Source organism: Clostridium uliginosum (genome assembly GCF_900112485.1).
Taxonomy (GTDB): Bacteria; Bacillota; Clostridia; order Clostridiales; family Clostridiaceae; genus Clostridium; species Clostridium uliginosum.
Genome location: NZ_FOMG01000004.1, coordinates 57,672 through 144,688 on the forward strand (window position 1 = coordinate 57,672; position 87,017 = coordinate 144,688).

Annotated in this window: 68 protein-coding genes, 5 pseudogenes and 1 riboswitch; of the genes and pseudogenes, 11 read left to right on the forward strand and 62 right to left on the reverse strand. The window is 29.4% G+C overall.

Translation table 11 applies throughout. The features are described from left to right. Positions 1 to 51: 51 nt before the first annotated feature. The 5 genes and pseudogenes from BM027_RS04150 to BM027_RS04170 form a co-directional block, all read right to left on the reverse strand. A complete protein-coding gene (locus BM027_RS04150) occupies positions 52 to 414 on the reverse strand; it encodes a response regulator (RefSeq protein WP_090089040.1) in 363 nt (120 codons plus the stop codon). A gap of 36 nt (positions 415 to 450) precedes the next feature. Further along, complete coding sequence (locus tag BM027_RS04155; protein WP_090089042.1) at positions 451 to 3,324, reverse strand: response regulator; 2,874 nt, start codon at positions 3,322 to 3,324, stop codon at positions 451 to 453. A 17-nt stretch (positions 3,325 to 3,341) separates the two neighbouring features. After that, a complete protein-coding gene (locus BM027_RS04160) occupies positions 3,342 to 4,412 on the reverse strand; it encodes an HD-GYP domain-containing protein (RefSeq protein WP_090089044.1) in 1,071 nt (356 codons plus the stop codon). A gap of 239 nt (positions 4,413 to 4,651) precedes the next feature. After that, complete coding sequence (locus tag BM027_RS04165; protein WP_090089046.1) at positions 4,652 to 6,142, reverse strand: GH25 family lysozyme; 1,491 nt, start codon at positions 6,140 to 6,142, stop codon at positions 4,652 to 4,654. A gap of 164 nt (positions 6,143 to 6,306) precedes the next feature. Then, positions 6,307 to 6,660, reverse strand: a pseudogene (locus tag BM027_RS04170) (2,3-bisphosphoglycerate-dependent phosphoglycerate mutase); the annotation flags it as partial. A gap of 44 nt (positions 6,661 to 6,704) precedes the next feature. Here BM027_RS04170 and pknB point away from each other — a divergent pair. Then, the gene (gene pknB / locus BM027_RS04175) at positions 6,705 to 8,141 is read left to right on the forward strand and encodes a Stk1 family PASTA domain-containing Ser/Thr kinase (RefSeq protein WP_090089048.1); all 1,437 of its coding nucleotides are present in this window, start codon (positions 6,705 to 6,707) and stop codon (positions 8,139 to 8,141) included. A gap of 218 nt (positions 8,142 to 8,359) precedes the next feature. On the opposite strand, the gene BM027_RS18440 is transcribed toward pknB, so the two are convergent. Then, complete coding sequence (locus tag BM027_RS18440) at positions 8,360 to 8,509, reverse strand: hypothetical protein (RefSeq protein ID WP_242943278.1); 150 nt, start codon at positions 8,507 to 8,509, stop codon at positions 8,360 to 8,362. A 369-nt stretch (positions 8,510 to 8,878) separates the two neighbouring features. After that, positions 8,879 to 9,001 carry a hypothetical protein gene (locus BM027_RS18675; protein WP_278320195.1) on the reverse strand — a complete coding sequence of 41 codons (123 nt, stop codon included), beginning with the start codon at positions 8,999 to 9,001 and terminating at the stop codon, positions 8,879 to 8,881. Positions 9,002 to 9,160: 159 nt separating this feature from the next. On the opposite strand from BM027_RS18675, the gene BM027_RS04185 reads away from it, so the two are divergent. Beyond that, the gene (locus BM027_RS04185; RefSeq protein WP_090089049.1) at positions 9,161 to 9,976 is read left to right on the forward strand and encodes a DUF3298 and DUF4163 domain-containing protein; all 816 of its coding nucleotides are present in this window, start codon (positions 9,161 to 9,163) and stop codon (positions 9,974 to 9,976) included. Between the two features lie 222 nt (positions 9,977 to 10,198). Here BM027_RS04185 and BM027_RS04190 read toward each other — a convergent pair whose 3' ends face one another. From BM027_RS04190 to BM027_RS18795, 6 genes are all read right to left on the reverse strand, one after another. Beyond that, positions 10,199 to 11,833: a tetratricopeptide repeat protein gene (locus tag BM027_RS04190; RefSeq protein WP_090089052.1), complete on the reverse strand. Its 1,635-nt coding sequence runs from the start codon at positions 11,831 to 11,833 to the stop codon at positions 10,199 to 10,201. A gap of 216 nt (positions 11,834 to 12,049) precedes the next feature. Beyond that, positions 12,050 to 13,525 carry a protein adenylyltransferase SelO gene (locus tag BM027_RS04195; RefSeq protein ID WP_090089054.1) on the reverse strand — a complete coding sequence of 492 codons (1,476 nt, stop codon included), beginning with the start codon at positions 13,523 to 13,525 and terminating at the stop codon, positions 12,050 to 12,052. A 920-nt stretch (positions 13,526 to 14,445) separates the two neighbouring features. Further along, complete coding sequence (locus BM027_RS04200) at positions 14,446 to 14,763, reverse strand: nucleotide pyrophosphohydrolase (RefSeq protein WP_090089056.1); 318 nt, start codon at positions 14,761 to 14,763, stop codon at positions 14,446 to 14,448. 306 nt (positions 14,764 to 15,069) lie between these two features. Continuing rightward, positions 15,070 to 16,815, reverse strand: a complete 1,746-nt coding sequence (gene ade, locus BM027_RS04205; protein WP_090089057.1) for an adenine deaminase — start codon at positions 16,813 to 16,815, stop codon at positions 15,070 to 15,072. A gap of 71 nt (positions 16,816 to 16,886) precedes the next feature. Then, a riboswitch (purine riboswitch) is annotated at positions 16,887 to 16,986 on the reverse strand. Between the two features lie 204 nt (positions 16,987 to 17,190). Beyond that, positions 17,191 to 18,864, reverse strand: a complete 1,674-nt coding sequence (locus tag BM027_RS04210) for an AAA family ATPase (RefSeq protein ID WP_090089059.1) — start codon at positions 18,862 to 18,864, stop codon at positions 17,191 to 17,193. An 84-nt stretch (positions 18,865 to 18,948) separates the two neighbouring features. Further along, the gene (locus BM027_RS18795; protein WP_090089060.1) at positions 18,949 to 19,323 is read right to left on the reverse strand and encodes an HRDC domain-containing protein; all 375 of its coding nucleotides are present in this window, start codon (positions 19,321 to 19,323) and stop codon (positions 18,949 to 18,951) included. 144 nt (positions 19,324 to 19,467) lie between these two features. Between BM027_RS18795 and BM027_RS04220 the strand changes: the two genes are divergently transcribed. Both BM027_RS04220 and BM027_RS04225 read left to right on the forward strand, forming a co-directional pair. Beyond that, on the forward strand, positions 19,468 to 19,713 hold the full coding sequence (locus BM027_RS04220) for an IS66 family transposase (protein ID WP_423230315.1): 246 nt from the start codon (positions 19,468 to 19,470) through the stop codon (positions 19,711 to 19,713). Between the two features lie 641 nt (positions 19,714 to 20,354). Continuing rightward, the gene (locus tag BM027_RS04225; protein ID WP_090089062.1) at positions 20,355 to 21,332 is read left to right on the forward strand and encodes a CAP domain-containing protein; all 978 of its coding nucleotides are present in this window, start codon (positions 20,355 to 20,357) and stop codon (positions 21,330 to 21,332) included. A 389-nt stretch (positions 21,333 to 21,721) separates the two neighbouring features. Here the strand turns inward: BM027_RS04225 and BM027_RS04230 are convergent, their stop codons facing one another. Then, on the reverse strand, positions 21,722 to 22,861 hold the full coding sequence (locus BM027_RS04230) for an AlbA family DNA-binding domain-containing protein (RefSeq protein ID WP_090089064.1): 1,140 nt from the start codon (positions 22,859 to 22,861) through the stop codon (positions 21,722 to 21,724). A gap of 427 nt (positions 22,862 to 23,288) precedes the next feature. Here BM027_RS04230 and BM027_RS04235 point away from each other — a divergent pair, with 427 nt between their 5' ends. Next, positions 23,289 to 25,028: an ATP-binding cassette domain-containing protein gene (locus tag BM027_RS04235; protein ID WP_090089066.1), complete on the forward strand. Its 1,740-nt coding sequence runs from the start codon at positions 23,289 to 23,291 to the stop codon at positions 25,026 to 25,028. A gap of 374 nt (positions 25,029 to 25,402) precedes the next feature. On the opposite strand, the gene BM027_RS04240 is transcribed toward BM027_RS04235, so the two are convergent. The 7 genes and pseudogenes from BM027_RS04240 to BM027_RS04270 all read right to left on the reverse strand — a co-directional run. Beyond that, entirely contained in the window at positions 25,403 to 26,848 is a 1,446-nt protein-coding gene (locus BM027_RS04240) for a DEAD/DEAH box helicase (RefSeq protein ID WP_090089069.1), read from the reverse strand. Between the two features lie 698 nt (positions 26,849 to 27,546). Then, positions 27,547 to 28,686: an acyl-CoA dehydrogenase gene (locus BM027_RS04245; RefSeq protein ID WP_090089071.1), complete on the reverse strand. Its 1,140-nt coding sequence runs from the start codon at positions 28,684 to 28,686 to the stop codon at positions 27,547 to 27,549. 188 nt (positions 28,687 to 28,874) lie between these two features. Continuing rightward, complete coding sequence (locus BM027_RS04250; protein WP_090089073.1) at positions 28,875 to 30,311, reverse strand: FAD-binding oxidoreductase; 1,437 nt, start codon at positions 30,309 to 30,311, stop codon at positions 28,875 to 28,877. A 211-nt stretch (positions 30,312 to 30,522) separates the two neighbouring features. Next, positions 30,523 to 32,067 (reverse strand): L-lactate permease, encoded by a 1,545-nt coding sequence (locus BM027_RS04255; protein WP_090089076.1) that lies wholly within the window; start codon positions 32,065 to 32,067, stop codon positions 30,523 to 30,525. 288 nt (positions 32,068 to 32,355) lie between these two features. After that, positions 32,356 to 33,294 (reverse strand): electron transfer flavoprotein subunit alpha/FixB family protein, encoded by a 939-nt coding sequence (locus BM027_RS04260; RefSeq protein WP_090089078.1) that lies wholly within the window; start codon positions 33,292 to 33,294, stop codon positions 32,356 to 32,358. 21 nt (positions 33,295 to 33,315) lie between these two features. Next, complete coding sequence (locus BM027_RS04265) at positions 33,316 to 34,101, reverse strand: electron transfer flavoprotein subunit beta/FixA family protein (protein WP_090089081.1); 786 nt, start codon at positions 34,099 to 34,101, stop codon at positions 33,316 to 33,318. 443 nt (positions 34,102 to 34,544) lie between these two features. Continuing rightward, positions 34,545 to 34,721, reverse strand: a pseudogene (locus BM027_RS04270) (DUF5050 domain-containing protein); the annotation flags it as partial. Positions 34,722 to 34,795: 74 nt separating this feature from the next. Between BM027_RS04270 and BM027_RS18850 the strand changes: the two are divergent. After that, positions 34,796 to 34,936: pseudogene (locus tag BM027_RS18850) on the forward strand (ATP-binding cassette domain-containing protein); the annotation flags it as partial. A gap of 229 nt (positions 34,937 to 35,165) precedes the next feature. Here BM027_RS18850 and BM027_RS18445 read toward each other — a convergent pair. The 22 genes and pseudogenes from BM027_RS18445 to BM027_RS18855 form a co-directional block, all read right to left on the reverse strand. Further along, the gene (locus tag BM027_RS18445; RefSeq protein WP_242943280.1) at positions 35,166 to 35,453 is read right to left on the reverse strand and encodes a hypothetical protein; all 288 of its coding nucleotides are present in this window, start codon (positions 35,451 to 35,453) and stop codon (positions 35,166 to 35,168) included. 97 nt (positions 35,454 to 35,550) lie between these two features. Next, positions 35,551 to 35,832, reverse strand: a complete 282-nt coding sequence (locus BM027_RS18450) for an Rpn family recombination-promoting nuclease/putative transposase (protein ID WP_242943281.1) — start codon at positions 35,830 to 35,832, stop codon at positions 35,551 to 35,553. Positions 35,833 to 36,134: 302 nt separating this feature from the next. After that, on the reverse strand, positions 36,135 to 36,518 hold the full coding sequence (locus BM027_RS04285; RefSeq protein ID WP_090089083.1) for a retropepsin-like aspartic protease: 384 nt from the start codon (positions 36,516 to 36,518) through the stop codon (positions 36,135 to 36,137). Next, positions 36,515 to 36,760, reverse strand: coding sequence for a hypothetical protein (locus BM027_RS04290; protein ID WP_090089085.1), 246 nt, complete (start codon positions 36,758 to 36,760; stop codon positions 36,515 to 36,517). The genes BM027_RS04285 and BM027_RS04290 overlap by 4 nt, the downstream gene beginning before the upstream one ends. Positions 36,761 to 36,841: 81 nt before the next feature. Continuing rightward, a pseudogene (locus tag BM027_RS04295) lies at positions 36,842 to 37,276 on the reverse strand (AAA family ATPase); the annotation flags it as partial. A gap of 95 nt (positions 37,277 to 37,371) precedes the next feature. Then, on the reverse strand, positions 37,372 to 37,935 hold the full coding sequence (locus BM027_RS04300; protein WP_090089087.1) for an ATPase: 564 nt from the start codon (positions 37,933 to 37,935) through the stop codon (positions 37,372 to 37,374). Beyond that, entirely contained in the window at positions 37,935 to 38,108 is a 174-nt protein-coding gene (locus tag BM027_RS04305; RefSeq protein WP_090089089.1) for a hypothetical protein, read from the reverse strand. Before BM027_RS04305 ends, BM027_RS04300 begins: the two co-directional genes overlap by 1 nt. A 125-nt stretch (positions 38,109 to 38,233) precedes the next feature. Next, on the reverse strand, positions 38,234 to 38,383 hold the full coding sequence (locus BM027_RS18175; RefSeq protein WP_175559937.1) for a hypothetical protein: 150 nt from the start codon (positions 38,381 to 38,383) through the stop codon (positions 38,234 to 38,236). 1,013 nt (positions 38,384 to 39,396) lie between these two features. Then, positions 39,397 to 41,838, reverse strand: a complete 2,442-nt coding sequence (locus BM027_RS18455) for a S24 family peptidase (RefSeq protein ID WP_090089091.1) — start codon at positions 41,836 to 41,838, stop codon at positions 39,397 to 39,399. Between the two features lie 36 nt (positions 41,839 to 41,874). Then, the gene (locus BM027_RS04315) at positions 41,875 to 42,975 is read right to left on the reverse strand and encodes an HRDC domain-containing protein (protein WP_090089093.1); all 1,101 of its coding nucleotides are present in this window, start codon (positions 42,973 to 42,975) and stop codon (positions 41,875 to 41,877) included. A gap of 213 nt (positions 42,976 to 43,188) precedes the next feature. After that, the gene (locus tag BM027_RS04320) at positions 43,189 to 43,683 is read right to left on the reverse strand and encodes a hypothetical protein (RefSeq protein WP_090089095.1); all 495 of its coding nucleotides are present in this window, start codon (positions 43,681 to 43,683) and stop codon (positions 43,189 to 43,191) included. 4 nt (positions 43,684 to 43,687) lie between these two features. Continuing rightward, positions 43,688 to 44,539 carry a ParA family protein gene (locus BM027_RS04325; RefSeq protein ID WP_090089097.1) on the reverse strand — a complete coding sequence of 284 codons (852 nt, stop codon included), beginning with the start codon at positions 44,537 to 44,539 and terminating at the stop codon, positions 43,688 to 43,690. Between the two features lie 243 nt (positions 44,540 to 44,782). After that, complete coding sequence (locus BM027_RS04330) at positions 44,783 to 45,043, reverse strand: hypothetical protein (RefSeq protein WP_090089099.1); 261 nt, start codon at positions 45,041 to 45,043, stop codon at positions 44,783 to 44,785. Between the two features lie 297 nt (positions 45,044 to 45,340). Further along, positions 45,341 to 45,784 (reverse strand): GNAT family N-acetyltransferase, encoded by a 444-nt coding sequence (locus BM027_RS04335; protein WP_090089102.1) that lies wholly within the window; start codon positions 45,782 to 45,784, stop codon positions 45,341 to 45,343. A 387-nt stretch (positions 45,785 to 46,171) separates the two neighbouring features. Then, positions 46,172 to 50,527: an NACHT domain-containing protein gene (locus BM027_RS04340; protein WP_090089103.1), complete on the reverse strand. Its 4,356-nt coding sequence runs from the start codon at positions 50,525 to 50,527 to the stop codon at positions 46,172 to 46,174. 125 nt (positions 50,528 to 50,652) lie between these two features. Then, complete coding sequence (locus tag BM027_RS04345; protein ID WP_090089106.1) at positions 50,653 to 53,253, reverse strand: DEAD/DEAH box helicase family protein; 2,601 nt, start codon at positions 53,251 to 53,253, stop codon at positions 50,653 to 50,655. A gap of 373 nt (positions 53,254 to 53,626) precedes the next feature. Continuing rightward, the gene (locus tag BM027_RS04350) at positions 53,627 to 54,250 is read right to left on the reverse strand and encodes a class I SAM-dependent methyltransferase (protein WP_090089108.1); all 624 of its coding nucleotides are present in this window, start codon (positions 54,248 to 54,250) and stop codon (positions 53,627 to 53,629) included. A gap of 155 nt (positions 54,251 to 54,405) precedes the next feature. Further along, a complete protein-coding gene (locus BM027_RS04355) occupies positions 54,406 to 55,962 on the reverse strand; it encodes a tetratricopeptide repeat protein (RefSeq protein ID WP_090089110.1) in 1,557 nt (518 codons plus the stop codon). Positions 55,963 to 56,007: 45 nt separating this feature from the next. Beyond that, positions 56,008 to 56,583, reverse strand: a complete 576-nt coding sequence (locus BM027_RS04360; RefSeq protein ID WP_090089112.1) for an RQC-minor-1 family DNA-binding protein — start codon at positions 56,581 to 56,583, stop codon at positions 56,008 to 56,010. Positions 56,584 to 56,604: 21 nt separating this feature from the next. Next, the gene (locus BM027_RS04365; protein WP_090089114.1) at positions 56,605 to 57,327 is read right to left on the reverse strand and encodes a hypothetical protein; all 723 of its coding nucleotides are present in this window, start codon (positions 57,325 to 57,327) and stop codon (positions 56,605 to 56,607) included. A gap of 245 nt (positions 57,328 to 57,572) precedes the next feature. After that, a complete protein-coding gene (locus tag BM027_RS04370; RefSeq protein ID WP_090089116.1) occupies positions 57,573 to 59,246 on the reverse strand; it encodes an AAA family ATPase in 1,674 nt (557 codons plus the stop codon). 90 nt (positions 59,247 to 59,336) lie between these two features. Beyond that, positions 59,337 to 59,477 (reverse strand): annotated as a pseudogene (locus tag BM027_RS18855) (DUF1016 N-terminal domain-containing protein); the annotation flags it as partial. Positions 59,478 to 59,647: 170 nt separating this feature from the next. Between BM027_RS18855 and BM027_RS04375 the strand changes: the two are divergent. Further along, positions 59,648 to 62,632 carry a DEAD/DEAH box helicase gene (locus BM027_RS04375; RefSeq protein WP_090089118.1) on the forward strand — a complete coding sequence of 995 codons (2,985 nt, stop codon included), beginning with the start codon at positions 59,648 to 59,650 and terminating at the stop codon, positions 62,630 to 62,632. A gap of 250 nt (positions 62,633 to 62,882) precedes the next feature. On the opposite strand, the gene BM027_RS04380 is transcribed toward BM027_RS04375, so the two are convergent. The 9 genes from BM027_RS04380 to BM027_RS04420 all read right to left on the reverse strand — a co-directional run bounded on the left by BM027_RS04380 (position 62,883) and on the right by BM027_RS04420 (position 73,657). Next, entirely contained in the window at positions 62,883 to 63,515 is a 633-nt protein-coding gene (locus BM027_RS04380; RefSeq protein WP_090089120.1) for a YkgJ family cysteine cluster protein, read from the reverse strand. A 279-nt stretch (positions 63,516 to 63,794) separates the two neighbouring features. Further along, the gene (locus tag BM027_RS04385; RefSeq protein ID WP_090089122.1) at positions 63,795 to 64,187 is read right to left on the reverse strand and encodes a (deoxy)nucleoside triphosphate pyrophosphohydrolase; all 393 of its coding nucleotides are present in this window, start codon (positions 64,185 to 64,187) and stop codon (positions 63,795 to 63,797) included. Positions 64,188 to 64,526: 339 nt separating this feature from the next. Beyond that, positions 64,527 to 65,570: a glycerol-3-phosphate dehydrogenase gene (locus BM027_RS04390; protein ID WP_090089124.1), complete on the reverse strand. Its 1,044-nt coding sequence runs from the start codon at positions 65,568 to 65,570 to the stop codon at positions 64,527 to 64,529. Positions 65,571 to 65,715: 145 nt separating this feature from the next. Then, positions 65,716 to 66,516 carry an HAD-IIA family hydrolase gene (locus tag BM027_RS04395; protein WP_090089126.1) on the reverse strand — a complete coding sequence of 267 codons (801 nt, stop codon included), beginning with the start codon at positions 66,514 to 66,516 and terminating at the stop codon, positions 65,716 to 65,718. A 53-nt stretch (positions 66,517 to 66,569) separates the two neighbouring features. After that, positions 66,570 to 67,931 carry a sn-glycerol-1-phosphate dehydrogenase gene (locus BM027_RS04400; protein WP_242943283.1) on the reverse strand — a complete coding sequence of 454 codons (1,362 nt, stop codon included), beginning with the start codon at positions 67,929 to 67,931 and terminating at the stop codon, positions 66,570 to 66,572. Positions 67,932 to 68,028: 97 nt separating this feature from the next. Next, positions 68,029 to 69,294 carry a PTS galactitol transporter subunit IIC gene (locus BM027_RS04405; RefSeq protein WP_090089130.1) on the reverse strand — a complete coding sequence of 422 codons (1,266 nt, stop codon included), beginning with the start codon at positions 69,292 to 69,294 and terminating at the stop codon, positions 68,029 to 68,031. 111 nt (positions 69,295 to 69,405) lie between these two features. Next, on the reverse strand, positions 69,406 to 69,690 hold the full coding sequence (locus BM027_RS04410; protein WP_090089132.1) for a PTS sugar transporter subunit IIB: 285 nt from the start codon (positions 69,688 to 69,690) through the stop codon (positions 69,406 to 69,408). Between the two features lie 286 nt (positions 69,691 to 69,976). Beyond that, on the reverse strand, positions 69,977 to 70,453 hold the full coding sequence (locus BM027_RS04415) for a PTS sugar transporter subunit IIA (protein ID WP_090089133.1): 477 nt from the start codon (positions 70,451 to 70,453) through the stop codon (positions 69,977 to 69,979). 237 nt (positions 70,454 to 70,690) lie between these two features. Continuing rightward, positions 70,691 to 73,657 (reverse strand): sigma 54-interacting transcriptional regulator, encoded by a 2,967-nt coding sequence (locus BM027_RS04420; RefSeq protein ID WP_090089134.1) that lies wholly within the window; start codon positions 73,655 to 73,657, stop codon positions 70,691 to 70,693. 367 nt (positions 73,658 to 74,024) lie between these two features. On the opposite strand from BM027_RS04420, the gene BM027_RS04425 reads away from it, so the two are divergent. Continuing rightward, on the forward strand, positions 74,025 to 74,576 hold the full coding sequence (locus BM027_RS04425; protein ID WP_090089135.1) for a 3D domain-containing protein: 552 nt from the start codon (positions 74,025 to 74,027) through the stop codon (positions 74,574 to 74,576). Between the two features lie 142 nt (positions 74,577 to 74,718). Here the strand turns inward: BM027_RS04425 and BM027_RS04430 are convergent, their stop codons facing one another. Further along, a complete protein-coding gene (locus tag BM027_RS04430) occupies positions 74,719 to 75,177 on the reverse strand; it encodes a hypothetical protein (protein ID WP_090089138.1) in 459 nt (152 codons plus the stop codon). 571 nt (positions 75,178 to 75,748) lie between these two features. Here BM027_RS04430 and BM027_RS18180 point away from each other — a divergent pair. Together BM027_RS18180 and BM027_RS04440 are read left to right on the forward strand one after the other, a co-directional pair. Beyond that, positions 75,749 to 76,081 carry a hypothetical protein gene (locus BM027_RS18180; protein WP_175559938.1) on the forward strand — a complete coding sequence of 111 codons (333 nt, stop codon included), beginning with the start codon at positions 75,749 to 75,751 and terminating at the stop codon, positions 76,079 to 76,081. Positions 76,082 to 76,218: 137 nt separating this feature from the next. Beyond that, positions 76,219 to 77,067 (forward strand): ABC transporter substrate-binding protein, encoded by an 849-nt coding sequence (locus tag BM027_RS04440; protein WP_090089140.1) that lies wholly within the window; start codon positions 76,219 to 76,221, stop codon positions 77,065 to 77,067. 243 nt (positions 77,068 to 77,310) lie between these two features. Here the strand turns inward: BM027_RS04440 and BM027_RS04445 are convergent, their stop codons facing one another. Continuing rightward, positions 77,311 to 78,333, reverse strand: a complete 1,023-nt coding sequence (locus tag BM027_RS04445; protein ID WP_090089142.1) for a sugar ABC transporter substrate-binding protein — start codon at positions 78,331 to 78,333, stop codon at positions 77,311 to 77,313. A gap of 582 nt (positions 78,334 to 78,915) precedes the next feature. Here BM027_RS04445 and BM027_RS04450 point away from each other — a divergent pair. Next, positions 78,916 to 79,839, forward strand: coding sequence for a DUF5692 family protein (locus BM027_RS04450; protein WP_090089145.1), 924 nt, complete (start codon positions 78,916 to 78,918; stop codon positions 79,837 to 79,839). Positions 79,840 to 79,913: 74 nt separating this feature from the next. On the opposite strand, the gene BM027_RS04455 is transcribed toward BM027_RS04450, so the two are convergent. The 8 genes from BM027_RS04455 to BM027_RS04490 form a co-directional block, all read right to left on the reverse strand. Further along, positions 79,914 to 80,681 carry an energy-coupling factor ABC transporter ATP-binding protein gene (locus tag BM027_RS04455; RefSeq protein WP_090089154.1) on the reverse strand — a complete coding sequence of 256 codons (768 nt, stop codon included), beginning with the start codon at positions 80,679 to 80,681 and terminating at the stop codon, positions 79,914 to 79,916. Between the two features lie 9 nt (positions 80,682 to 80,690). After that, complete coding sequence (gene cbiQ, locus BM027_RS04460) at positions 80,691 to 81,509, reverse strand: cobalt ECF transporter T component CbiQ (protein ID WP_090089157.1); 819 nt, start codon at positions 81,507 to 81,509, stop codon at positions 80,691 to 80,693. A 21-nt stretch (positions 81,510 to 81,530) separates the two neighbouring features. Continuing rightward, positions 81,531 to 82,592, reverse strand: a complete 1,062-nt coding sequence (locus BM027_RS04465) for an energy-coupling factor ABC transporter permease (RefSeq protein WP_090089160.1) — start codon at positions 82,590 to 82,592, stop codon at positions 81,531 to 81,533. A 153-nt stretch (positions 82,593 to 82,745) separates the two neighbouring features. Continuing rightward, positions 82,746 to 83,390, reverse strand: coding sequence for a hydrogenase nickel incorporation protein HypB (gene hypB, locus BM027_RS04470; RefSeq protein WP_090089164.1), 645 nt, complete (start codon positions 83,388 to 83,390; stop codon positions 82,746 to 82,748). Between the two features lie 2 nt (positions 83,391 to 83,392). Beyond that, positions 83,393 to 83,734 (reverse strand): hydrogenase maturation nickel metallochaperone HypA, encoded by a 342-nt coding sequence (gene hypA / locus BM027_RS04475; protein WP_090089166.1) that lies wholly within the window; start codon positions 83,732 to 83,734, stop codon positions 83,393 to 83,395. Between the two features lie 14 nt (positions 83,735 to 83,748). Continuing rightward, positions 83,749 to 84,933, reverse strand: coding sequence for a 4Fe-4S dicluster domain-containing protein (locus BM027_RS04480; RefSeq protein WP_090089168.1), 1,185 nt, complete (start codon positions 84,931 to 84,933; stop codon positions 83,749 to 83,751). A gap of 151 nt (positions 84,934 to 85,084) precedes the next feature. Beyond that, positions 85,085 to 86,257 carry an NAD(P)/FAD-dependent oxidoreductase gene (locus BM027_RS04485; protein WP_090089170.1) on the reverse strand — a complete coding sequence of 391 codons (1,173 nt, stop codon included), beginning with the start codon at positions 86,255 to 86,257 and terminating at the stop codon, positions 85,085 to 85,087. A gap of 1 nt (position 86,258) precedes the next feature. After that, positions 86,259 to 87,017: FAD-dependent oxidoreductase (locus tag BM027_RS04490; protein WP_175559939.1), on the reverse strand; the 759-nt coding region annotated here is incomplete at its 5' end.

Consider the following 87,017-nt stretch of genomic DNA (forward strand, 5'->3'; position numbering starts at 1 on the left):
TATTAAGCATTGGCTTTTAAACTTAAGTAAAATAAAGAAATTTATATAATCTTATTTATATTCTTCTAATGTCTGTAATATAATCTCAGTATCGAATGGTTTCTTAATGTAGCTCTTAGCTCCCAGTTCTATACATTCATCTTTAAAATTTTCGTATCCCGATGCTGATACAATAATTACAACTGCTTTAGGATTAATATTCATTATATCAGTTAATGTATCAATACCATCACTGCTAACCTCGGAAATATTTAAATCTAAAGTTACAATATCTGGCTTTTCAGTCTTAAACTTTTCTATTGCATCCTCTTTAGTTGATGCCTCAAATATCATATACGAACCTCCTTTTTCAATAATCTTTCTTAAAAACATTCGCATATATGATGAATCATCAACTATTAATACCTTTTTCATATTTAAAACTCCTTTATATCTTTGGTTTTTCAAAATTTAATTACTGATTTTTAAAGTCCCTAATGAAACAATTTTTTTTATTTGAATGAAAATTCTAGCACATTCATCTATTTCTTTTTTCGTAGCTTTTTCTTCAAGCTTTATTGCTAATTCATAAATAGAAGTTATTCTTAAAGTTCCAGCGGAACCTTTTAACTCGTGAATCAACTTTGCCATTTTCTCAAAATCATTGTTCTCAATAGCATCGTTAATACCTGTCAATAAATCAGGTAGATATTTTATATAGTCTTCAAATATTTCTTTTGCATCATCTTTTTCAAGTCCTGTTATTTTAATAAAGTGATCAATATTATTATCTATTATACTACTATGCTCAGCCACAAGCTCTCTCTTTTTAGTATTCGCTTCTATCATGCTAAACATAATATCAAAATTAATAGGCTTACTAATATAATCATCCATTCCAGCTTCAATACACTTTGTGCTGTCACCCTGCATCGCATTAGCAGTCACTGCAATAATTGTAGTATGCTTTTTATCTCCTTCAAGCAACCTTATTTTAGATGTACTTTCATAACCATCCATTACTGGCATCTGGCAATCCATAAAAACAATATCATAATCTTTTTCTGACACTGCTTTTAATGCTTCACCACCATCTAACGCCACATCACAAGTCATATCACGGAATTTAAGCATACTTATAACAATTTTACGATTGATTTCATTGTCTTCAACCAATAAAATCCTCGGTTTTAATCCATTCTTAACTTCTTTAACCATATGTTTCGTTACAACTTGATGTTCTTCTTCATCTTCTTTTTTCAAACCCAATACCATAGCAATACAACTGAGTAAATCATCTTTTCTGACAGGCTTAGACAAATACCCTGAAAAGCCATATTCTTTTGCAACCTTAGCATCTCCCTTTTGAATTACTGAAGTTAGAAGTATTAGTTTAATATCCTTTGCAAGAGGTATTGTTTTTAATGCAGTTGCAAGTTCATAACCACTCATGCCCGGCATTTGATAGTCTATGACAGCAATATTTATTTTGTTTTTTGTACTTGAATTTGAAATAATTGTGGTAATCGCATTGCCAGCATCCTTGGCTTCAAATACCTTCACTCCGGTTCCTTGAAAATACGAACTAACAATTTCCCTATTATTCGTATTATCATCAACAATCAGAATATTCACATCATCAAACTTTTCAAATGCAAATTTCTGTTCTGATACTCTTTTTGCTATCTGCAATCTCACATCAAATTTGAATGTCGAACCTTCCCCAAGTATACTTTCAACACAAATTTCACCGCCCATCATTTTCACCAATTCATTAGATATCGCAAGTCCAAGCCCTGTTCCTCCATACTTTCTAGTTGTAGAGGCATCTGCCTGATTAAAAGATTGAAAAAGCTTATGAATATCCTCTGTACGAATTCCAATTCCAGTATCCTTTACTTCAAAGTTAAGCACGGCTATTTCATTCTCTTCCTCTAAATAATCAACTGTAACAGAAATCTCACCACTTTCGGTAAATTTCACTGCATTACTTATAAGATTGTTTAATATCTGCCTTAGCCTTGATGGATCACCAATAACCTCTTCAGGAACTCCTGCTTTAATTATGACATAAAGTTCAAGTCCTTTTTCTGAAGCCTTAGGGGCAAGGAGTGAAACAGCATCTTCAATAGTATTTCTTAAGTTAAACCTAATCTTTTCCATGGTTAGCTTTCTAGCTTCAATCTTTGAAAAGTCCAATATATCATTAATAATATGTAGTAATACCTCTGAAGCAGATTTTGCTTCACGTATAAATTCTTTTTGTTCTAAAGACAGATTAGATGATTGTAACAACTCAAGAAATCCAAATATTCCATTCATTGGTGTTCTTATTTCATGAGACATATTTGCAAGGAACTGACTTTTTGCGATATTTGCTGCTTCTGCTTGCTCTTTCGCCTTGTACAGCTCAGTTTCCGCAAGCCGCTGCTCTGTAATATCCTCAGCAGTGCAAATAATAAACTTAATATTACCTAATTCATCCCTCTGAGGCTTACTTTTAATTTGAAGTAGCCTATTTTCACCTCTCCAATTCTTAATCTCAAGTTCTTTTTCTGCAGGCTCATTCCTTTGAAATAAATCCCAATTATTTTCAGACAACTTATTTGCAGTGTCTATATCAAATATATCATATAAATCCTGATATTCTAGATCTTTTTTCTTCTTTCCGAAAAACTTTGCATGAGCTTCATTAACAGTTGCATAAGAAGTAACATTCCTTAAAGCCCAAATCTGTGATTCAGAATTATTAAGTAAAATTGCTTGCCCATTAAGCGCTCTTTCATATGCTTTTTCCTTTGTAATCCTTGCTCTTATATATGAAAAAGCCCTTGAAATGTCTCTTAATATTTTGATTTGATCATCTTCCCATGTCATAGGCTTTGACAAACTTTCATAGCCAATGAACCCAATTGAATTATTTTCATTTTTTAATGGAATTGTAAGAGAAGCTTTTATTCCTTCTGTGCAAAAAACTTCTGCTTCAAATATTGCTTCAGCAGGAAGTTCCTCCATATTATTTATTGCCACAAAATCATTATTCTTAATCTCACGTATGAGCCATGGAAGAGCATAAACTACCTCTTCCTGCTGTATTTCTCTTTTGGGTCTTATATCTTTCTTATTCCATTGACATTCTATTTGCATAAAAGTAGGATCTTCAGAAAAATAATAGATATAAATTCTATCCAAATCAAAAAATAAACCAATTTCTTTCAATGATTTTTTTAACTCAATCTGATAATTAATACTATCTACATCTAAAAATTTCTGAAAAGTATTATTAATTAGTTTCAGACAATCATTTGAATACCTAGTGCTTGTACACTTGTCTCCATCACTCATAAAATCCCTCCAAAAATCTAAATTTCACAGGTTTTTGTAATAAAAAGAGTTAATTCTTTTAATAAATCAATTTCATAAGGTTCTAAAAGTACATTTCCAACTTTATCATATATGACTTTTACCACAGGTCGCATTGGCATTGAGTTATTTTGATTTACCACTAAACCCTTTTCATTTGAGCTTAGAATAACTGCACTCCCTGTTGGAAAAGCAGCTATGTTCATTGTAAATTTTCTGACCATTTCTGCGTCAAAATAAATGTTACTCATCCCCACAAGATATTCAATAGCCTCATTTACAGTTTTACACTCCTTTGTACTTCTACCAGATACCAAATTATCAAATACATCACATATAGACACTATCTTTGCAATTTGGCTTATCTCATTACCTTTTAGTTTTAAAGGATAGCCACTGCCATCACTTCTTTCATGATGCATTAATGCAGCTACTTTGACATGTGCATTCCAAACATACTGCTCTCCTAAAAAATCATAACCGACCTTTGGATGCATGAGTTTAATATATTTATCTAATTCTTCCTTAGTCTTAAACTCAGCTAAAATTTTCTTATCATTTAAGATTTTTATCTTACCTATATCATGTAACATTGCACCTGTAGCTATATCTTTAAGCTTTAACATACTGTATCCCATATGAGTTCCTATTATTGTAGACAATACGCAGACATTCACAGAATGTGAATATATATTGTTATCACTTGCACTTATTTCTGCAATATTTATCAAAACATCTTTATTGGAGAGTACATCCTCAATCACTGAGTTCACTGAATTCATAACACTGCTATTATCAGCTTTTCCTTCACGACAATATCCTTCAATCATTTGCTTAACCGCATGTTTGCTCATTTGCCTTGTCTTTTCAGAAATACTTTCTTCAATAATTACATTTTTTGATATGTCATCATCAATGTATACTGAATTAATCCCAAGTTCCTTAATTCTTTCAATGTAATAAGGTTTTAATTTTACTTGAGCACTAAGTAAAACTCTACCTAATTCATCAAAAATCTGCCTTCCAAGAATTTCATCTCCCTTCAGGTTGGAGACATTAACAACTCTCATATACACCTCCAAATGAAATAATTAATTGTCTACTGAACAGTCAAAAATTCTTTATCAAAAATAAATAAGGTATGAAAGAAAATAACACCATTAGTAGCTATTCTTATTTAAATATATTAGCATACTCTTACACTTTTGACTACAGAAAAAGCAGATGATTTTAGTTTATCATCTGCCATCTTTATTTCTATATTTGCTTTAAACTTGTACCTTATAATTGTTGTTTTCTTTAATATACCTTACCTAAAAATATCTTGTGTAAATTCGTCTAAATCTACATAAGAATTAATTCCATTAATAGTACCTTGATCTGTATATTGATGCCCTGCTCTAAGACTCCATACATTATTAGATGGTAAATTAGATGAGCTTTTATACCAATTAGCTTCCCATAATGTATATTTAGCTAGCCTGTTATCTAAATTACTTATAAAATCTGAATATGTATATATACATATATCCATATTACTTATCTTTTTAAATTCTTCTATAAATCTTAATGTATAATCCATAACATCAAATCCAGTTGTTTCTACATCTAAAACTGGTTTTAAGTCACTTTGCTTATCTTTTATATTGTTATAAAAATTGTCTGCTTGTGTTTCTGGAGAGCTTGTCCCAACTAAAAAATGATAAAAACCAGTTTTTAATCCTGCACTTTTCGCACCATTATAATTAATTCCTAAGTAATTATCTACATAGGTTGTCCCTTCAGTAGCTTTTATGTATACTAAATCAATTCCAGAAGCTTTTACTTTTTTAAAATCTATGTCTCCATTATAATGACTAATATCTATACCTTTAAATTTACTACTTGTTGTGGGACTAGAATTACTATTTGCCACAGAACTATTAACACTAGAATTACTACTATTACCATTTGAATCTACTGATGCTAATTTCTTGCCATCAGAACCAATTTTATATCCATCTATTGTTGTGTTTGTAAGCAATTTTCCTGTAGATGGATCTAAGTAATAAGAATCACTTCCTGAATTTACTAAGCCTGTTGACATGGCTCCACTCTCTTTTAAGTAGTACCAAGTCCCACTAAGATTAATCCATCCCTTAGCCATAGCACCAGTATCATATAAATAATAACTAACTCCATTATCTACAATCCACCCTGTTGTCATACTACCGTTACTATTAAAGTAATACCAGTGATTACTTAATTGCATCCAACCATTTGCCATAGCACCACTATTATAAAACATATACGTCTTATTATCTATTTGATTAAGACCAGTTATCATAGCCCCTGAATCATTTAAAAAGTACCAAATATTATTTAATTGCTTCCAGCCTTTAATCATACTACCTGACTTATCTAAATAATACCATGTACCCTTATAGCTTAACCAACCAGTTGCCATTTTTCCATCATCTTTTAAGTAATACCAATTACTATCTGGTTTAATCCAACCACTTGCCCTTGTATTATCTGATTTATAGTAATACCAATCTCCATTCTTATTTTTCCATCCAATAGTTGATGTTATGTTGACTTTGCTATTTTCAATATTATTACCACTTTGTGTCTTATATTGTGAAATAACATTTAATACATTTGGTTTATTTTCAGGTATCCCTGGATTTGGGGCTGAATTTGCTGATGTAGTAACACTGTTTAAATCACTAGTTGCAGCTTGTACACTTAATGGTTGACCAAAACTTAATACAATTGCAAAAGTTAAAACAAATGAAGTAAATTTCTTCTTAATATTCACATAAATCATTCCCCTTTTAATTTTCACTAGCGATGCATGCTGACTTGTTGTTTTTTCAACAATCCTCAGTAAATGCAATTCATTTAAAATGATATAATTATCTCCATATGTAGTCAATAATTATACTATGGATATTAAGGAAAATAATAGAGAGAATACGCAAACCTTCTCCATTTGTTAACCTGTTCTTCTCCATATTTTTTAGATGTTTCTTTCTTATTTAAACCTTGAAGCACGCCATAATATCTTTCATTTAATTTCCAGCATTTATGAACAGGAATCCACATTAATTCCATCTCATGAAGAACAATCTATAGTGTTCTAATAGTTATTCTTAATACTGAAGTAAAGGCGACATCAAATATAAAACCATTTTCCGTTAAAATTTTACCAGCTTTTCTTGCTTCTAGTAATCCATTTTCTGTTAAATCTACATCCGTCAATTCTGTGAATCTATTTTCTTTATTCCATATACTTTGACCGACTCTTTTAAAAGCAATAGCCTCATAAGTGTCCATTATGATATAATACGTACATTACTGCTTTTCATAGGAGGACATATATGATAGGGACATTACTTTTAAACAGATATGAGTTATTAGAAAAAATTGGTGAAGGTGGCATGGGAATTGTTTATAAAGCAAAGTGCACTTTATTAAATAGATTTGTAGCTGTAAAAATATTGAAAGCAGAGTTAAGTGATTCTGAAGACTTTATAACTAGATTTAAAAGGGAAGCAAATTCAATTGCAACCTTGTCACATCCAAACATAGTTAATGTTTATGATGTTGGTTCAGAAAACAATATTAATTTTATAGTTATGGAATATATTAATGGAAAAACATTAAAGCAAATAATAAAGGAGAATGTTAGACTTAGTTCTTTGAATACTTTAGATATAGCTTTTCAAATAGCTAATGTACTACAGTATACTCATAAAAATAATATAATTCATCGTGATATAAAACCAGATAATATTTTAATCACTGAAAATAATATAGTTAAGCTAACTGATTTTGGAATCGCTAAAGTAGCAGATTCAGTAACCGTAACAAATTCCAATATGATTATAGGTTCTGTACATTATTTTTCTCCAGAGCAAGCTAAAGGAAAGTTTGTGGATTGTAGAACAGACATATATTCCTTAGGTATTGTGATGTATGAAATGGTGACTGGAAGAGTACCTTTTAATGGAGAAACTTCTATTTCCGTAGCTATGATGCATATTCAAGAGCCTATTATTCCACCCAAAGAAGTTATTGCCGATATACCTGCAAATATAAATGCCGTAATTTTAAAGGCCTTGGAGAAAGAACCTATTAATAGATTTCAAACTGTTAAGGAGCTTACTGATATTTTAAATGCAATCAATGACAATTTTAATTTAGAAGTGAACTTTAAGAATCGGTCAATAGATGCTACAACAGTTATGATGCCAGAGCCAGATGTAATATTATCTGATACAATAAATCATTCTACAGTTGTTATGAATCAAGAAACATTTCCAGAAACGTTAATAATTAAAAACCATAGAGAAAAACTAGACAAAACTAATGCTACAAATAAAAATAAAAAAATAATGCTAACTATTGGATTTATTATTTTAGCTATGATTATTTGTATTTCGTGGAAATATTTTTCTAAAGTACCTTCTACAGAAACAAATACAGCTACTGCAGAAACTACAGTTCCAAAAGAGAGTGTAACATTACCAGCAGATGAAAAGAAACTTGTACCTTCACTTATTGGAAAGACTCAAGACGTTGCTGAGAACACTATAATTAGCAATGGATTTTTGCTTGGCAATATCACAATTGAATATAGCAATACTATCCCTAATGGCTTAATTATTGCTCAATCACCTGCAGCAGATAGCTACTATGCAAAAAACGGAAAAATTGATTTAGTTATAAGCCAAGGACAAAAGGTTACTCAGGTTGCACCACAAACAAGGGGAAACGGAAATGGAAAGGATAAAAAAGTGAAAAATAATAAATGATTGTACTAGAGTTTTATAATAAGAAGATTGAGTTCTCACTTAAGTTAATTCCACCTTTTTCATAATTATCATTTTTATAAATTACTTTTGTCATTTCATTGATCCAATGAGACAAACTTTCTTTTTAATAATATGCAGCTATTTTGTAGTAAATAAATCACTTGAAAATTCACCTATTGAACTTATGAGAGGTGGAAAGGAAAAGAATAAGGTTGGCTTTATAGAAAGAAATCATAAAAATATCTTACATTTTCTAACTCATTCCATCTACAAACATCAAAATCTTTCGAATCTAGATTATATATTTTTGTATCCAATGTTCCAAGCATAAATGGTGAATGCGTTGCAATAATATATTGATTATTCAAAAATTCGTAAGCTCATTTCACCATTTGAATATTTTTCTTGAGCAAATTTAATTCTTTCTATCTGTTGATCCGTCTTTGGCGAATACTTTAGTATTTCTAGTTGCTTCTTATTATATCCTTTTTTAGCATGGTCATAAATATATCCTTCTCGTAGTAGCGATAATATTTAACAATGAGGCTTTTCCACAAGCGTTATTCCCATAGAATATTGTGATTTTGTCAAAAACAAGATATTTCTTATTTTTTATTAGTAAATATATTATCTTATTATCAATCTAATATATTCATAAAAAAAATCACAGCACTAAACATGTATTTAGTACTGTGATTTTTTATAAATTTACACAAAGCTATGACCTTTTGTTATTTTTACACTCTAGGAAGGCCTTTTATGGGCTTATGCATCTTCCTATTTTTCACTGGATTTTGTGTATTTGATGTATTTGATGACTTATTATCATCATCATTTGTAATAAATTTATAATCTGCCATTTTTCTCACCTCTATTTTAGTTTTTACTTCTTATAAAATTTATATTCATAATCTAAAATGGATTGTGTGAAAATTCTTCATTTGTAATGCATAATCACTAATTTGGTATTAATATAGTTATAAAGGAATAAATTACAATAAAGGGAGATTAAAATTAATATGAGAAAAATGACTATACAAAAATTAATTCTATCAACTTTAGGAATAGTATTAACTACTACTTTAATTTTAGGAACTGTACACACTGTAAATGCAGCTAGTATTAATGATACTAATTTTAAAATACAAGTAGTAGAAAATAGTTCAAATACTTCTTCAGAATACTTCAAAGAAAACATTAAATCACTAGAATTTAAAAATGGTAATAATGAACAAAAAATTAATCTTTTAAATCAAAAGATTAATGAAGACATTACTCCACTTATAAATCAAATAAAAACTATAAGCAAAGAAGACTTTGATATGTATGGACAAGAGCATCCAACATTTCCATATGAAATAAACTCAGATTACAAAATAACTAATAATTCAAATTCTTTATTAAGCCTATATAGAGATTTTTATAGCTATACTGGTGGTGCTCATGGAAATACTTTAAGAAGTGCTTATACAATTGATAAAGAAAAAGAAGAATTACTTTATTTAAATGATTTATTCGCTAAAGGATATGACTATAAAACAATAATCAATGGTGAAATATCAAAACAAATTAGTATTACCCCTGAAAACTACTCTGAAGGTGGAAAAGAATTCAAAGGCATTAGTGATAAACAGAACTTCTATATTGAAGAAGTTACCCCTATTAAAGAAGAAAATGTTAATAAAAAAGACAACCTAACTAAAGAATATAATCTTGTAATATATTTTCAACAATATGAAATAGCTCCATATTGTTTTGGAATTCCAGAATTTAAAATTCCATTGAACTTATTTGGAGATAATTTCTTATATAATCAATCTTTAAATAATAAATAATCCTATATCGTATTTATATATTGAGGATACAATAAATTAAATAAGCATATTATCACCATTAATAGAGGTAATATGCTTATTTAACATCTATTAACTCACCTATAGTCCCCTAATTTTGCCTGTTACAAAATAAATTAAATTATCTAATTAAAATTCTACTAATATTCTTGCTGGAAGATTAGTAAAAAAAATTTCAAATAATTCTCGTACTAAATTGAAATTCTACTTCTCGCTTAATATGTCTTCAATTATGTTTTTTAAATTTTTACTCTCTTCAAAATCTGGATCTAAAACCAAGGATTTTTCTGTATACTCAAGTGCTCTATCAATTTGTTGTAAATTGTAATAGCAAAGTGCAATTTCATAATTAGTTTCAGGGCACTCACCATAAAATTCTAATGAAGATTCAAAAAATCTTAGAGCGTCCTTATCGTGACCAAGATAACCTAATATTGAACCAAAATAATATCCTAAATCCCCCTCTTCACCAATAGGAAAATAATGTTCCCAAACTTTATGGATTGCATCAATCAGTTCATCTTTTGGGAAGTTTTCTTCAGTTGGTATTCTTTCAAGTAATATGTTATATAATTCAAGTAAGGTTCTTGCATCCCAAACTGTAAACCTTAGGAAGGTTAACAGTTCTTTCGTAGTTAAAGACTTACTTAAAGGCATAATTGCTTTTTTCATAATATAGAAGTCATCTGGTCCTATACTTTCAATAATCTCGTTATAAGCCATTGAAGTCTCTATAAAATCATGATTACTCTTACTTAATAAAAATAGAGACACATTTACATTTTCGTGTTCATATATGCTATGTATGGCTTTTCCACCAAGTCCTTTAAAATATAGCTCCAGAGCATGGAAGTTGACTGTCATAGAAATACATCCATGTTTTGATAAAAACGGATGATAGTTTTTAAACATAGCTTCTTCATTTTTATAACCCTTGTCAGCGGATATTAGGATTATGTCATCATTAAATAACTTTCTTAATTTGGAAATACACCTTAAGCCAATTATAGGCATGTAAAACGCTGTATCCTCTAAACAATTTTTATAGTATAGAAGCACATCATTAAAATTCTTATCTTCATAATAATCATTGCCCTCAATTTTTTTATCTGTATAATAATAATCCAAACCTGCCAGAATTGATTTATCCTCAGGATCACCCTTCTCCTCTGGAGAAGTTACTGTAATTAAGCCTTCAAAAAGTTCTCCTTTGTTAACATAAAAAGTATCTTGAGGAAGACTGTCAAAGGTATAATTAGCGATTAAAATTAAAGGATTTTTCAGTTTACCACTTGATAGAACTTCACCACTATTTCTAAGCCTAATCTCTTCATCTTTAGCTATGTCAAAAGTTGCACAGTCAAGTACTCCAGATTCAAAATAAGGCTTTAAAAAGCTGTGGTTTTGCCAATATTCAATATTCCTCTCAGCAAAATCCGTTACTATGTATTTAAACTTTAGACCTTTTAGTGAAGAATTTTCAATCATATGCAAAAATCTTTTTAGAAAAGTATAGGTAAATCGTCCCACTCCTGCTGCAAGTTCCATTATGTAGATGACGGTATTTTTATCTATATCTTCCCTTGCAACATAATCTCTGCAATACCCAAAAATAGTTTTAGCATATTGGTTTGCAATATAGGGATTTGTTGTTATATATTGAGGTACAATTCCTTTAATCCATGCCTCTGGACCTTGATTTGCAAAGAAATTCGTCTGTAATTCCCACAACATTGACTGTGATAATGGCTTTTCAGCCTCAACTATAACTCCAGGATTCTCCTTATCTTTTAAGTTAAGAGCCCTAGTAATATTATATTTCTTGTTTTTTTCTAACAAAACAATTCCTCCCTAAATCTAAAGTGAAACTTTTCAGGTGGAGTTTTATCCCCAGCTGAATTTAGTTGAACTTATCCATGAGTGTGCAGCCGTTATCTCCCATGTAAAGAATAGGGAGTGTTACTAATGCCAGCTATCGGATAAAAATCAATTTTAGCAAAAATATTCTTAACAAAATGATTATACTATTAGCATTTAATTATGCATAGGTTGCTATTAGGTACCACAAAAGGTTCGGTAAGGACAGGTAGACTTCTCAGGTAGTGCAACATAACCAGCCTGTTCATTTGAGTGAGCGTAAGGGTTAGAAAGCACATCAAGAAGCTTTTCCATCACGCTGTAGTCTCCTTTTTTCTCTGCTGCTTCTAATGCTTCTTCTACCCGGTGGTTACGAGGGATTATCTCAGGATTTGAGCTTTTCATTAGCTCATGGTAAGAATCTTTAGATTCCTCCTGCCTGCCCAGTCTCTCCTGCCACTTTTCATGCCACTCAGCAAATGACTCAGTGTCAAACAAGGCCATATCTGTGAAATCATCAAAAGTTAATGCACGGAAGGTATTGGTATAGTCCGCACCATACTTATGCATAATACTAAGAAGGTTTTCAATAAGGATTTTGTCCTCTGCCTCTTCGTTAAATATCCCTAGTTTTGTTCTCATTCCTGATAACCAATTACTGTGATACAACTGCATAAACTCTCCAATTGCACTCTCAGCCAGCTGTGCAGCCTTCTCTTTATTATCATCTATCAGCGGTAATAGGGTTTCAGCAAATCGTACGAGATTCCATCCAGCAATATACGGCTGATTTCCATAGGCATAGCGGCCTTTCATATCAATTGAGCTGAATACCGTTGCTGGGTCATAGGTATCCATGAAGGCGCAAGGCCCATAATCAATGGTTTCTCCACTAATTGTCACGTTGTCAGTGTTCATCACCCCATGGATAAAACCAACCTGCTGCCATTTAGCAATAAGCGCTGCCTGACGCTTAATCACTTCTTGAAGTAGGAAAAGATAGCGATTTTCAGTACCGTCACCATCTAAAAAATGTCGTTTAAGTGCATAATCAGCCAGAGCCCGAAGTTCTTCAACTGTTCCCCACTCTGCAGCATATTGAAATGTACCAACGCGCAAATGACTGGCAGCCACACGTGTTAGAACTGCACCTGGAAGTTCAGCTTCTCGAAATACTGACTCACCAGTTGTCACCACCGCTAGACTGCGGGTTGTTGGAATGCCAAGTGCATACATTGCTTCGCTAATTATATATTCACGTAGCATTGGTCCAAGTGCCGCTTTACCATCACCACCTCGGGAGTAAGGCGTTCTACCTGAACCCTTTAGTTGAATATCAACACGATCACCTCGAGGCGTAATTTGCTCTCCAAGCAGCAAAGCCCGGCCGTCTCCTAACATAGTAAAATGTCCAAATTGATGCCCTGCGTAAGCTTGAGCAATAGGCAAAGCGCCTTTTGGTATCTGATTGCCAGCAAGCACTGCTACCCCATCACTCTTTTGCAGTGACTGGACGTTCAACCCAAGATATGCGGCAAGATGATCATTGAGTATGATCAACTTTGGTGAGTCTACAGGTGTTGGGACCTGTTTTGAAAAAAATAATTTCGGCAGATTAGCATAACTGTTATCTAAGTTCCATCCTGTTTCTATTATTACTTTTCTATCTTCCATGGTATATCCTTTCTTCTTCTATTTTTTTATATCTTAATCTTTTCTTTTACATAAAACAAAAATGATAGCATTGTAAGATATATTTTAGTTATACACTTATCATATCAACACAATGAAATCATTTTTATTATCTACTTCAGCCTTTTTTTTATACCCATTTCATACAAAGATATTAATGGTTTATTTTCAAGCAATGTTTTATATAATGATTTCGGAATTAAAGAATTGTTTATGAGCTTCATTTACCCAAATGGTCAGAGTAAAGAATTCTCCATTAAATCTTCTTTTAGTATCTTAGCCAACCTATCTTTTATAGATATAAAACTATTCTTTTCTTCTATAGAATATTTAACAGAATACTTTGAAGGATCTCTTATTATATGCTCAATAAAGTAATCATAAGTTTCTGATATATTAGATTCTGTAACATTAAATTTTGTTTTTATTTCAATTTCTGCTTCTATTTGAATTAGGAATTAATTCAGGGCTTCAAATTACCAAGCTTCTTCAACTTCGTGTGTCTGATTTATCTGAATATAAATCAAACACAGAGATAAATGTTTGTATAGGAAATGGTCATTATAATTTTGTTTTAAATGATAATATTATTAATGCTTTTGTTCGTTATCTTGATGAAATTCAGCCTATTCCGGATGACTATATCCTTTAAATCTAGAAATGGAGACCATCCACTAGACCTATCTTCGGTTTCCAATATGGTTAAGTCATGGTTCAAAGAGGGAGGCGTGTGTTGTGTAGAATAATAAAATCATAGGAGGAGTTTTTTATGGCAAGGAAACGTATAATCACACACAAAAAAGAGAGCCTTATCTCCCCTTCATATCTTTAGTACTATGTATATTGCATAAATTCACACAAGGCTATGACCCATTGTTATTTTTACACTCTAGGAAGACCTTTTATAATTCAGTATATTTTTTGCTGTTACCTTTAGCTTTTTCTACTGGATACTTCTTTTCATTCTTATCCATTTTAGAATTAATTATTTCTTCTAAATCCACATCTAAAGAATCAGCCATATGTATACAATAAACCATAACATCTGCAAGTTCTTCTAATACATGCTCTTTATTATAATTTTTATCATCCCATAAAAATTCCTCTAAAAGTTCTCCTGCCTCAATTGATATTGCTTTAGATAAATTTGCTGGTGTATGAAATTGGCTCCAATCTCTATCATTTCTAAATTTTCTAATTCTATTTATTGTATCTTTCATTAATATCACTCTTTCTATGTTTTTCCAGTATTTTATGTTTATTATATCATAAAGAGTTATGTAACCAAATTAGAATCATTTTGTAACATATAATCACTAGTTTTGTATTAATATAATTATAAAGAAATAAATTACAATAAAGGTATATTCAATTAAATAATGCAGATATAACAAAAGCCCTTGAAATCAAGGACTTTCTATTGTATCAATATTTGAGTTTATATATGATAGAGGCGAGGGTGACCTTTAAAATCCACTATTTTATATCATTATTCTCTAGCTTCATTTTTAGCTTAAAAAATTTTTTCAAACTTGAACTTTTATATGAGAAAATGTTTTAAATTCAAACAATCCCGTATCTGTTAACTTAATTTCTGGAATAACTGGAAGGGTTAAAAATGATAAAGTTAAAAAAGGATTAAACTCTGCATCAAATCCTATTATACTTAGAGCTTGATTTAAAATTTTAAGTTGTTCTTGAACCTCTAAATAGCCATTCTCAGAAATTAATCCTCCTATAGCAAGAGGTAATGATGCTATAACTTCTTTACCTGAAGCAATTGCAATTCCTCCATTCATCTTTTTAAGATGATTAACTGCTAAAAACATTTCTTCATCAGAAGTTCCAACAACTACAATGTTATGCGAATCATGAGCTACCGTTGTTGCAATTGCTCCACTTTTTATACCAAAGCCTTTAACAATTCCTAATCCAATATTTCCTGTTGCGTGATGTCTTTCTATTACAGCCATCTTTAATTGATCCTTAGAAATGGATACACTAAAATTCCCCTTATCTATATCAACTTTTTCAACTCTATGATGTGTTATTAAACTATTAGGAACTATTTCTATTACATTACATAAATCAGAAGATAAAGATATTTTAAAATCGTTTTTTTCTAACTCTTTCATATTTATCTTCGGTAACTTCAAAGCTAATTCTTTACTATTATCATTTATTTTAAATGCTTCTTTCTTTATTTCCCCATTCTCTACAACACATTTTCCCTTTTTTAAAACCTTATCAATTGAAATACTCTGTAATTCATTTAATATTAATAAATCAGCCTGATACCCTGGTGCGATTGCTCCAAAACTACGAAGGCCAAAAAATTCTGCTGCATTAATTGTTACCATTTGAATCGCTGTAACTGGATCAAGTCCTTCTTTTATTGCAAGTCTAACATTATGATCTACGCTACCTTCAAAAATCAAATCATCAGGTAACTTATCATCTGTAACCAACATACATCTTCTTGAATTTATTGGAGTAATAACACTCAGTAGTTTTTTTAATTCTTTAGCTGCTGTTCCTTCCCTAATCATTAAATACATACCTAATTCTAAACGTTCCTTTGCTTCTTTCACATTTGCGCATTCATGATCTGCATAAATTCCTGTTGATACATATACATTTAGTTCTTCTTTACTAAGTCCTGTAGCGTGTCCATCTATAATACTTCCATTTAAATGAGCATTGATAATTTTCTTTAACATTTCCTCATTTAAGTTCACTATAGATGAAAAATCCATAAATTCTGCAAGTCCTAATACCCTTGGATGTGTGTAAAAAGGTTGTAAATCTTCTGCATCAAGTTTTGCTCCGCTATTTTCAAATGAAGTTGCTGGAACACATGAAGGAAGCATAATAAACACATCTATCGGCAATTCTTCTGACGCATTTAACATAAAATTAATACCCTCTGTACCTGCAACATTTGCAATTTCATGAGGATCCGCCATTATTGTAGTAACACCATGTTGAATGAGCACTTTTGATAATTCATGTGGTGTCAACATTGTACTTTCTATATGCATATGGCCATCAATAAATCCAGGGACTATAACTTTTTCCCGCGCATCTATAATTTTTTCTCCCTCATACTGACCAATACCTGCTATAATTCCATCTACAATAGCTATATCACCTTCAGTTATCTCTCCAGTAAAAACATTTAGTATTTTCCCATTTTTCACAACAGTATCTGCCTTTACCTGCTTATTAGCCACCTTAATTCTTTTCTTTAATAAAGTCGTATCAATTTTCATTAAACAATCCCCTTCCTAAAATTAACAATTTAATTTTGCTTAAAATAAAAAATCCTGATTACAAAGAAAATAGACTCATCAATTTTCTTTGTAATCAGGATTTTACGGTTCCTGGTAGAGACCCTCAAACCATATTCTTGAGGTTATACAAGTAATTTTTTCATTAATTTTTAAACTATTATAGCTCATTATAAATACATTGTCAATAGTCTTTCAATTTCTGTAAGAGCCTGTTGCCTTACAAAAATCAGAACAGTTTTTGTTGATATATTGATTATATTAATAGCAAAAAAAGTCACCTTAATATAGACTTTCTTTTACACTTTATTTTGTTTCATTTAATTTATACTATTTATATATATTCCACAAATTCTATTATTTAACTTTTATTACACAGTCTTTTCTATAAAATGAAATACCATACTTTATTATATTTTCATATCCTTCTTCTTTAAGTTCTTCTTCGTAATTTTTTGCATCAATTTGTGCTAATGCTTCATCACATTTCTTAAAAATATCTTTAGGTTTATCGCATACTTTAAGTTCCAATATCACACATGGCTCAAATATTGAAAGTGATTTTATAAAAATATCACTCCTGCCATCTCCAGCTTCTCTGTTAGACTTTACTAAAAAGTCATGCATATTAGCTAATACTCCAAGAGTAAACCCATGATAGAAATTTTCATAAGCATCATTAAAACTTATAGTTTGTCTAAGCATTACATTTAATTCTTTTTGGAAGGTTTCAACATCTTTATTGAAAATAGCTGTATACAATTTAGATAAATCTTTTACTTTAACTTTATCATGAAACCACTTTAATATTTTGTTTTTAAAAATATATTTAACTTCTTTATTAGGTATTTTAAGAGTTATATAATGATTGTCTTCTTCATCCATTCTTTCTCCAACTTTTTTGAAATATCCAGTAAAGAACATAAAGTTCCAAAGATTTTCCATACTATCATATACCTCATCATAAGTTATATCTTCATGAACTCTTTTTTCTATAGTCTTTCCTTCAATCAAAAGCTCAATTTCCTTTTTTGTTACACTATCTGCTTTTTCAATTAAACTCTTAACAATACTATTTGAACTTGTATTTGCCCAATACGATGTAGGAAATGCATTTATATTTGGCAGCAAATCATAAACATATTTTACTACACTCCATGGATTATAAACATTAGTTGACCCAAAAATATAGCCATTGTACCACTCTTTTATAACGTCATATTTTTCTTCTAATTTGTAATCTTTAAGTATTTTTTTAACCTCACCATCTGTAAATCCAAAATGTTCTGTATATCTATCATTTAATATTGAAACAATATTTAAATTGTTAAGTCCTGTAAATATACTTTCTCTACTAATTCTTAAACAGCCTGTTATTACAGAAAACTCTAAAGAAGAATTTGTTTTTAAAGCTGATTCAAAAAGCGATCTTATAAATGCTATCATTTTATCATAAAAGTCCTCAAAAAACGCATTTTCAAGAGGTACATCATATTCATCAATAAGGATTATTACTTTTTTGTTATGATACTTTTCTAAGCATTGAGATAAAAATTTCAATGAAGTTATATAAAGTCCATCTTCGTCATCACCTTTTACAATTCTCAAATATTGTTCCTTTTCATTATTTAATTTATCACTTTTTAAGATATACTCATGTCTTCTAAATTCGTTAGTTATTTCTTCTTTCATGCATTTAAATGCAAGTTCAAAATTAGGTTGTTTTGCGGATTTTAAAGAAAGATTAATTACAGGATACTGTCCCATATGAGAAATGTACTCTTCTCCTGCCTTCATTATATTTAGATTTTCAAAAAGATAAGCGTTATTTTCTTCTCTCTTTTCAAAATAATACTGAAGCATACTCATATTTAAAGTTTTTCCGAATCTTCTTGGTCTTGTAAATAAATTCACGTCTGCTTTATTGTCTAGTAAGTCTTTTATTAATAATGTTTTATCTATATAATAATAATCTCTCGTTATTAATTTTTCAAAATTATCTACTCCTATTGGTAGTGGCTTTAAATTCATAACAAACCTCCATATTTTAACTGATTCATTACAGTAATCAATTATATTACCTCTATTATATCCAAAAACATCTTATTGTTAAACCTAAAAGCATATAATGCCTATGTCCCCATACTTTTCACATTTAACTTTTCCAAATCCAGGTATTATCTTAATGTCATCTAAAGTTTTAGGTTTTGCCTTAATTATTTCTTTAATTCCTTCATTACTGTATATAAGATAAGGCTTAACATTTTCTTCTTTGCTTTTATTTAAACGATATTCTTTCAATTCTTTATAAATTTTGCTATTTTCATCTATATTTTCACTTGCTTGATTTTTCTCATTCTTTTCTTTGTCTATTAAATTATTTTCTTTAGAACTTAATTCAACAATTTTAGCTCGATTATTAGTTGTATTACATTTTTTATTTTTAATATTTTCATTTATATTATCTATATGCTTTGATTTTTCCTCTATATTCTTTCTTCATTTTGTAATTAACAATTCTCGGAATCAAGAGTAGTAGTATAATTAATCCTATAAATTCCATATAATTTTCCCCTTTCAATTTAAACCCAATAACTATATTTTACCATAAACAAAAACTAGAAATCTTACTGAATGAATCAAATACTTGCTTTTATGCATAACTTTAATATACCTTTTGATAATAATCTTGCAGAACGAGATCTACATATGGCTAAGGTTAAACAAAAAATCTCAGGAACATTTAGAAGTATTAATGGTGCAAATGCATTTACTAGAATTCGTGGATATGTATCCACGGTTCGAAAAAAGGGGTTAAACACATTGGATTGTTTAAATTCAATTTTCACTTTGAATCCATTTGATCCGACCTTAGTGTAAGATACAACAAATAGAGGTACTTAAAATTTCAGTACCTCTATTTGTTGTATCTAATATTATATTAGAAATAAATTAATTTGTTATGGCTGAATAATTACAATAATTTATTTTGAGATAGCTATTTTTTTATTATATAAGTAAAACTTTTTATTTAGCTTAAGAATTAATTAGATTCAGACTTTAATATATGAAATTAAAAAGCATATGTTACTAATTAGTCGATTAATAATAAGTTAGTTGCCTAATTAATTTTAAGTACATTTAGGCATTTGTGTTAAAAATAATAATAATTAAGTAGCTATTATTAACAAATGATCGTAATTAGAACAAAAAAATGTAATGAAATTTTACTTTTTTTCAAAATATGCGAAAAAATCAATGAAAAATTCTATTTAATGGTAGGGGGCGGAGGCATAGCTTAATGAAAACAGCACAAATCATAGAGCTTTTTTGAGAACTTTGATGTTGATTTAAAATAGCGCAATTTAGGCAAGATAAAAAAAGATTGAACATTGTCAAAAGTATGTTAGTATTATGGCATGGACACGACATAACAAACTTGAAAACATAAAAGTAAATTTAAAAAGTATTTAAATTTATTAAAATGTGTCTAAATAAAAAGATGAAAAGAGGAAAAACTAATGAAAAAAACTTTTTTAAAAAAGACAATAAGTGCGGTAGTTGTAGCAGCAACAATGTTCACTTTAATTCCATTAGGAGTATCTGCAGAATGGAAGAAAGCAAGTAATAATACTTCGAGCTATATAGACGGAAATCAAAAAGTTAATGGATGGAAGAAAATTTCAGATAAATGGTACCACTTTGACTGTAATGGAACTATGAATATAGGCTGGATTAAAGATAATGGAAAATGGTATTATGCAGACAGCACAGGGGCAATACAAGTTGGACTTATTAAAATCAATGGAAAAACATATTATTTTAATAAGTCAGGAGAAATGCAAACAGGAACTGTAACAATCGGAGGTAAAACTTATACTTTTGATAAAAATGGGCAAGCCGTTGGAACTACAACGACATCTAAACCTATAAATAATCAAGATACTACTGTACAACAAACTCCTAATAATAATCAATCAGTTGCAACAACACCAAGCAATAACCAAGGTTCAAATAAAAGTGGGATAACAACACAAAGTAATGCTACTTCTACCAATGGTAATTCAGTAGATGTAAATGGCTTAGCAAAGTTACCACAAAAATATCCTATAAATGTACAAGCTAGTGCTGAAAATAAAATTCTTGAATTAATGAATCAAAAGAGAACAGAAGCAGGGTTAAAACCATTAATTATGGACAATACGTTATTACAAGTAGCTAGATACAAAAGTGATCATATGATACAGTTAAATTATTTTGATCACACTACTCCAGATGGAACTAAATGGGTTGATTGGTTACAAACAATAGGATATAAATATACTACAACTGGAGAAAATATAGCATATAATACTACTGATCCAGTTGAATTATTTACTCAATGGTGGAATTCACCAGGACACAGAGCAAATATGATGAATCCTGATTTTGGTAAGGTTGGTATAGGTGTTATTCAAGGGGATAATAAATTCATGGGAACACAAACATTCTCAAATTAATATAAGATTAAACATATTCAATAAATAGTGGATATTAAACAAAAGGGCTATCGCAAAATAAAATTCATGGTAGCTATATAAGGGGAAAAAGTGGATTCAATATGAATCCACTTTTTTGTGCATACTTTTATAATTTGTACGATAACACACATTAAGTAGTATTACCAAGAAAATCAGAAAGTTTACTATTTTTATACAATCATAATAGCAAAACAAATTGTGTTCACAATTTGTTAATGACCACTGGGGTATTTGGAGAAAACTGTAAGTTTTCTCCTTGCTAAAAGTCTACATTACATAGACTCTCATTCATATTTCTTAAAATAAAATTATTAGCATACTGATTTATTAAATTCCAAATAAAATAAAATATGATATATTAGACTCTCTTAACATCCAGGAAGAATTACTTTAAAACTATGCTCACTTATTGAATTTACAAACTCAACTTTTCTTCTATTTTTAAATGCATTTATTATTCGTTTAAAACCTTGTCCATTATTTAAAAATCTCTTTTCGTCATCTAAAGTTGTGAGCTTTTCATAAAGCCATATATTTCTTTTATTATAATGAGTTCTTTCACTATTAATGTTTTCATCTATAAGTTCTCCAGGACTTGAAACAATAACATTATCCTCTTCTATAGAAACTTCAATGATCCTATTTAAATCAAAATATTCTCTATAAAGAACAGCGTTTTTTATGGCTTCTGTTATAGCTGAACATGGATAATCACTTTTAATTATTTCTGATATTTTCTTTTCTGCCTTATCTATCATATCTAAAAGATTCCCTTGAATAATATGAACATCACCATAAACGTTGTTTAAGTTGTCCACAATTTTTATCATATTATTAGGAATACAAAGATAATTATCATCTGAAAAAACAAGAAGTCCTCCATATGTGCATCTAAGCTCAGTACCGTCTCTTTCTTGTGACGCTATGCCTGATGAAAGAAGCAAAAATTCTTTGTTTTCATCATTAATTTCAATTCCTTTATGGCTAAAATATTTTTTTACAAGCTCCATATTAAGCATGTCTATTCTACTATTAACAAGAGGACACGTTTCAATTGTTAAACTCAAATTCTGCTCTAGAAGTGTTATTATTTCCTGTTTCCTCATAACATCAGTTGTTGAACCTCTTCTTATATAAAAAGCTCCATTTTCCCTAATCTGATAAGGCTTCTGTCCAACATCATAAATCGTTATTACTCCAACCTTTTTATTATCTATATAAATAAAATCAACCTTTAAAGGTATAGGTGGCTCACACCTTGAAGTTATAATTTGCTGAATCTGTTCTTCTGTGAACAAATCCACTTTTTTAATACCGATTACCTTCTTTGTCTTATCCTGTATTCCAACTATAATATATCCACGCCCATATCCAGTATTAGCAATTGCACATATATCCTTTGACAATTCTTTCTTTCCACTTTCAGTAACAAAATCGAGTTTTAATTTATAATCTAATTTTATTCCTTCCTCTCTCTTTAACAATGACATAAGTTTTCTTTTATCCATAAATCCTCCACATAAATATTAAAATCCCCATTAATACAATATATTTATTCAAGTATAAATCCTTATATGACTTGTCATGTACGTTATTCATGGTCTTATTATGACCCATTCTACTACCTCAATTATAGCATAAATTTAGTTTTGAGTACTCATATGTCTATACTATATAGATTTAATGAAATGCTTGTACTTAGAAATTTTTGTTGTCTCCAGAACTACTTCTGAGACACGAAGTGTTGAAGTTGCTATGAAATGATTGAAATTAATCATAAAAAATGTTATGCTTTAAGCGGTAAACCAAAACAAAATATTGGTACTACATAATCTCCCCAATTGCAAAATTGCGATTGGGGAGATTATATGAAGATTATATATTGAAGAGCTTATTTTTATAGGCTCTTTTCAAATGATAAAAAGAGGTGATACTATGATAAAAGTTGATAACTTGTCCTACTCATTTCCGCAAAAAGATTTATATAATAAGATTTCATTTACGCTTCAAGATGATCAGCATTGCGCTTTTATAGGAACAAGTGGTAGTGGAAAAAGTACACTGATAGATATAATTATGGATCCTGAAAAATATATGTTCGATGGTAAGCTCGAGATGGACCCAAATTGTAGAATTGGATATGTAAGTCAGTTCTCACAACTAGACAAAACAAAAGAAACTACAGTTTTCGAATATATAGGGGAAGATTTTATTAAGCTACAAAATGAAATAACATCTATTTGTACTGAAATGGAAACATCTTCAGATATTGATACTTTATTAATAAAGTACCAACAAGCTTTAGACTCACTTGATGCAATTGGTGGGGATGATTTCGAAAGCAACCTTATTAAGAAACTAAATCTTGCAAACCTAAACAAGTATAAAGATCTAATGGTATCTGAACTTAGTGGTGGTGAGTTCAAACTTATTCAAGTGATTAAGGAAATGCTTAATAGTCCAGACTTAATTATTATGGACGAACCAGATGTGTTTTTAGACTTTGAAAACCTTAATTCTCTTAAAAATCTAATTAATTCTCACAAGGGAATAATGTTAGTTATTACGCACAACAGATATCTATTGAATCATTGTTTTAATAAAATTATTCACCTTGAAAATATGGAGCTTCAAGAGTTTGATGGAAGATATATTGATTATAACTTCACATTACTTCAAACTAAAATTGAGTTGCAGGAACTAGCTATTGCTGATGATGAAGAAATTAAGAGAAACGAGCACATAATCAATAAACTAAGAGATAGAGCAGAAATTACAGGTGAAACTTCTGCTGGAAAATATCTAAAAGCTAGAATGAAATTTCAAGAAAGATTAGAAAATCGTAGAATTAAAACACCATTTGTAGATATTAAGCAACCAAATATTCGTTTAGCTACTTATAATGAAATCGAAGAAATCATTGCTTTAAAAGTTAATAATTACAGTGCTAGCTTTGATGAGATGCTTTTAGAAAATGTTAACTTTGAGATTAAATCTACTGATAAAGTAGCTCTTATTGGGTCAAACGGTACTGGAAAAACGACTCTACTAAGAGATATCTTTAAAAATAATAATGCTGCTATTGAAATAAATTCTGACGTTGAAGTAGCTTATTTATCTCAGCTTCAAGGAGAAATACTAAATGAATCTAATACAATACTTGAAGAATTCTTAGATTCAGGATTTAAAACTTATAAAGAGGTTAAATCATATATTTCAAACTATGGTTTTGACGAACAAATCATTGACCAAAAGATAGGATCTTTATCTGGTGGAGAAAAAAATATACTTCAATTAGCTAAAGTTTCTGCTGGTAAATCAAACATGTTGCTTCTAGATGAACCGACAAGTCATTTAGATACCTATTCGCAAATAGCACTTGAAAAAGCCATAAAAAATTATGACGGTGCGATTCTCATGATTTCTCATGATTACTACTCTATAATAAACTGTGTGGATTATGTTTTAATTATTGAAGATAAGACAATTAGAAAAATGAGTATGCGAAAATTTAGAAAGATGATTTATGCGAAGTATTTTGATAAAGACTATTTAGAAATTGAACAAAAGAAAAGATCAGTTGAAACGAAAATAGAATTAGCTTTACAAAATACTGATTTTGAGCTTGCAAAAAATTTATCTGAAGAGTTAGAATCGCTGATTAAGTTACTTTAAATCTTATATTTTTTTACTTAGGACGTTAGCAAAGGGGTTTAGCTATATCTAGGCGTTAATTCTTTGACGCTTACCTCTTATCAAACAAAAGCAGATAAAATTATTCTTAATAAAATCACAATTTTTATTAAAAAATCACATAAATCTAAGAGCCTAAATTAGAAAATTCTTTGAAAGATTTTCTAATTTAGGCTCATTATTTTTTATATTTATAATAAACTAAACAACTTGTACTTTGAACTCTTTCTTTTCTTGAGATGGAGTTTTTATGAAACACTAAGCATTAAATTTCTGGTAATATTTTCAATCTTCAGAGGGCTTATCAGAACCGAAGGGACTAATTGCTAACCTTTATCATACAGGAATCCTACCTGTTATATATCTACTTTACTTACGGTACGAAGTCTGCCTTTGATAGGTGTTTTTTGTAACTCCTGAAACACCCATTCCCCTTTATTATTTAATATTTCTACAAAGGTAGATATATCAACTATATTGATGATTCCTATATCTTCCTTTGTCATGCCCTCAATATTGCAAAGTGTGCCTACAATATCTACAGCCCTCATCTTTGTTTTCTTACCTGCATTAATATGTAATTTCATAATCTCTTTAGTAAGCTCAGCACCTTTTATTTCTTTAATTTCAGGTCTTGTATTCATTTTCAAAGCAAATTCTTGTTTGAAATTATTTACAGTTTCCATTGAAGGTCTTCCCTTCAAAAGAATCTCTTTACCGATATATTCATGTATATCATTTAAAAACTTACTTTCATTTTGTGTTACAAACGTAATTGCTCTACCCATCTTGCCTATGCGTCCAGTTCTTCCTATCCTATGAACATAGCTTTCCTTGTCTTCTGGTATATCATAATTAATTACATGCGTGATATTATCTATATCTATACCTCTAGCTGCAACATCTGTAGCTATCAGATATCTAAAATAACCTTGTTTAAAATTATTCATTACTCTTAATCTATCACTTTGTTCCATTCCACCATGTATTTTTCTACAAGTATACTGGAGATTTGCCAGCTCATTATAAACTTCATCTACCTTTTGTTTTGTATTGCAGAATATTATACAACTATCTGGATTTTCTATTATAGTTATATCTCTTAAAAGTTCTATTTTATCCAATTCATTTACGTTATATCTTTCTTGACATATATTATCTGCTGCTTTATTTTGCGCCTCTATTTCAATATGTATAGGATCTTTCATATATTTGTTGCATAAAGTCTCTATGTCTTTTGGCATTGTGGCTGAGAATAACATCGTCACACGTTCTTTTGATAAGCTTTTTATTATTGTTTCTATCTGCTCTACAAATCCCATATTAAGCATTTCATCAGCTTCATCTATTATAAGATACTTTATCTTTGATGTATCAAATGTACCTTTTTCTATATGATCTATAATACGACCAGGTGTACCAACTACTATATGTGTTTTTTGTTTAAGTTCCTTTTCTTGATCATATAGAGAGGACTTTCCATAAATTGCAGATACTTTAAGTCTTTTAAATCTACCTATATTAAAAATATCTTCTTTGACTTGGATAGCAAGTTCTCTTGTTGGTGTAATCACTAATGCTTGAGGTTTATTTTCTTCCCAGTCCACTAATTGACAAATAGGAATAGAATATGCTGCAGTCTTCCCGCTTCCAGTTTGAGACTTTACTACTATATCCTTTTCCGTTAACGCAATCGGTATAACCTGTTTTTGGACTTTTGTAAGTTCCTTGAAATTTAACATACTAATTGCTTTTAATAACTCACTGCTTAACTTATAATCATTAAAATTTGCTTTTATCATTTAATCATCTCTTTTCCTATATTTTTTTACTATTATTTTTACAAATATACTTTTTTACCTATAGCTAGAATCCGTAAAACTTCACCTGAAAAGTTTCACTTTATGTTTCACACATAAGGGTTATCCATTTATTCATCATAGTATTATGTATATTATTAATGGCCTTTATGACCCATTCATAACCTCTAGTATAACATAAATCAAACCTTGAGTAGTCATCTGTCTGCTGCAAAGCTAATTTCAATATTAAAATCATCCTCTGTTATATGAAAACTCGTATTAATCAAACAAAAATAGTTAAAAGCAAATAAAAAAATCGCAGGCGACTATGGAGCCGTAGATTTTTTTTACGCATCTGTCTTTTCGAACGCATGTGAGAAAAATCTGGCAGGCGAATATATTTGTTTTTTATTCTTTAGGTTTTTGTCAAATGTATTTTGTTAGCTTATTATATAAGTTATCCACAGATTTAAATGTATTATAAATTCCTAAAGAATAAAAAAGCACTCCATCTGATTAAAGACATAAAAAATAACAAGTTCCCTATAATATATAGTTGAACTTGTTATTTTCATAGTTTATTTAAATAGGTTTAATGCACAATCAAAAAATGCTAGTTCAATATAATTGATATTTAATCTATTATTTTTTGATTGTGTTTAACTAGAGAGCAAATTTATTAGATTTTAAAATATGGCTTATCTAAGCATCCATCCTGAAATCACCATCATTTGAACTTCTGATGTTCCTTCATAGATTTCTGTTATCTTAGCATCACGCATCATTCTTTCAATTGGATAATCACTTGAATATCCATAGCCACCAAATAATTGCAGGCAACGATTTGTTACATCAGTAGCATTTCTAGAAGCAACCAATTTTGCCATAGCAGCTAAATGTGTATATTTTTCATGATCATCTTTTGCACATGCTGCTTGATATACTAAAAGTTTTGCAGCTTCTGTACTTGCACGCATTTGTGCAAGTTCAAATTGAGTATTTTGGAATTGTGAAATTGATTTTCCAAATTGAACACGCTCTTTAACATATTTTACTGTTTCTTCTATTGCACCTTCTGCAATACCAAGAGCTTGTGCTGCAATACCAATACGTCCTCCATCAAGAGTCGCCATTGCAATTCCAAATCCTTTACCTTCTTCTCCTAAAAGATTTTCCTTTGGAACTATGCAGTTATCAAAGAATAATTCACATGTAGAAGATGCACGAATTCCCATCTTTAATTCATGAGTTCCAACAGAAAAACCTGGGAAATCTTTTTCAACGATAAATGCTGAAATACCCTTTGTTCCCTTGCTCTTATCTGTCATAGCAAAAACAATATATATCTCTGCATATCCTGCATTTGTAATGAAAATCTTGCTTCCATTTAATACATAATGGTCTCCTTCAAGTACCGCTGTTGTCTTTTGCATAGAGGCATCAGTTCCAGCAACAGGTTCTGTTAATCCAAATGCACCTAATTTTTCACCTGAAGCAAGTGGTTTTAAATATTTTGCTTTTTGCTCTTCTGTACCAAAAGCATGAATTGGAGTTGCACAAAGACTTGTATGTGCTGAAACAATAACACCTGTTGTCGCGCAACATTTAGATAATTCTTCTACACATTGTACATAACTTAATGTGTCCATTCCTGCTCCGCCGTATTCTTCAGAAAATGGAATTCCAAGTAAGCCCATTTCAGCCATTTTTGCTACATTCTCTTCTGGAAAACGCATGCTTTCATCAATTTCTTTTGCGATTGGTTTTACCTCATTTTCTGCAAACTCGCGATACATTTCTTGTAATTGTTCATGGTTTTCATCTTGTCTAAAATTCATATTAATCTCCTGCCTTCCTTTTTTCCTTTTTTTAATTTGTGGGATATCAATTGTTTTTTCTTAATTCCTTTTCTTGTTTTGTGGGACATCTTTTCATTTTTCTTTCATTTTTACTTTTTGTGGGATACGCTTATTTTAATTTTTCCTTATTTACTTTTATGGGATATTTATATATATAAACTTTTTTATTATGAGCTTAAACCTTCTATTTGGCTACATACTTTACCTGGATTCATAATGGAATTTGGATCAAAGACTTTTTTAATGCCTTTCATTAATTCCATATTTATTTCTCCAATGCTATCTCTTAAATAGCTAACCTTTCCACTACCAATTCCATGTTCTCCTGAAACAAGGCCTCCACATTTTATTGCTTCCTCGTAAATAATCTTAAAGAATTTATCAACTCTTGTTTTAAACTCTTCTTCTTCTAAATCATTACTGCATTGGTATATGTGAAGATTTCCATCTCCTGCATGTCCAAAGCTTTTAATAGTTATTCCACACTCTTCACCAGTTTTATTTACAAATGCAAGATAAGGAGCAATTTTATTTACTGGAACTACAACATCACATTCATCTAATAATTTTGTTTCTGCCATAATGGCTTCAAGGAAACTAGAACGTGCAGCCCACGCATCCTTAATTTTTGCTGGTGTATCAGCTACAAGCACATCAATTGCTCCTGATTCTAATACTATTTCACTAGCTTGTTCTATAAGATTATTTAACTCATCTTCATTACCCGCATCAATAGTTACAAGTAAATAAGCATTTGCAGTTACTCCATCAATTACTTGTGGGAAGACGCTTTTTCCAATATATCTTTCACTAGATAAAACGATTTCTCTTTCCATAAATTCTATAGCTTGCGGATTCATGTGTTCCATTTTAAATTTAGGAACAGTAGAAATACAATCATCTAAATTTTCAAAAGGTATAATTAAACTTGCAACTACCTTTGGTGCTGGCATGATTTTAAGTGTAAGTTCAGTAATAACTCCAAGGGTACCTTCTGAACCAATCATTAAATTCAAAAGACTATAACCTGAACTTGTTTTCGATACTGTAGCTCCAAAGTCTGTTACTTCACCTGTTGGAAGTACAACCTTCATTGCACGTACATAATCACGTGTTGCACCGTATTTTACAGCTCTCATTCCACCAGCATTAGTTGCAACATTTCCACCTAGGCAAGCGAATTTTTCACCTGGGTCTGGAGCATATAATAATCCTTGTTTTAAACAGTCCTCTGCAAGATCGTTTAATAAAACACCAGCCTCTACACGTACAATAAAATTCTCTAAGTCATAAGAAAGTATTTTATTCATCTTTGTAATATCAATTAAAACTCCTCCGAGTAGTGGAACTGCTCCACCTACAAGCCCCGTTCCTGCTCCTCTTGGAGTTACTGGTATTTTATTTTCATCACATATTTTTACTACCTTTGAAACTTCTTCAGTAGAATGTGCCATAAATACAACTTGTGGAGCTGCTTTCCCATAGATAGGCATTTCATCGTGACTGTAATCTTCATTTATATCTTCACCTGTTAAAATATGCCCTGGAGCTGCCTCCTGTAATTTCGTGATTAATTCTTCTGTCAATTGATTATACTCAGCCATAATAATCATTTCCTTTCTAATTTATTTAGTGCCAAATTTAAATTTTTTCCTAAACTTTTACCTGATATCTTTCATCCCTTATCTTTTTATACTACTTACTACTTACTACTTATCTCTAATCTCTTATCTTTTACCCTATTTCCTATACTACTTTTCTTTTTTCACCTTATCTTTTATCTCTCAATACTACTTATCTCTTACTTATTATCTCTTAACTAAATAAACGTGTGCCTATAAAACATAGGATTCCAGCAATAGTTACATAGCATATATAATATTTAAATACACTTCTTAAAATTTTACTTTCCGAACCAGATTTGCCTATTGCACTTGCGCCAATTGCAATACTTTGAGGACAAATCATCTTTCCTATACCTGCTCCAAGTGTATTTGCTGCACCCATCCATGCTGCTGAAAGTCCGAGGTTTTGTGCTGTTTGTACTTGTAATCCTCCAAATAAAACACTGGTGGATGTACCTGAGCCTGTGACAAAGCCTCCAATAGATCCGATTAATGGTGAAATTAATGGATATGCTCCTCCTGTAACTACAACTAAAAGACTTGCAATATCTGAAATCATTCCACTATAGCTCATTACTTTTGCGGTTGACATAACTGCACAAATTGTTACAATCGTTTTCCAGTTTGCTTTTAATGTACCTTTTAATACATCAAACATCATTGGCGCTTTTGCACCTTGTGTAAACCCTCCAATAATGGCCGCAATAAAGATAATTACACCCGGTGTATTAATCCAACTAAAGGTTAAAGTGTTTCCTCCTTTACCTGCATATACAATTGCACTAGTTTTAAATCCTGCGATTGCATCATGAATTGGTGGGCATAATGTTGAAGTAAACATTAACATTAAAAATATTAAAATAAATGGGCACCAAGCTTTTACTGCATTACTAAATGATAAAGTTGTTTCTTCTTGTTTTTCATTAACTTGAATACAATATTCTTCTTGAGGATTTTTATTAAATATTTTTGCTGAAGCAATTGTACATATCATGCAACAAATAGATCCTACTATATTTGGTAATTCTGGTCCAAGTACTGTTGCTGTAATATAAGCAGGTATTGTAAATGATAATGAAGCAACCAAGGTAACAACAAATACCCCTTTAAGTGCCTTTATTCCCCCACCTACAATGGATGCCATAATAAATGGAGTTATAAAAAGGATAAACGCTTCAATTATCGCTGTGTTTGCTGCTAGTGAGTTAGCTCCAACTTTCGTTACTGCAGAAAGTGTTACTAAAGGTATTCCAACTGATCCAAAAGCAGTTGGTGCTGTATTGGCAACTAAACATGCTAGAACTGCTGAAATTGGATTTAATCCAAGACCAGCAAGCATTGATGCTGGAATAGCAACTGCTGTACCGAATCCCGCCATTCCTTCCATGAAAATACCAAAGCCCCATCCAATAATTAATATTAATACTCTTTTATCTCTAGAAACTCCAGCCAACATTTTTTTAATGGAATTCATTGCGCCTGTACGTAAAATCAAATTATACGTAAACAAAGCTGCAACAATAACTAGACAAATTGGCCACAATGCGTTTAGTATTCCTTCTAATACTCCTGTCATAGTATAAATGACATTCAAATTCCAGAAGAAAATAGCTAAAATCATTGTAAGAACAAGTGCAGTTAAACAGGCTTTAAAACCTGGCATTTTTAATCCGCTAAGTGCAATTATAAGCCAAATAATTGGTAATATGGCCATTAAGAATTTTAAAAACAGCATTTTCATATCCTCCTTATTTAATTTTTAAGTGGTATAATCTTTCACAAATTGGTATGACCATGGTATTATAATTATCCATCTCTCCACTTGCTAATTAATACTGTTTTAAAAATATACGAATACAATTATTTTTTATATGCTGCGTTTCTTATTAATTTATTTTTAATAATTCTCTAAGTGTACAAGTGTGAAATTTTATATTTAATTTCATATTCTTGTGAATTGAGATTTATTTTTAAGTTATTGCAATAGCTTTTAGTGAAATAACCCTTTATCTTAGAAAAAACTTTACTGTGCTTTTGCTTTTTTCATTTCTTCAATCATAACTGGAAGAATTTCTGCAACATTACCAACAATACTTAAGTTGGCAACTTCAAATATTGGAGCCTCTTCATCTTTATTAATTGCAACGATATAACCTGAACCTGTCATTCCAGATGTATGTTGTGTTGCTCCAGAAATACCACATGCAATATATAGTTTTGGTGCTACAATCTTTCCTGATTGTCCAACTTGATGTGCACGAGAAATCCATCCATCCTCAATTGCGGGTCTTGTTGCACCAACTACACCACCAAGTACACGTGCTAATTCTTCAACAAGTTTAAAATTTTCTGCATTTCCCATTCCACGTCCACCAGAAACAATAACTTCAGCTTCTTCTAAATTAACAGATTCAGAAATTTCTTTTACTACATCAACAATTTTTGTCTTAATAACATTAGCTGGAATTTCAACCTTCTTTTCTGTAACGCTTGCATTTGAAGCAGCTTCTGGCTTTGGAAAGCTTCCATTTCTAACTGTAACTATAGCAGTGCCTTCTACTTCAATATGTTCCAAAATTGTGCCGCCATAAGCTGGTCTGGTATATATAACTTTATCATGGCTTTTACTAATTCCTGTTACATCACTTACACATCCTAAACTCATTCGTCCAGCAATACGTGGTGCAATATTTTTAGCGAGTGCTGTATTAGCTAATAGAATAATATCTGGATTTTGTTCCTTAACAGTTTCTGCTAATACTTCTGTCAAAGTATCACAGCCATCCGCATTATCTGCAAAAATAACTGGAATTCCAAACGCTGCTACTGTATCTGCTAAAGCCCTGTTACCTACTACAAGAGCTGTTCCTTCTGCCTCTAATGCTTTTACTGCACTAATAAGTTCTAGGCTTCCTCCCAATACTTTTTCTCCATCTGTCTCAATAAACAATAATGCTTTCATACTTTCCTTTTCCCCCTTAATTTAGATTGCCTTATCCTTTTTCATTTGTTCCATAACAGCACTTACTGCAAGCACAGCATCTTTCTCTTTAATCTTGATACCAGCTTCTTTCTTAGGAGGTTCAACATATTGAATGCAACATACTTTTGCTTGTTTTACCTCTCCAATTTCTGCTGCTGAGTAAGTTGGAATTACTGCCTTACGACTTGCCATCTTAGTTTTAATAGTAGGGTAACGTGGATCATAATTTGGTTTACTTACTGTTACTACTGCTGGTGATTTTAAAGAAACTAAATTATATCCTTCATCAGTTTCTTGATGAACTTCCAAATCATTATCTTTTAGACCTATTTCAATTGCACTACTTACAAAACCCATTTTAAGTTTTTCAGCAAGCATTGCTCCAACCTCACCAGTAATTTCATCTGTAGATTCCTTTCCACAAAGAATTAAATCAAATTTTTTACCCTTGTCCTTTTCAATTTTATTAATAGCATCTGCCAAAACATGAGCTGTTCCAAGGGAGTCTAAATCTGCATATAAATCATCTTTTACAAAAAATGCTTCTTTAGCTCCTACAGAAAGACAATTTTTCAAGGTGTTTAAAGAATCTTCTGCTCCAACTGTTAATACACTTACTTGCCCTCCATGTGCTTCAGTCAAGCGGACTGCTAGCTCTAATGCATATGTATCAAATGCATTTGCTACCAAACTCACTCCACTTAACTTGGGTTTTTTAGCTTCCTTATCCAAATGAATTTCAACAGAGTCATCTGGAACTTGTTTTACACATAACATAATTTCCATGTTTTTTCTCCCCTTTACCCTTTACATTAATTTAATGATATTAGCGATTTTATTAACATTATTTTCCTAGATTTAATATATTCCTAGGATCAAAGATAATTTTCCTCCTATAAATTCATACATACTTATCGTACCAATCATAAATAGGTCTGACCAATTTGTGATTTCATTATATCTCCTCAAATACTGCTTGTAAACAATTGTTAATAATTTAACAGTAAATGTTTACATTAGTAATTTTCTCTATTATAAAAAGTTATATATATAAGTACTTAAATCAATTTTTACATCATTGATTTAAAGTAATTTTTTTTCTTAATACCCTTATTTTTATATTTATTGTTAAATTAATAACATACTCATATCAAAAAAATATTTAGATTATTAACATGACATGACTTGCATTAATAATCTAAATTTAATTAATTAATCTTATCTGCTATCTATTTTTTTTTGTAAAACATGCCATTAAAAAATATTTTATCCTTTAGAATTATTATCTTAGTTCCATACTCATTGGTGATTTTTTTAGATCTTCCGCCACTAGCTGGAATTTTATAAAGATTTTCATTGTCTGAATAATTTACATAATACACATATTCTTTGCTTACATTTATAAATGTAGCTTTGTTATTAGATTAGCAAGTTCAGTCATTCTTCCTTCACAAATACCCCCGGGGGTCTTTGGCTTTAAAAGATAGGATCTTTATCTGGTGGAGAAAAAAATATACTTCAATTAGCTAAAGTTTCTGCTGGTAAATCAAACATTTTGCTTCTAGATGAACCGACAAGTCATTTAGATACCTATTCGCAAATAGCACTTGAAAAAGCCATAGTTGCATAAGGCACTAGCAAAAAATAACAAGTCAGTATTCTAGTATACTTCACTTGTTATTTTCTTTCTAGTGCCTAACTGAAATTTATTCTTTTAGCAAAACAACAGCAGGACTATTCTCATATCCTGCTGTTGCCTTCTTTACATTGCATAAGTTCTTTTGTTGCACTCTTATTGTCATCTATAACCTTTATTACTGACACATCATCTATAATCTTGGTATTATTATCTAATTTAATTCTTTTTTAATGTTCTCAACCTCTTCAATACTTAGTCCAGTTCCTTTAACAATCATATCAACATCTAATCCCATTATCAAAAAATTCTTAGCATTTTTTATTGTTGCTTCTTTTATTCCTTCTTTTATTCCTTCTTCCTTTGCACTTTTTAATCTTGTCATTTGATCATGAAGTTCTGCTTCTCTTGATTCATAGGCTGCTCTTGCCTTATCATCTTTACTTATAACTTCAAGAATATTATAGGCTTTTCTTATTTTCTCATTTTTTTCTGCTAACATTTTAAACGCCTCCTTATTTCTTGCTTGTAAGTAGAGAACCCGAATCTATGATTTGTTGTGAATCACTTACTCAGCGAACGAATGTGAGTCGAGTTTCCTATAGAACAATAGGTTCATCTTCATCTTTAGGAACGTTATCGTCAAATAACTTTGGTAGTTCTAGATAATGAATCTCTAACACATCAGTTAATTTTTGATTGGTTTCATCCTCTGTTATATGAAAACTTGTATGAAGTTTGTTTATTTCTATGCAGTTAAAATCAACTATATTTATAGTGATACATTTTTCGAGTTTATCATATGTATCTCCTGATTTTATTTGACCATTATACATCTTGCTCCAATAAAATAAGGTTCTTTCATTTCCAAATTTAACCACCACACCTTAAATATATTTATACTTTTATTATATACCATACAGTGCTTTTCTTAAACAAAAACTAAGATATGGAGCTTTAGATAATAATTCCATTAGTTTTTGCTAAATCTCAATCTTATAACAATATCATTTCTATAAATATTCATCTTTTATATTAAATTATCACACCTATAGCAATGCTTTTTGGGGGAAATAAATGTACCTCAGAGGTCATTCCGAGGTCCTAGGGACTGAGGTTTCTAACTTAAATTAGTATAAATTTAAGTTTAGCTATATTTCTATTAAACATATTATATATATGCTTAATTATCTACTTCTAATATTAATTCTTTAAGGTTTATGCTCACGCCTAATTTTAGTAATACATCAAGTCCTAATAAACCATTTATAGAACCCTCTTCATCTATCATTCCAAAATCTATACTAACATCTTCAAGTTTATTATTTCCAATACTTATGGTATCAATATTCTTTCTGTATGCATAATGTTCTCCACCTATACCATACATAGTAATAAAATTATCATTTGCTTCCGCCTTAACGCCTATATCTGCAACAACATCGGGGCTTAGTATTGTATGTGCTGCTCCAGTATCCAACACTACATCCTTAACCAATAACTTTTTTCCTCTATATTGAATATTTATATTAGTGAATAACAATCCATGTTCATATCTCAATTTCATCTTACAATACCTCTTAATATCGGCATTTGTACTATATCCATTTCCAGCTTTTCCTTAGATGTATGATAAACAAAGTCCTTGCCTTTGCATTTAACTAAAACTTCAGTTGCTTCATCATCATCTAATACTTTTACAACAGCAACATCATCAATACATTTCTTATTGTCCTCAATATGCTCTTTTAAACTTTTAAGAAGAATAAACTTATCTGGATATGTACTTCTAACATCATTCCAGTTCATAACATCAATACCTCCCTCTAAACTATGTTACACTTATTATATCATAGTTGCTTAAAGTTCAGCTCCTGTTATACCATCATTATACGAAATAAAATTCCATAAGTTATCCATTGAATCATAAATTTCATCATAAATTATATCTTCATGAACTATCTTTTCTATTGTTTTTCCTTCAATTAATAATTCTATTTCCTGTTTAGTTTTAGTATCTGCTTTTTCTATAAGACTTTTAACTATGCTGTTTGAACTTGTATTTGCCCAGTACGATGATGGAAATATACTTTTATCCACTACTAAATCTTTTATAAATCTTACTGCACTCCATGGATTATAGACTTCAGCATCTCCAAAAATATATCCATTATACCATTCTTTTATCAAAGTTTCTCTTTCATTCAAGTCATAATCTCCAAGCATTTTACTTACTTCTTCTTGAGTGAATCCAAAATATTCATCATAAGATTTATTTAATATTGAGATAATTTCTAAATTATTTAACCCTGTAAAAATCCTTTCCTATTAATTATAGCCGTACTTCTCCTTACTACGAAAGTAAATAGTATGTTGTATAATATAAAACACTAGCCTGATATTAATATATTAAGCTAGTGTTATTTTAAAATTGAACTACTCCATTTAGAAATTATATCTCTTCTCCATATAACCATTCCATTACATATATAAGCTATATGTTTAAATTTATTTGTGTTATCATATATATTAATTTCATCACATACATCTAATACTTCTTTTAAATTATCCAGCGATTCATAATATCTTCTTTCTATAACATCTTCTGGTATTCCATGACCACCTTTTAAAACTCTAAGTTTAACTCTTTCTTTAGCAATGTCAGGATTGTCTACTCCTATATAATTCATAACTACATAAAAACCTTTTTCTTTTACTTTTTTTATATTTCTAACAATGCTTTTACCTGAAAGAGTCGTTTCTTGATTAAATGATATATCATTCTTTATATAGTCGTTTATAAGTTTTATTGCTTCTCTTGCACATTTAATTTGAAGATTATTATCTTCCCACGAACCTATTCTTGCTACCATTTCATCTGTATTTATTCTTTTTTCATTTTTATTTCTTTCATAATAAATAGACTTATATATTGAAGTTTTTCCAGCACCATTAACACCTGCAAATACAGTATACGTAGCCACTATTTTTCACCTATTACTCTTTCTTGTTCCTTTTGTAATACCATATCTGATAAAGTAATATAAAAATCCTGTTCCTCTTTTGTTTTTGCCTCTTTAAATAAATTTTTTAAATCATAATATGAGCATCTTAGAAATTGATCATACAAATTATTTTGTTCATTTATCTTTTCCATATACCTCATCCTTTCTTACTTATATTATATCTCAAATAGATATTATTTTTAACTATATTTGTATCCTTCGATAACTTTTTTATCTCAAACCTCACATATTTCTTATAAAATGATGTACTATCTATTTAATATAAACATTTCAGAACATCCATTTTTATATTAAATATTTTCTGAATTACAGCCCTAGGTTTTCTATTAAATTCTTCCATAGAAAAATCATATAAACTCCCATTATATTCTACATTAATTTTATCATCTTTTATACGAATCTTCATTCCTTCTATAGAAAAGCCCTCAATGCTACTGTTTTTATTTAAAATTTACTATATTCTCTCCAAACAATTCACTCTTATTTACTATATATTTAAAATATCTTGGAGCATTCCATTTCCTAGTATCATTATATAAAACATAGTAACTATTGCTGAAACATTAAAACCCTTTTTATTTTTCTTGTCTTTCTTATTTAAGTTTCTAACTTGATACTTAGATATTGTTATTTTATTTTCAAACCTACCCCATTTTTCAATCTCAAACCTATAGTATAAACTTTCATCATCCTTTGGCAGCTCATGTATTTCATTTTTTTTAGTAAATTAACTTGTTGTGCTAGTTAAAAATATACTTACAATATTTTTAATATTGCATATTCTAATATGGCTTACCATAAATATTCTGAAGAATATTAGAATATCTATTCTAAACCATATTACCATATATATTCTTCAGAATATGTGCTAAAAATGCGGGTTTAAAAACTTATGTTACAAAACTGAACATATTTAATTAGCACAATGCGTTAATATTACTTTTAAATAAATTTTTAAACACTTTAGGTTGCTTGTACTTGGAAATATTTAGACCTGAGAGGTCTTTGCATGACTTAGGCGTGCTTGCTAATTATGAACATAAATTTAAAGAGATAGCTTGACTACTTTTTAGAAAGTATCAACTGTCTCTTTAATTCTTACGACTAGTTTTAAATTTTAAATATTATATTTTATTTGTCAGTAATATTATCCTAATTTGCTCATGGCACAGACGCCTTTGTGAATGTTAACCCACTTGCTAAAGATGACTTATCGACTCTAATTATTTCTATATTAATTCAAAACTTGTACCTGGAGTTCTTTGTACTCCCCCAAGGTATTTGTTCCTTGTACCTGTAAAATATTGGACCTCAGAGGTAGTGGTCGGGAGTTTACGAGCGACTTGCTTAGAATGCCAAGTCTCTTTAACTATTTATCTGTTATTTAGTTTTATCTATTCCTTGTTCTTGATATTTTATCTAATTCTTAATAAGCCCAATAGCCACCCCAATAATGCTAAACTGATCTTCCTCTAACATAATTGGCTCATAATTATCATTTTCTGGCATTAATAGAATCTTTCCTCCCATTGATTTATAGGTTTTTAATGTAGAATTACCTTCAATATCTACTGCAACTATATCTCCAATGTTTGCAGCATTTTGTTTATTTATTACTACATAATCTCTATCATCTATATTTTTGTTTATCATTGAATCCCCTTTAATTTTAAGTATGAATACATCATTTGAATTTCCAACCCATTCTGTTGGTAAATAGTATTTACCTTGGAGGGAATCATTTATTAAAATTGGAGTTCCTGCAGCAATTTCATTAAATACTGGAACAGCTCGCACATTTTCTACTTTTGTTTCTGCTCCATTTTCCTCTATATAAATTTCACCTATTGAAGAAGAATCTTTAATGAACTTATGTGAGACATTTCTTTTAAAATCTATATATTCAATAGTTTCTAAGGTTAATGGAATCATTGAGGAATCATATTTAGGTATATCATCTATTTCTTCTAAATCTCTATTTATGATAACAAGTTCATTTCCATCAGTAGCTATTCCATATTGAGTACTTGGAGTATTAGCCATATAACTTTTTAATTGTGATAATGCTCCACCTATTCCACTACCCCAAGCTTTAGTTTCTATTAATATATAAGGGCCTTTAACTTTATTTCTGAATATATCAATTGCAATATCTGCAAACTTAATTTGTGATCCTATATTTACTTTTTGTTCTATTGCAACTAAATTTAATGGATATTTATAAACTTCTTTTATTTCTCTAAGTATCCATTGTCTTATTTTTTCTTCCCCACAATATATATCAGTAATATCTTCTTTAAATAGATAATCTTCTATACTTATTGAAGAAATTCTTCTCATATCACAGTTTAACTTTATTCTTAAATATCTATAATCTATGTCTTTAATTAATTTAGAAGGTGTACCATTAGATGTTATAAATAACTTTTCAGTAGCTCTTGTCATTCCAACATAAAGTAACTTTCTTTCTCTAGACTCTAACATGTCCATATCTTCTTCTTCATTTTTAACTGGACATAAGGGCATTACTCTAGAATTTAATCCTGCAATTATAACAACTTTAAATTCAAGTCCTTTTATAGAATGCATAGTTACAAGCTTTACACATTCCTTAGCAAAATCAAATTCATTGGAATTATCAAATATTGAACAATGTATATTATGTTTTTCTAGACACTCCTTAAATTCTTTTAACTGATTTCTTAATCTTGCAATTATAACTATATCTTTAAGTTCATAACCTTTCATAAGATTTTTAGTTATTAAGTTTGCTATGTATGAACCTTCTTCCTTTGTATTTTTGAAGTTTATGTATATTGGATATTCGCCCTGCTTGTCTATTAAATTAGGTTTAACAAAATTATCATCTTGAATTAAATCTTCATCACTATTAATTAAACTAAAAGCAGCTTGAGCTATTTGCGTTGTTGTTCTATAGTTCTTACTTAATGAATTAGATTTACCTGTCATATCATACCCTAAGCTAGTAAAAGAACGTTTCTTAACAAGCCACGCTTGAGGATATATACTTTGAGCAACATCTGAAATAAATGTTATACTTGAATATGTTTTTTCATTATATAAAGCTTTTAAAAATTCTAGTTGAACTCTAGTTAGGTCTTGACTTTCATCTATCAAAATATGAGTATACTTTTTTATTGGATATTTTCTAGCTTGAACTAATGCAAGTAATGCCATATCCTGAAAATCCAATTTATTTATCTTCTTTAAATTGCTATCATATTTTATCAAAACCTCAAATATTGAATTTCTCTGTTCAGAATTTTTTCTAAGTTTTTGAGGTCCATCATTATTAACCTTACTAACTCTACCTATTCTATCAACACATTGATATTCTTGAATCTCCATATAGTTACAGGCCTTAATCCACATAATTTCTTCTTTAATAAATTGAAGATATTTAGAATTAATTATTTTAACGTTTTCATATCTATTACTAACAAAATTTATAGCATCTATTAATTCGTTTTGACACTCTTTTGATGATGCAAGTTCTACTTTTATATTATTTTGCTTTTTATATTGACTAAAATAACTAAACATTATTGAATCTATTGTTTTAATATATAGCTTATCACTATTATCCTCATCAAATAGATTTGTTTGAGTATTAATTTCATCTTTAACACTATCATATATAAATGATACATATTTTTGAAGTGATTTATTATAAGTTGCCATAAGTACTCTATCATCTTTAGATGTGCAATAATGTCTTAATAATAGTGGAATCTTATTTACAGCAACAGTAGTTTTACCTGAACCTGCTACACCCTTTATTAACGAATGACCATTTGGTTTACTCTCAATTATTCTTTTTTGCTCTACATTAAGTTGCATTTATACCCCTTCTTTACGCTTTAATATACTATTACATTAGTACTTAGGCATATTCAAAATATCTAATATAGCATCTCCATACTTTTCAACTTTCTTTGGTCCAAAACCCTTTATATTTAAAAGTTCATCTTTACTTTTTGGTTTGCTTTCTATAAGAAAATTCAATTCCTCATTAGTAAAAACCATATATGCCTTAAATCCCTCTTCTCTCGAAGCTTTTAGTCTATATTGTCTAAGTAATTCATATAATTTTTCACTATCATCGCAGCTTGTCTTATCATTGTTTATAAAGTTATTGTTAGTACTATTATCAATGTTTGAATGTAGATTACTTTCAAATATCTGTGCTTCCTTTGCTTCTATTTTATAATCTTCTTTTTTAAAATCTTTATCTATTAACAAATATTTAGATACATAATCAATTTTTTCTACTTTATTATTGTTTATTAAATAATTAGCAATTTCATGCATGGTATTTTCACTTAGTTCTCTACTGCTCTTATCATCTTCTAAAAGCTTCTTTATTAAACTTCCGATTTGATCATATTTATATAAATTCTCCTTAATATTTTGAGGACATTTAGATTTATTTACTATACTCTTAGGATTAGATATTACAACTATTGATTTTACTGAAATGTTTGATAATAATTTTTCCTTTTGTAATATTTCTTTAAGTACATTAGCATTTCTTTCATTTATTGATATTGGATTATACATACCTTGTTTTTTAATAAATTTTCCTTGTCTATTTTTTATTATTCTTACAAAATCTCCATCTTCAGTAATATCAATATCGCCATTAAGTTGCTTAGTTTTCAATATAAATACACACTTTGAAGTTATAAGTATAAAGTCATATTGGGCTATATAATCATTATGTTCTAATTTAATATCATGAAGAGCAAGCATTGGAATAAATGAATTTTTCAATTCATTATAGACATTCTTTTCCCCATATAATGTTTGCTTTAAGAAAAATATATCTCTATCAATTAAACGCTTTTTATTGCTTATAACTTTATTTGAAAGCTCTTGCAAGTCATTTAATGTATTATTACTATTTTCAAATTCTTTTAGAAATATTGGTTCTGTTATTGTTCTTTTTACATTAAATAATCTATCTAGAAAAGACATTAAGTACACACCCTTTGTAAGTTTGATTTTTCGTTATAATAGGTTACATAATTTGTTGTTATATTGATTATTTTACCATTTTATAAGTTTATTTACAATAACACTACATTTCGAGCTAAAATAGTAAATAACTATCTTTGTTTATAGAAAATTAAAAAATCCAGTTAATTTACTAAAAATAAATCAACTGTATTTTAAATTGTATTTATAAAATTATTTGAAGCAACTTCCTATATTTAAAACTTTTTCTACTTCTGAGCATATATACACTGCTAATTGTTCATTTGTATATTCTTTAAGTAATTTACTATTATAATTAAAATACTTTTTTATTATTTTAATAAGATAATCTCTATCTTTTTCCTTAAGTTCATTTGCCATACTATCTTTACTTAATTCATCATATAACTTAAATGGATTTATTATATCTTCATGCATATTACTTATATTGTTATCTTTTTTCTTTACTGAAATAGTTATTTCATATTTTTCTTCATTACTGATTAAATCCAAAGCTTTTCTTAACAATTTTTCAAGTTCTTTTTCATTGTCTTCTTTTAATTCATTACACATACTATCATCATCTTTTTTGAGTTTATTATAAACTCTTGTTACTGTAGCTTTGTTATATTTCTTATTTAGACTATCTCTACTTTCTCCATCTAATAATGCTTTTTCTATTTCTTTTAATACACCCTTTGATCCCATAAAATTAGCACCTCTCGACTATTTCTTTTACTAAATTATTTATTGTATTAAATTCTTGTCCATATTTTCCTCGTATAGTAGTTTTACTTTCAGAATAATCACAAACATTTGAAATTATTGATCTATTATAAATAACAGTTTCAAATAACCTTGGTATTTCTCCATTGTTACTTCTTATTTCTAATGATTCCCTTATAGTTGTATAAGGTTTATTATTTCTAAATCTATTTATTACAACGCCTAATGATTTAATTAAATAATTATCATCAATTCTCTTTATCTCTCTTGCCTTTTCATTAATTTTTCTTACTACTTGATTTAAACCATAAGTTGACAATGTATCTGCAATAACTGGAATAATATAATACTGACTCATATATATTCCACACATTGTTATAGCTCCTAAATTTGGTGGACAATCAACTAATATATAGTCATATTGACTATATAACATTTCTATTTGTTCTTTTAAAATTTTGATTGAATTATTGTTCTCATTTAGTCCTGAAACTTTATCATATATATCTATTAAATCAATACTCGATGGAAGTAAGTCTAAATTTTTAACCCCATTTCCAATATTACTTACCCCTCTAATTATTGATTTATTAATATTAAAAGCTGTTGTTCCCTCTACCTTATCTAGGAATAATTGATGTATAGTTCGGTTGTTTTCATTTGCTCTTTTCCATCTTTCTTGACTAATAAGTAATACTGTTGCATTCGTTTGTGGATCTAAATCTATAACTAACACCTTTTTATTATGTTCATCTGCTAATACCTCTGCTGTTGCTACTAATAAAGTTGTTTTTCCTACACCACCTTTAAGGTTAATAAAGCTTATCACCTTTGCCATTTTATTCTCCTAAAAATTAATATATTAAAATATTATTAATGTTTTTTAATTTATATTCTTATATTTTAAAAACAGAAAAAAGAAGCATATATTTTTAACACATAATGCTTCTTTTTTGACTATAACAATTTATATTTTAGGCTATGTTTTAATATAATGTTGAAATATAGCCACAAAAAATTATAGGTAGAATTACCTACCTATAATGCTTAATATTGATTTTGAAAATTAAATGAATTATAATTACTTTCTTTTAAACAATGTTTTACAAGATGGACAGTGAGCGTTAGACTCAACGTCAATAGGTGGATTTGATTTATCAACTGCCCATTTATAATTACAGTTGGAACAGCATAAGACGGTATGAGTTTTTATAAACTCCATTGATTCTTTCTGGTATCGTTCATAATCTGTAGGGAACATATCCGCTAATGTGCGAAATATAAAATTACCATCACACTCATGTCCATTCCAATATTCTTTACCATCTTTATATTCAATCATTTAATATCCTCCCAATTTTTAGTACATAAGTTATTATATTTTAGTTGTACATTGGTCTAATTATAACATGATTTACTAAACAGATAATGATTCTCTATTTTTCAAGTCTTTTAATTCTTCTAATAAATATCAATTTTCAACATTGTTTTAAAACATAGCCATATTTAAAATTATAATTATATGAATAATAGGAATTTGTATTCTATTTATGATAGTTCATTGTATCAATAGCAATTGATAACACTTATAACTTACTCTACAAATTGGAATTTATTCATTAGAAGAATTCTACATAATTTATTTTTTATATAACATATCTATATGTGGAATATTATCCTCTAGATATTCTTCTGAGACTGCTTTAAAGCCAAGACTACTATAAAAATTAAGTAAATATACTTGTGCTTGAATTTTAATAGTATCTTCTTTTAAATTGTTTTCTATAAATTCAATAGCTTTTAACATCATTTCTCTTGAAATTCCTTTACCACGATAATTTTTTTTGACGACTACTCTTCCTATTGATATTTCATTATAAGAAACTCCCCTTTCCAAAATTCTTAAGTATGCAACTACTTCTTCATTTTCGTTAGAAAATAAATGATATGAATTTAAATCTTTATCATCACAGTCAAGGTATGAACACTCCTGTTCTACAATAAATACTTTATTTCTTAATGCTAAAATTTTGTATATTTCTTCGCCCTTTAATTGGTTAAATTTTTTAATGTTCCAATTCATTAAATTACCTCCATCTACATCAAATATTAGATTTTAATATAATACTTAGCTCATAGTAAATACAAAAGCACCGAATCTTATTCCTCCTTAAAAAGGCCCTAATGGAATAAGATTCGGTGCTTTTAACATTCTTACCCGGGGATAAGAATAAGCATCATATTATTTAATTATTACATACAATATCATAGAATTAATTTTTAAGCAATAGTGGTTTTAAACTAGTTGATAAATTCTGATTTGTCGTTATCCCAATTATCCTCACAAATTACAATTTATCTTTCAGTTAATCCTAGCATATTTTACAAATATCGTACTGTTCAATTATTAAAGAACAATTTTTATTTGCCGTCCCCAATCCCAGCTTCGTATTATTAGCCTAATGGGTAGTTAATTAACTTCATCTAAAAATAGTTCAAATTTTAATTCTCCATTTTCCATCCATGCAATCCAGTTACAATCTCTACTATACCCAAAATTAGAGAACTTTTCCTTTGACTTAATTGATGGTTCTCTTAAAACTCGTATAATCCAAAACATTTGCATATTTTGAGAACCAATTTCTTGTTGTAAAATATTTTTATCTACGCAAAGAATTTGTTGATAATCACGATATTTTTCACCAGCTTCAAAACTTACACCGACTAACTTTTTATTTTTACTATAATACTGATACCCATTACCATCAACTATTTTCAACATATCTCTAATATATTTAGATGGGAGCTTATAATAAACTTCTCCATATTCATCCAGATTACATACTGTACCTTCAACAGCCTTTATAATTTCGTATTTTATCACATCTGAACTTGCCGAATCACATATTTCGACTGTTGAATACTTATCTTTTTTCCATGTCATCCAACAAATTTCTTTTGGTGTCAAATAACAACTTGATTCTGTTGATGATGTGAATCGCTCAGGTTCCATAAAATTATGAGCAATATCATTTTTATTATCTATTACATCGCATAAAAATGTGTCGAACTTTGCACATGGTATTAATCCTGATGTAATCCACATCATTGTTTCAACACCTGTTCTTTGCTCTGTCTGGGAATTGTAAGAATATAAAGTAATAAGATCATTTTCATAATCTAATATTTTAGTTAAACTCTTTTTATCAATATCAATCCATAATTGAAAATTAGGAATGGGAGCTATATTTATCCATTCAATAATATTTTCTGATGTATTTATTTGCAAACCATCAAGCATTGGAGATAACGCTTCAGGCGAATACCATTTTTTTTCACTTATCAATTTTTCATGGTTTGATTGATCAAATTCTTGGGCAGGGATTATAAAGTCTTCTAAAACTCCATAATCTTCAACCATATGTTGATTATCATCATCGCGAAAAGGTAATCTATCAGAAATGTACCCCAAAATTTCATTTTTTGCACACCATACATATTTTTCTGCAAAGGACATAACTGTGCTTTTAGATCCATGAGATGCAGAACGATATTGACGTCTAATTGCAATATCAACTCCTAAGACTTCTCTCTTTTGTCCACTAGGTATACCATAAAACTCGTTTTCATTCCATCCCATTTCTAATAAATATTCATAAGAAGCAGCTAATACAAATTGATGGCATTTCAAACTATCTATACTTAACTGTTGAGCATGTTCTAATAAAAAATCATCAGCTTCTTTATAATATTCATATTTGTTATCTCTATTATCATATCCATATGGTAATCTGAAGAATTGACGTTCTACTGGATCACAAAGAACATATCTAGATAAATCGTAATCAATAATGCTATATCCAGACATAACTGTTCCTTTAGTAGCATTAAAGTTCATTGCTATGTAATCATCACTAAATTTATAAGATGGTCTACAAATCAATACTTGTTCTATAGAAATAAATCCGCATGAATAAGCACGTTCTGCTATTGCACGAGCATAATACCTAATTGCTGCATCAAGATTGGTTTGTATTTTTCCATCTGCAAATATTTGATCTATTACCCATTTTCCAAAAATATCAATAATCAAATGTGTTGTAGGCATAGCAAATATAACCCCCATAGCAATTGATAGCAAATCTTCTTTCATTTGTGGATCATTTGTTGGATATGTAAGTTGAAATAAATTTAAAAATTCAAACGGACATAAAATACCCCACTTAAACAATTCCTTTCGATAATATGTGCGTTTCAGGTTATCAACAGAAGTTAGCGACCAAGCGTATATAAGTGGTAATCCAAAATGCTTATCCTCGAAAGTTAAAATATAAGCCTCATCTTGCAAATTTAACTCTACTTGATTACTCCATTTAGCTTTTGAAAATTTTAATATACTTGGAACAGACCAAAAAAGATCTCTTTGCCCTGCATTTTCAAACTCCATTAAAAATTCATGTAAAAACAGAGCAGACAATGGATGATTTTCAATTCTTGCTACATTTAGAATAACTTTATTTGTAATTTCTTTTACAGCAAAGGCTCCCTGAGTTAATAAGCTCCTAATAAACAAACGATGTTTTTCGGTAATAAGAGGAGAAACACTTGATAGAGCAAAAAAAATTAAGTCATATAAGTCACTATTGGCTAAATTATCAGTAAAAACAGAATACTTAACCAAAAGTGAATCATAATCATTTAACAGAATAATTGATGTCATCTGAAGTATACCATTATTGCTTTTCAAGTTATCTGGCAACTTATTAAACTCACTTGCCTCAATTCTTTCTATGATAATTAGAGCATAAAGATAATCAAAAATTGGCTGTATTCCAATCTCATAATATGTTTTTGGTTCTTCTAATACTGATTGTGAGTGGGTAATAACACAGTATAATAAACCATAGTCATTTAAATAGTTAATTAAATCCCTACATATCTGCTTGGAAGTACTTTGCAATGAATCAATTTCAGAAAACATTTTAATAAGTTCATATTTTTCAATAATATTATTTTTGTAAAAATATTTTGTTAACTTCAATAGAGCTTTTTTAACAACATGATCATTTGGATCAAATCCATTTGAATACAAACTCCTAAATTCTGAATCAAGCTTTTTAATTTTTTTTTCTAGTAAATTTGTTATAGTAACTGAAGATTTTTCTAATACATCTATTTCTTTATGATCATATAATTCACAGAACAGTTTTAACGCAAGTGGAGTTTTAATGCACCATTTTAACCATTCATTATCATTTAACTTGATTCCATATTCTTTTATATATGCATCAAACATTTTGTTAACGGGTGCATCACCATCTAAAACTAGTCTTAATACATTTGATAACACTTTATCATCAGATGAAAATCCACTAAAAACATGTGATCTACTTGTAAAGCAAAACTTCATTCTAGTATATTGTTTACAAATAGCTTCAGTTTCACCAATTAAATCAAACCATATATCAAAAGGTCTTAACTCATCTATTCCATCTACGCAAATTAAAACTTTAGGAGTAATATATATATCATCAATTGAATTAACATTTTCTAATGCAAGTCTGTGCTCGTTTCTAAAAGATAATGCAGATAAACCTTGCCAAATTTCTCCTTCGCTCCAGATATTTGACAAACCAAGCGTTCTACTCAAAATTTCATGCCATGTCGCATTTCTAGGTATAGATTTAGCCTGTATTAACAGCGTAACATGATTTCTCCTTGTGTTTAAACAATTTACAACATTTGCAATTCCGTGAGTTTTCCCAGTACCAGGTTCTCCTAAAACTAATAAGCTATTTTGCTTCATTTGATAAATAACTGTAATAATACTTCTATCATGAATATTTTCAATAATTTTAGTTTTGCTTTTCTTTAAATCTGAAAAATGAATTGAATTTTTATATTTAAAATTTTCGTCAAAATACTCAAATAAGTCATCCAAATCATATGTAGACAATAAATTTTCACCATCAGCGCACAACATTTTATCGCTATGCATTGATTCGATTACAGTATCTATCCAGCAAATAATGCTATTAACTTTGAATCTTACTTTATCTGCTAGTTTGCAAATTTCTTCACTATCTAATAATAATAAACATCCTTCAAGCTGATTCAGAAAATTACCACAATTACACCTAAATTCATTTAATTTTATATAAACTTCTTTTCTTTGTTTATAATCGCCTACAAAATAATTCACCATCTCATTGATATCGCCATTTACATGTAAATTGGGCAAATATCTTTGATTCATCCATCCGCTTTTTTGTTTTTCATATGATAAAACTACCATTTCATGTGATATTTCTGTTTTTTCAAACCAATATCTAAAAACCCCTGCACATTCTGCATATTGCAGCTCAGATGTTATTCTAGTGTCATTCCACAATTCAATTTCTAATGTTGGGAAAATCTTTAGAATATCAACTTTAAGACTTTCCCATTTTTGAGATTCAGTATTTTTAACTATTTTCTTTCCTTTTCCCATCTTATCAGAGGATAGATCTCGAGGGACACAAATAATATATTTTTTTATTAACGGTCTTATTTTCAAAGCTGTTTTAACTGAGTTTTTAATTTGCATAATTTGACTATCTTCAATACTATTTCTAAACCACTTAGATTGCACAGCAATAATACTGTTATCATTCATAACTGTATATGCTTCAACTCCACCATCTCCACCAGCACCATTAACCACAAAAAAAGCTTTTAAATCATTACTATAGTTTCTTCTGCACCACAATTCAAATAATTGATTACACATAGCTTCAAATGCATGAGTTGGCGCATCGTTATATGTTTGAAAATGTTCCCAATTCATATTGACACCTCATTAGATTATATATTTTACAACTTCCCATTTTAGACATAATATACATCTATAGCCTTTAAAATCTTACATTTTATCATACTACAAATTTTATCATTATATCTTTATTTTTCCTATTATTTTTCTTTACTAAATCTTCTCTCCGTATAATATTTCTCACATCTTATCAAAATAGCATCTTTCATATGTTCAACAAACTCAACATCAAGAATAATCTCTCTAATTTCTTCATGCAAAGCCATCAAAGCTCCATCCTTCCCCTTAAAGAAATCCCCCTCACTCTTAAGCAAAAACTTAACAGGATTATCTTTAGCCAATTTCACATATCTAGCTTTATCCCAACTTTCAAAATCAGCAGTCCCCTTATGTCTAAGCATGTCCACCTTATTAGATCCCTTATGATAAAACTCATAAAAGCTCCTATAAACATCCTGTTCATCAATTTCCATCTTAACATTTCCACCATTATAAAAAGCAAGTAAAATAGGAATCTTATAACTCTTGCTCATGCCAGTTGTTTCAATCATATTAATAAAGTCTTTGCCTCTGCTATTATAAAGAGCTTCTTCACTTTCAAGTAATTCTCCATTTTCCTTTAAAAAGTCCAAATAATTATTAAATGGATTTAATGCACTTTTACTTTTTACTCCTGCATAAATTTCATCATCTATATTATTAAAGAATTCTACCCTACTTGGTCTATGTCCTAATTCATCTTTAATTCTGTAAAATTCTTCTTTAACTTTATCTTTTATATTCATTTCCTTTGAAGCTAGTTTCTTAAATATATCTACTAATCTAAAATCAAAGTCTACTCTACAATCTTCTGGATATTCTTCTTCACTAGGGATTCCCCTTTTTGATTCAATTCTTGAATATTGTTTTCCACTTAATAAGAATGGTAGAAAATCTGCTTTCTTATAATTTCCTATGAAGTCTAAAACATTTAGATATTGCTTATCATTATATTTTCTAAGTCCTCTTCCTAATTGTTGCAAGAATACTGTTGGTGATTGTGTTGGTCTTAGGAACATAACCATATCTATTGAAGGTATATCTAATCCTTCATTAAACATATCAACAGAGAATATAACTTTAATTTCACCTTTATTTAATTTGTTTAAAGCATCACTTCTATTGTCAGCATACTCTCCATTTTCTCCACTATAAACTGCTACAGATTCTATTTTGTTTTCACAAAAATATTTTGACATATATTCTGCATGTTTTTTTGAAGAACAAAAACCTAATGCCTTTTGAGAATTATATTTTCTATAGTGATTTAATATGAGTTCTCCTCTTCTATTTAGCATTAAGGATTCTTCTAATTCTTTGTTATTGTATTTTCCATTTTTAAATTCTACATTATCATAATTTACAGTTTCATCATAAATTCCATAATATCTAAATGGAACAAGATATCCCTTATTTATTGCATCGTTAAGTCTAATTTCGTAAACAGTATTATAATCACAAAGTGAAAATACATCTTTTGAATCAAGTCTTTCAGGTGTTGCAGTTAATCCAAGTAAGAACTTTGGATTGAAATACTCTATAATCTTTCTGTAATTATTTGATACTGCATGATGGAATTCATCTATTATTATGTAGTCAAAATAATCTCTTTTAAAATAAGCTTCATTTAAATAGTCATCTTTTCCTAAAGTTTGTACTAATGCAAACATCATTGATTTATCAGTATCTTTAGTATTATTGTAGAAAAATCCAATATCATCACTATTTCTAACATTCTTAAAGCTTCTAGCTGCTTGTTTAATAATTTCTTCTCTATGGGCAACAAACAGAACTTTTTTAAAGTCTATAGAATCAAAAGCCCCTAAATACGTTTTTCCAATACCTGTTGCAGCAACAATTAAAGCTTTATCAAATCCTTCTTCTCTAGATTTATTAAGTAAATATAGTGCTTCAACTTGTGCTCCTCTAGGTTCAAATAATTGTGTTACATTATTTTCTTCAATATCTTTATGATTTAGTTCTTCACTATTTGCACTTTGAATAGAACTTTCCTTATTATTAATATTTACATTAGTATTATCTTGATCTTTAAGATTTTCTTCCTTAGCCCTATTTATATATTTATAAATCTGTGGTCTTCTCCAGCTCTCTGAATATTGTTTCATTACTTCATCATTAATAATTTCAGAATGATTATTAAACAAATCTTCAAATGTATTATAAAATTCCTCAAAGTCTTGTGGATTTTGAGAGCGTAAAAATCTATAGTTCCATTCAATAGAATCTGTCAAAGCTCCTTTTGAAATATTAGATGACCCTATATAAATTTCACTATCATTTTCATTATGAAAAATATACGACTTAGGATGAAAGGATTTATTATGTACATTATAAAATCTTAAATCAACTTTATCTTTAAGCTCACCCTTAAGCATATAAAGAGCTGTTGGAGATGTAATATTTAAATAGCTTCCTGTTAGAATTCTAATACTAACCCCTCTGTCTATTGCTTCCTTTAAATCATTTAAAATGAGCTTAACACCAGAGTCCATTAAAAATGAAACTATTATATCAATAGCCTTAGCCTTTTTCATACTTTCTCTAAGTTTTTCATATAGATGATTATTATTACCTGTACTAACATTTCTTCTAGCTTGTATAGTTGGATGTTGTGAATTAAAAGTAATTTCCTTTTCACTTATATTTAATTCTGCATCATTAAGCTTTTTAAGATTACTCATAAACTTCTCCTTTGTTTTACAATTACTGTTACTATATAGTAATATTTTACCACAATAGCCACGTTATTTTCAAAAGTATGTGTTATTTCCGCATATTCTTTAGAATATTACCATATCTATGGTTTAGAATATTTATTCTGTAGAATATATATGGTTCAGAATAAATGTTCATAAATTTCAATATATGAAAAATAGCCCCATTAAAAGTTAACAGAGCTATTACAATTCTCAATTAATTATGTCTAATATGCTATCCCCATACTTTTCAACTTTTTTAGGTCAAAATCCCCTCACTTTTAAAAGTTCTTCCTTGTTCCTTGGCTTATTTGTATAAATGAATTTTTAAGTTCATAATAGACGTTTTATACTCCTCCTATTTCCTAGCAACAACCTCAAAAGCCTTTTTCTCTGCTCCATATCTTATCAGACTACATAATTCTAAATGTTTAATTTGCCATTCTCCAAAGAAATACTTTATATCTTTCTTATCAAAAAATCTCTTATATCCAGCCTTTGTTGAATAATAATGTTTTTCTATTTCAATTCCTTCTTTTGATCCATAATTAACATCATCTAAAGAATTTAATCTACAAATAAGATATCCTTCTTTTTTTAAAACTCTTTTTATTTCTGTTAATATTTCTTTAGTAGTTGCTTCATTAAAATAATGTAAACTTAAGTCAGCTACTATAATTTCAATACTATCATCTTCAAAATGTAATTTTTTAGTTATATCTATATTTAATGTTTCAATGTCTGAAATATGTTTATTAACAATTTTTAATGCTTCATTTGAATAATCACAAGCAATAACCTTATATCCTTTTTCATGTAAATATAAAGAATTTCCTCCTGATCCACAGCCCAAATCAATTATTGTACTGGATTTATGTTTTTCTAATAAATCATTAAACTTTTTTAACCATAAATCGTAAATTGGTTTTTTATTTTGTATATTGCTATATATACTATTCCAATATTCTTTATTATTGTTCATAAGATTCTACCTCTTTTAAATTTAGATACTTAACACTTTTTAATACTATTCCTTCTTTAAATCCGCCTCTTTCATCTCTCTTCATAAAATTCACCATTTCATTTACTATGTTTACTTCAAATCCAAGATTAATTTAATTTTTGAATTAATTTACCTTACTGCTCAATCTTCTTTTTCATTTCATCCTTCAAGGCAGGTCTCCTACTATTTTGCTTTATGATATTAGTATAATAATCTAAAAATTCCTCTTCTTTATTTAAAAAGCAGAGAATATCTTTTACAATACTGCAGTAATAAGCTGCTCTTTCATATCTTGATCTTGTTGCTGCATCAATATGAAATCCAATCATTTCTTTAAGAATATCAGCTGCTGAATTTAAATAATAATCTTTATTACTTACATTTTCATTAAAGACTTCTATATCTACAATTCCTTCTATTTTACTACTATCTATATTATTAATATATTCATTTAGATTAACTAACTTTACTTCTTGACCATGAAATCCACGATAAATCAATGCTTTTGATATATATTTCAAGTAATTATGCCTTGAATATCCCTTATATATTTTTATAAAATCTAAGAGCTCTTCTATTAGACCTTCATGTGATAAAACTTTTATTAATATTGACTCTGAATCATATGTAGTTTTTAATCCTAATAAACTGATTGCTTCATTGATAAATGTATTTAATTGATTAATTTTTTCTGCAAAATATCTGGCCCTATTATAAAGCTTATAGGATGGATTCCCCTTAAACAAAGAATTTATTATATTAAAAGCTTTTTCAAAGCTATTCAATATTTCATAGCAATCTACAAGTCTAGTTTTCAAGTTAAATTTAATTCTAGGTTCTTCCACTTTTTCTAAAGCTTCATCAATCACCTTTACAGCATCTTCAAATTGCCCAAATTCAAAATATTCTTTAGCTATATCTATATAAAAATTTACATTGTAGGATAAAAAACTTTTAGCTAACTCAATTTTATTAAATTGAGGATTATATCTTTCATTAAATTTCTTAAAAAGTTCAAAATACAAGTGCTGCAAAGTCCAATCTCCATCAGTTTCTTCTACTTTCTGCCTTATAATTTTATCAATAAGATATATATCTTCTATATTATTTATAATAGCCTCCGTACATCTCTCACCATAATTCAACCATACCTCTAAAGCTTTCTCTACCATTTTTATTTTATCAGTTATAGAATTTTTCATGCACAAGTAATATTGTTCAAAAATATCTAACCAATTAATTTCTATATATGTATCTGGTTCCTCAGTTCCTAATATTTCTTCATCACTCTCAGCTTCATAAAGACAGTTAAAGAGTAATTCAAAAGCTTCAAAAGCAATATCATATTCCTTATTTCTAGAGTACATCATTGCAATATTAAAATATTCAGTGAATCTTTGAGACCATTCTGAGCTTTCAAAGCTATCTTCACAATAATTATCCCAATAATTGTCATGGCTACATTCAATATAATATTCACCATTAAGACAATCTTCGCAAAACTTTTTTACATCTTGTAAATGATCAAAACCATCACCATTTCTAATATTATCTAGTGCTAATTGGCTATCAATATTCTTTGATATAAATTCGTTTTTCTCAAATTCATGAAGTTTTCCTAATAATTCAATTATAATATCTACTAGCTTTTCTTTTTCAAAACTTAATAATATTTCTCTTTGTGAATTCATAATTTTCTCCTATTCGTTTTAGATTTATTATAGCCTCCATTAATTCTAAACAGATTTTAATTTAGAAATAGCGCCATTTATCATATAACGTACTTTTTTTACTTCAACTATCTCCCATTTTGTTAAAAATCTTATAAAGCCAATATTTTTGCTTTCCCCAATTTTAAACATGAGCAGCTTAACTACTTGCCTATTAGTTTGCTTCAACTGTTCTATAAGGTCATTGCATATAGTTCCATTCACGTTTAAAACAAGATTATATAACTCATCTACATAAAAAGGTTTATATGTTTCCCAGCCTTTATCTGAAAAAATTATCATAGGTAGGCGTCCATTATAGTCAATATCCAAATAGTTGTTTACAATCATCCAGTCTATGATTTTTGTTATTTCTTCAATTGATAACTGGTTATAATAACCATAACTCGGGCAATTATTAAGTTCTTTTTCTATTAATTTCTTATCTTTAGATCCTTTAAGTATTTTCGCTAGCATTGTTCTACCTGCTACAAAAATGATTTCATCTGCTGCTCGAAGTATATTATTAATCTCTTCTTCTGACGGGACTTTCTGTCCGCTCAAATCACTTAGTTCATATTGTAATTTCGGTTTTCTACTCATCGCCAGAGCACCCTTTCTCAATTATATTTTTCTACTATTCCTCTCATTTAATCTATGCTCTAAACTTTTTAATTTTTCATCCTGATCAGATTCGCTATACAATTCAAGAAGTCTATCTTCTGCACAATCTCTATCATCTAAATCTGGTACAGCGAGCGCTTTTAATAGTAGATCTTCAGCTTTAATATAATTTGCATTTTCTCTCTCACAAAGCCAGTATTGATCAGACCATCCAATCCAGCCCCAACCCCATTTAGGATCTTCAGATAAATATATTTCAAAAAGCTCTTCGCCCTTCTTAACATTCCCAAGTAAAAAATACGTCTCAGCTATTGCCCTTTTAGCATTTTCTGTAGTAAGTTTATCCTCTAAATGTGTGAAGTTTTGAATTTGTTCATTTAATTTAATTCGAATATTCCCATAAGCATCCAAAACTTCAATATCTTTTGAGTTTGACAGGATATTATACAAGCAATCCTCAAAATCGTTAACCCAGTTTGATACAAATTGACTTCCATTATAAATCTTATCAAACATTTTAAAAGTTTTTATATTATCTTTTTCCATATAATCCATCAGTTCATTCCAGATACTAATCCATATTTCAACAACTTTATTATATTCTTGATTGGATAGATATTTGTATCCTTTTTGCATTTTTAAATCAAAATCTGTAAATTGTTCAGAAATTGCCTCCTGTTTCATTCCAACATATTTACTTTTGAATATATCCTTAAACTTCATTAATCTAAGCCTCCTGTATGCTCTTCTTTGCAATGCTCAATTTCAATATCGCATTCTCTGTCATCTGCTTTTATGATTTCTAGAATTCTATCACGTACTAATTTTATAGATATATTTTAGCATAAAATAAGAGCTTATATTACATAAACTCTTATCATTGCTACTCTTTAAGAATATTTCTTTAAATTCTGAGCAGACTTCATTTTAAATATTTCTATACCTATTAATTCTATATTTTCCACAAATCACTTCATTATTATATAGCAATCTTTCTCACAAAAACTTATCCCATATCTTATAATATTCTTATATCCTTCACTTCTCAGCTCCATGTCATAACCTTTATCTTCAATTTGCTTTAATGCATCTTCTGCTCTTTTTTCCAAATGGTCAATTTTTTTAGCTATTTTAAATTCAATGACTATTGCCACGCCTCTTTTAGATACAGATTTTATAAACAGGTCACTACGTCCTTTTCCACCCTCTCGGTTAGATTTTACAATATAATCATGCATATTGGCTAAAGCTCCAACTACAAAGCCGTGATAGAAATTTTCATAGGAATCATTAAAGCTTATTGTTTCCATAAGTAGTCTTCCGAGTTCTTCTTCAAAAATTTCAGCTTCTCCATTTATTATTGAAGTGTATAGCTTACTTAAATCTTTTGCTTTTACCTTTTCTTCAAACCACTTTAAAATTTTCGTTCTAAAAATATATTTTACTTCTCGATTTGGTATACTTAATTCTAAATAATGATTATCTTCTTCATCCATTCTCTCGCTAACTTTTTTGAAATATCCTGTGAAAAACATAAAATTCCATAAGTTATCCATGGAATCATAAATTTCATCATAGGTTATATCCTCATGAACTAGTTTTTCTATTGTTTTTCCTTCAATTAATAATTCTATTTCCTGTTTAGTTTTAGTATCTGCTTTTTCTATGAGACTTTTAACTATGCTGTTTGAACTTGTATTTGCCCAGTAGGATGATGGAAATCTATTCTTATCCACTCCTAAATCTTTTACAAATCTTACTGCACTCCATGGATTATAAACTTCAGCATCTCCAAAAATATATCCATTATACCATTCTTTTATCAAGGTTTCTTTTTCATTCAAGTCATAATCTCCAAGCATTTTACTTACTTCTTCTTGAGTAAATCCAAAATATTCATCATAAGATTTATTTAATATTGAGATAATTTCTAAATTATTTAACCCTGTAAAAATACTTTCCTTCGAAATTCTAAGACATCCTGTTATTACAGAAAATTCCAAAGAAGAATTTGTTTTTAATGCTGATTCAAAAAGTGATCTAATAAAAGCAATCATTTCATCATAAAACCCTTCAAAAAATGCATTTTCAAGAGGCACATCATATTCATCTATAAGTATAATGACTTTTTTACCATGATATTTCTCTAAACATTGTGATAAAAATTTTAGTGCTGTTACATAAAGTTCTTGCCCCGATTCTTTACGTTCTATTCTTTCATATTCTTCTTTTTCTTTACTTAATTTATCACTTTTCAAAATATAATCATGACGCCTAAATTCATCTACAAGCTCATCTTTAATACACTTTAGTGCTAATTCAAAAGTTGGCTGCTTTGCTGATTTTAATGATAAATTTATTACAGGATATTTGCCCATATGAGATATGTATTTTTCCCCTGTCTTCATTATATTTAAATCTTCAAATAGGTATGAATTATCTTTTTCACTATTTTCAAAGAAGTGTTGCAACATGCTAATATTTAAGGTCTTTCCAAATCTCCTTGGTCTTGTAAATAAGTTAACGTCTGCTTTATTATCTAACAAATCTTTTATAAGCAATGTTTTATCAATATAATAATAATTTCTAGTTATTAACTTTTCAAAATCATCTACACCTATTGGTAATGGTTTAAATTTCACATCATCACTTCCATTTCTGGTCTATTTTAAGCATAATCAAAAATCAACTTTCCTTTTGACTATTCCTACTTTTATAGTATATCCTATAATTCAGTTACTTAAAATAAAAATATCTAATAGAAATTCTCCATATTCAGCTTTTTCCTCTCCATCTTGTGCTTCAACAATTAATTTTCCAATGTTCCAATACGCTTCAACCATATAAAAGTTTATTGACGCATAGATTTTAGACCGTGCCTCATTTAATTATTACTAATATACTCCTTTGCCTTAATTACCCAAGTAAATATTATTCATATATGTTATAATTTTAAGTAAATTGCGAGGTTAAATAAATGTATACATAGCTTTATCATTTATTTAATAATAGAGAAAATTATAATTTTTTAAGGATGATTTGTATGAAAAATTCAACTGAAATAGATAATAAAAATACATTAGAATCTACCATAGATTATAAGCCAATAGATACAACTAACTACGCTATTAATCAATCTAACACTTCACATGATATTTTAAAAGCCACTGAAACAGGATTAATAAGCAATTTAGTAAATTCAAATTTAGCTCTTAGACCTAAGCTTCTTATAAATGATTATAGTAAAGGAAGCAAGGTTTTAAGTGATATTGTCTCCGAACTTTCAAAATGCAATGAATTTATGCTATCTGTAGCTTTTATTACAAGTAGTGGTGTAACTCCCCTTTTAGAAACCTTGAAAACTTTAAAAGCTAAGGGAGTTAAAGGAAAGATACTTACTACTGATTATTTAAATTTTAGCGAACCAAAAGCGCTTCAAAAGCTTTTAGAGTTTTCTAATATTAGCATAAAAGTATATTCTAAAAACAATTTTCATACCAAGGGTTATATTTTTAAACATAGTGACCATTACAGGCTCATTGTTGGCAGCTCCAATTTAACTCAAACAGCATTAACTAAAAATAAAGAATGGAGCATAAAATTATCTTCTTTAGAAGAAGGTTCCCTAACTGATGAGGTATTAAATGAATTTCAAGCTATGTGGTCAGATGCTGATGATTTAACCTTAGATTGGCTTGAAACTTATGAGGATATATATTTAAAACAAAGAGAAGCCTTAAGGAAAAGTACAGTACCTAGAATTTCTCAATATACACTAAAGCCAAATAAAATGCAGGTATCTGCAATTCAATCTTTAAACAACATAAGAGAAAATGGAGCTTTAAAAGCATTGTTAATTTCAGCTACTGGTACAGGTAAAACTTATTTGTCTGCTTTTGATGTTAGAAATTTTGATCCAGTTAAAGCATTATTTATTGTACATAGAGAACAAATTGCAAAACAAGCCATGAATAGTTTTAAAAATGTCTTTGGTGATACTAAAGATATGGGCATTCTTTCTGGTACTTCAAAGAATGTAAACCACGATTTTCTTTTTTCAACAATACAAACTTTATCAAAGGATGAAACGTTATTTAGCTTTTCTAAAACTGAATTTGACTACATTATTATAGATGAAGTTCATAGAGCTGGTGCTGCAACCTATCAAAAAATCGTGAATTACTTTGAGCCTAAATTTTTACTAGGGATGACAGCTACTCCTGAAAGAACTGATGATTTTGATATTTTCAAAATGTTTGATCATAATATAGCTTATGAAATTCGCCTTCAACAAGCTTTGGAAGAAGATTTACTTTGTCCATTCCATTACTTTGGAATTATGGACATATCTATAGATGGTAATCCCTTAGATGATAATACTGATTTTAACCATTTAGTAGCTGATGAAAGAGTTAATCATATCCTTGATAAAATTAAATTTTATGGCTACTGTGGTGATAAAGTAAAAGGCTTAATATTTTGCAGTGATAAAAAAGAAGCCAAGGAATTATCAACTAAATTTAATGAACATGGCTTAAGAACTTTAGCTTTAACAGGTGAAAATAGTCAAGAAGAACGTGATGATGCCATTTCACGGTTAGAAGAAGATGAAAATATCAATTGTTTAGATTATATTTTTACAGTTGATATTTTTAATGAAGGTGTAGATATACCAGCTATTAATCAAGTTGTTATGCTTAGACCTACAGCATCAGCTATAATTTTTATACAACAATTAGGACGTGGTCTTAGAAAATATACTCTTAAAGAATATGTAGTTATTATAGATTTTGTTGGAAATTATAATAACAATTTCTTAATTCCAATAGCACTTTCAGGTGATAGAACTTACAATAAAGATAACATTAGAAAATATGTCATGGAAGGTAATAGAATAATTCCTGGCTGCTCTACTGTAAACTTTGATGAAATTTCTAAGAAACGTATTTTTGAATCTATTGATAATGCTAATTTTAATGCTGTTAAGTTAATTAAAGAAAATTATAATAACTTAAAACAAAAATTGGGCAGAATTCCTAAATTAAAAGATTTTGATTTATATGACTCCATTGATCCATTAAGAATTTTTGATAATAATAGCTTAGGTTCATATCATAATTTTTTAACAAAATATGAAAAAGAATATGATATAAAACTTGACTCTATTCAAGAGTTATTTATAGAATTTATTTCTAAAAAACTTGTTGCTGGAAAAAGAGTTCATGAATTAGAACTTATTAAGTGTGCAATATATAATAAGCTTGATTTAATTTTTAAGTTAAAACAAATTCTAAAAGAGGAATATGGTATAGATTTTAAAAATAGTACAGAAACCTCTGTAGTTAATGTCCTTACAAATGAGTTTCCAAGTGGAACTGGTAAGGATACCTATAAAGATTGTATTTTCTTAGAAAAATATAATTCAGATTATAGAATTTCAGATGTATTTATGGAAAATTTAAAATGCCAAGAATTTAAAGATATTGTTTTAGAGTTAATTGAATTTGGCATAGATAGATATAAAAGATTCTTCAGTCACCGATATATGGATACAAGCTTTCAATTATATCAAAAGTACACATATGAGGATGTTTGCAGGCTTTTAGAATGGGAAAAAAATGAGGTTGCTACTAATATTGGAGGCTATAAATTTAATAAAGAAACAAAAACCTATCCAGTATTTATTAATTATAATAAAGCTGAAGATATTAGTGATACTATAAAATATGAAGATAGATTTTTATCAACTTCACAATTAATTGGAATATCTAAACAGCCAAGAAAAATAGATTCTCCTGATGTTATTCAAATGTACAATGCTGAAAAAGATGGTGTTTTCATGAGTTTATTTGTAAGAAAACACAAAGATGATAAAATATCAAATGAATTTTATTTCTTAGGTAAAATTAAAGCTATAGGAACTTCAAATGCTATTATAATGAAAGAAACTGATAAACCTGCTGTAGAAATTAAATATCAGTTACATACTCCTGTTAGAGAAGATCTTTTTGACTACTTTATTTCATAATTTAGGCACATGAAATAAAATAACAAGTCAAAGATGTGATGTCTATTTTTCGTCAAGCGAGGAAATATCTTCACCTAATAGTTTAAGCTGACGAAGCATGACACAAAATAGAATAGCATGCTGACTTGTTATTTTTTCGAATGTGCCTTATACTGACCAATATTACTTATTTTCTTTAAGAAACTCCTTATTTCCCATAGATATTTCAACTTCATCTTCAAAAACCATTGCAATTTTTCAGAAAACTTGCTTAAGGTTTTAGGATTATTTCTTTGTACAGTTCTTCTCTTTCATCAATATCAAGCCAACCTTCATCTTCTGCATAATCAAATATTTCTTCCAAAAGTATATTGTAATCTTTAGCGAAAACTGCTGAATTTCTTTTATACTTATTAATAGTTTTTTTTGTCAAATTGTTGTTTCTCATTTTATCTTCATGTATAAGTGCTTTTAAATATGTACTTCCTATCAGCTCTCTAATCACATTATATCTATAACTTTTTGGACTGCAGATATAAAGCCTACATATTATTGGCCTATCCCCATAGATAGTGCATAGGTTTGTTTCTGTTATAAAATTACAGTCTATTTTCTTATTTAATACATACTGATCAAAATCTCTATAATAATTTTTCTTTTTAACCAAATTTTTCTGTACAAACTCTAAAGCTACTTCATCGTTCCAATTACTTAATTTATTTACACAGACATTATCCATTTCTACTGACCAAGATTTTTTGCAGCAACTCTCCTCACATTCATTACAATCAAGAGGATTATTATTTAAAAATATATCAACTGCATCTAATACGTCTTTAACTGTTGTATTTTTATTAATTTTGTCATAATTCACTTTACCTTCGACATCAAATAGTAATTTCATCCTATAGTTCCTAAACTTCAAATTATTTTTTCCTATATATTCCTCATTTTCCCGCTTCTATTTTTTCGGATTTCGTCAATATTTCACCCTTTCCAAAAGAAAATAATAATATTATTATACTCTCCAAATCTTAAATGATAATACTTTTTATTTAAAACTATTTAGGCATGTCCATATAAAAACGGACATGCCTATCTGCGTATACAAAATAAAACATTCAATCTCTTTATTTGTTTATTTAGGCACATGAAAGAAAATAACAAGTCCAAAATGCCATGATTATTTTCCTTCATTTTCTTTAAGTTTTTCAACAACTAATATATCTGCTGGAACCCAATTAAGTTTATCTAAGTCCCCTAGTGTTGTCCACTTTGCATCATTATGAGCATTTAAATGTAATTCTCCCCCACTTATGGTACATATAAAACAATGCATTGTAAGGTGAAAATTTGAATAATCATAATCAACAGTTGTTAAATAGTTATTTATTTCAATATCTAACTCTAACTCTTCTTTAATCTCACGAATAAGTGCTTCTTCTCTTGTTTCTCCAGCTTCAATTTTTCCACCTGGGAACTCCCACATGTTTTCAAACTCACCATAACCACGACGAGTGGTGAATATTTCATTATCATGTTTTATTACTGCAGCAACTACTTCAATTGTCTTCATAGGTATCCCTCCAATGTCAATAATTATATACTATAACGTAGTAAAATTATATAGTTCTACTCTAATGATTTGATTAATTCCACATTAACATCAAAAATTCCCTTTGTTTTGTCTAATCTTACTATATATTAATATATTACCACATTAACCATGTAGCTTCCAAGAATTCATGTTATTTCTGCATATTCTTCAGAATATATGTTCTAAAGAATATTACCATATCTATTGCTATCTTCATTTTATCGTCATCGCCTAATAATTTTTGATATAATAAAAGACACATGCAGAAATTTCTGCAAATGCCTTTTATAACTTTCTAAATTAAATGATGTTTCACCATCATATTTTTTCTGATTCGAATGCTTTCCATGGAATATCAACTTTAGCACCAGAATTTATGATATCATCAACATGAATTATAAGTGGAAAATCACTTAGCTTAACAATCCCTCTTTTTGCTAGACCACGCACATACCTTGCTGTACGAGTAGCAATCACTATTGATTCTAGCGTAACTCCTTTTAACTTTTTCATAGTTTGCTCAAATGAAAATCCTTGTCCTAATAAAGTTCCTACTTTACGAGTACGTCCACCAAAAATAGTTACATAAAGGTCACCACCAGAATATATAATATTTTCTTCGCCACCACCGGCTAACTTAAGGAGATGTTTTATTTCCTTTAAGCTTTGTCCAAAAAGTGCAGCCTGAGAATTATAATGCTCTTTTCCAGAACCATCAAATCCAATAGCTAGTCCAATAGCTAGTGATACACCCAGAGCATAAGCATTCTTCAAGGCTACTGCACATTCAACACCTACAATATCTGTAGATAAGCTAATATGGTAGTATGATGTTTCAAATAAACTCTTAAACATTCTAAGTATGTTTATGTCATCTCCACAAAATACAACTTCAGAATTATCTTTATCAGCAAGCTCATAACTGGTACATGGACCACCTACAGCACTAATAGAAAGTTTCTTATTAGAAGGAACTTTACTTAAAAAATAGTGTGGATAATTAATCATTTTGTCGTCTTCTCCATTAACCATTCCCTTTGTTATTGAAAGAATAGGAGTGTTTTCAGGTATAATAGATAATATATTATCTGCAAACCAATCAACACCAAAACTACTAACTCCACAAATAACAACATCAGCGCCTTCTATTGCTTTATTTACATCCTCGATTTGATAGTACTCGATTCCTATTTTAGGTAATTGACGTTTTAATGTAGTATGAAAGCCTGTAGCCTTTGCCGTATCGATGATGTTTCTGTCTAATGGCGTACCAACAAGTCGCACCTTATTATTATTTTCTGTTGCAGGAAAAGATAGTGCAGATGCCATCTGCCCAGCTCCAATAATTGTTATAATACTCATAATATTACCCCCAATTTGAATATATTAATTTACATTAAGATAATTTAAAATTTCTTTTAATCTCTCAAAGTTTATAAGATTTCAGCTATTTCTTATGAATTTTTTCTACTTTTTTCCCAGCATGCAGCCATAAAATAAATCTCTTCTAAAATTGCTTCAGCTCTTCACCAATATATTTGATTGATGAAAATACATAATCTGCAGATATTTCAGACTGTTTGTACATCTCTTCTGATGTCTCACCACTTAATACAAGAATACTAGTTATCCCTGAATTTGCTCCAGTTTTGATGTCGGTGTAAAGTCTGTCTCCTACAATTGCCACATCATCCTTTTTAAGACCATACTTTTCAGAAATAGCCTCTACTATATATCTATGTGGCTTACCTATAACCACAGGAGATACACCCGTGGAAGCCTCAAACATTCTTATCATAGCGCCAGTATCTGGCATATATTTATTATGTTCAAGTGGACAATTAAGATCCGGATGAGTAGCTATAAATGGTACTCCATCCCTAATATAATCACACCCTATCATTATTTTTTCGTATGTTAATGTAGTGTCAAAACCAAGAACTACATAATCCGGATTGTCATTTTTGTCCTTAATAAGAGTAAATCCTGCATTTTCAAATTCTTTCATAAGTGGTTCTGTACCAATAAGATATATCCTGTTACCTGGACAGTTTTTCTTCATATACCATATGGTAGCTTCACCTGATGTATACACTTGTTCTTCATCAATGCAGCAACCAAATGCTGAAAGCTTTTGCTTGTAGATTGCCTTGTTTTTCGAAGAGTTATTTGTCAAAAATATAAATTTCTTTTTCTGACTTTTTAAAATATCTAAAAAATCTAGTGCACCATCAATAAGTGTATTTCCAAGGTAGAAAGTTCCATCCATATCTAATAAAAAACATTTGATATCTTTTAACTCATTCATTATTTACCTCCCGTAAATATCTCGTGTACAAGGTATTATAATTACATTATTTATTACTGCATATATAATTTGTCAGCAATTAAATTAGCAATTTCTTCTGTTAGTCCAAGGTCATCTATTAAATGCACAACACCATATCGTGTTCTTATGTCCTTTGCAGCAATGAAGGTTTTAATAAATAGATTCTTGTCAATTCCAAGCTCTATAGGATGCCATACACATCCCCCATCCTTTAATATTTTCTTAATACGCTCAGAACTTGGCACTATAGTATCAGCAATATGAAGAATCTCATTCCAACTTGCTGCTATCTTTTCTGCATTTTGTTGCCTCTTGTCAGGATTTAATTCAATTGCATGCTTTTTATAGTTAATTACATTGTCTGCAACCTTTCCAAATACACTTTCAATGTTTTTTGTCCATTTATTCATATCATAGTATCTGAAATTTCTTTCAGCCATGACACTTTCGATATCTATATCATTTAATGCCTCAAATACCATGGCCATAACCACTGTACCTACTCCAACAAAATTCCCGTGTACCCATTTTTCTTCACTGTTCCTTGTATGGAACATTATCTCCCAACCATGGGCAATATGATGTTCAGAACCTGATGCAGGTCTTGAAGCTCCAGCCATTCCTATAGTTATTCCAGACAAAACTAACGCATCTGTTATATTTTTTACAACTTCAACATTTCTTTCTGGTATCCTAGGTGCAGCTGCAACACACCTATCCACTGCTGCTTGAACCATATCTGTAATTGTCTTACAGTAATATTCTCCTGTTAATAGATTGGCAATTGACCAATCTGCCAAAGCAATATATTTACCTAATACATCACCAAGTCCTGAACAAAGTAAATACATTGGGGCATCCTTCATAATCTCAATGTCTGCATATATTCCATAAGGATATATAGCTTTATGTGACTCTTTAAATCCATCTGTGATTAAAGGAGATACTACAGATGCATAACCATCCATAGATGGTGCAGTACCTACTATGGCATAAGGTACTTGTACCTTGTAAGCCACATATCTACAGATATCATTTATAACACCTGAACCTATGCCAAGTATAAGTGCTGTATCCTCTTCTATTTCAATAAGAATTCTTCCAAGAGCATATACATCCGGTAAAAGGTGTTCCTGTGGAAACACATATTTCTTTAAAGAAAAATCATTCTTTAGTATTTCTTCTACCTTTTTTCCAGCTACAACATATGTGTGAACATCTTCCACAATTAATATTTTTTTATTTTTAAACTCTTTAAGGAACTCTGGAAGTTGTTCTAATATGTTGCTTCCTATCTTTACAGAATTGATTTCTACACTATGTCTTTTTCCACATTCGCACTCAAAATTCATTCCAATTAGTTCTTCTGCTTTTAAATTTGCTACATCCATCATAGCTATCACCCTTTCCTTATAGTATTAAATCAACATTCTTAATTTACTTTAGGCATATGAAATAAAATATGCCTAAAATCATTTAATTTTACAGATTTTATGATAGTAATTGAAATACTTTAATTATTATCCAGTTTAAGAAATTACCACCCATGTCTAAGCTTGAAATAGTTGATGCTCCGTCTGGCATTGTAAACTTAGCCATTATTGCCATATCAGTATGAAAACTAGCAATATTTGTTGCCATTAATAATACTAATGCCATAACTATTGTACCTGCTATAACTGAGTGAACTATATTACCTTTTGCTGCACCAACTATAAACGCTACATAGAAACATATTGTAGCTAAGTCTCCAAATGGTAAAACCTGATTTCCTGGTAATATTACTGCCAAGAATAGTGTAATCGGAACTAATACAAGTGCTGTTGCAATAACTGCTGGATGTCCAACTGCTACTGCTGCATCTAATCCAATTGTAAGATTTCTATCTTTACCGAAGTCTTTTTTCTGTAAGAATTTTCTAACTGATTCTGAAACAGGAATTAGACCTTCCATAAGTATTCTAACCATTCGAGGCATTAAGAACATAACTCCAGCCATAGAAACACCTATTTGTAGAATTTTATCTGGACCATAGCCAGCAAGAATTCCAAGTACAATACCAAGAACTAGTCCCATCATCATAGGCTCTCCAAAAATACCAAATCTTTTTTGAATTGTTTCAGGATCTGCCTTTAAGTTTTTAATACCAGGGATTTTTCTTATAACTTTAACAATAGGAATACCTATAAGACCACAAGCTGCAGCTGAACCAGTTGGTAATGATACTCCCTCAAGACCAAAAAATTCTTCAACCATCGGAGATGTTTTATCAGCAATCTTAAGAACAGCAATTTGATATAAAATACCACCTAAAATAGCAAATAACCAATTACCATTAGTTAATACAAACACAGTTGCACCAGCTGCAGTAAAGTGCCAATAATTCCATATATCAATATCAACTACATTTGTTGTCTTTGTAGCCAACATTACGAAATTTACCAACATACATATTGGAATCATTATTGCTGCTATAGGAGATGCCCAGGTAATTGCTGCTGCTGCTGGCCAACCTACATCTATTATATTAAGCTGTAATCCATATCTAGCTACCATTTGCTGTGCCGCTCCACCAAGGTTTGTTGTAAGCAATCCAATTACCAAATTTATACCAACAAAGCCGATACCAATTGTAAGACCTGACCTAAATGCTTTTTTAAATTTTTGTCCAAATATCATACCAATGATAGTAATTGTTATTGGCAATATAACTGTAGGTCCTAAATTTAAAATGTATTTTACTGCATTTAATAACATTATAAGCCCTCCTTATATTATGAATTTTTATTTATTTTCATAAACACATATTTTATGTATTATACATAGTTAATATTTTTATATAGGCCATTTAAGCTGGCCTATATTTTTTTATTTCAAAGCTTCAATAATTGCTAGGTCAACTTTATCTGTATTAATGTTAGTTAGATAATTCACAGCTTTAATTACAGGCATTTTATAGTCTCGTGATGAAATTGTAGTTGTTACTAAGAGATCAGCGTCATCTTCATAACCTACCACTTCTGCAATCTTGCATTGTATAATTCTAGCATTAATACCATTAGTTTTAATTAAGCTTTCTACCTTTTTACATACAACTGTTGAGGTTGCTATTCCTGTACCACAAGCTACTAATATTAATTTTTGTTTTTCCATTTTTTACTCCCCCTTAAATAAAATTTTATAGACTTGATTATAGTTCTGTTATTTCAAGACTCGCTCGAGCCCAAAAATCATTACCAATGAAATTTTTATTTATCCTTAGAAATACTTTAACTAATAATATACTTATTAGTTAAAACTAATTAATTTAAGTATTTTAAGAAAGACTTGAAGATGTACCAATAGCAAGAACTTTTAAATTTAATTAATTTATTTACTATTTAAAGTCTAATTGACTTTTATTTCAGCTTCTTTCATAATCTTGATAATTACTTACTATTTACTCACAATCATAATTAAAATTTGAAACGATATCATATACTTCATCGCTATCTTTTGCTTTAAGCATGTTTTCTAAAACACTTTCATTTTGAATTAAATACATTAATTGTTGCAACATTAGTATCTGGCTGTGAGGTTCATTTAAAGCCATAGTAAATACTATATTGACATCCACCTCTCCATTTCCATCCATACAATTAAATTTGACAGGATTTTTTAGTGTTGCAATAGCTATGGCTGGCTTTTTAACATGAATAGCATCTGTATGAGGTATTGCAACATTATATTTTCCTAATAATAAACCTGTAGGAAATTTATTTTCTCTATCTACCAGTCCATTAAAAAAGGAATCTTCTACAAATCCGGCTTCTAACAATATGGGAGATATCTTCTTAAAGACATCCTCAGTTGATTTAGCTTCAAGGTTATTTATCACTAAATCTCTTCTTAAAAATTCTTTAATACTTCTAGTCATTAAACTTCCTCCTTTTTTTTATAAAGCCCTTTATACGTTTTCATCCATGATTACATCTTCATAATAATTACAAAGCAATTATCATGCCAAAACTATGTTGAAAAAGTAATAAGGCACATTAAAGAAAATAACAAGTGCAACACTAATTAAGCATAAAAAAAACAAGCCAAGTGTTGCACTTAGCTTGACAATTCATTACTTAAAAATAGGCTATGCTTTAAAACCGTATTGATATTGTTACATTTTTAGCAATATATCTGAAATCTCTTTAGGCGAATTTGCTTGTTTTATTCTATTAACTACTTCTGCCATTGATATAGTGTCAAATAGTTTTTCAACTATTTTAATATCACTCTCTTTTAGTGCCAACATAATAATAATATCAACCTTACAATCATAGTCCCATAAAATAGGATTATTAAGTTTAAAAATAGCCAGGGATGATTTCTCTACAAACTCTGATAAACCATGAGGTATACCAAAAGTACCTTCAAAAAGTGTTCCACCCATCATTTCTCTCTTATACACACTTATTGTATAATTTTCTTTAACCTTGCCTTTTGTAATCAACAATTTACACATTTCTTCTATTAAATCACTTTTTGTAAATATATCATTTCTAATCTGTATTAGTTCCTCATCAATTACATTTATCAAAGGATTGATACTCTCTATTCCTAGTAAATCTTTTAATATTAATTTACCTGATTCTTTCAGAATATCTTTAAAAGATATAAATGGAATACTTTCTAGTTCAGGGTCAATCGTTCCAACAATTGCAGCTATATCATTGTCTTTGCTAATCTTAATTATTTTATCTTGAGCATTCTTTCTATTCATAATTCCAATTGGTATAATATTTAAATTTATATTTGCATTACCCAATACATCTTCAAGATATTTTTTTATTTTTAAAGCAGTACCTTCACCAGTTATACATATTGTAATTATGGTTTTAAGATATTTCTTTACGCCTTGTACTTTTCCAACATAGACTTTGTCCCCATCAAGAGCTTTAGCAATTTCGTGCAGATTACTATTTGTAATTAATGATCTTCTCACAGCCTCTAACACCATTACTGTATCAACCCTACCAATAACTTTTGTTGGAATTCCTGTTTCTTTAGTGATGATTTCTCCAAACGTAACCAAGGATCCCATATCTACTAATAATAAGCATCCTTTTCCTTCATGTACTTTCTTTACAATCTCTATAGTTCTTTCAAGCAAACTTTGAGGACTTTCATCAAGTGACATTTCTATTCCTACTGCAAGATTTGTACCTAACAGCTTATTTGCTACATCAGCCATACCACAAGCAACATGTCCATGGCTTAATACAATAACAGCCACTCTACTTACATTTTTATCCACTGTTGAAAACGTTTTTAAATACATGGCAATAAATCCTATTTCATCCTCCGGAAGTTCAATGTCTAAACTTTTATTTATTTCTTTAGTTAATATTTTTGCGATTCTATACTCATTATAATATTCCTTTTTAATATAGTCTGATTCAGGATTCTTTATTATCCTGCCCTGTTTTAATCTATCATAGGTTGAATTTAAGTGCATTGCTATACAATAATAAAAATTTTCCTGGATGTTTTCTATATATTGTTTGGCAATATTAATTACATTTTCAACCACATTTAATATCTTTTCATCTATTATATTTTTTAATTCTTCCTTAGGAAAAAATACATTTGATTCTATATTCTTTGCAAATTTATTTAAGTTAAACTCCATTTTACTCCATATTATTTTATTAATTTCATCTTTACTAAGTCCCTGCTTTTCAAGTTTATAATATTTCTCCTCTATATTGTTATATATTTCATCTGGTAGCGTATATCTATCATCTTTTAATTTTTGAGTAACAACATCATTAGGAGTAATAACCAAATCTTCATTAAAAATGTCTTCTGACACTAGTTCTCTATCCTCAACGCTTAATATCCCTAAGGGTACGTGCTTAGGTAAATCTTTTATGTCAATAACGACTTCATTTGAATTATTACTTAATGAATTAAAAAAACCTCTTGCACATGCAACTTGTATATCACTTCTTAATTGACCTATATTCCCTGGACAATTGTATAACAATAATGACCTAATAACATCATAACTCACGGTGAGTTCTTTTCCAACTCTAGCTGATTCTTGTGAAAAGAAACTTTTAATTAGTACATATCTTTCATTAATTGGTCTGTTATTAATAGAAGGAAGTTCAATTATCATTGGTATTCTTCTTCTAAATGTTAGCAATAATGATGATTCTGGCTCCTCTGTGGTTGCTGCTATTATCATTACATTGGCTGTTCTGCTATTTTCAGTTTCACCAAGTCTTCTATACTTTCCCTTATCCAACAGATAGAACAATATTTCTTGTCCTTCGCTTGGCAATCTATGTACTTCATCCAAGAATAGTATCCCATTATTTGCTTTCTCTACTAAACCAACTTTGTCTGTATTAGCACCGGTAAAAGCACCTTTACTATAACCAAATAGTTGAGAAAGAAGTAATTGTGGATTTTCTACATAATCAGCACAGTTAAATATTATAAATGGTGCATTTTTCCCAAAGTACGAAGAATTAATTGCAAAATTATACATAGATTCTGCGAAAAAACTTTTTCCAACACCTGATGGTCCTAGCAAAAGCGTATGAAGTCCATGCGGAGGATATAACACTGCAGCCTCAGCTTGACTAATTGCATTTTTTAATGACCCATGATATCCAATAATTTTTCTTAAATAATTATTTTTTTCCTTATTTTCTTGATTAATTGTATCTATACTTTCTTCATCACTTATTTCTTTCATGTTTACGTTTACCAAAGGTTTAACTTCTGTTAAGTTTTCCGCCACACTTTCTACTACATCCAAGTTCTGCGGAAACATTTCTGCAATTATATTTTTTTTTATCAGTGTCACAGAATATCTAGAAATATTATAGCCAAGAAGAGATAATTTTTTACATAATTGCCTGTCTGAAATATCTTTATCTTCAATTATTAGTTTCTTTATATCATCATGTAAAATTGATTCTTTTCTTTGGCGAGAATTATTTATATTTTTCTCTATTCTAAATTGAGTTATATATTCTCTAGTTGTATTTACCGACCTAGCAATTTCACTATCAGTTAATGGTTTTCTTTTGTCCTCATTCTTAATTAGTTCCAGTATTTTATTTCCAATCAAAATTCTTCCCCCTCGTATAATTTGATTATAGATATCTTTAATTAGTTTTAATTGATTCTTATTTATTTTACAATTATCGTTATTAGGCATACTGACTTGTTATTTTTTGAATATGCCTCATATAGTAATATATTACCACATTAGCCATGTAGCTTCCAAGAATTCATGTTATTTCTGCATATTCTTCAGAATATATATACTAAATTTAACTTTCATAAGTTCTTCTTTAGTATTTGTTTAATTAATTGCTTGTTACACTACCTTTCATTTTTAAATAACTCATACAGTCATTTGTTATTTTTTTACATTTATGTTATAATTTTAAAAAATATTGCATTAAATAGTATCAACGAAGGAGAGTGGATAAATGCTAAAAATAAAGAGGATAATATGCTTATTAAGTTTTATATTTTTATTTAGTACTTACAATATAAGCATAATAACACCATTTAAAGCTTTAACAACAGATGTTGTAGAAGATAAGAGCATAGAAATGATACATAAAGACAAAACAGATTTAAATGGAAATCCTACGGAAATGCAATATGAAAAAATGAAACAAAAAGAATTAGCAAAAGAAAAGGATGAGAAAACGAATGAGCCTGAATGGAAAGAGTTTATACTCACTTTTTATACATCTCTTGAATCTGAAAATAGTAGCGCAGGTGCAGTTACTTGTCAAAACAAACCACTATCACGAGGTGGTGTCGCTAATAACGTAATCCCTCAAAACACTAACATATATTTAGAAGGTTATGGACAAGTTATTGTTAATGATAAAGGCTCTAATAAATATTTTGGTGTAGACAACAGATTAGATGTCTTTATAGAAAGAGAACCTGGTGAAAGTAATAAACATTACTCACAAAGAATAAGCAGCTATGGAGTACAAAAAGTTCAAGGCTATATAGTTAAATAATATAAAAATAGTACAGATACCGTAAATTCATCAAAATAGTAATATGAACTTTGTGAATACTATTGTGGTCTAAATTCTTATAAAAATAAGATCCTACATTATGCGACCCTCATTTTTTTCTATAGTTCTATACTACTATATTTTAACCTCTAACTTTAGAAAATTTCTTGTTAATAAAATATTCCTCTGTAAGCAAATCATCTCTAACAGAATTAGTGAATCTAATATGATTTTTATAATTTTCACTTTTATCTTTTCTTATCCAAAATGTATCTAAAAAACACATTCCCTTTGCTGCTAAAAATACTTCCCATTCATCCCAATATTCTAAGTTATAATATTCTAAATAACAATCTAAATTCATTCTATTGTAAGGTATTATTCTATCAACTATGAATTCTCTTATAACATCACTTGAAACTTCCCTAATCTTTCTATTGAATAATCCATAGAATTCAGCAGGATATAAACTGAGATCATCAATTTCTTCATTTTTCTCAAAACTATATTCTTCACATACTAAATCATAAGATAAGTCCCCTAAATAATATTCTTCATTCATTAGTTCTACAGTCTCTAATTTTGACTTTGGAATGAGCATCTCTTGACCTCCTCAATTCTATGTTTAAGTAACTCCAATATAAATTCAACTCTTCTCTTACTAAGATAATGTGAGTACTTTTTTATTATTTCATTAAAATCAATATAGAATTTCACATTCTTTCTTTAAAACCATTATATATACTTACTATTATAACCTATAACTGCCCCCCTTTAAAACTTTTAAACTTTATCTATTTAGTACCTCTAACATTCCAGTATTTTTTATTATTTTGCATGAATATCTCCTTTGATAATAAACTTCCTCTTTTAAATCACTTATACTATAAAATTTAATCAATAACTTGTTTTATTATCAAATCTTTTTGAAAAAAATTAATCATAAAAAAGTAATTGCAATTATACATTTGATATTTTTTTATAAAACTACTATACATATAATTATAAAACAACTTTACCATTCTATTCTCTAAAGCCTAAATATTTCATGGATTAATAGACCTACTTTTTCAAACAATAATAACATAACTAAATTTAGTTTAGTTATGTTCTAGCCTAATATATAAATATTATAAATGAATCTTAAAACTATTACGTTAGGAGTGATTGCTATGAACAAAGAAAAAATTCCAGATAATCAAACCCAAAGAGATTATACACAAGAAGAAATGCCTGAAATGCATTCATCAGAAAATAGTACTTCTAATATTGGAAACTTTAAAGCACTTTATCCATCAACATTAAAAGCTGGTTATCGTCCAAGTGCGGAAAACGTTGAATGTGCAAATGGCTTAAATCCTTCTATATTAAAACCTGGTCCTTCTGATTTTAAAAAATTTAAGAGACTTTATCTGCCAAACTCAAAAGCTAATTATCAACCAACTGAGGAAAGGATTGAACAGGCAAATGGCTTAAAGTCTTCTAAACCTAATACATTATTCTAATTTATTTATATAATAAATATATAATATATGTATTTTTATTAAAAACCTCCTTAAAATAATGTTATAAAGTAATTTTTAGTTGAGTAGTTTTATAATACTTTTTAATAGAGTAATGATTTTTAAGGAGGATATTATTTATGAAAAAAAATTATAGAAAAATAATAATTGTAGCTCTTCTACTTATAAATTGTATTGGATTATCTAAAGTATGTAGTGCAGAAATCACTAATAATTTAACTTCAAACAATATAGAAAGTAAGGATAGGCTGGAAAAAATTAAAGAAAAAGGAGTATTGACGATTTTAACATCTGATCTTGCTCCATTTGCTTTTATAGATACTAAGACAAATCAACCCACTGGAATAGATATAGATATCATGAATGTAATTGCAAAAGAACTAGGCGTTAGTAAAGTGGAAATGAAAGTAGCTCCATTTCCAGATTTACTTGAGAAACTAAATACTGATGATAACATAGATGTAGCAGCTAGTGGAATTATTATTACAGAGAAACGTAAAGAATTAGTAGCTTTTACTGACCCATTGTATAAAGAGTCAGAAGCTATCATTGTGCCGAAAGTTTCACGAATCAATTTTAAAGAAGATTTAAAGAATGCAGTTGTTGGAGCACAAAGTGGATCAGTGTATATGGATTTAGCAGAAAAGTGGAAAAAAGAAGGCAAGGTAAAAGATGTAGTGATTTTTGAAAGTATACCTGAATTATTATCAGCAATAAGCGTAAAAAAAATAGATGCTGGTATAACGGATTCTATTATTGGAGAATACCTATTAGTTAAAGAAAATCTCTATTTAAAAATACTACAACCATATAGCCAAGAAGCCCCTGCAATCATAGGAATAGGAGTAAGGAAAAGTGATGTTAATTTACTAAATGCAATGAATAAAAAAATTGATGATATGAAAAAAGATAAAACCATCAATAAAATTCTCGAAAAATATGGATTAAGTGATAAGTATTTATACTGATAATATTATTTAATCTTTCTTATTCTAAATAATTTGGATATAAACTAGATTTAAACATAAATTTATATTCAATTTTAATATGTCGCTTACTTTAAAAATCACTTGGGTAATCAATACTAAGCTTATCAATACAGAAATAATAGTTGCTTTAAATAGAAATAATTAGGAAGGTCTTATGACTTTCCTAATTTTTTATTATTATATCCAAACTAAAGTTTTCACTTTAAGCTACTTTAGTTCCTATTATCTTTGATAAACTTCACTTTCCTTTAAATATCCACTATCTATAAGAACACTTTTTATATTATTCTTATCTATAGCTATTGGTGCAATAAGAATTGAAGGCAAGTCTATTTTACCATTGTTTACCATTTTAGTTATATCTATAGGCTCACCATTGGCTAATTTTATTGCAGCATCTATAGCAGTCTTGCCTAATTCTCTAGTATCCTTGAATACTGTCATTGATTGAGTTCCTTCAATTATTCTTCGAACAGCAGCTAAGTCTGCATCTTGTCCTGTTACTGCTACCTTACCGGCTAACCCCCGTTCTTTTAATACTTGAATTGTAACACCTGCTATAGGATCATTTGGTGCTAATATAGCATCAATTTTATTTTTATTCTCATCTAAAACATCTTTCACTATATTAAAAGCAAGCCTTGGATCCCAACCTTTAATTGCCTTATCTGCAACTATCCTTATATTTCCTACATCAGCCAAAGGTTGTATATATTTCATTGCTCCTTTCTTAAACCAAATATCAGGAGTTCCATACATAATAAAATAAATTCCCTTAGGAACTTTCTCAATAAGAAACCTTCCCTGAAGTTCTCCTACCCTTTCGTTATTAAAAGAAATATATAAATCTACATCACTATTTCTTATAAGTGCATCATAGGATATCACCTTAATTCCCGCTTCATGAGCCTTTTGAACCATATCTGCTGAATTTAAATTTGATTCATCTACTGGTAGCAAAATCAATACATCAATCCCCTGTGAAATTAAATAATCTACTTGTTCAACCTGTTTGGCAAAATCGTATTCAGCATTTTCCAGCTTTAATGTAACTCCTTTTTTATTGGCATATTCTTCCATTGCGATCTTCTCCCTAACCCACCTATCTTCTCTTTGTGAAATTAAAGCTACACCTATTACTATTTCCTTTCTCTGTGAATTTTTAACTGATTTTTTTATATTTAATACATCTTCTTCATAATAAGAAACTGGTACAAAAAAAACATCTGGTATAGATAGGTACATACTTACCTCCTATTTTAATTATTCACCTAATAATTAAAATATTCAGCTTATGGATATATTGTTAAATTTACTGAAGACTTTTCCCAGCCGTAATGGGGCAGATATCATGACTTCTCAAGCTATTATTATTAACTTGGTTGCTATCCATGAAACTATATTTATAATCTGACATAATAATATTATTACTGGTACTTTATATGAGTCTTGTTTTGCAGTAATGCAAATTATCTATACTGATATATCTTACTTTTACATCTGCGTAAAGATTATTACTTTAAAATTAAAATATTATGCTGTTTTTCAAGTAAATATTTATACAAATACTATTCTGAATTCTAAATTTTTTCTAATATTAATCTGGTCTAATTACTAAGTTGAATTAATATCAGAAATACTTTATTTCAAAGGTGTATATGCTACATTTTTTTGACAATTTCAAGTAAACATAAACAATAATACTTAAATATTACAGAAATTAAGTCATAAAACACTATTCAAATACGTAGAATATATTAATTAATTATATAAAATTGGATTAAAAAATACTCTAATAATTGTATTTTTTACTAAGGGGGATTAATTATGTTTTTTTTTGAATCACAGCCTTTTTCAAACTGGCTTATGTTGCTATTCGTATTCTTAATGTTAATTGTACTTAATGAATTAGGCCGCAGATTTAAATGGGGTGGACTATTACTTTTCATTATCTTACCGTTATTTCTTACTTTTGTTGTATGGCCAAAAACTACTGAAGGGACAAGCGTAAATGATTGGTTCCATTATGCTAAAGTATATTCATCACTAGCAGGATGTATTGGTTTCTTTCTAATTAGACATATAAAAGGTGCTAGTGGCAAAAAGTGGGCTTTATGTTTCCCACCATTAATTTTAGCAATCAATATTTGTGAAGCAGTAGCACGTGATTTCCAAATTTACGGACTACATCTTAATAAAGAAGTATTTGAGGGAATGGTTACTTTAAGCGGTTCTTGGAATATTATGAATGGAATTGCTGGTATCTTAAATATCATTACAATTACAGGTTGGTTTGGAATCTGTATCAGTAAGGATAAGAGCAAAGATATGTTATGGCCTGATATGCTTTGGTTCTGGATTATAGCATATGATGTTTGGAACTTTGCATACACATATAATTGCTTACCTAACCATGCATGGTACTGTGGTATAGCATTACTTTTTGCTCCTACAATTGCCGCTTTCTTTATAAAGAAAGGTGCTTGGTTACAACATCGTGCACAAACACTTGCATTGTGGTGCATGTTTGCAATGACATGTCCTAGTTTCATTGATCAATCTCAATTTGCAGTTAGATCATCACATAACACAACTGCTTTATTTATCGTAAGCTTAGCAGCATTATTATCAAATATCGCAGTATTTGTATACTATATTTACAAGATTGTTAAGACAAAACGTAATCCTATAAAGAGCGAACTTTATACAGACCTTGAGAGCTACAAGGAAATTAAAACATTAGCTGAATAATATTATAATAGTAAAAGCCACCCGTAAAACAGGTGGCTTTTTCAATCCCTATAAAGACATAATACTGGCCGTGTCTATCTATTATTTTTTGAATGTGCCTTACATCGTGGACAATTTTGTACACTTAGTGGTATCTCAAGATTACATGTTTCCATAAGTTCTTCATCAACTAATATTTCTGAGGTAACCCCATCTGCCATTATTTTACCTTCTTTTAATATGATTGTTCTTTCGCACAGTTCAAATATCATATCAAGATCATGTGTAGCTATAATTTTTGTGTGATCAAAGCTTTTAAGAAGATTTATAATACGTCGTCTGGATTTAGGGTCTAGTGATGCTGTTGGCTCATCCATAATTAAAAGATCAATATGCATAGATAGTACTGAGGCAATAGTAGCAGCACGTTTTTCTCCACCAGAAAGCCGGTATGGAGCACGATTTTTTAAATGTGAAATTCCCACAGTCTGGAGTGCGTTTAGTACTCTTTTTGAAACTTCATCCTCGTCCAATTTATAATTACGAGGGCCAAAAGCTACATCATCATATACTGTTGGCATAAATAATTGGTCATCAGGATTTTGAAAAACCATACCTATTTTTTCCCTTACATGAGATAGGTTTTTTTTCGTTACTGGAATATTTGCAATATTAATATCTCCTGTGCAAGGAAATAAAATTCCAAGAAGAAGAAGTAGTAATGTTGATTTTCCAGCACCATTAGTGCCAACAATGCCTATAGATTCTCCCCTATTTACTGTGAAAGAAACTTCGTCAATAGCACATTGTCCATCAGGATAGGCAAAATGTAAATTTCTTGCTTCAACTATATGATCACTCATCTATAATCACTAAATATAACATTTAATCACTCCTGTCATAATTAAGCTTATTAGTTTAGGTATGTTAAAACATCTTATTATTATAAAAAATATTATCCAACTTACAGTATGTAAGTAATCATTAAGTTTCATTTTCAAATTATTGCCTATATTATAATCGCTTTCAAAACCCCTACAGCACATAGATATATATATACGTTCAGCTCTATCTATAGTTCGAATTAAAAGTTGACCAATAAGACAACCACAATCTTTAAACTTTATTCCTTTTTGTGAAGAGGAACGCACGGAATATGCTCGAGTTATTCGAGTGACTTCTTCAATTAATACAGTAATATAACGATAAGTAAGTAGAAGTTGCATAACAAATAATTTAGGGACTTTTAAGACTCTTAATACTAATGCAATTTTATTCATTCCAGTTGTGGCTATAAGGATTAGTGAGGCTGTAACTGTTAATATACATTTAATTAAGATAGAAACAAATGATATCCATCCACCTGAAATAGATATATTTCCTATAATTAGTATACGGGTATGATCTAATAAAGGATTAAAAATACCAACACCAATACCAAAGGGTAAAACTACTAAAATCCTTTTAATAATTAGCATAATTTTAATATCTGCTAGTATCATCAAAATCATAGGATATAAAATTAGAGGCAATAACCCGCTAATTTCATATTTGCTAAAAGAAACAACAATTATTAAATAAATAATTGTTGTTAATACTTTTGCAAGTGGATGTATATTATGAATAATAGTTTTTTTGTCACTAAGTTCATCTAAATATCTTATATTATATAATGACTTTTCCATATGCATATCAAATCCAATCGATAATGATTATTTAACCCGTTCTACCTTTGTTTTTTTCTTAAATATACTTAGCATAAAACCAATAATAGAAGCAAGTATTAGTGTTAATATACCTCCAACAAATCCTGAAATACTAGTTCCTGCACTTACAGAAGGCCAGGCCTCTTCTGATACATTTACATCAGTACTTTCAGCATTAACTGCCTCTGTCGCCTTAAAGTTATAATCTGGTAATATTGCTGTCTTATCTTGAATTTCTTCCATGGTTTTATGAATACTAGTTGTTGCTTGAAGTTCTTCTTTTCCAGAACTTTTAAACATAGCCCATTCAAGACCATCTGGATTTGCTGAAGCAAACCACGATAAAACACCACCAACAACTAAAGTCATTATAGCAAAACTTATAATTACCTTTTTAATTGAAATATTTCCTATGGGCTGTCCAAGATTTGTATTTTCTATTAGTTCAGGACGCATTTTCCAAACAAAACTTACAATTGAAGTTACTACAATACCCTCTACAACTCCAATAGCAAGATGAATAGGTTGCATTAAAAGTACAAAGGAGCTAAAAGGTAATTCAGTTTTACCTGACAATAAGGTTTCAATAACAACACTAAAGGCACCAAGTTGTAGTCCTATTATAGCTGATATCATCGCTGCCGAAAATATTCGTTTTTTAGAATAACCTTTATTAGTTATACGTTTATAAATCAAAGGATAAGCTAAAAAACAGGTGTAAAAACCTAAATTAAAAATATTACAACCAAGTGCTAAAAGTCCACCATCTGCAAAAAATAGACATTGTATTGTAAGAATAGATGCCATAGTAAGGAATCCTGCATAGGGTCCAAGTAGTATAGCTAATAATAATCCACCACCTAAATGACCACTAGAGCCTGTACCAGGAATAGAAAAGTTAATCATTTGAGCCGCAAAAACAAAGGCTCCCATGACTCCCATTAAAGGAACTTTCTTTTCGTCTATATCATTTTTAACTTTTTTAATTGAATAAGCTGCAACTCCAATCGTTGCAACCCACATGGTTCCACCAACAACAGGTGAAATTAAAGCATCTGCCATATGCATAAGTATACCCTCCTATATTTGAATTTTACTTGAATTTCATTAAAAATCTAACTTTTTATTTAGCGCTGTTTTAGCAGAGTGTTGATATAAGTATAAGTATAAGTAAAGTGGATGGAGTAATTAAACTACTTATTTACTTATTATTAATTTGATTTATTTAAAATTAGTTAAGTAGTCACAAAATTCAGCTACTCCATAACCTTTAGTCGCTGATACCTCAAATATTTTTACATTTGGATTTAAATCTTTAATATCCTTATAAAATTCATCCAAATCAAAATCAGTATAAGGTAATATATCAATTTTATTTAGTACAATTACATTAGTTGTTTGGAACATAAGAGGATATTTTAGTGGCTTATCATTACCTTCTGTAACACTCATAACAGCTACCCTCATATCTTCACCTAAGTCAAATTCAGCAGTACAAACTAAATTACCAATATTATCAATAATAATAGTTTCAGCTTCGCTTATATCAAGATTATTAATAGCTTCTGATATAGCTCCAGCTTCAAGATGACAAGCACCCTTAGTATTAAGCTGAACAGTTTTAACACCTAATTTTTCAATACGCTTAGCATCTTTGTCAGTGTATAAATCGCCTTCGATTACTGCAATTTTTTTAGGATTATCAATAGTTTTAATAATAGACTCTAGCAAAGTAGTTTTTCCTGACCCTGGTGAGCCTAAAAAATTAATTAATTTTTTATTCTTCTCATGAAGATTATCTTTTAGAATCCCCGCAAGAGCTTCATTTTTTTTATAGACACTTTCATTAATTTCAATTGTTTTCATTGTCATTCTCCTTCTATATTGTATACGTGTGTTTCGTAGCCAGATACAATTTCTTCGCTAAATTTATGACAAGTTGGACATTCTTTATGCGTAAAGGATATTGGGAAGGTTTTATTACAGTTATTGCAGTATGCCATTGCTTGAACCCATTCAATAACTAAATTTGAACCTTCTAGTATTGTATTTTGGGTGATTATATCATAACTAAACATTAATTGATCCTCTTGAATACAGGAAAACTCTCCTATACGAAGTACAACTTTTGTAATTTTCTCTATTTCATTATTTTTTGCTGCTGTTACAACAATATTTACAACTTCAGAAAGCACAGCTGTTTCATGCATATTATCTTGCCACCTTAAAGTTCATATTTTTTCTTAATCCTTACTTTATCTTTAGAAAGTGAAGGAACAAATACTTTACGTTCTTCATGTATCATTTCTCTTACATTTTCTGGACATTGGTATGCACATTGTCCACATCCAATACAGTGAGTATCATCTAAAAATAATTTTCCGTCTTTAATACCTGTGCAGTTAGCAGGACAGAAACTATTACATTTATTACATTTTATACACTTGCTTTCATCTTTAATGGTTGCTTTATAATGAGCTTTCAAAAACATAGGAGACAAACCTCCACGATTAAATACTCCATGTAAACAGCAACAGTCCCAGCAACAATTACAAATTGATATAACAGGATTTTCTGTATTTAGTCCATAATGATATATATTATGAAATGCACCTTTAGCTTCACATTCTTTTATGATTTCTCTTGCTTCATCTATTGTAATGTAGTGACCTACGTCATACTCAACCATTTGCTGTGCAAAGCTTCCAATTTGAATACAAGCTTCTTCTGGTAAATTAAAACGGCAAGTTTCACCAACTTGACGATGTAGGTAACGGCAGAAACAAGTAATTACAGCAATTGGATAATCCTTTGGTAGACGATCTAACATATCGTAAACTTCATTTGCAATACTAATTACATTTTCAGCACTTTCAACTTCTTTATCTAAAATAATACTTTTCTTTTCTCTATTTCCACCAGCAGTTGCAATACTAATTGGAGCAATTTCATTGTTCTTTTTGATCTCATATTTATAATTAAAATACTTTCTCAGTGGAAGAACATTTACTTTTCTTTTTAATTGTAATAGCGAAGCGAACTTTTTAGCTAATGCAACTTGTTTTTCAGTTTCTCCCCCATTTGATAATGAAATTTCAACCCAGCCAGGAAATATTGGTGAAAGTTCTGCATATACACCATCTTCTTTATACTTTAACCATATCATTCCTTTATTTAATATATTATGAATAAATTTTTCATAGTCTTCATCACTTAAGGGAGATAAAGATCTTAAATCTTCTCTTTTTACGACTTTTGAACCTAAACTTAATAAAAAGTCACATTCTTCTTCAGTCATCATAATTTCATAGCAATCAATTAAACCAGAAACAACTGAAACCTTCAGCTGAGATTTACCATTCATAAGACCAGCAAGAACCTTATATTTTTCTCTTAATTCCTTTGACATATATTATTAACCTCCAAATAAGGCACATAAAAATATACTAGCACAGTAATTTGTTACTTATTCCCATGTACCTAAATTTATATGTTGCTAGCTTTAGGCACATGAAAATAAATAAAAAGTCAGTATACTAGTCTATTTATTTGAATGTGCCTTAAGCTTTAAACATTTTCTTAAATGCAGCTTCTTTAAACTTTAGGTCTGTATTAAATTTATGAACCATTGTATTTGTAACGTTAGGATCATACATAGATTCTTGAACAAGTTTAATAGTTTTAATTCTATCATTATACATTTCATCAAATTTCATTGGATATCTTTCATATAAAAATTCATCAGAAAAATTATTTTCTTTTAAAGCCTCTATTGCAGCATCAGCGGCAAACTTACCACTATCAGCAGCAGCAGATATACCTTCATCAACAAGAGGAATAACTGTAGAACCTGCATCTCCAATTAGCATGAAACCATTACCACAATTTCTTAACCTTTGGTGTGCATCAGGTACTCTCCATCCCTTCCAAGGCGCAACTTGTTTAGCTCTTTTGAAACGTTCTCCATAAGGACTATTTTCAACCCAATCGTAGAACCTTTCTTCTAATGACCAGCCATCATAGCTATCTCTGTCTGCAACTCCCATACCAACATTGCAGAAACCATCTTTTATACCATCCTTACCACTTGGGAACACCCAAATATAAGCTGGTTTAACTCTTTCATCAAAATGAAGTTCAATATATCCTTTAGGAGCTAATTTGGGATCAAGTTCAACCCCTGTAAAATATGTTCTTAAAGCAGGAGCAATTGAACCTGAATATTCAGGGAACATTCCAACAGCTTTTGCAACAACAGAATGAGAACCATCAGCACCAATTACAAGCTTTGAACGAACTTCAATAAATTCACCTTGATATTTAGCTTTTACGCCAACAACATATCCATCTTCCTTAATTACATCATTTACCCAACAATCTTCTAAGCATTCTGCACCATGTCTAACTGCTGTGCGCTTCATTAAATCGTCAAATAGCCAACGTGGTGTAATATAAGCACCACTTGTTGGTGCAATTGTTTCTTCATAATTTGCAGATACAACTTTAAGATAGTTTGCAAGTATACCTAATTCTTTAATTTCTGTATCAGCACCAAGCTCAATAACGTGTTTCATTGTGTTTCCAGTTTGAGCATCAGCACAAGGTTTATCTCTTGGAAATACTTCTTTATCCATAAGTAATACATCTACTCCTGCTCTTGCAAGATATGATGCACATATTGATCCACCAGGGCCTGCACCAACAACAATTACATCTCTTTCAATAATTCTCATTTTATTTGCCCTCCTTTAGGTTAGGATTTACCATAGTAATAGCGTTTTGTGGACAATTAGCAGCACATACGCCACATCCTATACAACTATCTGAAGTAACTTTTTCATATCCACATTTCATACATCTACGAGCTTCGAGCTGTGCTTGCTTTTTAGTAAAGCTGATTTCAACTTCTTCAAATTCTTCAAACTCTTTAATTCTCTTAACTTTTTGAGGATATAATCTTTCAAATCTAACTGGATATAGCATTTCACTTATTGGAGCTTTATGCAATACATGTTCTACATTAAGATCTAATTCTCTGTCCCAAATCATATTATCAATGGCAAGAGCTGCTTTTCTTCCTGAAGCCATTGCATAAACTACACTACATTTGGAACCAAAAGCAGCATCACCACAGGCAAAAACTTTAGGTATATTAGTTTTCATATTTTCATCTATAGCTATTTTTCCGTTTGGTAATAAGGCTAAATTAGATTTTCGAGTCATAGTGGCAACGTCCACTTTTTGTCCTGTTGCAAATATTACAGTATCACAAGGAATTTCAAAATCTGAATCTTCTATAGTTTCAACTACGAATTTACCACTTTCATCAACTCCCATTTTACTAACTTTCTTAAATGTAACACCTGAAACATGAATCCAAGTTGCGTTAATTTCTTTTGGAGATGCACCAGTAATTATTTCAACGCCTTCCTCTAAAGCTTCTATAACTTCTGAAGCTGGAGCTGGAATAGTATCTTTATCTTCTAAACATAC

Excerpts from the sequence above, each read along its gene's own strand:
- BM027_RS04150 (WP_090089040.1), bottom strand. The coding sequence starts at position 414 with ATGAAAAAGGTATTAATAGTTGATGATTCATCATATATGCGAATGTTT.
- BM027_RS18455 (WP_090089091.1), bottom strand. The coding sequence starts at position 41,838 with ATGCAACTTAATGTAGAGCAAAAAAGAATAATTGAGAGTAAACCAAAT.
- BM027_RS04220 (WP_423230315.1), top strand. The coding sequence starts at position 19,468 with ATGAATCAAATACTTGCTTTTATGCATAACTTTAATATACCTTTTGAT.
- BM027_RS04375 (WP_090089118.1), top strand. The coding sequence starts at position 59,648 with ATGAAAAATTCAACTGAAATAGATAATAAAAATACATTAGAATCTACC.
- BM027_RS04355 (WP_090089110.1), bottom strand. The coding sequence starts at position 55,962 with ATGAATTCACAAAGAGAAATATTATTAAGTTTTGAAAAAGAAAAGCTA.
- BM027_RS04255 (WP_090089076.1), bottom strand. The coding sequence starts at position 32,067 with ATGCTGTTTTTAAAATTCTTAATGGCCATATTACCAATTATTTGGCTT.
- BM027_RS18675 (WP_278320195.1), bottom strand. The coding sequence starts at position 9,001 with ATGGCAGATTATAAATTTATTACAAATGATGATGATAATAAGTCATCA.
- BM027_RS04335 (WP_090089102.1), bottom strand. The coding sequence starts at position 45,784 with ATGAATTGGAACATTAAAAAATTTAACCAATTAAAGGGCGAAGAAATA.
- BM027_RS04290 (WP_090089085.1), bottom strand. The coding sequence starts at position 36,760 with ATGAACTGGAATGATGTTAGAAGTACATATCCAGATAAGTTTATTCTT.
- BM027_RS04225 (WP_090089062.1), top strand. The coding sequence starts at position 20,355 with ATGAAAAAAACTTTTTTAAAAAAGACAATAAGTGCGGTAGTTGTAGCA.
- BM027_RS04160 (WP_090089044.1), bottom strand. The coding sequence starts at position 4,412 with ATGAGAGTTGTTAATGTCTCCAACCTGAAGGGAGATGAAATTCTTGGA.
- BM027_RS04240 (WP_090089069.1), bottom strand. The coding sequence starts at position 26,848 with ATGATAAAAGCAAATTTTAATGATTATAAGTTAAGCAGTGAGTTATTA.
- BM027_RS04455 (WP_090089154.1), bottom strand. The coding sequence starts at position 80,681 with ATGAGTGATCATATAGTTGAAGCAAGAAATTTACATTTTGCCTATCCT.
- BM027_RS04380 (WP_090089120.1), bottom strand. The coding sequence starts at position 63,515 with ATGAAATTACTATTTGATGTCGAAGGTAAAGTGAATTATGACAAAATT.
- BM027_RS18445 (WP_242943280.1), bottom strand. The coding sequence starts at position 35,453 with ATGTTAGCAGAAAAAAATGAGAAAATAAGAAAAGCCTATAATATTCTT.
- BM027_RS04195 (WP_090089054.1), bottom strand. The coding sequence starts at position 13,525 with ATGGAAGATAGAAAAGTAATAATAGAAACAGGATGGAACTTAGATAAC.
- BM027_RS04480 (WP_090089168.1), bottom strand. The coding sequence starts at position 84,933 with ATGTCAAAGGAATTAAGAGAAAAATATAAGGTTCTTGCTGGTCTTATG.
- BM027_RS04155 (WP_090089042.1), bottom strand. The coding sequence starts at position 3,324 with ATGAGTGATGGAGACAAGTGTACAAGCACTAGGTATTCAAATGATTGT.
- BM027_RS04400 (WP_242943283.1), bottom strand. The coding sequence starts at position 67,931 with ATGATGGATGTAGCAAATTTAAAAGCAGAAGAACTAATTGGAATGAAT.
- BM027_RS04440 (WP_090089140.1), top strand. The coding sequence starts at position 76,219 with ATGAAAAAAAATTATAGAAAAATAATAATTGTAGCTCTTCTACTTATA.
- BM027_RS04405 (WP_090089130.1), bottom strand. The coding sequence starts at position 69,294 with ATGTTATTAAATGCAGTAAAATACATTTTAAATTTAGGACCTACAGTT.
- BM027_RS04485 (WP_090089170.1), bottom strand. The coding sequence starts at position 86,257 with ATGAGAATTATTGAAAGAGATGTAATTGTTGTTGGTGCAGGCCCTGGT.
- BM027_RS04385 (WP_090089122.1), bottom strand. The coding sequence starts at position 64,187 with ATGAAGACAATTGAAGTAGTTGCTGCAGTAATAAAACATGATAATGAA.
- hypA (WP_090089166.1), bottom strand. The coding sequence starts at position 83,734 with ATGCATGAAACAGCTGTGCTTTCTGAAGTTGTAAATATTGTTGTAACA.
- hypB (WP_090089164.1), bottom strand. The coding sequence starts at position 83,390 with ATGAAAACAATTGAAATTAATGAAAGTGTCTATAAAAAAAATGAAGCT.
- BM027_RS04465 (WP_090089160.1), bottom strand. The coding sequence starts at position 82,592 with ATGCATATGGCAGATGCTTTAATTTCACCTGTTGTTGGTGGAACCATG.
- BM027_RS04350 (WP_090089108.1), bottom strand. The coding sequence starts at position 54,250 with ATGAACAATAATAAAGAATATTGGAATAGTATATATAGCAATATACAA.
- BM027_RS04390 (WP_090089124.1), bottom strand. The coding sequence starts at position 65,570 with ATGAGTATTATAACAATTATTGGAGCTGGGCAGATGGCATCTGCACTA.
- BM027_RS04245 (WP_090089071.1), bottom strand. The coding sequence starts at position 28,686 with ATGAATTTTAGACAAGATGAAAACCATGAACAATTACAAGAAATGTAT.
- pknB (WP_090089048.1), top strand. The coding sequence starts at position 6,705 with ATGATAGGGACATTACTTTTAAACAGATATGAGTTATTAGAAAAAATT.
- BM027_RS04430 (WP_090089138.1), bottom strand. The coding sequence starts at position 75,177 with ATGCTCATTCCAAAGTCAAAATTAGAGACTGTAGAACTAATGAATGAA.
- BM027_RS18175 (WP_175559937.1), bottom strand. The coding sequence starts at position 38,383 with ATGAAGATTCGTATAAAAGATGATAAAATTAATGTAGAATATAATGGG.
- BM027_RS04200 (WP_090089056.1), bottom strand. The coding sequence starts at position 14,763 with ATGAAAGATACAATAAATAGAATTAGAAAATTTAGAAATGATAGAGAT.
- BM027_RS04330 (WP_090089099.1), bottom strand. The coding sequence starts at position 45,043 with ATGATTGAATATAAAGATGGTAAAGAATATTGGAATGGACATGAGTGT.
- BM027_RS04415 (WP_090089133.1), bottom strand. The coding sequence starts at position 70,453 with ATGACTAGAAGTATTAAAGAATTTTTAAGAAGAGATTTAGTGATAAAT.
- BM027_RS04260 (WP_090089078.1), bottom strand. The coding sequence starts at position 33,294 with ATGAAAGCATTATTGTTTATTGAGACAGATGGAGAAAAAGTATTGGGA.
- BM027_RS04265 (WP_090089081.1), bottom strand. The coding sequence starts at position 34,101 with ATGGAAATTATGTTATGTGTAAAACAAGTTCCAGATGACTCTGTTGAA.
- BM027_RS04185 (WP_090089049.1), top strand. The coding sequence starts at position 9,161 with ATGAGAAAAATGACTATACAAAAATTAATTCTATCAACTTTAGGAATA.
- BM027_RS04320 (WP_090089095.1), bottom strand. The coding sequence starts at position 43,683 with ATGGGATCAAAGGGTGTATTAAAAGAAATAGAAAAAGCATTATTAGAT.
- BM027_RS04285 (WP_090089083.1), bottom strand. The coding sequence starts at position 36,518 with ATGAAATTGAGATATGAACATGGATTGTTATTCACTAATATAAATATT.
- BM027_RS04345 (WP_090089106.1), bottom strand. The coding sequence starts at position 53,253 with ATGAGTAATCTTAAAAAGCTTAATGATGCAGAATTAAATATAAGTGAA.
- BM027_RS04360 (WP_090089112.1), bottom strand. The coding sequence starts at position 56,583 with ATGAGTAGAAAACCGAAATTACAATATGAACTAAGTGATTTGAGCGGA.
- BM027_RS04235 (WP_090089066.1), top strand. The coding sequence starts at position 23,289 with ATGATAAAAGTTGATAACTTGTCCTACTCATTTCCGCAAAAAGATTTA.
- BM027_RS04250 (WP_090089073.1), bottom strand. The coding sequence starts at position 30,311 with ATGGCTGAGTATAATCAATTGACAGAAGAATTAATCACGAAATTACAG.
- BM027_RS04450 (WP_090089145.1), top strand. The coding sequence starts at position 78,916 with ATGTTTTTTTTTGAATCACAGCCTTTTTCAAACTGGCTTATGTTGCTA.
- BM027_RS04315 (WP_090089093.1), bottom strand. The coding sequence starts at position 42,975 with ATGTCTTTTCTAGATAGATTATTTAATGTAAAAAGAACAATAACAGAA.
- BM027_RS04325 (WP_090089097.1), bottom strand. The coding sequence starts at position 44,539 with ATGGCAAAGGTGATAAGCTTTATTAACCTTAAAGGTGGTGTAGGAAAA.
- BM027_RS04410 (WP_090089132.1), bottom strand. The coding sequence starts at position 69,690 with ATGGAAAAACAAAAATTAATATTAGTAGCTTGTGGTACAGGAATAGCA.
- BM027_RS04230 (WP_090089064.1), bottom strand. The coding sequence starts at position 22,861 with ATGGATAAAAGAAAACTTATGTCATTGTTAAAGAGAGAGGAAGGAATA.
- BM027_RS04425 (WP_090089135.1), top strand. The coding sequence starts at position 74,025 with ATGCTAAAAATAAAGAGGATAATATGCTTATTAAGTTTTATATTTTTA.
- BM027_RS04395 (WP_090089126.1), bottom strand. The coding sequence starts at position 66,516 with ATGAATGAGTTAAAAGATATCAAATGTTTTTTATTAGATATGGATGGA.
- ade (WP_090089057.1), bottom strand. The coding sequence starts at position 16,815 with ATGAAAATTGATACGACTTTATTAAAGAAAAGAATTAAGGTGGCTAAT.
- cbiQ (WP_090089157.1), bottom strand. The coding sequence starts at position 81,509 with ATGCATATGGAAAAGTCATTATATAATATAAGATATTTAGATGAACTT.
- BM027_RS18180 (WP_175559938.1), top strand. The coding sequence starts at position 75,749 with ATGAACAAAGAAAAAATTCCAGATAATCAAACCCAAAGAGATTATACA.
- BM027_RS04365 (WP_090089114.1), bottom strand. The coding sequence starts at position 57,327 with ATGAAGTTTAAGGATATATTCAAAAGTAAATATGTTGGAATGAAACAG.
- BM027_RS04445 (WP_090089142.1), bottom strand. The coding sequence starts at position 78,333 with ATGTACCTATCTATACCAGATGTTTTTTTTGTACCAGTTTCTTATTAT.
- BM027_RS04305 (WP_090089089.1), bottom strand. The coding sequence starts at position 38,108 with ATGGAAAAGATAAATGAACAAAATAATTTGTATGATCAATTTCTAAGA.
- BM027_RS04340 (WP_090089103.1), bottom strand. The coding sequence starts at position 50,527 with ATGAATTGGGAACATTTTCAAACATATAACGATGCGCCAACTCATGCA.
- BM027_RS04210 (WP_090089059.1), bottom strand. The coding sequence starts at position 18,864 with ATGAATTTAAAGCCACTACCAATAGGAGTAGATAATTTTGAAAAATTA.